The sequence below is a fragment of the Butyrivibrio sp. AC2005 genome, from assembly GCF_000424145.1.
Classification (GTDB): Bacteria; Bacillota; Clostridia; order Lachnospirales; family Lachnospiraceae; genus Butyrivibrio.
Genome location: NZ_AUJI01000022.1, coordinates 1 through 110269, shown reverse-complemented (window position 1 = coordinate 110269; position 110269 = coordinate 1). Strand labels below are relative to the sequence as shown.

The window sequence follows — 110269 nt, the reverse complement described above, 5'->3', positions numbered from 1 at the left end:
CGCTACAGTAAATAAACTTATCATGACCGAACTGCTGAAGGATTTTTGATTCTAAAGGCTTTAATGATTTTTGCTCATTCTGATTCCCACCAAAAATTGAAAATGCCAGAGGAATACCGTCTCCATCAATGAAAAGTCCCATCTGAACGATTGGGTTAGGCCGATGTTCCTTGCTTTTGCCATACTTTTTATTACCATCTTCTTGCTCAATTTCGAAATAGAAGTTAGAGCAGTCGTAGTAAAGTATTCGATCATTTCTTTTACCAAAATAGTTGCTGTTCTTAAAAACTTCAGACTGGATAAAATCCGATTCTTCTGCAAGTACTGATAATGCTCTGTAGATATCATGAAGTTCGTATGTAGGAGCTTCAAGGTATGACTGGGCAGCTTTATATGCAGAAAGTTTGCTACGTGGATCAAGGATGCGGTTATAAACCAGGTCAGAAAGAATGGCATTTAAATCGTATTCGTACTGATGACGTTGTTTGATTGTCTTACAGATCTTATCCAGCTGGAGCTTGTAGTAAACAGCCTGAGGAAACAGATAACCGCCTTCAAATAGTTTGCGCTGTGCATAGCCTAATTCTTTATCTGCGTGGAAAACAACCTGAACAGACTTTGTTTTGCGTGCCTGTTTGTACTTCTTGGTTTCGGCAGCAACTTCGCTGCGGCACCAGGCAATAACATCATCACGAGTTGGGCCATGATCCTTTATTAATTCTGAAAGTGTGCCAAGTTTACGGACAGTAGCAGTGGTGCTTTTTCCAGAATTATCAATAAAGGATTTGGAAATATAGAATGATTCTGAATTCTTGGACTTTGAGATTGTAAGTTTCATGAATAGTATCCCCCAGCCCTTATTATAACACATATCGCTATATATTACTATATATTAAGAATAAAAATTTGACAAAAAAATACAGACCAGATGTGGTCTGCAACTATTTTTGATATGATTTAGGTGTCAAACTCCCGCACAGGGGCCAAAAAATATACTAAGCTCACAAACAAAAACCGTTTTAGGAGGTAACAATGAAAAAAAGAGGTATAGCACTTTTACTTTCACTGATGATGACCGCTTCTACTGTAGCAGGCTGCGGATCATCTTCATCATCTGATAAGGCATCAGCTTCATCTTCAGAAGCCCCCGCAGTAGACGCTTCAGCAGAGCTCACACTTCCACTTACAGATGAAAAAGAAACAATCACCGTATGGATGGCCAACGATTCAACAGCAATGGCAAAAAATGGTGGTGACTACAACAACAATCCTTATTTTAAGGAACTGGAGGAGCGCACAAATGTCCATGTAGACTGGCAGGTACCTGCAGCTCAGACAGAATCCGAGCAGTTTAATCTCTTATTTACATCAGGAGAGCTTCCGGATGTAATGTACTATTATCCGGGTCAGAACATCTCATATAAGGATGGTCTTGATGCAGCAGTAGACGATGGATATTTCCTTGATCTGACAGATCTTTTACCTAAATATGCTCCTCACTATCTTGAGGCACTTAAGAAATCAAGCGAGAACGTACAGAAGGCAGCTGTTACAGACGAAGGAAGATATGTTCAGATCTACTCAATTCTTCAGACTTCACAGCCTTCCTTCTATGGATATGTAGTTCGTCAGGACTGGCTTGATGAGCTGGGACTCGATACACCTGAGACCTACGAAGACTGGGAAAACATGCTTACACAGTTTAAGGAGAAATACAATGCATCTGCTCCCCTTAGTCCTTTCCCGGCATGGCTTTGGAACCTGGGAATCGGTATGGGCGTTTACAGTCCTCTCGATTTCTATCAGGAGGATGGAAAGGTTAAGCAGGCAATCGTTGATGAGCCCGAGAAGGTTCGCGAATTCCTTGCTCTTATGAATAAGTGGTACACAGAAGGCCTTATCGATCCTGACTTTGCTTCAGAGACCAATCCCTGGGGTAACTCAGTACTTATGTCAAATGACAGCACAGGCGTAACCTGCACAATGTATACAATTCCTTCAGCATTGTTCCTCCCTTCAATGTCTGATGATAATGCTTCATTCTCAGCTCTTAAGTATCCTGTTCAGAATAAGGGTGATGAGCTGAAGTCAGGCTATGTAGTACCTGATACAAATGCTTCATGGGTTATCTCTGCTGATTGCAAGAATCCTGAGCTCGTTCTTAAGTGGATTGACTACATGTATACAGATGAGGGTGCACTTTTCGGTAACTATGGTAAAGAGGGTGAGACCTTCACAAAGGGTGATGACGGAAAGCCTGTATTTACAGATGTAATATCAAACAATTCAGATGGCCTTTCTTATGACGAGGCAATGCGCATTTACACATATGAGCCTTCATGGCCCGGTATTTACTATGACTGGGAAAGAGAGCTTCAGTTCGTATCTGAGGACGATTTCAAGATGTGTGATACATGGAATGATTTCGATCACGAGGCTACATACTATCCTGCTTATGCTACCATGAACCTTGAAGAGACAGCTGAGTATTCAGATATCTTCTCAGATCTTAGCACTTACATGGAAGAGAATCTTCTCTCCTTTGTAACCGGTTCAAAGAGCCTCAGCGAGTATGATGAGTTCGTTGATACAGTTAAGAGCATGAACATGGAGCGCGTAATTGAGCTCAAGCAGGCTGCTCTTGACAGATTTAATAAGTAACTTAAGTTTTTGGGATAAAAGAAAGAGGGAAACTTTATCGAAAAATAGATTAATATAATAGATTATATAGATAAAAAATGTGTGTACAAAAAAGCTGGCGGAAAAAATCCGTCAGCTTTTTTATATCCCCTCATCCGGCACTTCGTGCCACCTTCCCCCCAAGGGGAAGGCTTTATTATTTGCATTCCTTCCTCAGTTAATAAGGATTTATTTGATGTCTTATACGTTTATCTCTGCGGTGAGGCCAAGCTCTTCTTTGTTCGCTTCAAGAATCGGGTTAACAACTTCGCTTAAGAATCTCTCAACCTGATGAGCGCTGCAACCGGTGTATTTCTTAGGATCCATGCACTCCTTGATTTTTTCCTCAGTCATATGGAAGGCGGGATCCTTAACGATCATTTCAAGAAGGTCATTGTAAAGACCGTCCTTCTTTACATGGTCTCCTGCGATCATTGAGAGCTCTCTGATCTTCTCATGAAGCTCCTGTCTGTTTCCGCCAAGCTTAACAGCATCCATCATGATGTTCTCTGTAGCCATGAAAGGAAGCTCAGACATAAGTCTCTTCTCGATAACCTTGGGATATACAACAAGTCCGTCTGTGACATTCATGCAAAGATCAAGAATACCATCTATTGCAAGGAAGCCCTCGGGAATTGAAAGTCTCTTATTAGCAGAATCATCAAGGGTTCTCTCAAACCACTGTGAGATCTCTGTGATTGCAGGATTAAGTGTATCTACAATCACGTATCTTGAAAGTGAACAGATACGTTCACTTCTCATGGGGTTTCTCTTATATGCCATAGCGGAAGAACCGATCTGCTTAGCTTCATGGGGTTCCTCAACCTCTTTAAGATGCTGAAGAAGTCTGATGTCCTGAGCCATCTTGGTTGCTGAGGATGCAATACCTGCAAGGACATTAACAACCTTCATGTCAATCTTACGGCTGTAGGTCTGACCTGAAACTGCCATGCAGCCCTTAAAGCCCATCTTCTCAGCAAGCATGGGATCGAGCTTATCAACCTTTGTAAGGTCTCCGTCGAAAAGCTCAAGGAAGGAAGCCTGTGTTCCTGTTGTACCCTTTGAACCAAGAAGCTTCATGTTATCAAGAACATAGTCCAGATCCTCAAGGTCAATTGTGAAATCCTGAAGCCACAAGGATGCTCTCTTACCTACTGTAGTAGGCTGTGCAGGCTGAAAATGTGTAAAACCAAGTGTAGGAAGATCCTTGTACTCATCGGCAAACTTTGCAAGACAGCTGATAACATTAAGAAGCTTTCTGCGAACAAGCTTAAGAGCCTCTGTCATGATGATGATGTCTGTGTTATCGCCAACGTAGCAGCTTGTTGCTCCAAGGTGGATAATTCCTGCTGCCTTAGGACACTGCTGACCATATGCATAAACGTGGCTCATTACGTCATGACGAACTTCCTTCTCACGGGCAATCGCTACCTCGTAGTTGATGTCGTCCTGATGGGACTTAAGCTCATCAATCTGTTCCTGTGTAATGTTAAGACCGAGGTCTTTTTCTATTTCAGCAAGGGCAATCCAAAGCTTTCTCCAGGTTCTGAACTTCATGTCCTGTGAAAAAATGTACTGCATTTCCTTGCTTGCGTAACGCTCTGAAAGCGGGCTGCTGTAACGATCTGTACTCATATTAATCCTCCTTTATGCTTCGAACTCTCCTCTAATATCCTCTTCCGGGGGAGCGACGGGATAGTCTCCTGTGAAGCATCCTTTACATATATCAAGTTTATGTCCTACGATCTCCTCGAGGCGTTCCTCCCTGAGATAACCAAGGGAATCCGCTCCGATTATCTCGCAGATCTCATCAATACTTCTGTTATATGCGATGAGCTGCTCTCTTGCGGGAACATCCGTGCCGAAATAGCAGGGCCATAAAAACGGCGGTGAGCTCACTCTCATGTGAACCTCTGTTGCTCCGGCATCTCTTAGCATTCTTACAATTCTGTCGGAGGTTGTTCCGCGGACAATTGAATCATCTATCATGATAACACGTTTTCCCTTAACAGCGTTACCAAGAGCGTTAAGTTTTACCTGTACACTGCTCTCACGGCTCTTCTGTCCGGGCTTTATGAAGGTTCTTCCTATATACTGGTTTTTCACAAAAGCCTGTCCGTAAGGAATTCCTGATTCCATGGAATATCCAAGTGCTGCACAGTTTCCGGATTCGGGAACACCCACAACCACATCTGCCTCAACAGGTGAATCCATGGCAAGGAACCTTCCTGCCTTAATTCTGGATTCATATACGCTCACTCCGTCAAGAACGCTGTCAGGTCTTGCAAAGTAAATATACTCGAAAATGCAATGACCATGCTTTACACTGTTACACATCTGTCTGTTGGACTCTATGCCCTTTTCAGGAGATATGGTAACAATCTCTCCGGGCTCTACATCTCTGATATATTCGGCGTCTATGGTATCAAGGGCGCAGGTCTCAGATGCAAGGATGTAGCAGTTATCACGCTTTCCGATAACAAGCGGTCTGAATCCATTAGGATCCCTCGCACCGATAAGCTTTCTGGGAGACATGATAACAAGGGAATACGCTCCCTTTATCTTCTGCATGGCATTAGCCACCGCCAGTTCTACGTTTGGAGTATTAAGTCTCTCCCTTGCGATGTGGTACGCAATGACCTCGGAATCAATGGTCGTCTGGAAAATTGCACCAGTATATGCCAGCTCCTCCCGAAGCTCCGGTGCATTAACCAGGTTACCGTTGTGCGCCATCGCAAGAGTCCCCTTAACGTAATTAAGGACAAGGGGCTGAGCGTTTTCTCTGGTGCTGCTGCCGGCTGTGGAATATCTCACATGCCCTACACCTATATCACCATGCATCCCTGAAATGATGTCATGATTAAACGCTTCATTAACCAGTCCCATGTCCTTATGACTCGTTACTTTTCCTTTTGGACCCATTGTCTCGCTGACCGCTATACCGCAGCTCTCCTGCCCTCTGTGCTGAAGCGACAACAGTCCGTAATAAATTGAGGGTGCCACATCCGCGCCGTCAAAATCGTACATCCCGAAAACGCCGCACTCCTCGCCAATCTTGTCAGTTTCTTTGTAATAATAATTTGCCATATGTTTACCTATAATAAATAAACTCAAGTTTCTTATTAGACATCCCCTGCCCAACACCAAACATACTACAATATCTTATTCTCATTAGCAACAAAAAAATGGGAGCATTTTCATGCTCCCGGATATCTTTGTTCAAATCGATCAACCATATCAAGAATTTCCTGTCTGTATGCAGGATATTGCCTAACAAGTTCTTCTATCTCAGTCTTGGCATTACCGGCAACAACATCGCGCTTATAATCCATCTGCTTACGAAGAGCCTGACGCTGACCAACCAGCTCGTGGCGGATCTCAACCTCTTCGTTGTGGTTAATAAGAGCAATAGCCTGATGAACCCATATCTCAGGATCCTTGATGCGGTACTTTCTAAGAGTAAATACAAGTGCCCTCTGATTGGCATCAAGCTCCTGAGTTGCCGCAGCATATCTCTCACGCTCTTTTTTCTCCAATAAATACTTATTATAGAGACTTGTGAGCTCCCTGGAATTTGAAATGCCATATTTAAGGCATTCGTAGTCAATAAGATTCTTGTTATTCACATACCTTATCTTAACAGTATTCTGTAGCTGAATAAGTCTTGCCATACTGTTAAGTACAACCTTTTTCTCCCTTCGCTGCTCATGAATCTTCTGATTTATGAAAAAGAAGGATACGGCCGCTACTACAATAGCAACCATATAGCCATAGGTTACATTAAGCTTAAATGCAAGTGACAGAATCGCCAAGACAAGCGTTATAAAGCCAAGCGCCCCTGCAATTACCAGCATAAGCTTTTGCATGTTATCCAGAGAAATCTCGATTTCAGCCTTTCTGAATTCGTACGCTTTTCTCTCATCATCAAGTCTTCGAAGGTCATTCTTTACCTTTTTCTGGTGCTCCTCAGCATCCAGCAGTGCCTTAGCTCCCTTTTTTGCGTCATTATGCAGGCGTTCCATCTTTTCATATTCCTGGTCCGTCATCCTGCTCTTGCGCTTATTGAATCTCTTTTGCAGCTCTTCACTGTCTATGATGCGCTTTGCGCACTCGTTAACTTCTTCCCTGTTTTCAGGTGGAAGTGCATCAATTTCCTCCATATCACGAAGATGCGATGTCACAACACGGTATTCAAACTGCAGTGAATCCATGTCGCGGCTGGCCTCAGCCATCTGCTGAAGGCAGTTCTGCACATATTCGCGTCGCTGAGCAGGATCGTCTATATCGATATTCTTCCTGGAGTAGGCAATATCGTTCCAATTCTCAAGCTCATTTTGCTGATGGCGCTCTATACGATATGTATCTTTTTTCTTAAAAAAATCAAAGAACCCCATTACTCAACTAATCCCCGGTACTCTTCCTTCATATCCTCGGTAATTCTGTCTATCTCCTCGTAATACTCACTCATCTTGGCCCCTGAGCGGTACAATTCGAGACTTCGTATCTTGAAATTAGCACTGCTGGCATCATAGAGATCATTCGCTTCATCCATGCGCTGCTCCAGCTTAAGAGACAGATTGTGCGCCTCCTTGTGGTTACTCACAAAGGACACGTATTCCTTTTCATTCATGGTCATTCGCTTGGCAGCAAGAAATCCCAGATAGGACTCATCATCTCCGCCGTCCTCCCAGGCTTTATAGAAAAACTCAGCCGCTCTGTCATACATGAAAAGGTGTGCAAACATAACACCCTGGTTATGCTCAATTTTGGCGCGGACATTTTTATCAAGGTCCGATACCTGTTTAGTAAGATATCCCAGCTCAGCAAAGGCCTGCTTAAGATGCCCCTGCTTCATCAAAAAGTCTGCTCTCGCCATACGCTTGTCGAAAACGTCCATGCCGGCGTTGTTCTTAAGTATCTCCTCGGTATTATCCACCTCTTCCTTGGTAGAATATCCCACGTACTCAAGAAGAAGACCTGCAAAGGAGGCCGCCGAACAGTTATGAACCAGCATTTTCCTAAGTTCATCCGATAGCTTGGAAAGTCCAAGCTCATCGCCTATCCAGTCCACAAGCCCCATCTCGAAGGAATCCGAATCCATCAAAAATGCATTCTGAGTAATGCAGTAGCAAAGCTCCTCAATTGAATAGATTCGTCTTCCGATTTTTTCCATATAATATGGTTTTAATGCGTACCTTCCGGTACAAAGAATTAAATCGCTCATACCGGAATCACCTCATCCCAAAACATTCCCGAGTTTTCGAAAAGTTCGCCAAAGCCCATGTCCTCCACATGAATGTTGACTTTATCGGCAGCACTCATCACTACCTTCATGCGAAGTCTTGTGGTTCTCGGCGGACGTTCCGGAAGCCCTTCAAGATCAATTCTGTGTATATGTTTTTCCCCTTCCGTAAGAGGAGTTATCATTATATCTATGGCATTTTCATCATCCAAAATAACATCAAGTCCAGTGCTCAGATCATACCAGTTCTCACCTGCATCAAGAAGTGCATGGTACACCTGCTGCCCCTGCTTTTTCACCATCATTCCCACATTGGATTTGAGCTTTCCTCCGTCAAGAAGGACGTACTTCTCCATTCGTCCACTGGGACCAACCTTCTCTCTTGCAGCTATGCTGGCACCCTTGCTGAAAAGATTATTCCCCTGGAATACACGCCTTGTTCTGCACAAAAACTCCAGGGATTTCTGCATCCACTGCTCCCTGAAGCCTTCTCCAAGAAGGAAAACAGAGCTTACAATTCTGCCCTCCATTGTTTTTTCCGAAAACTCAAGGAATTTGTTATCGAGTCTGGCAACCTGCTCTGCACGGTCATTTGCATTATCCGAAAGCCTGCCCTCAGAAAGTGCCATTTCATCGTAGGAATATTTATCGATGGTTACAACTACAGGCTTTGTCCTGTGATTCAATTTCATGTCGTAAACCATCATCTCCCCGAAGCTGTAATCGCAGGCAATTACTGCATGTGATAACAGGTCATCCGGCTGATAAAGCATATAGTGATAGAGACTGTCCTCATAGCTCTGATAAAAGACATTCTTAACGGGAAGTGACAGGGCACCTGTTACTTCAGACAGCACCTCGATCATTCTGGTGTCCATATTTCTTGTAGTGAAAGCTATTGCATCAACCATATCCATGGACATTTCCATAGAAAGAAGTGATAGGGTTCTTTTAACGAAAAGTGTAAGAAGCGATACCGGATCGTAGCCTGTACCGTCTACGTTAACACGCTTTCCCATTCTGGCATTCTCTATGAGACAGTCTACACGTACTGCCTCGTCTGCCTCAATTTTGGCCAGGGCCTCCTTACCGTAGAACCACTGGTTTACTTCCTTCCTCTTGGCAAGGACTGTGGGAATATTGTAGGCCTCTGCACCTGCAAGGACAGAGAGAGTCTCGGGGAGGTCGGAATCGGAGGCAAGAAAACTGATCTGCGAGACTTCTTCTCCCAGATCGTAGCCAAGTACATATCTTCTTGCGGTTTTTGTTTCTTTGAATATTGACATGTTTCAGGTTCCCCTCATCCGCCCTTCGGGCAGCTGTCTTCGATTATAGATTTTGGAATGCTTTACTTTGCCCCTCATCCGGCGCTTCGCGCCACCTGTCTTCGCTCCGCTTCGGTCCGCGCAAAGCAATCGTCCCCCGGACGATTTACGCCCCCGGAGGGGGAAGGCATTAAAAATATTTATCCTCCCCTTGAAAATGTTCATCTTCAAAGGGGAAGGCTTTATTATTTTCATCCATCCATAGGGAAGGCTTTAAATTGTTCTAAATAATTTATTAGTTAAGAAGCGCTTCTTGTAATACTCCGACAGGAGTCTGTCGACGGTGTCGTAGTCCTGTAGTGTCTTACCGATCATAATATCATTTATGATGGAGTATCTTCCTGCGGCGGTCTCCTGAACTATATCGCTCTTGGAGATGGTACCGCTCTCGGTCAGCTTCTCGCCTCGACCGTTGTAATTCTCCTCGGTGATGTAGTATTGAATCTGCTCACCAAAGAAAATGATAAAGTCTGCATCATATATGCCAGGATACATCTCCTGCATAGGCTTGGTCTTATAATCCTCGGTATCATCCTCACTACTGATGTAGTGAACGATGCACTTGGTACCGGGTGTCGTGCGATACTCGACAATTGATTTGTCGCAGAACTGATGCATCTCTGCAAACTCGCTCTGATAATGCATAAAGAACGAGAAATAAATATCCTTATCAAGAAGCTCCATAAGGAACTCTTTTATTATTTCATTGTAAGGCTTTAGCTCATCGTGTCCTGTCTCGGTGAAGCTCTTAAGATAAGCCATCTTGCAAACAACAGGGAGCTCAGCACCTGACTTGGCAAGCTCACCGATACGCTGAAATACATATGTATCGGTCACCATATTATCAACAAAATAGTCGTGGGCACACTTGGCAAGGAAGGCCTTTTCAAGCTTGTCCCCACCACCGCTCTTTTCAACATAGCCTCTGAAAAGCGCGATCTTATCGCCTATATGCGCTCCAGTGTAGAGTATCTGCGTAAGCATTCTCTTCGAGAGTTCAAACACATCAACGCCCTGGTTGCTGGCTATTTTCCACAGATCCCTCATTTCCTTGATGGTGCCTGTGTAGCTGTCACAGAGGAAAGTAATAAGCTGCGAGTCATACTTCGAATTGGAAAAAGCGTGCCATGCTATCTTGGCATTTGCTTCAGTATTTTCAAAGGACTCATTGTCCATAAGTCTTCCGCACAGCCTCATTACAACTCTCGGATCAAGCTTATAGGTTCCGAATCTGCTCACAAGTTTATACGCCATGTTGTAGTTACCGGACATAACCATAAGCTCAAACATGGCTGTTCTGTCAGTTGTTCCAAGTCTCTCGGTATCAACCTCATCCAGATACTCCGAAAGCTGTCTCTCGAAGCTGTTATCATAGTAGAATCTTATAAGACTCTCTCTGATTCTATGTCTGCAAATGCTGCGAATCTGCGGATCACTTGCGAGAGCCCTGTATCTTCCCACATTTTCCATAGTAATGGTGTAAGAATTTTTCTCAATCTCACAAAGGAAAAGCTCTATACTCTCCTCGCCCTTCTTAATGTAAGGAACAGCATAGGATGCAAGCTGTCCGACAAGCATAAGCTTGGAATTAATATAAGGTATACCCTCTGCAAATCTGTTGTCATCAGCATCTGCAAGGAAAACTGAATAATCACTTCCATATAAAGGAACATAAGCAAGGCCGTTAGCCAGTGGATACTCAAGCTCCTTCTCAAGCTTATCGTATACGACGATAACCTTAGTCATGCGCTTATTGTCGGTCTTTATCTCATTACTGAAGAGAATACGCATTACTTTATCGCAGTTACCCGCATCAACCATCTGTCTGGTGAGAAGGTTTTTATACAAATATCCGAGATCCTTGTTTATACGGCCTCTGTCGAGCTGTTCCAGCAGGTACTTCTCAATCTGAAGTCTGTAGGAATCGTAAAGATCGGGATACTCATCCCTGTGCTCGTGGAGATACCTGTAAAGTATGGCATTTTTCTCATAGTCAAGATTACTCTGATATGAAAAGAACATCAGCACCATCTTAGAGATTTCACATGGAAGCATTCCATCCTCATCAAGATAGATGGATGCCATGTAATATTCATAAAGCCTCGTGATGTGAAGCTCTTCCTCAACTCCCAGAGCATACCAGTCAAAGGCCTCGGGATCAGTCCTGTTGCCCTTTATCAAAAGTGAGCAGACTGCCTCGAGAGATTCCCTGTCCTGTCTCTCCTCATAGCAGGCCATAAGGATCTTAAGAAGTCTCTCGTTATAGTTCCTCTCCCTGGCCCCAAGATAAATAACCTGATCCATGAGAAGAGGCTGGAGAATTCCCTTTTTCACACCATATTTAAGTGCCTGCAGCTCGAAATCTCCGGGCTTTGAAAGCATTGTAGGAGTTTCCGTCATGAGATTAAGAGCCTCAATATAAAGAATCGGACTTCTGCAGCCCTCGTTAAACTGCTGCTCCAGTAAAATCCATCTGCTGGTAGGGCTGGACGAATATTCTTCCGATATGTACAAAAGCAGCCATGCTATACGCCAGTCAGCTGAATTCCTCGAGAATATTCCCTCCATCATGCGTGATACTTCATTTGTCGAGTATTCATCACGCTCAACAAGGGTTGTCAGATAAAGATAATAGCAAAACAGCGTATCATTATCCGGATATTCATCCTCAAGTACAGTCTTCATCTGATCGAGGATCCACTTACCCTCGCTGACTCTCCCTGCAGTAATAAGATACTGGGATGTATAAAGTCTGAATGCCGGATCCTTGGCATCCGTGGCATTCATCTTATTTACAAGTCTTCCGGTCTCTGCAATCCAGTCCCTGGAGCCGATCTTCTTGGCTCTGAAATCCTCATAAAGCTTCACAAGCTCAACAGTGAGCTTCTTCTTCTCCATCTCGATGGTACTGAGGTGCTCTATTCCTAAGTTGACCCTTACGGTTATCGGAATTTTCACCTCTACATAAGGAGTGCGGAAAATAATAGCTCCAAAGTTATTACCATCATGCAACAGAGAAGCATCTATTCTGAATTTGAAAAAGCAATTGTTACCGATAAAGTCGTTGTCAGACAGCTCTGAAGAATCAGAGGACATAAAATTGCCGTCAAATTCCACTTCAAGCTTAGTATATCCCCAGCCATTACGGACAAGCATTATCGTATGCTCTGAATCAGCTGGCGGATTGTCCACCTCAATTACCGGTCTGTCCGGAATATATTCAATAGGCTGCTTCTTTTTAATGGAGATAAGGAACTCCTCCATATTGGCTTCTGAGCCGGGAACAGCACTAAGACCACGATAAAGGCTCTCAAACCCCGGCTCGTTTTCCTCAAAGACTTCTATAAACTCCTCTGAGTAAAAGATCTTTTTAGCCTCATCCCAGTCATTTTTAGCTACATTAACGAAGTGGAACATGTTGCGGATAGGTCCCATGCTTGACATAACATGGCTAATCTCTACGTTCACAACAAAAGGAAGCTGATATTCACCCTGATTGGAAATGACGTTAAACTCGCCCTTAATGGCATCTCCGGGGCTTAGCCCTGTACCATCAAAGCGATATCCAACCTCAAATTCGTATCCGGAAAAATCAGCTGTGAGAACCTCCATACGAAGCTCAGAGGTCGAAATAAGCCCCTGCACTGCTTTGTCCTTAGGTCCATAGATAATAAAGCTTCCCTCAGAAATCTCGCCCGGCTTGATATTCAGCTCCAGACGCGGAAGAGAAAAACTTAATGATCTTTCTGTATTCTCAAATTGTCCATTTAAAATTCGGTCAATAACACTATTCACTAAAAAGATTCCCCAAAGAAAACATATTCCAAAATATTATAACATAAAATGTTTTTTTGGGTCAGATTATCAATATAAACTATTGATATAATCTGTCAGCTTTTTTCTGTCATAGTAATTATCAGGATTTGAAATATAATAATCAGGCTCCGCGCCGCGGTCGATATCGTAGAAGCTTCCATTTTTCACAAAGGACAGCTGGTAAGGACTGGACATCTGGAAGATCTGTCCTGCTGCACTTGACATAGGAAGAACAGCGCAGGAACCACCACCGGAGGTCTGCCCCAGGAGCGTTACCATATGACTGCTCTTGAAGATGCATGGAACAAAGTTTCCGCATGAAAAGCTTAAAGGTGATTCTATGCAGTACAGGTTGTAATCTGACAAATAGTCCTTCTCGTTATACTTATGATCAAGATTGGCATCTACATAGAAAAAGTCTGTCGTAAGTGCTCCTGTCAAGGTATTCCTTATGGAGTATCTTCCAAGTCCCAGGAACATGCCTACTACAAAGCTTGCAGACTGTATGTTACCACCGACATTCATCGACAGGTCAAGCACCACATTCTTGACAGGACTGTTTTTTCGTGTAATCTGCGAAAAGCTATAAAGCATGATACCTATGGTATCATCAGAAGCTTCGGTGGGCTTTTTCCTATAGTAATCAAGCTCGGGCACAGCAGGTGTAAAACTATCAAAGGTGATATATGCTGTGTTGCCAATCTCCTCATAGAAAGGAACCCCTTTAGGATAGTACCGTTCCCTGACTACCCCGAATTTTTCCTCAATCATGTTGTAAATCAAGTCAGCACTGCCTTCAGCCTCATCAAATTCAACTTTTCCATTAGTATAAGTAGGTGCAAGAAAAACAGTATGCAAATCATCAATGTGAACGGTCAAAAGTTCGTTGAGGGAGTTATCAACATCATTAGGATCAGTACTCAGCATTCCCTCTTTAATACCTGTATTATCAAAAAGCGTGTCAAAATCCTTTATTCCGTGTATATCCTTTAACCCATAAAGATGATCCATTGCCAGGCAAAGTTCATTATAGGAAAAGGCAGCCATCTCCTCCGATAGCTCCTCATTGTAACCGGAATAATAAAGTTCACCCAGCCTGGTAATATTGTCGTCGTCATCTATAAAGCCCATGTAAGGCATGATAATCACGGACTCCTCATTATAGAGAATGTTCAGATACGTGGGTGATACAAGAAAATCCCCAACTGTAGCAAGAGGAAGAAAACATCCTTTATCAGTCCGGACTATATCAATATCATAGTCGGAAAGGTTAAGCGTAATCTCATCCCCATATCTCTCGTATGCATAATCCGAATGCATAAAAAGTTCTGTAGTGCCTTCATCATTTTCTTCAAATTCACCAAGCATATCAATCAGTCTTACTGAATTTGGCGGCATCATGAACGCATCATAATCAAGGAAGTTTATGGTATCCTTATCAGCATCAACTATCATAGAGTAATCTGTTTCCCTGGTAAGTGTCGCTTTGCTCCCTTCTTCTGAATACTCAAAATCATATTTATCCGGATAACCTAAATAATCCCCGATCTGCTTTAGAAGATATCCCGTATCCTTCACGGAAATATATGGTACAGAATTTGACTTGTCAAAAAAATACAGCTCAATATCCTCATTGCTTTCAGTATCAGCTATATAAAGAGGAAATTCCTTTTTCGTTCCTTCAGATTTTTGACTCCCCTTGATTCCTGCAGCAGCTGCAGTAGTTCCACTGTTTATAGTAAAAAGCCCTGCTGTCATGGATAATGTGCATACTGTTGCAATAATTCTCTTTGAAAAATTCTTCATCATATTTCCCTCATAAGAAATGAATTATTCTGCATTTTCATTATCCATTATCAATATTAAATAAGGCTAAAAGGTATATTAATTTATGATAAAAACAAAGACACCCATGAAATAAATCATGAGTGTCTCTGCTTTCTTATGGCAAGCGTCAGGTTAAATTACTTAACCTTCTTGATTTTCTTTACACTTGACCAGTCTGAGTAGTACTTAACACCGCCTTCTTCAACGTATGTTCTTACTCTTACATAATACTTCTTGCCAGCCTTAAGCTTCTTAACTTCAATAGAGCCAGCCTTTTTCTTATCAAACTTAACCTTCTTAGCTTTCTTGGAAGCTTTCTTAACATTCTTATCGAAGTCTTTGCTTGTTGATACCATTACTTCATAGCCATCAACATCCTTAACCTTCTTGAATGTAGCCTTGGCAGTCTTCTTTGCAGGAGATTCTACAGAGCGAAGCTTGGTCTTTTTGCCGTTCTGTCTGATTTCAGCTGTAAGTTCAAACTTAGCTGCTGCTGCCTCATCAGAATTTGTTACCAGGATAAACCATTCTTCATCCTTCTTAACATCAACTTCCTCATCCTTTTCAGCATCCTTAGCCAAATTATCAATAGGATAACGTTTTGTAGCTTCCTGAGCATCCTTCTTGAAAACTTCTACCCAAACTTTTTTGACTGTTTCTGTAGCCTTTACAGTAACATGGAACTTTCCATCGATACCTGATTTAATTTTGTATACAGCAGCATTCTTCATCTTAGGCTGCGTCTTCATAAGTTCTGCCAGTTGCTCTTCACTAGGTTTTTCAGCATTAGCATCCGGCTTCGGCTCAGGTTCAAGAGTTACTGTAACAGCCTTTCCATTCTCTAATTGAACTGCTTCAGCCTGCAATTTTGCAATTATATCCTTATTTAGACTCAACTCATCAGCATCCTTGGGTGGATCTATTGTTTCTGCATAGGCTGTGATCGCAGGTGCCATAGGAACTGCGAATGTTGATGCTGCTACAACACCTGCCATATAAATTGCCAGTCTTCTTGAAATCTTTTCGAATACTCTCATAAGAATTCCCTCCTTTTAAAGAAAAAAAGTGAAAAAAAACCGGGGAATTATTTCCCCGGTCACTTTTGAGTATAATCATGTGTTTTGCTGTAGTCAACAACATTGAAACAATTTATGATTTTATAAGTTTTGTTTTTGAATAATTTATAAACTCTAATCAATCTAGCCAAACATAATGCTGATTTTTTGGTAAAAATAGAGCATCACTTAATTTGAATTTGAACATGTTTTCAACTATACATAAGTCTTAATCATTCCTGTTTAATTCCTTCAGGCTCATAGAAATCTTTAATCAAAAGTGCCCGTATGCATTTGGGTATATCTTTACGCTCATCCCTAACTGATAAAGTATCATATACTGATTTACTTGCATCTTTTGAAAAAATAAAATCGATTATTTCCCCACCACCACTTTTGTTTACAGATGAATCTTCTACGCGCAATGTCATAGGAATAAACCTATTAGGCATTATATTTCCGTTATTATCAGTTTGCTGTACCAATCCCAAAGTGAACTCCAAATTAGTAACACTTAATTTATATGTTATAAAAAGGAGTGTGCGGTTAAACACACTCCTCAATTTTTTTGTTAAGAGTTTTCTGCTGGTTGTCAGCCTTGGCATCCAGTTAAGATGCCTTAAAGGTGCAGAAATAATTAAGTCCCCTGCCTGGACTACAACGTTTATCCCCATTGCTGGGCTCGATACCTGCAAATGGTATCTTATGAGATGGAAAGATTACCCTGCTCCATCCGCAGCACAACTTTTTACGATGCTCTTACATCGGAAACATCTCTGTTTCTACTCTCATTATATCGACAGGAATATAAAAATCAATGCACATTTTATACCAAAACAATCTATCCATTCTAACGTCTTGAACTAACCTATAATCATATTTTTATAACCTTAATGAATTATCATCCCTTTTTAAATTTAAAACTTCCTGTAGTAGCTCCTGCTCTCCTGAGCTTTTTCACAACCTTCCCGTAGGTCTTTTTATTTCTGCATATTATAGTAAATTTAGCGCCTTCCTTAATTCCCTTGAAACTTCCACGTCCTACGGACTTTAGGTTATTAGCTCTGATTGTGATTTTGCCGAGTCTCTTACAACCCTTAAACGCATTTGCACCAATCTTTGTAATATTTGAGCCTAACCTTACACTCTTAAGCTTTTTGCAATTCTTGTAAGCCCCCTTTGAAATCCTGGTTACCTTATAGGTCTTCCCGCCATAAGACACTTCGTTACCAATGCGTACATTCTTCACCTTTGCATTATTTGTACGGGTGGCTGTAGCTGATCCTTCTGCAGATACTGAATATGTAGCTTCGCCATTTTCAATTATTCCACCCGGAGGAAGTTCATCACTAGGCTGAGCTTGTGTCTCACTTACTGTAGGATTTTGTTGCTCAGCCTCTGTAGGATTCTGCTGCTCAGATGTTGTAGGATTCTGAGGTTCTACCACTGTGGAGGGCTGAGGTTCAACTGTTGTAGAATTCTCAGGCTCACCCATAGTAGGATTCAGTGGTTCTACAGGCGTGGGATTATGAGATTCCTCCGCTGTAGTATTCTGTGTCGTAGGCGTTTCAGGCCCAACAACTGGAGGATTCACCTGTTCACTCGGTGTAGAGTTCTGAGGTTCTACAACTGTAGTATTATCCTGCCCCTCTGTTGTTGGAGCACCCTGCTCACTTCCTGAAGGATTCTCCTGGCCATCTGCCGAGGAATTCTCAGGCTCTGCTGCCGGTTTCTCCTGCTCATCCTCTGCAGGATTTTCAGGCTCCTCTGCTGCCGGTTTCTCTTGTTCACCTTCCGCAGGTTTTTCAGGCTCCTCTACTGTAGGATCCTCAGGCTCAGGATTTTCATTTTGCTCATCCTCTGGCTTTTTCTCTTCTTCCCATATAGCGTAGAAGTCCATATTTTCATCAGCCTTCACCTGACTTATAGCTTCAGAATCATTCTGCTTTCTACTCCATCCACGGAAAATGTAACCATCCCTCTCAGGGATTTCCATATCATCCACATCGACAGTTTCATTTTTAATGGCGTTTCTCGTTTTAACCTCCGCGCCATCTTTGAACTTACCATCATTAGCATTATAGGTTAAAGTGTATTCAACCTTAACCCACTGACCATATAGATTTATTTCTTCCGTCGTATTGATTACTGCATCGGGATCAATTTTTACATCCGTATCATATCCGGTAAACCATCCGGTAAAATCACCCTGTTCATATTCAGGCTGCTTTATCTTCTTCATTACGTCGCCATAGGTCGAGCCGAAATCAGCATAAACAGTTTGAACCGGCACATTGCTTGAATCCGCATAGAAGTTCACACATACGCTAACCGGTTTCCAATTGGCATAAGCCTTGGACTCCTTAGTTATGATCGTGTCTTTGGTTATAGGTGTTCCGCCATCCTTTTCCGTAAACCAGCCCTCAAAAGTGTAGCCTTCCAGCCTTGCATTTGTGGGCATATCCTGTATCTTGCCTTCGTAGGTAAAGGCAGCGGGAGCAGCTTTCATGTTGAAGGTTGCTTCATCCTTTACTTTGTAAAAAGTAACTTTATAAACCTGTTTAATATTGCTATAAGAAAACTCTTCCCCATTTGCAATAGCAGGATTTAAATATCCATAATATCTCTGATCCCTGATGTGAGTTGTTGTCCTTCCGGAGGCATATCCCGGTATATCCGTAACATGCTTTGTAAAATTATCTGTCGTACGATTGAAATAATCATGTCCGATCATGTAGCCATAGATACGGCCATTGCGGGCACTATTATCATCCCAGGTAACATCAACTTCATAATAATCATTTCCAAGCTTTACGATATTCCAGGCATGACCGCCACCATTTCCAAGTCCCGCAACAATATGGCACTCTATTCCGGCCTTGTTTAACAGCATCTTCAAGGCCTTTGCATAGCCATCGCACACAGGCAAAAGCTCCACAAATGCACCGTAAGATGTGTGACATACGTGATTGGGATAACGATGATTCAGCGCGTCATAGTTATATTCCATCTTCTCCATGATGGCGTCATGAATTATGAGTTCCTTGTTAAATGCATCCCCGGTGAGATTCAGTTTATTAAAAAATGCATTGCATGCTGTCTGCGTTTTCGCTTCCATCTGTGCTATCTGTGCACCAGAATAGTCAGTCCCCTGACCTTTTATAAATATTGCAAAACAGGAATATCTTTTCTGGCCATCATTTTCTATAGTGACTAAAACGCAATCTATATCATAAACAATAAGTTCAAGTTCCTCCGGATGATCAAATTCCAGTGCAGTATACACCGAAGCCCAATCAATATTCATCGGTTCAGTAACTTCCTCAAAAACCGGAAATCCATAATCAGCCACGTATTCAGCTTTAGCCTCAGGTGCCGCGCCTTTGTTTTCCCTCATGAGCTGAAGGAAAGCGTTATAAAACATCTTATCGTTGTCATCAAGCTGATTATAATAGTAATCATCTTCGTTAATATTTGCGTTTTTAACTATTTTTTTAGATGTTTTTTCGACTAATCCGTAATACTCTTCCTCAGATATCTGCTCGATTTTCCCATTACCTTTGGGAATTCTGGGCTCAAACCTATCCCCTGTAGGACATGATATCTCCCCAGGCTCTTCTGCTTGAACACTCATTGAATCCGAAAACAGACTACCCACAGTAAGTAGCATAAAAAAAGCGCACATAAACCCCTTAAAGCTTATGTGCCCTTTTCCAGTCATTTTCCCCTCGTGCTTTTTCATTTTTTATCCCCTTCATGTTAATGTAAATTAAGTAATACACTAAAAACATAGCAGATGTAGTACACCAGGTTACCCGATAACTCATTTCAATCATTTCTACTGTTCTGTGCATGGGGAAAACAAACAAAATCCATATTACGCGAAGTACACAGATTCCGAACAGAGTTATCATCATCGGAATAAATGCATCTCCCATCCCCCGCAAAACTCCCGCAAATATTTCCACACAAACGTATGTTATATAGAAGGGAGCCAGGTAATATATCATCTGTACACCTATATCTATTACGTTTTTATCCACTACAAATATTCCGAGCAAAATATTCCCAAAGACGCAAAAGAATATGCTAAGCGGAATCGTAATAACTGTCGCTATCGCCAGAGCCTGTCTGGTGCTTTTTCTGACTCTGTCATATTTACCGGCTCCATAATTCTGTCCGGCAAAGGTAGTAGCCACTGTTCCCAGTGAGCCAATCGTCATCCAGAATAGTACATCCACCTTGCCGTATGCTGCCCATGCTGATGCAACATCCTTTCCAAGGCTGTTAATAGATACCTGTATAAGCGTATTTGAAAGTGTATAGGTGGTAGTCTGGAATCCCGCAGGTATACCTATCTTTATTATTTTGGAGAGCATAATAGCGTCAAATCTGATTTTCCTGATATCAAGTCTGTAGCTATCGTCGCTCCTTACAAGAATAAAGATAATAATAGCGGCACTAATAAGCTGGCACAGAATGGTTGCAACCGCAACTCCGGCTACTCCATAGACATCTCCCATTCTGCCAAGACCAAAACCAACTACGAATATAATATCTAAAAGTATATTAACTATGCAACTAATAATTAATACAATCAGCGGTCTTCTTGAATCACCTACAGCTCTCAGTATCCCTGCTCCCATGTTGTAAATAAGATTAGGTATCATTCCAAGAAAGAAAATCCTGAGATACATAGTGCCTGCTTCAGCCTGTTCAACCGGTGTTTTCATCACACTTATAAGCCATGGCGATATCAGTACTCCTATTGCAGTAATAACTGCGCCACCTGCTATGGAAAGCGCTATTGCGGTGTGTACAGCCTTATCAATCTCTTCCCTTTTGCCCGCACCATAGAACTGAGAAATGACAACAGTCGCTCCGGAAGACAGCCCCAGAAAAAAGCCCAGGAAAAGATTTACCACCATCGCTGCTGATCCGCCAACAGCTCCCAGTGCATCGCTTCCCACAGCTCTGCCCACGATTATGGCGTCTATTGTATTATAAAGTTGTTGAAAAAAAGCTCCCAGGAGAAGTGCAAAGAAAAATGTCAGCATGTTCTTCCATATGGAGCCGGATGTTATACTTTTGTTTCTCATCAGTGTTAATGCTATATTAACTCCCCATTTTTATTAAATCTACTTCGTTACCATCAGTTGCCTGTGGAAGCGCGAAGTCTATTATAATACATTCTGCTCAAACGTATAGAAGTATTTTCAGGATATATTTTCTCTGCCCGCTTGAAATATTCATATGAAATATCCATTTTCCCCAGCGCAGCATATAGCTTACTGAGTTTCTGACATGGTATAAACTCATGATACGGCTCAAAATGCACTCTCATATCCTTATAGTCCACCGGTGTATCAAGAGCTTCTAAAAGATACTTTTCTGCCTTGTCATATTCTTCACGGGCAAGATAAAGACCACCAAGTTCACACAGGAGCATTTCGCCTGCGATGCCCTTTTCTTCCAATAGAACAAGCTTATCTATCAGCTCATCGTTTCTCTTTAGCTGTTTCATGCTCCAGATATAGGAAAAAAGTGAATTATATATATCAGACTCAGGAAATGGCTCCTCTTCAGCCAGTTCATAAAAAGCTGCGACCGATGCTTCAAAATTACCTTTTGAACTATATTCACCACATAAAAAAGAAAGGTCTCTGGTGGGGGCTTCCGTTCCTTCAGCAAGACATAGCTTATGAATACGCATATTTCTATCGGGATCATTTACCCTGACCTTACAGTGACGGAGCATAATATCCTGTGCAAAATACTTTTTTGCTCCTTTGGGATATTCTATCCATTCATGGAGTCGTCCGTGCCATGTGGGGTTAAAGCTTCTTTTTGCCCATCTGTCACGAAAAACAAACGAGTTATTAAAAATATTATTTTGGTCCGGAGAACTTCCATACAGCAAAAATACAACATCTGTTTCAGGAGAAATAGATGTTTTCAGAGAATTTAATCTTACTGCATCCTCCGGACAAACCACATCATCAGCATCAATCCACATGACATAGTCCATGGTGGCATGTGAATAAGAGGCATTTCTTGCAGCGGAAAAATCATCTATCCACGGAAAATCATAGACCTTGTCAGTATATCGAAGCGCTATCTCGCGAGTATCGTCAACCGACCCTGTATCTACAATAATAATCTCATCTGCAAAGACTCTGACTCCATCAAGGCATCTGGCGAGAACCAGTGATTCATCCCTGACAATCATACATACACTCAGTGTAACGCCCTTGTCCATACCTGTTCCTCCAAAACTCTCCTCTATTCTTCCTTAAGCTTTTTTTCAAGAATTAATCGATTGGTTCTGGCAGCCAGGTTAGCCGGATTAATCTCCAAAACCTTATCATTATAATCTATGGCTTCTTGTATTCTGCCAAGTCCAATATAAGCCTTAACAAGCTGCTGATATATCCACAGTTTTTGATCCGGGGTATTATCCTCTGATTCAAGAGCCATCTCAAGCCAAAGAAGAGCATTTTCAAAATACTCATTAATAATCAGTATTCTGGCAATCCAGACGCAATAGCTGGCATTATGCTCCTTTGCTGCCTTAGCCATTAAATAATACTCTTTTGCCTCTTCATGATGTTCTGCCAGAGTCATATCCAGATAGCATTGAATGCAAAGCCAGAAATCCTCCTTTAGCTCGTCCCTTGGAATCTTGCGGATAATATTGCAGTTCCTGTCCTTTGGCGGCTTAACCAGTTTCCTGTGAAGAAACTTTATCTCAGTCGTCATTTCAGGTTCCAAGACAAAGGCGCGTTCGTGAATTGCTCCACCCCAATAGGGACCGTCGTGCCTTGCTACCATTCTATGGCGATAGGATAAACCGCCACCCTCCGGAGCATCATAGGCCATGATAATGGTCTTTGGTCTCTCATCAACCGGCATCTGTGAAAGGTCTTTTTTCAATTGCAGGAATTTCTCTTTTTCCTCACTGGGAAGAATGTCATCTGCATCCACATACATGATGTAGTCACATTTGGCATAGGAAAAAGAAATGTTCCTGGCTTTGCCAAAATCATCTTCCCAGGGGATAGCGTACACCTCATCAGTAAAGCTCCTGGCAATGTTTATGGTATCATCCGTTGAACCTGTATCTGCTATAACCAGCTGATCATAGGTTCCCTGCAATGACTCAAGGCAGCGCCTAAGAACCGCCTCTTCATTTTTTACAATCATGCATACACTTACAGAAACTGAATCTGAGCTCTCAGGCATGATGTCCTCCATAGCTTATTTCAAATTCAACATATTAATAACGCACTGTTTTAACAGGATCCTGCCCTGCAGCATGGGAAGATCCACCACCTCCCGTTACAGCCATCAGGTCCTCATCGTCAAGTGGAAATCCCTTAAACTCAGAGATTACCTCTTCTATTTCCTCCTGAACACATCCCATGGCATTAAGGGTCTTTTCAAGATTCTCCTTTGATGCAAGCGCCTCAATATCACCTTTATCAATTAACTCCTTCAACATTTCCTGTGCTTTTCCCATAATTGGAATCTCCTTTCTACAACAACTCACTCCAATGAAAATTCTGTAAAAAAACATAAATATCATTATTCAGGAAGCGTAAATAAAGTAGTCTTCCCTTCTTCAACCTTAACGCGCCTGTAATATAAAGTTCCTGAAGTATCCTCTGTCTGATCCAGCAAAACTATAACGTAATCACCTGCAGGAAGATCCATGTCATAATCTGTATCATCATCTTCCACAATCCAATACAGTGCATATTCCGGCTGGTTATCCTGATAGTACATACAAGCCCAGGAAAGTCCCTGATATTGCTTATTATTATCAGGCACCTCGTACCTAAGCGTACCGTAATCATCATCGCCGTTTTTATATTCCGGACTCCAGTCAGCTATTTCCCAGTTTTTCCCATTATGGTAATACCACGAATCGCCATCCTCTTCCTGCGATACAGGAATTCCCAGAGTTCTTGCAAGCTCCATGAGCATAAAAGTTTTATATTTTTCCGGACAGTAGCCCATTTTTATTGATGCTAAAAGATTTGGATTCTTCCCTTTTATCTCACGTATGCAATCATCGCTTAAATTACTGTCAAACCATTTCTTTAGTTTATCGGGGTCTGCTCTAAAATCACTTATCTGCTCTTCAGTAAACAGCTCCTGCACCTCAAGTCTTTGAGGAACAAAATAACCCCATTCAAGTACAGGACACAGAATTCCTTTTACAAAATCCTCATCTGATAAGTCTCCCCGTACCTTTTCTGCACCCTGTAATATATCCTCCAACGTTTCTGCACTAACTTCACCGCAGTACCTGCCCGTAACATTTTTAACAAGCTCTACGCGCATAGGATCATCATCCTTTTCAAGGAAGGTCATGATCTCGTCAAAATTTTTTCCTGCCCACTTTAAGTTATCTTCACAGTCCGGATACTTGGAAGCTCGCTTTTCATCAAAGTCTTTTTCATGATTTTCTGCTCTTAAGTCATCAGCAGATTTTTCTCCAAAAAGAGCATTTTTTTCTTCATCGGTAGCACTCTGCCATCTCTTTGTCTTGGCATCATTATATTTAACACTGCAGCTTATCCATTCATCATATTTAGGTTCTTCTGCAAAAGAAATGGTTCCTTCAGTCTGATCCTGGTCAATCCATATGGCGCGGAAATCATCATCCTGATAGCAAACCGCCGACACACTGCCCTTTCCCAGGGTAAGCTTTGCTTTTCCTTCAGCATCCGTTACCACTGTAAGCTCCGTGGACTCGTATACACCATTTTGAACCAATATTATATCAACCCTTGCACCTTCCAAAGGTTTCCCCTTTTTATCAAGGACTGTAAGCGTAACCTCTTTCGTCTTAGCAAAATCCTCTATATCATTTACTATCGTATAGCCGTAGTCGGAATAAACCATTCCTCCATCGACACCAATATCACTCTGCGCATAAGAAGCTGTAGTAAGAATGCTCCCCAGTCTGTCTACAAACCATCCGCAGTCCATCGCCGGCTCAGGTTCACAGCCGCCCATGTAATGCCACTCTCCATCAATAAGAACCTGCGGAAATGCGTGCCCGTCGGGTACTCCTGTCCAGGACACATTGCAAACTCTTGATGGTATTCCCACACTCCGAAGTGCACTGACAACAAACATAGCTTCTTCGCCGCATCTGCCCTTGCCACTGTTATACATTCCAAGTGGTGAGAATTCATTCTGGTCGGTATCCGAATAGGTAGCCTGCTCTCCACACCAGAAGTTAACCAAAAGAGCTGCCTCGGTCAGGCTTTTATCCTTCACAATGTCAACTATCTGATCATAGAAGAAATCCCTGTAATCAACTATGGGTTCTATACTAATCTTGTAACCAGCCACATAACACAAAAACGTATCTTCGGGCAGATTTTTTGCCCAATCAAATGTTTTTCTCACCTTAACTGCATGAGTCGCATATTTATGAAGAAGTGCAAAATCAATACTGCACAGATCAGTCATGGATGTGGTAATAAAATAGTACTGCATGATCTTCTTTTCTTCGTCGGTACACTTCTCATACTCCTTTTCCCATTCATCTGCGCGATACCCCAGGTCAGGCAAAAGAGTTTCATATTGCGTAGTTAATTTTACTTCCCAGTCACTCTCGCTTTGCTCAACTGGCTTAGCAAATCCCGTTATTGTAGAAAAGGCTAAAACAATCGATACAAGAATACATACTACATTTTTCTTTATTCTCATAAGCACTACCTCATACCGAACAAAAAACAATTGTATACGCTTAATTAATTCTAACATAGCGATTATTAAGGCTTTCCGAATAAATTATTATATTTTGATAAACAAAAAACGGAGCCACCTATACGTTTCTTATAGGTGACTCCATTACTTTATTTATGAAATTTTATATAGTTTAATTATTTAACCTTTGAGATCTTCTTTGACTTTGACCAGTCTGAGTAGTACTTAACGCCGTTTTCCTTAACGTATGTTCTAACCTGAACATAATACTTCTTGCCGCTCTTGAGGCCGCTCTTCTCGATTGTGCCCTTCTTATCCTTGAAAGTAATCTTCTTAGCCTTTACGCTCTTTGTCTTTACGTTCTTGTCGAAGTCTTTGCTTGTTGAAAATCTTACTTCGTATCCGTCAACATCCTTAGCCTTCTTAATTGTAACCTTTGCTGTCTTCTTAGCAGGTGACTCAGCATTGCGGATCTTTATTGTCTTGTCTGTCAGAATTGCAGCCTTGATCTGGAACTTAACTGCCTCTTCGCTATTTCTGAAGACGTTGATCTTATAATCTCCACCCTTTTTTACGTTCAGTTCCTTTTCGTAGATCTTATCCTTTGCATAATCCTTTAATTCTTCACTTGAAAGAAAACTTGTTTCACCGGCTTTATAAATGTCAACAAAAGCACTTTTAATTGTATCTGTAGCTTTAATATTTACTCTTAATTTTCCATCGATATCTGAGTGAATTATATAAGTCTGTCTCTTGGTGTCGCCGGAAATTGTAACCTCAGAAGTATAATCGGCATCATTTTCCAGCTTAATGGGAGTACCCTCATCAATTTTCTGAATTATCTCTGCGTCAGCAGGTTTAACCCCTCCCTCAGCATAAGCTGTAATTGCAGGTGCCATTGCGAATGATGAGCAGGCCATAACACCTGCTAATGTAATTGATAAACGTCTTGAAAGTCTCTCTAAAATCCTCATAGAATAACCCTCCTTGGTATGGTTAAAACTTTTTTTGGTAATCGCCGTGATTACCTGTGCTAATTTCGAGTTTAATCATATTTGTATATTGTGTCAACATTCTGTGACTATTTTATGATTTTATAAGAATTACTATTTAATTATTTTATTTTTATAGCAAAAAATTGGAGCCACCTATACGATTCCTATAGGTGACTCCAATCCTTTATTTATGGCATAAATCTGTTTATGTTTGATTATTTTTACTCATCCTTAATTCCGTTTGCTTCTTTGTACTCAGCAAGAACAGTCTGATAATAGCCATCATCGGTAACAGCCTTAGAAACATCATCAGATCTACCAATACTGATAAGCCATGCATATACATTTTGAACTTCTGCACGGCCCTCACGCCTTGCTGCATTTATTCCTGTAACCCAGTCGGATCTTGCCATCTTCTCTTCCAATAGCATAGCCTGCACCTCCTTATCCTTTGAAAATGCATCTACTTCTTTACGAATATCATCAAACATCACATTGCCCTGTGTTTTTTCTAACACTTTGTCATTATTAATATCAGCAATCATCGCAAGCAGCTTTAATAATTCAATATCTTCATCTTTATTGTAGCTATCAGTTAAAAAGAGTTCAAGTGCCTTATCAAGCTGCACAAAAGCCATTTGCTTAAGTGCAGGAAACTCCATGCCAGAATCCGCCACAATCCTTTTCACTCTATGTATATACCGATCTGACTTAAATTCCTTAAACACTTTTGGACTCTTGACCATCAATACTATAACAATAACCCCATTAACATTTTCATAGTCTACTTCTTTTTTCCTCTGCCCTTCTTCTATCGAATATTGAATCATCAACATATTCGATGCATATATATCTACTCGGTTAAAAATATAATCCTGCGCAACAGCTTGAAATTCCAGATCAAATCTTCTTCCATCTCTCAGCCATGCAGGAATATCTGTAATAATAGCCTTAGAGAACTTGCTAATCACCATTCCTTCATTGGATGCTGATTTTTCAACATTTTCATATGGACCTTTCATTATCCTTTGTAAAAGAAAATCCAACCTCTCCGGATGAATATCAGGAGAAAATGCCCTTTTAGCTATAGCATCATCGTACAAATCTGCCAAAATTGACCCATCAAAAATCTTTAGCAGTTTTTCTTTTGTCTCCGGATCCAAATTGCTTATTTGTATTTTTTGTACTAATTCTTCTTTACTCAGGATACTCACCATATTCATCCCCACCTTACTGTTTTTTTGAAGCTAAAGAACAGTTTTTTCTTTAATTCCATACTTTTATTATATTTTTTTGATGTACCATAAAAATACCTTCACAAAAATTGGAGCCACCTATACGATTCCTATAGGTGACTCCAATCCTTTATTTATGGCATTTTATCAGGTTTAATTATTTAACCTTTGAGATCTTCTTTGACTTTGACCAGTCTGAGTAGTACTTAACGCCGTTTTCCTTAACGTATGTTCTAACCTGAACATAGTACTTCTTGCCGCTCTTGAGGCCGCTCTTCTCGATTGTGCCCTTCTTATCCTTGAAAGTAATCTTCTTAGCCTTTACGCTCTTTGTCTTTACGTTCTTGTCGAAGTCTTTGCTTGTTGAGAATCTTACTTCGTATCCGTCAACATCCTTAGCCTTCTTAATTGTAACCTTTGCTGTCTTCTTAGCAGGTGACTCAGCATTGCGGATCTTGCTGTCCTTATCTGTGATAATGTCAGCCTTAACCTGAAGTACAGCATCCTTTTCAGGCTTAATAGCTATATAATATGTGCCTGTTTTAATATCCTTACTGTTCTCATAAGTCTTGCCTGCTGCAATGTCCTTATTCTCATCTATGAAAAGGTCTGTTGCTTCATTCTCTTTCCAAACCCTAACGGTAACCTTGCTGGCATCCTTAGATTTTACAAAAACTCTGAACTTTCCATCAATATCTGACTTAATCTTGTATGCCTTACCATCGGTTGCGGTAATAGTTGTCTCTGATGTGTAATCAGCATCATTCTGAAGCACTGTAGCACCATTCTGGATGTCTGCCTGAGTAGGTGTTCCTTCTGCTGCAAAAGCTGTAATTGCAGGTGCCATTGCGAATGATGAGCAAGCCATAACACCTGCTAATGTTATTGATAAACGTCTTGAAATCTTTTCTAAAATCCTCATAAAATAACCCTCCTTTGACAAGGTCTAAAAACTTTTTGGTGGTCGTGTTGATCACCTGTGATGCTTTGACTATACTCATATTTTTATCCCTCGTCAACAATTTTACACCATTTTATGATTTTATAATAATTTGGATTGCCGCTATCAAAATTCTATTCTCTTCATAAATACTGGGCTTACATTCTGTCAAACATACCATTTTTCAAGGGCTCCATTTTATATTTTGTTAATACTTTATTCCTGTCTCAGGGCATCAATCGGGGCAATTATAAAACAGACCGAAACCTGCACTGATTTCGGTCTGTTTTACACTTATTTTATTATTACTGATCTATTTATAGTTGACCACTAATTATTTAGCAAGAAGCATCATGATGTCATTGCTTCTCTGGATGAACTTAGTCATAGCGTCTGCATCAAGAGGTGCGTTCTGGATACGGGCAAGGTCATAGAGCTGCTCACAGATGGTGTCTACATTGTCACCTTCCTTGTTGTCCATGACGTACTTAACAAGAGGATGATTAGCATTGAGGATGAGTGTCTGTCCACCCATTCCAAGGTCGCCCATCATCATTCCGTTAGCAGCATACATCTTCATCATATCCTGCATACGGCGTGTCTCCTCAGATACTGTGAGCATTGAAGAAATCTTCTTATCCTTGAGCTTCTCAATCTTGACTACAAGCTGCTCGTTCTTAAGAGCCTTCTTCATCTTCTCACCGATGTTCTTCTCAATCTCCTCGAATTCCTTCTCAGCCTTCTTGGAAGTCTTGCTCTTGAAGGTATCTGTAAGATCAGCATCGATTCTCTGGAATCTGATGTCCTGATTTTTAGACTCCAACTGCTGGATGAAAGGAACATCTATGTTGTGATTTAAGATGAATGCGTCCATCTTCTGAGCCTTGAACATATTGATGTACTGGCTCTGCTGCTGCTCGTCTGTTACATAATAGATGGTGCGGGGCTCTTTTTCCTCGTCCTTCTTATCAGCATCAGCCTTATCATCGCCGCTTACTGTGTTGCCATTCTCATCGACAACTTCAGCCTCTACTGTATTTCCGTTCTCATCCTTAGCTTCTTCAGCTGCTGCAGCTTCCTCTGCCTCCTTATTAATCTGGAGTGCTTCGGGGAGTGTTAAGTATTTTCCATCAAGATTCTTAAAGAGGATGTAGTCATTCATCTTCTCGCAGAACTTGTCGTCCTTTAAGCAGCCATACTTGATGAAGGGAGAAATGTCTTCCCAGTATTTGTCATAGTTTTCCTTATCAGTCTTACAAAGTCCTGCAAGCTTCTCAGCAACCTTCTTGGAAATGTAGTCTGAAATCTTCTTTACAAAGCCATCGTTCTGAAGTGCGCTTCTTGATACGTTAAGAGGAAGATCAGGACAATCGATCACACCCTTAAGAAGCATTAAGTATTCAGGAATTACTTCCTTGATGTTGTCTGCAATAAAGACCTGGTTGTTGTAAAGCTTGATAACACCCTCAGCCGATTCGAACTCCATGTTGATCTTAGGGAAGTAAAGGATTCCCTTTAAGTTGAAAGGATAGTCCATGTTGAGGTGTATCCAGAACAGAGGCTCCTTGTAATCACGGAAAACCTTTCTGTAGAATTCCTTGTATTCATCATCTGTGCAGTCCTTGGGAGTCTTGCCCCAGAGAGGATGAGTATCATTAAGAAGCTGAGGTCTTCTCTTAATCTTGAGCTTCTTCTCCTCTTCCTTCTTCTCTTCTTCGCCTTCCTTTTCAGAATCGTTCTTTGCTTCTTCCTTCTTCTCAGGCTCGATTACTTCGATGACAATGTCATCATCGCGCTTCTCGGATTCCTTGATGGTCTCTGTGCCTTCCTCATTTTCTCTCTGAAGGTAGATCTCATAAGGCATGAATGAGCAGTACTTCTCAATAACTTCGCGTGCCTTGTATTCGTTGCAGAACTCAAGGCAATCATCTGAAAGGTGGATTGTAATTGTTGTTCCTACCTCTGTCTTCTCTCCATCCTTCATCTCGAAATCAGAGCCGCCATCACAGGTCCAGTGAACGGATGCAGCGTCTGATTTATAGGACAGTGTATCGATTTCCACATAGTCAGCAACCATGAAGGTTGAATAGAAACCAAGTCCGAAATGTCCGATAATCTGGTCAGCATTTGCCTTATCCTTATACTTATTCAGGAAATCAGTTGCACCTGAGAAAGCTACCTGGTTGATATACTCCTCAACCTCCTCAGCTGTCATACCGATACCATTATCAATAATCTTAATAGTCTTGTCCTTATCATTAAGAACAACATCAACACGAGGCTTAAAGCCATCAGGAAGTGTATACTCACCCATCATGTCCATCTTCTTGATTTTTGTGATGGCATCACAGGCATTAGAAATTACTTCACGATAGAATATGTCGTGGTCAGAATACAGCCACTTCTTGATTATAGGGAACATATTCTCGCTATTAATTGAAAGATTACCTTTTTTCTCCATTGTATTGCCTCCATATAATAAATGCAGGGGTGTTCTACTAAATATAGAATACCCACAAATATGAGTTTAAAACCGTAGGCGGCAAAAGTCAATAAAAAATTAGCACTCATTTATAACGAGTGCTAATAATTGTATTTTCTCCTCATCTCTCAATAACCAAATCAGCAAGTCCTGCCTTGTGAAGAGAAACCACTCCGGCTAAAAGGCATATCTGTGCCAAAATATTTATGCCTTGTGCAGTCCAGTTTACGGTTGCCAAAGTAAAATCCTTTGAGGAAAAATACCCCATAATTAGAGAAAAAATAAAGCTTAAGGTAAAAATGGTGATCGCAAATTTCTTTTTAAGCTTTACAGCCAAAATAAAAAGTGAAACAAAAAGCATAGTAAGTCCAAGGCATATCGCAGTTATGAATAAAAAAGTACCTGCAAATACAGGTGGCGCTGCTGAATATAATGTATTCCCCTGCCTGAAAAAAATCATTGCAATACAAGCAAGCCCTGCCATAAGGAATCCAATTGCCTGTAAGGGAAAAAACATCTGACTAAGAGCCTGAAAATCGCAAATTCCAGCGCCATATAAAACCTTGTAAACAGCTTTACAGCCCCCGGCAAAAATAATATCCAGAGTTCCCATTGCAAATAATGCGAAGGCCCCCTTGCTCATCTTGTTATATAAATCGCGCTGCAAAATTATGGATGCAACAGCAAATAAGATTACCGGAATAAAATCCACCAGTCCCATTAATAATGATATATCCTTCATTATTTCCGTTTTTCCTTTTTCATCTTATACATCTGCTCATCAGCAAGTCCGATAACAGTATCAAGATTCATATTTGCATCAAAAACGGTGGAAGCCGTTCCCATGCTGGCTGCGACTGTGTATCCAAGCTTTCTGGTAGCTTCTTCCATCCTGGCTGTCATTGTTTTCTTAAGTAAATCCCAGTCACATTCTCCAAGAATAAGAGCCAGCATCTCATCTCCGCCTATTCTTACGCAGAGAGCATCAGGTGGGCATGAATCCTTAAGAATCTTTGCAACAGTAGCTATAGCCTCATCCCCGGAAAGATGACCAAAGCTGTCATTTATTTGTTTAAGACCATTTAAATCAAGCATTACAAGCGTGGCTTTTTTCCCGTGATTAGTGCTGTCAGCATGTAGCTCCTCAAATTTTTCAAGAAAAGCCAGTCTGTTGTAAAGTCCTGTCAGACCATCATGCTGATAGGTTCTCTGAAGCTTATCACGAAGATATTTCTGATACTTATTAATTACGTAGCCACCAAGCGCCATTCCAAGGTAATATGTAAGGCTCGTGGTCTTAGTATAATCTATAGTCTCTGCCCTGGGGTATGAGTAGCATATAAATCCCGGGGCCTTGCCCATATACTCAAGGCAATTGAAAATAAGCGGATATCCATTATCCAGAACATCCATCAAATGTGGAATTATCTCATCAGGGTTGTAGGGCTTAACCTCATCATCTTTGGAATACCAGTCATAAATGACTACCTTCTCACCCTTTTCAACATTCTCAAAAAGGAAGTTGTTCTCAAGATCAAAGCAGGATTTTTCAGCAACAATACACATATGTGAGGTGAGATGATTTCTTATATATTTAATGCTCTCATCAGAGGACTTGCCGCTCATGATTTTGGCAGTAACCCCTTGCATAACGTGAACATCATCCTGGTGATGATAAAACCTGTCATTTATTCCGCTGACCGTAAGAAGCGGATCTGCATCACTATGCGGACAGCCACATGAATCGTTTTCAATAAACCTGGGCTGTATCCACTTTATAATGTTCCTCTCTCCTTTGAAAAGAGAAAGCACCACATCAGTTATGGTTACTGCCAGTTCTATGCTGTCACACTTTGACGTTGTTATTCCCGGCTTAGACCAGAACGCCTCCTCGACACCATCAAAGCCGGAAACTATAACTTCATCCGGAACCCTTATGCCCTTTGTCTGAAGAACATCACAGACATTTATCGCCATTATGTCATTAGCACAGATAATTGCATCAGGTAAAATAGGTCTTTGAAGCAGTTCAAGAGTTGCCTTCCTTGAAGGCTCAGCCCAGAAATCACCATAGCTTATCATGCTGTCATCAAAGGTAAATCCATTTTCAGTTATTACTTTTTTAAATACTTCTATTCTTTCGTTAGAAAAAGGACTCTTCCTTTTTCCTGCCATAAAATGCGGTCTTTTAACCTTGTGATACTCAATTATGTGACGTACTACAGCCTCAAAACCTTTGGCGTAGTCAAACTTAACTATTGATGTGTTCTCATATTCGCCGTCTATAATGACTGCAGGAACATCATGTTCATTCGCCCTGTCAAGAATATGCTGAACCACTTCGCGGCTCTTTATCTTCTCGTCCATAATTACAACTGCATCAGTCTTGTCAAAAGGAACGAGATCAAAAACTGCTGTCTCATCAGATTCATCTCCGTTGTTCCCGATTTCTGAATTAAGGGTGTAGATAAAAAGGTAACAGTCATCAGCCTGCAAAAGTCTGTTCAGCTCTGTAATGAAGCTAAAAACCTGCGAATCGTATATTCTGTAGGTGCATAAAGCAACCAGTTTTTTGCCATTAATCATAGTCTACTCCAAAGCTACAGTCAGAATTTGTAGTGTTTCTTCACTTTGCATTTCTTACAGGAGGTATTCTTATGATCATAAAAAGTACCTGTAACAGTTGTCTTTTTCAAAACAACCTTTTTACCTGAATAGTTACCCATATCGCCTTTTATCTTGCAGTTTGTTATCTTTACGTTTTTGGCGACAACCTTATTGTTGGTCTGGTAATAAGGATTAAGGATATTCAGAGCAAAATACTTTCCGTTTTTCTGATGTTTTTTCTTCGCATTAATAGTTGAGTTTTTGATTACAATAGATGAGCATACTGCTTTGCCCGGAACCTTTCCCTCGTCGGTATTGGGTTCAATCTGTATACCACTGCAGGGGGATGCACCGCTTGCATTACTGATATTGCAATTGTCGATTGTCACATGATCAGCATCAACAATTGCAATATTGTTTCTTCTGTTGTTTTTTATTGTGCAGTGGGTGATTTTGACATCACTGCTTCCCGGATATGAACCATCATCAGCAGCTGAGCCAAGATATATTCCATCGCCCCAGTTATCCTGAATTGTCATATTCGTAATCTCAACATGGCTGCAGTCTGTTACCCCAATACCATGTCCGTCAGCATCGTCTGATCCCTTATGACCGGATCTGTCACCAATGATCTTACCACCTGAAATCTTGAAATTATCACCCTTTACATGAATAGCGCAGAACTCGCCAAAGGATGTCGGAAGGACATTTAAAACTGTCGATTCCTGAAGTCTGAAGGTAATATTAGGTTTATCTACATAAACGCCAATACCTGTACCGCTGAAATTAAGTATATCTATATCGTACTGTCCGGGGCCAAATTCAATTATTCCGCCACCGTTTTGGGCTGCTGCTTCCACAGCGTCCTTTATTGCCTGTCTGTCACCGATGCCATCACCGGCTTTTGCACCATAGTCTTCAGGTCTGTACACATTCTCAGCCTGAACCTTGATAGCAGTCGGTGTAACAAAAGAAATGGCAGGTACTGCTATTGTAGCTGCCATTAATAATGTAAGTGCTTTATTACCAATCCTCATAAGAGCCCCCTCTTTTCCCTCATTATTCTGTTGAGAAGTGATTTCTGTAAATATCGAAAAAGTTTGTGTCTGATATTTCCACGTTTTCTGAAATATGGATTTTCTTGTAAAGCTCCTCATTCAGGACTTTGGATAACTTGGCAGCAAACTCATCATACTGCTCTCCGAAAACCTCTCGCTTTTTTTCTTCGACGATTCTTATCTTATTAGCTTCAGTCTCTTCGCGATTAAAAGTACTGATACATTTAAGTATAACATATGTATCGTTTGATTCAATAACTGAGCTGATTTCGCCGTTATCAAGATTGAACGCCGCAGTCTCTATCTCAGGTGCGACATCACCCTTACCGACAGAAACAGTGCTCTCCTCAGCTTCATTATATTGTTCCATCAGAACACTGAAGTCCGTGCCTTCGTTAAGCTGATGCAAAATCTGTTGTGCATTGTTTTTTACAGACTGTCTCGCTTCTCCTTCGAGTGCAACCTTTTGTCCCTTGGAATCCAGTTCCCATGCGTTTAGAACAATCTGCTCGACAGTTATAGTGCGTGCTTCATCATCACTTATTTCGGGATTTATATCTCTGATTATGTAGTCGTAGAGCTTTGCAGCAGTTGCATACTCCTGGTACATCTCCTGCAGTGTCTCCTCTGTTATTCCACACATCGCCTTTTTATCATCATCCGTAAGTGATGAAAAGTATTCGGATGCCGCAGAGTTAGCACTGGATATTTCCGCTTCACTGAGCTCTATACCGGAATCCACAGCAAGCAGATTCATTGCCTTTACCTGTGCTAATGTTGAAAGGCATTTATCCTTGACGTAGCTTTCCATGCTATTATCACCGATATTCACGTTCCAGATTCCATCACCAAAGCCTGCTTCATAGGAGTTCTGCGTATTAACAAGATACACCATGAATTCAGATTTTGAGCAGGATCTGTCCTCAATCCTGAATAGCTCATTTTCAGTAAAACCGGTTATAAGTACAATCTTGGTATGTTCAAGACTGGCACAGCCTGTAAGGGAAAATGCCATTCCGGTAGCAAGCATAAGCGCGGCCAGAGACCGCGCTATTTTTATTCTTTTTTCAGTTAAAAAAGTTGTCAGCATACTAAAACAATAACCTCATGTATATCCCCTCATCCGTCAGCTCTGCTGACACCTTTCCCCCCAAGGGGAAGGCATATTAATGGAATCAGAATCTAAATCAGATAGAAGCAAGGATACTGCGCGCAACCTTAAGTCCGTTGGCGCTGGCCTGCTGAAGGCCTCTTGTGATTCCGGCTCCATCTCCGATCGCACGAAGATGATTAACGCTGGTCTCAAAGTCCTTATTAACAATTACCTTATTAGAATAGAACTTAACCTCAACGCCGTAAAGAAGAGTCTCGTCAGAGGCAATTCCGGGCGTAACCTTATCAAGTGCCTGGATCATCTCATCAAGATCCACCATGATTCTGTGAGGGAATACAAGTGAAAGATCTCCGGGAACCGCATCCTTAAGTGTAGGAATCAGGTTGTTTCTGGCAAGTCTCTCATCTGTAGTTCTGCGGCCTCTTCTGAAGTCACCATAGGTCTGTACTAAAATTTTACCATCACAGAGCATGTTTGCAAGCTCCGCAATTTTCCTACCATATTCAATAGGAGTCTTGAAGGGCTTAGTAAAGTTTTTGGATACAAGAAGTGCAAAGTTGGTGTTGTCTGTCTTGAAATCCTGACTCTTGTATGCATGTCCGTTGACAACGGCAAGTCCGCCCTCATAGTACTCAGTAGCCACCTCACCTGAAGGGTTTGTACAGAAGGTACGCACCTTATCATCAAAGGTAGGAGTATGGAAAATAAGCTTGGCCTCATACAGGTTCTCATTAAGGAACTGCATGATTTCATCTCTGACCTCAACTCGCACACCCACATCAACTGTGCCGGGCTTGGTCTCGATTCCGATCTTGTCGCACTGTGAATGGAACCAGTCTGCGCCCTCACGTCCTACAGCTGATACTATTTCCTTTGCTGTGATAATGCTGCCGTCCTGAGTTTTTACACCCTTGCAGACACCATCTTCAACAATGATTTCTTCAACCATTGTATTGAACATAAGCTCTACACCCTTTTCCTCAAGGTGCTCCTGGAGCTTTTTATAAATCTTGTAGCCTTCCTCTGTTCCAAGGTGCCTGATGGGACACTCCACAAGCTTGAGGTTGGCATTTATAGCCTTCCTTCTGATCTCGCGGATCTCCTCAGCCTTATCGACACCATATACACTGGTGTCAGCACCGAATTTCAGATATATGTCATCAGATTCCCTGATAAGAGCTGTTGCTTCATCGTATCCCAGGATATCAGGAAGTGTTCCACCTACATCAGGTGACAGCGAAAGCTTTCCATCAGAAAAAGCGCCTGCGCCGGCAAAGCCTGTTGTGATTGAACAAGGCTTACAGCCCATGCATCTTCCTGTCTTTCTCTTGGGGCACTGTCTCTTCTCAATAGATCTGCCCTTTTCTATAATCATTACTTTAAGGTCAGGTCTCTTCTCTGCAAGTTCATAAGCACAGAAAATACCACCCGGGCCCGCACCGATTATTAAAACGTCTACTTCTTTGTTTTTTGCCATATTAAACCTCATTATATATTTTCCTCTTTTGCCGGCTTTCACCGGCGCCTTCTATACTGTTTCTTCTATAATAAATAAAAGGGCTTAAGGGTTAAAAATGACTGCCACAATAATAATTGCAGCAGCCATTAATTCGTTTGATCATCCAGTTTGTAATAAGCTATTACTTCTTAGTAGCCTTCTTAGCCGGAGCCTTCTTGGCTGCAGTCTTCTTAGCTGCAGGCTTTTTAGCTGCTGTAGCCTTCTTGGCAGGAGCTTTCTTATCAGTAGCTTCTTCAGCAGGAGCCTCTTTTGTCTCAGCCTTAATGCTTACGCTCTTTAAGAGCTCAGCCTTTCTAAGGTCACCCTCTGCGTTGATTTTTCCTGAAAGATTAGCGTTTACAAAATCATCTCTGCCTTCAAGAATATCCATAAGATCAGCTGCTGATGTATAAACAAGAATGTCACGGTCGAAATACTCGTAAGGCTCTACATTTAATTTTCCATCTGCAATCTCAACATAGAAAGCGCCTTCGCCCTCGCCGGTTATATTAAACTGGTAAGCTGCATGCTCCTTAACATTGCTAACATCAGCATCCTTAAGTGCTTCTTTTACCTTTGCTACTACTTCTTCGTAAGTCATTTTTTCCTCCACTTCATAAAAAATTTAATCCCAAAAAACATGTACATTATACCACAAAATCCCCTGCATGAAATACCTCATTTGGATTTTTTGGCATGTTTATCGCAAAAAACAGCCTTTGTTTATCTGCTATTGCTTCGATACTGAACGGGTGTCATACCATATTTCTTTTTAAAGAGTCTGTTGAAATGCTCAACATTCTGATATCCCGCAGCTTCAGCCACTCTCTCAACCTTCATGTTGCCGTTTTTAAGAAGAATGCTTGCTTTTTTAAGTCGGATTTTCTTTACATTTTCCCCAAAGGTCATTCCGGATTTTTCCTTTATATATTTGGAAAGATACGGCTTAGAGAGATAGAATTCCTTGGAAAGATCATCCAGTGTTACAGACAGATAGTTTTCCTGAATGTAATTTAATATTGCGCTGATTCTCTCATCCTTTGCGTCAGTACTTGCCTTGACATCATCAAGCTGATTTACAGCAATTGTAAGTGCGTTGATGGAAGACTTGATGATATCTTCATCAATTCCTACACCCCAGAATTTCTTACCGCCACAGGTAATTCCCACATAGGTAACGGCTTTTGATGAAGAACCACGGCTAAGTGCATGCTCTTCGTAAACCGAAAGCTCATAGCTTATGTTGAAGTATTGCTTGAAAGCGTTACTTACAGCATCCAGGCGTCCGTTTCCGTTAGCCTCTACAATATGTTCTTTTCCTGCATGAGTGATCGTAACCTCTGCGAGGATTCCGTTAACCTGCTTGAAGTGACAATCCACAACTCTGAATACAGAATCATTGTGAACGTACTTATCCTCAAATATCTGATAAATTCTTCCGGGTGCAAGCTCAGCATGCTCTCTGTCGGATACATCCTTCATTGTATAGCTGATGTCTGTCTGCATTTCTCTCGGAACCATCATTCCATAGTTAGTCTTCAGGATGTAGCTTACGCCGCCCTTTCCGGACTGGGAATTGATTCTGATAACGTCTCCGTCGTATTCTCTTCCAAGATCCTTGGGGTCGATCGGCAGATACGGAACTGACCATATTCCTTTATCTTTTCCTGCATCACGCCAGGAGAAGCCTTTGCTGATGGCATCCTGATGTGATCCTGAAAATGCTGTAAATACAAGCTGTCCGGCATACGGCTGACGCTCGAAAATACGCATTCTTGTAAGACGCTCATAAGTCTCACCGATCTCATTTATATTTGCGAAATCAAGCTTCGGATCCACACCATGTGAGTACATGTTAAGTGCAAGTGTCACGATGTCTACATTTCCTGTTCTCTCACCGTTTCCGAACAGTGTTCCTTCTATTCTGTCTGCACCTGCAAGGCATCCAAGCTCGGCATCACTGATTCCTGAACCTCTGTCATTGTGCGGATGAAGTGAAAGTGTAACGGCGTCACGGTATTTAAGATTCTTGTGAATATATTCAACCTGTGTTGCAAACACATGAGGCATAGCTATCTCTACTGTAGTAGGAATGTTGATTATTGCTTTGTTTTCCTTAGTAGGCTTCCACACATCAAGTACTGCATTGCAGACTTCTACTGCATAATCAACCTCTGTTCCGGGGAAACTCTCTGGAGAATACTCAAATGAGAAGTTGCCGTTAGTCTCTTTTGCAAGCTTATCAAGGAGCTTCGCACCATCGATAGCTATCTGTTTAACATCCTCTTTATTCTTTTTAAATACCTGCTCACGCTGTGCAACAGATGTGGAATTATAAAGATGAATTATTGCTTTAGGTGCTCCCTTTACAGCCTCAAAGGTCCTCTTTATGATGTGCTCTCTGGCCTGTGTCAGAACCTGTACTGTCACATCATCAGGGATCATGTTTCTCTCAATAAGTGTTCTTGCAAACTCAAACTCTGTCTCAGAAGCAGCCGGGAATCCGATCTCAATTTCCTTAAAGCCCAGCTTAACAAGCATTGTGAAAAACTCGAGTTTTTCATCAAGGCTCATGGGCTCAATAAGTGCCTGATTTCCATCTCGAAGATCAACACTACACCATATCGGTGGTTTATCAAGATAATCTTTTTTCACCCATTCATAGGTTGCCTTTGGTGGCATGAAATACTGTCTCTGATACTTCTCGTAGTTCTTCATAATGCTCCTCCTGATATTGTTCATTATTTTCTGTCGATTGGCTATTTTCAGTCGATTCATTACAATTACAATGCTTATCTGCAGTAGAATTAATGATATTCTCTATTGTTATCGACACAAAAATAAAATTCATCAACGATTATTGATGATTTTTATTTTAACACTTGTATTTTATTTTTATAGTGACGAATTTAATCAGTTTTCTTGATATTTATTAATATAGATATGAGATGAACCTAACCTTGTGCTTACTTTCTTATAATTGTATCCATAATCTTTCTCTTGTTTTTAATTGCGAAACAAAATCGCACTTAGGAAATGTTTTAATAATGCTCCTCCTTTTCCTGTAAAACCGTATCAAACAAATAAAGTATAGTTTTGTAAAAAAACGAACCACCTTTCTGATAATCTAATATTTCTAACACGGAATATCGACATTAAATTTTATAAAAATCTAATAATTCCATCATTAAGGATATGCTAAAATTATATGCGGAAGGCAATTACATGAAATAATTGCACAAAATGTATCTATGACAGTGTTACATTCTATGGGAAGGAGATGGACATAATGGCAGAAAACAAATGGAGATGTCGGGCTGAAGATTTAAAAGGGACTCAGACTGAGAAGAATCTGCAGGAGGCATTTGCAGGTGAATCCGAGGCAAGGAACAAGTATACTTTCTTCGCATCAAAGGCAAAAAAGGATGGCTATGTTCAAATTTCAAATATCTTCGCCGAGACTGCTGCGAACGAAAAAGAACATGCTGAAATCTGGTACAAGATTTTGAAGGGTATTGGCAGCACAATTGAAAATTTGAAAGATGCGGCAGAGGGTGAAGCCTATGAGTGGAAAGAAATGTATCCCTCTTTTGCAAAAACTGCCCGTGAAGAAGGCTTTGATGAGATTGCTGAACTATTCGAAAGCGTTGCTGCTATTGAAAAGGAGCACGAGGAACGGTATCGGAAGCTTCTTAAAAATATTGAAGATAAGCTTGTGTTCTCAAGAGATGGCGATTGCATCTGGCAGTGCAGTAATTGCGGACATATCGTAATCGGGCCTGATGCACCAGAGGTTTGTCCTGTATGTAACCATCCACAGGCATATTTCCAGTTGAAGCCTGAGAATTACTAATTTATTTCAAATGAAGCCTGAAGATTTTTAGTTTTATTTTCTATCAGAAAGCTTAAAATTATTTACTTATTTCCAACTGAAACCAAGAATACCAATCATATATCAAGGAGGTTTTTTATGAATATTTTCAAGTGTGAAAAATGCGGCAGTATGGTAATCAAGATCAATGACGCAGCCTGCACTCCTGTATGCTGTGGTGATCCCATGACATCTCTTGCTCCCGGAACTTCCGATGGTGCTCATGAAAAGCATGTTCCCGTTGTAGAAGTGGATGGAAACAAGGTTACCGTAAAGGTTGGCGAAGTAGAACATCCCATGATGGACAATCACTACATTCAGTACATCTGGCTTGTAACAGATAAAGGCTTTATGCAGAAGAACCTCTCTCCTTCCGATAAACCGGTAGCTGAATTTGTTCTTGCAGATGGCGAGAAGGCTATCGCTGCCTATGAATTCTGCAATCTTCACGGACTTTGGAAGGCAGATATTTAAGATTATCTTTTAAGCCAGGATATTTAAAATTGTCTTTGTATAAAAACATCTTGAGCATGAAAATAGATTTATACAAATCCTGTTTTTTATCGAGAGAAAACAAGATTTCATGCCTTGACTTATGGCTATAGTCCAACATAAAAGGATGGCGTCTTCCAACCGAAAGATGCCATCCTTCTTTATAATCCAATATCTACTATAATAACAAAAGCTGTAAACATACTATCTTATTCATAATTAGCCACATCTCTTGTTTATGAATATCTGTTTTATATCATCATTCCCCATAAACCTCATTGATCAGTTTATATGCCCTATACTCTGAAAAATTGAATTTCCTTAAAGTATTAAGATTCAGTTTATATTTTTCCGTCCTGGATTCAGCAAGATTCTCACCATACAATTTCAAGAGTTCCTTGTTACCTGCCATTGCAGGGACAGCATCCATGGATATATCCATTGTCAAATAACTCTGCATTGATTGAGAAGAATACCTGTCGACGCGGCCATCCATGGTAGTATCTCCAAGATACTGAAGATCATACTTTGCAATATGATAGTCAGGGTTTGCAAAAACAAATGCAATGTACATTACCGTAACGGTGATCATGCAAAGGTTAAATACCGGAAACGTTTCATCTATAAGACTGGCAAGCAGATATGCAAGCCACAGTGAAATTACTACCAAAAACCAAAGCACAAACACTCTCAGGAATGTCAGACGATATGCTCCAATGTACATTATCATCCTAAATGCGCTGGAAGCTATCATTATATATGTGCACATTCCGACTACCATCAGTAATGCTTTAAGTACAAGGCTTCTCTTGAAAAGTCTCTGGCACAATGTCACCAAAGCAAGATTCATCAGACTGACTGCGAGCAGCTGATAGAAGCCTTCATGCGCATACTCGGCATAGGTATAGTTATCGGGCAGAGTCATCTTCCCCATGAAAAGACCAAATATCTGTATTACGCTAAAGAAAAGATAAACCACACATAAGAGGCTAGTGAAAGTAATTCCGACTATCGGATTGAAGCCTGAGCGCTTTGTCACATCCACCTCTATTCCCTTTTTATTCAGTCCCTTTATAACTGTGTAAAAAAGCCATATTGACCACAATATCATCCATGTAATTGCGATAAGATCCCAGATATAATCAAACTCAAAAATAAATTCGAAGGTACTTGTAATGGTGTTGGAAAAAACTGCGTCAGCGGATGCAAGCAATGCTACCACCACAAATAGCATCGGTAGTCCTATGCCAAGACCCGCTATAACTGCCATGATGTTAGCCTTTTTCTCTCCATTCATTTTGCTGCCGCGACTTTTAACCCAGGCTGCCATATCCTCCATAGGATCACCGAAATGACTAAAAGGTTTCAACGCAGTAAGCGCTATTCCGAATATCCATCCGATTATATCCCATTCTCTCGTATCAACATACATGTGTACAAGGAAGCTGAATACAAGAAGAGTAATTGCAAATTCATCTATCCAAATCAAATCAAAATTAGCAGTGGTACACTTTGAAATCGAAAGAAGCATTAACGAAATAATGTAAAAAATATTAAGCCCTGCTTTTCCATTTCTGTCCTTTAAAATGGACAGTCCGTCACGTTTTCTTGCCCATGCAATAAGGATCAATGTTCCCAGCATATAAAAAGGATATGTTATCCCGGAGTTGTTATCATAGAGGCAGAAAGTATGCCACACTGCATAAATAATTGCTATAAGACCATATTTTCTGAAGGCTTCGACATCCGCTGTCTTAGCTTTATTTACTTTTGCTGTATTTGGCGCTGCATAGTATGCACCGAAAGCATTATCTGTTCCATAATACTGTCTCGCATTAGCTGTTCCCGGTTCAAATGCAAGATTTGAGTTATTGTATTGCTCCTGAGATGAATTATTAGTATAGTTTGTTCCCAAATTTTGATTTTCCATGCTTTTCCTCCATAATTTGTCTCTATATTTTTTACTCTTTCACTTATGTAAACGTATATTTACAACTGCCTAAGACCAGTCTGCTGCCAATAGGGTTACCCAATCACGATTATCGTTATTGGTCGGCATCAGACTCTTCATCCGGTGCATATTCAAGAATATCTCCCGGCTGGCAGTCCAGCGCTTTGCATATAGCTTCAAGCGTTTGAAAACGTACTGCCTTTGCTTTGTTATTTTTCAATATGGATAAATTGGCGAGTGTGATGTCGACCTTCCCCGCAAGCTCAGTCAGACCTATCTTCCGCTTTGCCATCATTACATCCAGATTCACAATGATTGCCATCTTTTCCTCCACTTACCATTTAGATCGTGAGATCATTTTCTTCCTTATATCTGACTGCTCTGTCAAACACCCTGGCCAAGACCTTACTCAATACTCCGGCAAAAAGGAATACTCCGGAAGTGACTACTGCAGCGGGTGTAAAATATACGAAGCATCTCAGTATCTTGATAAGTGCGATGGCAAATGCATAGTTTCCCATTCGGTAAAGGCTTGTGACATTTTCCTGTATAAAACAGTTATCTTCAATAACCGTCTTCATCATCTTCCGAAGCTCGTACAAAATCAGAAGTGCAAAAGCCCCGGCCATCATTATTGATACAACCGCAAAAACAAAATGATCCTTAATTGCGGCATACTCGGTTGTATCACCAAGTGTCATCATAGTCATATCGACTGCCTTCCTAAGTCCTATAGGCACTGACAATTCGATCAGAAGTCCTATGCCTAAACTGATGTCGAGAAATCTTTTAAACCAGATATTCAGCCTATTGTCCATTTTCTGCTGTTTTCTCCTTATGCTTTTTATGTAATTTTTTTGTAATGTCAGCTTTTGTAATGTCATTTTTTTGCTAATCCCGTTATATCATGCTTACTTTTGTGCGTCAATAATTTTTTATTGTTATTCGATAATTATTTTCCGCAAATCAAAAACAGATGCAAAAAGCTGGTATACTGGTTCAAAAATCAAGGACTTTTTTATGACAGATTTTAAGGTCTGATGGAATCGAAACAGACAGGAATATACCTATGTTGACAGCTATGGACCTCAAGATGACAGCCATAGACTTTATGTAGACAGTTATATACTTTAAGTAGACAGTATGTACTTTTGACAGATATTTCATGCAAAAAGCAGCCCGAGAATATAATCCTCGGACTGCCCGTAAAAAGAAGAGAAAGAATGAGTAAAAAGCTAATTACTGTATAACATCAAATTTGATGAATTAGCCCTTGTCAAGAAAATCATACATCTCTACAACATCTTCATCGGTCTCAGGAATAACAAGTTCTTTTCCATCATCAACCTTGTAATATGTTGCATTTCCATCAGCATCGTAGTTTACATAAACCTCTTTATCGATTTCAAGATGACCGTCTTCCATGCCATAAGCTCTCACATAATGATTGCCTGAGCAATAGAGCTTCTCATCATAAATCGTGAGCGGATAGGATGTACCACCTGAGCAAACATATCCAAGATACTCAATCTGGTCTCCATTGTATCTGTAAACATCAGCCTCAATGCTGACAAACTCGCCATTTCCATCGTAATCATAAGCGTAATCCGTAACCATAAGTACATCCGTACCATCGATAGTCACATTTGTATAGCCCTGATCCTTCTGAAGTTTGTTAACAATATCTGTAAATGTAGCGCAGTCTGAAATATCCATGGGAGTATGCTCAGGTTCAACCACTTCATCTGCTACTGAACTCTCAGCTGCCTCAGCTGTTGTTGCTGTAGTCTCATCCTCAATGGTTTCTACTGCTTCTGCAACCTCTTCGGTAGCATCATCAGTTGCATCTGAAGCTTCTTCAATTACCTCTGCAGCAACTGCATCAGCCTTATCCACAGTCTTACTTCCGCAACCTGCCAGAATCATCATAGTACCAATAAGTAAAACAAGTGCATTCTTTTTCATAAATTTTCCCCTTTCAAAAACTTGATAGTTTCTTTGTACATTGTCAGTATAAATAGCATCGTCCAACAAATGTCCAACATGAGAAAATTTATTTTTCAAACGCAGCTATTCTCTGATCCAGCTGTTCGTAAAAATCTGAACCTGTATCATATGGGGTAATATAGAACAGCTGCAGAATTTTCATATTAACTGCCTTAAGGTCCTGCTCAGGCATTTGCGGTGCTCTGTCAGAAATAGCTTTTATAAAAAAATGCCATCTGTCTATATAGGACTCATATCTTCCAAGCTCAGGCGTATCAATCCACTTTTTTATCTTATACTTGGTCTGGCGTTCCTTATGACATTCATGCACCTGCAAAAAATATTTATGCGTAGCATCATCAAATATTCTGCCCAGAGGAAATAGTCTGCAGATTCCGGGCCTGAATCGGTGAATGCTGCAGCGCCCTTTTTCATCAAGAAAAGAACAGGTCTCACGTTCATTTTTGCCATCAATAAACCTGGAATCACCTGTGTTCATCTTAAGGCAGGGGAGGATGATACCATCAGCAACCCTGAGTTCCAGATTTGATGCAAGAAGCTCTTCAAAGCTTTTTCCCAGGCCCTTCTCAAGTCTGTAAACATCATACGGATCCAGGGTTATACTATCTCCCATTCCGCAGCAACAGGCATGGCAACCGCTGCAGTCATCCACTCCAAGTTTTGCCATGTCGTTTAGATCATATAATTTTCCGTCTGAAATCTCTTTTAAATCTATATCTCGAATCATAAAAATTCCTTATTCATGCATAATAACAGGTAGTGTCGGACCCTGAGAAATAACTGTAAGCGCCCGGGATTTTTCCACTTCCGTAAAAACAGTGTTTTCATCCTTGGGATTAATTCTGAACACGGGAGTTCCGTCACCTGCAAGGAAAGCTTTCACATATTCCTGTATGCTGTTTATCTTATACGGGAAGCTCATGCCGCCCATGGAAAGCATAGGAAATGAATGAATATCCGATCCTGCCGACATAAGAAAATTATGCTCTTTTGCAAACTGATATCCCAAAGCATTCTGGTAGTCCGGATTTCCCGAATTATAAACTTCAGCCCCGTCGCATACAGCGGGCATCAGATGAATCGCTGATAAATAGCCGCGTTCACGGTACGGATGTGCCTGAATCATAATTCCGCCTGCAGCATGTACCATGTCATAGATTTCCCTGCGGGACTTCTCTTCTATATCCTCATTTGCAAGGAGCCACTCCTTGTCCACTCCATATAGCAGATACTCATCTCCCTGGAAGTTATACTCTATTCCAAACATTACATTGAAATCGAGACCTTCTGCTTTCTTAAATGCATGCTCATAACCGCTGCAATATATATCCACTCTTTCTTTCCATGGTAGGTTCTTTGGAACGCAGCTATTACCTGTGAAAAAATGATCCGTAACTATAATTCCGCTATAGCCAAGTCCCATCATGTATTCTACATAATCTTCTCCCGGCGTCGGCGAACAGGCACTCGCTTCGGTGGTATGTAAATGTGTTTCATATAAAAAACCCATTGGTATATTTCTCCTCCAGATGTATACTGGCTTATTATTTTTCATATACTATTGTTTCTCATCAGAAAAACATGAATCTTATACGTTATTATCTGAATGGTCTATAAAACTCATCCTCTTGGAAAGTCATCATGAATAAGCCCACGATCCATATAGTCATCATCGTAATCTGTGCTATCCATATTTTCACTTAACTCATCGATGTATGCAGGATCTGTAATAATGCTTCTGAAAAGTCCATGACATCCATCTGAACAATCACGCCAGGTATCATCAAAATTCCCGGTATACCAGGGGTCCGCAACATCTCCTGTCCTGTCTGCAAACTCCAGCATTTTATAGACTTTACCATCCGGATCATTTCCAAACAGACGCTTTAGGTCACGAATGTTTGCACTATCCATTCCGATAATATAATCAAATTTATTATAATCAGTTCTGGAAGTAAGTCTTGCTCGTTTTTCAGAAACACCCAGCTCGTTTTCAGGAGTTCCTATTCCATGCTCGCGGAGCTTTGCCTTCGCAGGGGGATACACCGGGCTCCCCTGCCCATTCCAAATCTCATCAGTATGCGTAGCTGATGACTCTATATGGAATTTATCTGACATGTGCTGTTTACGCACAATATCTTTCATTATAAATTCTGCCATTGTGGAACGGCATATGTTGCCATGGCAGACGAATAATATTCTGATCATATTTATATACCTTTCAAAACCTTGCTATTACTGGCTTTATGAATTTAATGTTTGTATGCCATATGGCATTTTACCACTTTTTCATGGTAAAATGCCACTTCTGATACTTATTCATAATTCTTAACAAGCGTCCTTATTCTCCCAATACTACGCATATCCAATATCATATTTCTTTCATAATTTAAAGGGTCCTGTTTCCAGAACCCTTTAAACTACACAGCTATATTTATTCTGCTCATATTTAACGTCTCCGCAGCGGAGAAGCCAGGAGCTGCACCCGGCATAACTTTTCTTGTTCATATATTCGAATATTCTGAATTATTCCGTTTTCAATAGTTGCTTATCATATTCTTCAATCTGCTTAATCAGTTCCTCAGGCACATCCTTATCCTGATTTATTAAAATCATAGCCTTTATCCTATAGGGATTCTCCGTTTCCCCCTCTCCATCATACCCTGTTATAATGGTATGCTTTTCACCAATCTTTTCCAACCGCTCAAACTTAACTTTTCTTTTATTTATTTCCTCAGGAGTCAGCTTTTTTTCCGAACCTGGTGCTATAAAAGGTTGAGGCTTTGATACGTTATTACTTGTCTTTTTCATATCTTTTTCCTACCTTTCTTATATGACATATTATACTTCTCGACATTCTTCAGCATATACTTTACTGCCTCAGTAGCATTATATTTATACCCCTGCTTTTCAAATAGTTCTGCAAGACGCCCATACTCTTCCAGTACTGCACTTGGATCAAATTCCACATTTTTCATTAGCACATACACTGAGCCATCATTTCCAACTACAGTCATTATGTATAACGAATCATTGTTACAAAATGTCCTTAAATCCCTTGCTGAAAAAGTTCCTGTACTTGGGTGATTATGCAGTAAAATTAGCGAGTTCTTAGCGCTTGTGTCAAGCACTTCCTTAGCCTTTGGATTATTCTTTATATCTACGATTCTGTCCTTCTTCCCTTTAATAATCCAACTGTCCCATGTATGTGTATCCAACAGTATGACTGCTTCCATGCTGTTACTATTATATTTCTCACATAGTTCTTTAGCCACCCTCAGTACTTCCCTATGCATCTCCTGGATAAACATATTCTGTTCATTTGTAAAACCAAATATATGTGTTCTTGGTACTTTGTCGATAGCAACATCCGTTATTGCTATTGGCCTGTTCCTTTTCTTCTGTGCAACTATGCTTGCCTGCATTTATTTCTATATCCTTATCTCTGTTTCTATTATACCATATCCCAAAATCATACTCTCTGCTTCTTTTAGATGGCACAAAAATAGCAAAGCCATATTGACTAAAATAGGATTTATGTTACCTTATTCTGAATGTTGAGCTTCTAAAATTTCAGAAAGATTTTGCAAAACAAACTCTTGACCTGCCTTATCATATTCAATTCTGTAATATGCTGTTCCGCTCATACTTGTTTGCAAAGAATGTGTTATCCCAACAGCCTGCCCCTTTTCTGTAGTCAATGTTACCTTTTTACCAAGCTGATTATCCTCTTTTTCTATCAGATAGCCATTCTTCTTGAGCCAGTCCGTTATCACTTTATATGAGAGCTTCTTATATTATGCCGCTGAAACGTAGTCAAATCGTAGTCAGTTTTGGGGATTCAGACTACTGGGGATTTTGGGGAATAAAAACACCTCGGCAGATGCCGAGGTTGATTCAATTGGCCTTGTGTATTTCAAATTAAAGAAAGAGCCGTACCAATACCGCCAATGGTCTTTCACCCCTTCGCAACGTATTTACACGCACATTGGACAAGCTCTTTCTAAAACTAAACGTAACAAATTACATAACAAGCGTCAACGTATAAAGTGTCATCATATAATGCTTCTAAACTACTCGAGCAATTTATCTATAATCTCACTTTCCCCAAAAGCTTTACACCAACACTTTTGCATCCTAAGACTTACTGATGGACACTGACTGTTTTATAATGTCGCATGTTCAGCATGGAATAGTTCACCGTTTTTATCCTCCATAGCTTCTTGCTCTAATTTCTTAAGCTTTTCCTGAAGTCCACCTCCTGCAACCATATCCAGTTCGTCATCACCTAAGAGCATTCCGGTCTTTTTGATATCGTTCTTAGCTTCCTCATAAGACCGTGCATTTTCCACTTGTTTCTTAAGGTCTCCTGTGTGCTTCATACTCATACCTCCGCAACCTTCCTATTTATGGTCTCCAATGAAGCTGTTATCATTATCGAAATCACAAGTCCCTGAACCTGAATCACCGTAATAAAACCCACCGCCCGACACTTGCTCCAGCTCGTCATCTGTAAGAAGTATCCCTGCTTTCTCAATAAGGCTCTTCTTTGCGTCTTTTGTTTCAGCCTTCTCAACCTGTTTCTTAAGATTGCCTATAAGCTTCATAACTGCACCTCCATAAAATCAATTCCCTATTGGTTTATTCATATTCTTTACTCATATATTATTAATCGAAAAATATCCATATGCTCCTGACGTAAATCATCCTTTTTAGTTCAATTAAATAAAATTATAAGCTCAAAGAAAATTAAATACTCTTAACAAATAATAAAACATAAATAAAAAAACACCTCAGCCGAAGCCGAGGTAAAACACATTCATTTATGAAATTTTAAACTCCCTGATGCTTGGAGCCTCTTCTTTACTCTCCCCACCATCAAGTTCTTTCCTTGTTTCCTCAAGTCTCAAAAGCTCATCAGCTGCATCCTCTAATCCCAAATGAGTGTACGTATTAAGTGTTACGCTTATGTCTCTATGTCCCATCAGGTATTGAAGCGTTTTAGGATTCATTCCTGCTTTGGCCATATTGCTGCAATATGTATGCCTGCATACATGAGGCGTGATATTTGGAAGCTGGATCCTATAAATATTATTGTATCTTTTCACCATATGATTGAAGCGGTGCTCCCAGTGCAGGGCCACAAGTGGCATTCCATTTTCATCCAGGAACAGGAATCCGGTATAGCCGTCAACCATCTTTTCAATAGTGTAATCTTCTCTTTCTTCCAGTATCCGCCTAAAACACTCAGCCACATCATCTGTAATAGGAAGCTTCCTTGTTCCGGCATTTGTCTTTGTGCTTGCAATTACATACTCCATTTCCGAGGTTCGCTGAAGCTGATGATCTATATTTATCACCTTGTTTTCCAAATCAACATCTTTTACTGTAAGACCACAAAACTCAGAAATTCTTATGCCTGTATGAAAAAGAATATAAACCGCGTCGTAATACTTATAATAAACATTATCGTCATGTATGAACTTAAGGAATTTCTTCATCTGATCTTTTGTGATTGCTTCTCTTGTCACTGAGTCATTAACCACAACTCCAGAAAGCTCAAATCCAAATGGATTCTTCTGCAGACAATCATCATCAACCGCCATCTGGAATGCTGGCCTAAGCACTCCTCTTATTGTCTTTACCGAGCTATATCCCCTGCCATCTTCTTTCTGTAATTTTATTAAAAACAACTTTGCATCAGAAGTTTTTACCTGAGATATCTTTTTTCCTCCAAAGGGTTCTTTAGCAAGTATATTCTTTGCAAAGTTATAATTATTTCGTGTATTATGCTTAACCCCAGTTTTAGTAGCCAAGTATCTTTCCACGAGTTCCAGAACTGTCATGTTCTTTCCCGTAGAGTCTATCTGTGAATCAAGATCATAACCGATAAGCTTTTCCTTTTCTCTCAAGGAAAGGTCCGGCTTTTTACCTTTTAGCTGTGGATCCGTAGGCTCAAGCCTCCAGCTATAAACGAAATGTGGCTTACCACCAATATGGTATTTGAACTGATATTTTCCATTTGCTCTTATTGACTCTCCGCACCTTAAAACTCTATGCTTACTATCTCTTCTTTGACTACCTTTTGCCATATGCCCTCCTCCGCAGTTCTGGATGATTTTCTAAGTATTTTTCAAATTCTGCTCGTATTATGAGGTTTCTGCCGTCATAGTACTTAACTGTAAAGTCTGTATGCTCATCCATCAGCTTCCACATTTTTCTTCTGCTAAGTACATAAAATGTAATTGCTTCCTCCGGTGTAATAATACGTTTATCCCCTGGTGATGGTTTTCTCATGCTGCTTTCCTCCTTTTGTCTATATATCACTCTAAGCGCCGTGCTTATCAACTACTATCGGCAGACAAAAGGGATTAAATACAAGAAGTTTCATCAATGTACTTCTCGAACTTTCTTCTGTGCACCATGGTCCTATCCCCGTTATGAAGTCCCAGGTCAGGGTTCTCATTTACAAGGAATCTTATTCGCTTCTCACCAATACCAAAGTAGGCTGCCGCCTCTTTTACTGTAAGCAAATACTTTTCGCTTAGCGAAACCACCATAGTCTTTTTATTTTCTATCATAATGAACCTCCCTAAATAATCTCGTTAACAAAGCTTCTATATTCCTTAATTACAGAACTACTCGAAATGAACGAGAAAAAATAATATTTTCTAATAGTTATGTAATTGAGGAATATAGATTTTCCGGTTTTAAGAAACAAATATTTAAAATTTCGTACCTCTCTACTAGTTAGGTATCCGAGTGATGTGATTTTCCGGTTTTTTGGAAAAAATCTTCTAAATTACTAAGGGGATTTTGAAGACAGAATTCCGGGATTTATAGCATAAAAAAACCTACGCATTTCCACGTAGGTTTTAATCATTTGAGTGAAGCCTCTTTTATGTTATTTATTAACTTATATCTTGACAGAAGAAAGGGAACTGATAAGCTTGATAAGGGGCTGTATAAAAAGTGAGGAGAGTAGATGAAACGGGAAGAGAAGAGTTCTGTTATCAATATATTGTTAGCAGCAATTATTGGGGTAATTCTTGACGTTATATATGTAACGCTTATAGATTTTCTTAACATAGAATCATTTCTTGGCTTTATCATTTATTGCATCATTTTTCTTATAGGTTTCCTAGCGCTTATATTTTTTGATTTGCAAAAAAATAAAGGTTTCTTAGGGATAATATCTGTAATTATCGGGTTTATTACAGCCCAGATAACTCATTTCACGATTTTCAATCATTATCATCTTTTTTATCATATTATTTTTAGAAAGTTTTATCCTATGTCAGATGACATGGGTTACATCTTTTTCATGATATATCTGGAGATTGTATATCTGATTTTGGCAGTTATTCTTTTGGTATTTGGAATAAGAAAAATAATCAAAAGAAATTGCAATAAATAATTTTAATGTAAGTTGGGTGGAGGATTTATGCAACTAAAAAACGAAAAACAAAATAAGAAAATCACTATACTTTATTTGGTGATAACGATAGCCTTAACTTGGCTGTTTCAGTTTATGCCAATTATGATGGGGCTTGATATAGAAAATACGTCAATTTCTTCATTTGATTTTGCATCGTTGTTCTTTGGAATCGGTGGTGTAATGCCGACGCTTATCGGAGTTATATTTGTCCTTATCTTTTATACAAAGGATAGTATTAAAGACTTCATGAAAAGATGCTTTATACCAAATAAGGAATGTATTACAGCTATATTATTAGCTTTGGGCCTGGTTTGCTTTGAAAGCTTTGTGACACAAATGATAGCAAAAAGCCTTGGCGGCGCTGACCTTGGATTTGAAGGATTGAAATTGATTGCATCCAATCCATTGTATTTTTTCTATTTTCTTTTCTGGGGCATTATTTCAGGTCCTTTTTCTGAGGAATTTGGTTGGAGAGGCTTCTTAACAGACCGTTTATTTAATAAGGAAAAGCTTCTTAAGATGTCACTTTTCATAGGATTTATCTGGGGTGTATGGCACCTGCCATTGTATTTTTATCCGGCACAGATACAGCATCAAAGATTTGTGATGAATCCAATCCTGAGCTTATCATTCATTGTTTGCTGCATGTGTTCAGCGCTTGCTTATACAGCAATCTATGTGATAGCAAAAAGAAAAGTATTTGCGATTTTCTTTTTACATATGTTTAAGAACATTATATTAACCGGTGCAATGATTTATCCGTTTAGTGATACCTATGCAATGGTTGTAGATTTTGTTGAAATAGTAATCGATATATTATTCTTTGTAATTATCACCAGAACACAGTTCTTTAAAAAGAGATTGGACGAAATAGCCTAATTTCAGGACTTTGGGACTGTCCGAAAAAATGATGTGAATTGCAGAAAACCTTTTCATTAATGCAACGTTTTTTATCTCCACAAAAATCCCGCTTTTTTCTGTATTTCATTATATGTACTCGTCCCTACGCTCCTTAATCCCTGTATCCCTTCAAGTCCAATCTCCCTTAATTCATTCAGAGTAGTTATATTATTCCGCAAAAGTGTACGATAGGCATGATTTGAAAGATTAAGATCCTCCAGAGTCTTAATCTCGCACTTATCCTTCCGCGGCTTGTAGATCATATCAGAATACTGCTTTGTACCAAGCACTTTCAAAATCTTAGAATACGCCCACGAACAGCACTTGCAGATATTCCATAATAGCCAGAAAGAGCTTCAAAGGTCTTCTCCTCCTCATAGCGAAGCCTAATAAGCTCTATCTCGTCATTGGAAAGACCATTAACAACATTCAAAAGATTAGTCCTAACATCTGAAGTAGCAGATACCGGAAGATTATCTGCTCCCCAAGTCTTACATATATCGCGTAAAAGATTCAGTGGATATCTAAATTTTCTTATTTTCTGTATTTTGCCATATAACTATTTTATCATTGGCAAGGCAGGTGGTATCTAAACTTTCAATAAAAAAGACGGTACTACTTAGTCCAAACGCTAAATAGTACCATCCCCTTTTGTTTTAGGAATTGTAATATACAGCTTTTCCATTCATTGAATCATTATAATTACTAAATTGAACATTCTGCCATTGTTCATATGTTCCACGATAATAGATAGTAGTAAGATTTGGACATTCATACAAGGCAAAAGAATCAACAAATGAAACAGCTGGAATTCTTACGCTTAAGAGATTTGAACATCCCCAAAAGATTCCCTCAGGTAATGTTGAAAAATCCGCTTCAATATTTGCATATGTAATATTTTTACAATCCTGAAATACTTCATCTCCCATATATGTAACAGATGCAGGAATTGTAACATTTGTCAAACCGTAACAATCCCAAAATGCCCTACTATCAATTGTTGTTAACGAATTTGGCAATGTAATACTTGATAGCTCTTTACAATCACAGAATGCCAATTTTCCAATCCTCGAAACTGTACCTGGAAGATCCACTGTTTTAAGCGCTGTACAGAAATAAAATGAATAATCACCAATAGAGGTAATTCCGTTATTTACAACTATTCTTGTAATCTGGTGTTTATAGTCATACCACGGCTGATTCTCACCGCTATAATTTGTCATAAGCCCGCTTCCACTTAATTCCAGTGTAAGATCATCCTCATAGCCGCTTAAAGAATATGTTACATTAGCCCCTGCCATACCACTTTGGTATACATAGCCCTTCACATTAACGTAGCAAAAATCAGAAACATAAGCTCCATTTTTCTTATTATATGCCCATATAGAGGTCCTTCCACTGCTAACACCTATAACAACACCATCGTTAGTAACCGTAGCTATTGAAGGATCACTTGACTCCCATTCTATTGTCTTATCAAAAGTATTATCAGGTAAAATAACCGCCGTAAGCCTATATGTCTGACCCTGATTCAGATTTATTTCTTCATCAGACAACTGAATAGAACTTGCACTGATTGGTCTTTCTACTTTCAAATTGATAATACAACTTTTTTTCTTATCTTTTGTGGTAACTGTAATTTTAACTTTTCCACCATTCTTTGCTGTAATCACACCCTTTTTACTAACTTTCGCGTAGTACGTATTATCAGATTTATATGTTAATTTATTTGACTTAAGTTTCTTTTTTCCATCTTTAACAACTAGTTGAACCTTCTGTCCCTCATAGATAGTTATTGTTTTCTTTTTTGCTTTTGGTGCAACCTTTATAGTCACTTCATTTGATGAAGCAGCATGAGCACTATCTCCAACAAATATCAAGCCAGCAAATATAATCAGTAATGAAAACATTATTCCTACGACTACTTTTCTTATTTTATTCATTCATAACCTCCTTGATATAAATGGAGTTCAAATATATAGGTAAAAATTATGAACTCACACTTGCATATCAAATCGACATTATATTATTTGGATATATTTTTTTCAATTGTTAAATATACATAAAAAAGATGGTACCACTTAAGCTGAGTGGTTCCATCCATTCGCATTACTATTTCATCACAGCTAAGCTTTTTCTCAACACATTTTTTATAAAAGAATTCTGAATGATGATCAAGAAGTTTGCCAGCCTCATCAATCATATTAAGACCTGTTAAATGCTGATAGTTTCTTGCGAGAAAAACAACTTCTATGTGCTTAATCATATTTGTATCTTTGTCTATATAGATAATGATAAACTGCTTATCCTCAAGAGATGATTTATAACTTTACGCGCAATTTATAGCAATTCTTCTAGCTTCATCTATGGTATATCCGCTCATATAAGCTCCTAAAAAATCTTTACATTTTAAAAGAGAGTGGTCACACCATTGTGTGACTCGCTCTCTTTAATGGCTAATTTTAGTGTTGTCTGCCAACTGCTATAAAGCAAAGTACAGGTTTTAGTGTTGCCTGCCAACTATCGATTGCATCATCAATCGACAAGTGTTTCAGATTATAGTGTTAGCCTCACTTAAGAAAGCACGCTTTCTTAAATAAAATATACCTTTTATAAACAATAAAATCAATGCGTAATATATCCAACAATAATTGAATTTTTAGTTACGTTTTATACAACAGTCGGGAGTTCACCATCAAAAGTTGTAAACGAGGTGTAAATCAGATATCCATCTACCCGGAAATGGCTTATTTATGCCACTTTTTAGAAGCGGGTACATATATTGCCGTGGCAGACGAATAGTATTCTTATCATTTTTTTGCTCCTTTTTGGTCCTGGGGGACGGGGTTAGTGGCCCATTTTATCAAAATAAAGCACACCGTTACGGTCTGCTTTAACGCGGCATATATCACGGTGACAGAACTATCATATCACAGTTTGTGTAATAAAAAGGAATGTCTGGGAAAATCATGGACATGAAAAGTAGTCAAAAAGTAGTAATGCGGGATTTTGATTCCGAGATATTCGGAGAAATGAAAAAGAGACCGTGATGGTCTCTTTTCTGGCTTTGCAGTTTGACTTCATTTGATGTTTTCTTCATTTGAAGTCAAAATGATAAGTGCTTACGATTGACTCAATTTCCAATCTCTACATTTGAAGTCATGATGATAAGTGTTTGCAATTGATTCATTATTCAATTATGCATTATGCGGTCATGTCTAATCATATTGTCAGATGACTCAAAAACTTCATAACTTCATTTGCGGTCAATAATTTCCAACCATATGATTGATTCATTTTTCAATCATTGCGATTTGCGGTCATAAAAGATTTCCAAATTCGTTGACTTAAATACTTCAAATAATGATATGAGTCATTCCTATACAATTTATTACCCATATTCTAAACATTTGACCTTCTGCCAGTTCTATCAAATCTTTCAAATCTGTATAACAATGTTTTTTCTGCTTATTATCCGGCATCTACTTTAGGGTATCAGTAATAGTATATACGCTGTCTTTTCTATCCAATATTCCCTCTGCTACCATATCCCTTCTAATGGTACAGAAGTCATCATGGAAATCAGCGATGATCAGGTTCACTTCTTTCTCAGAATATTTTTTGCCTTTCTTAAATGCTTTTCCGATTTCTTCCAGAACAATCTTTTCCTTCTTGCGCTGACTGGGGATAGATTTTAGCTTGCCGTATTCAAAGAAAGCATCGATTACCTTTTTGCGATATGCATCGTCGCGCTCTTTTTGCAGTTCACTCTCAGATGTCTTTTCACTTAAGATATCAATAATATTAACCTCAAAAAGATCCTTATTGATGGAGTACATAGTATAGTACTGATCTTTGTAAGACTTAACAGCCCCGGCATCTTCGAGTTTTTTCAGGTGAAAAGAAACTGTGGCAGAGGTCAGCTCCAGTCGCTCTGCAAGGCGCTCAACGTACATATCTTCTACCATAAGTGACTTTAGTATGGACAGTCTTGACTTATCTGCAAGGCATTAAAAAATGCAATTGCTTCCTTTTATTTGTATTAAAAGAAGGCCAATCCTAAATCAATTTGGATTAGCCTTCCTATATACTGCGTTTTATCAATAATATTAGGTTTTCTTTATTAAGAGGTTTTCAAGAATAGCTATCGCCAAAGCCTCTTTTCACCCGACATTATTATATGCAAACTTTTTCAAACCAGTCCGGAACTTTATGAGATTTCCTTACAAGCACACCATCTTTATAAATCGCAAATCTCCTAAACCCTTCAGTGTTATCATAAAGAGTAGTTTTTCCCGCTCCGTTGACGCCAGCAACAATAGTGTACTTTTTCATTTCAGTTTGTATTCCTCTCTAGTACCTCTTGCTGCTTTTTTTGAAGAAGATAGTCTCCTATCATCTCATAGAAATCCTTCTCATCTTCTGTCTCGCTCTCTAGCACAAGCTGTAATGTATCTTGAGCATTAAGCTTTATTATTTCCTTGTAAATTTCTCCATATTTCTTAACATCACACATAGCATTTACCTCGCATTTGCTATATTTTACCATAAATATTATTCATAATGTTGGAAACAATTTTTAATCAACCCAAGAGTAGTTTTTTGGTAGTCTCCTATGCACAAAAGCACGTTAATTCTGCGCCATCCCTAAACAATCCAGCTTATCCTTTATCAACTTTACCCTTGCCGTGGCAGACGAATAATATCTTTATCATCTTAGTAAAAAACCTCTATTCTCACGTATTTACTGGCTTTAAGCCTATTTTTGTCCAACGTATTTTTCTCATTTTCGTGGCAATCCTTGGCAATATTTGGCAAAGTTTGACCGGCAAAAGGTGCAAGTGAAGGTGCAATATAGATGGTCTTGCACAGACATAACTATTCTGTTGCAAAAAATGCAACAGTTCAAATCGAACCAACTCTCCCTCTTTAAAATCTTATTTATATGTCTAGAGATTGTAGATTTATCTCTCTGAAACAATTCTGCCATTTGATCAATAGTAAGCCATACTGTTTCATTTTGAAGACTTACATTAAGTTTCGTTAAGCCATCATCTGTTTGGTAGATGATAACTTCTCCATATTCATTCATTATACCAACACCTCCAATTAGCATGCTTTGATTTGAGAAAAAACGCCCTTGTTATCAAAACAAACTCATCTGTCCGTTCATGATCTTATAGTAACCATAGGTTGGATTGGACATGATTCCGGAAAATTCAATTATGTTTTTTCCTGCATCCTTAAGGATTTTTATCATTTCATCATAGACGCCGTTTTTCTTAATTGATCCTCCGCCATAAGCAAGGAGCACATTTTCACCGACCTTTGAAAGCTCTGCTGGCATGTTTTTTTGCTGCAGCGCCCTCTCCAAAATATACATTTACAGGATAGCTGTAATTAAATGGATTCATCATATTCCTCCTCTTTCTTAGTGCAGGTTGAGTACAAACTTTACAAAACCGGGATCATCATGATTTACAATTTCGCTGTATCCAAGGTCCTTTGACGCAATCTTTTCCATTTCTTCATCTGTAAGATCAAAATCCCATATATCAATGTTCTGTTCCATACGCTCTACATGCGTGGACTTTGGAATAATAGATACACCTCTCTGAGCATTCCACTTAAGGACTACCTGTGCAGCACTCTTTCCGTACTTATTTCCAATTGCTGTAAGGTCAGGGTCTGTGAATATACCGTGTTTTCCCTCCGCAAGAGGTCCCCATGCCTGAGGCACTACTCCATAGGCTTTCATGTTCTCAAGGGCGCCCTCCTGTGCAAAGAAAGGATGGAGCTCCACCTGATTGACTGCAGGGATTACTTCCACGGTTTCACAGAAGTTAGCCAGAATGGCAGGGTAGAAATTGGCAACACCGATAGCCTTTGTAAGACCTTCCTTATATGCTCTTGTGATTCCTCTATATGCTGCAAAGTAATCTCCCATAGGCTGGTGAAGAAGAATAAGGTCTGCATAATCCATATCAAGCTTTTTAAGGGAAGTCTTTACTGCTTCATATGCAGTCTCTTCAGTCTTCATATCGCTGACCCATACTTTGGTTGTGATAAAAAGTTGATCTCTTGTCACAAGGCCATCTTCAATAGCTTTTTTAACTCCTCGTCCGACAGCCTCTTCGTTCATATATGATGCTGCTGTATCAAGAAGTCTGTAGCCTGTCTTTATGGCATCGTAAACTACTCTCTTACATTCTGCTGCATCTGGAATCTGAAAAACTCCAAAGCCTTCAAGTGGCATTCTTGCTCCTGTATTAAGTGTTACGTATTCCATTTTGTATACCTCCTGTTAATATAAAAACCTATGAGTCAAATATTTTTTGTTTCTACAACCTCATCTTATCAGCAGCTTTTTTATATGTACAATGCCAATTGCGTATTGTGCTATACTTAAAACGTATAGTAATGTTATTCCAAGGAGTTTTCATATGATAGATATATATTTACTTGAACAATTAGATGCTTTCGCTAGATACGGTACTTTGTCAAAGGCTTCTGAAGAACTCCATCTGACTCAGCCATCACTGACAAGATCCATGCAGAAATTAGAAGAGCTTCTCGGAGTTCCAATATTTGAGCGCACCAAAAACAAGTTATCATTAAACGAGAATGGATTGCTGGCTGCAGATTACGCGAGACGCATACTAAATGAAGAACAGCACATGATAGATCACCTTCGTGCCCTTGAGAGGAGTAAGAAAACTATCGCAGTCGGTTCTGTTGGTCCGGGACCTCTTATGGAGTTTATCCCTTCTCTTTCAGCACTGTTTCCTGACATGTCAATAATCTCAGAAAACAAGTCAGAAGATGAACTGATATCCGGTCTAAGGAACAACCAATATCAATTCATTATCCTTTCCCGTCCATTAGAGGATGATGAATTCATTTGTGAAAAATATGATTCTGAACAGCTTTACGTTTCACTGCCAAAGAGCCATCGGTTTGCAAAAAAGAAAAAGCTTTCTTTCCGTGAACTAAACGGCGAAAGCTTTTTAATGCTGTCTGAAGTTGGAATATGGGATAAGCTTGTACGAGAAGAAATGCCTGATTCTAAGTTCATTATACAAAACGACTATGACGCTCTTGGACAACTTATAGAATCCTCAATTCTGCCTAATTTTGCCACCGATATAACAATTCGCGCTTATGAAAGCATGAATCTTCCTGGCAGATCCATTCCAGACAGAGTGCTCATTCCGATTACGGATGACAGTGCCACTGTTACTTTTTATTTGATCTCAGATAAGAAAATAGCTTTAAAATACAAAGTTAGAAAATAGCTCTGCAAATTGTACCAGCTTATTACAAGTTGGTATCAAATGAAAATGGCACCATCGTTTACATTTTTTAGCCATATCGGAGCCGGATTTAATTGTTACTGTAAATGGTGCAAACGAGGTGCAAATCAGATGATAAAGAGTTTAAGAAATGCTTTAAATATGGGGTTTTAGCGCTCAAGTCGGTACTTTGCCGTGGCAGACGAATAGTATTCTTATCATCCCTGTATTCTCCTAACTTTTAGCTCAACCATGCGGTTTAGAGCACATTGGTATTATATAGCCATTTGGCATATCTTGGCAAAAATCGGCAAATTTTTGCCTGCAAAAGTTGTAAAAAAGTTGTAAATTTATTGCTCCGTACAACTCAGTATTTATCAGGCATTTGCACAGATTATTCCCATCTCTTCTTTGGCATCTTCTATAGAAAAATGTGTATAAGTATTAAGTGTTACACCTATGTCTGAATGTCCCATAATAGTAACACTATTATTAACAACAACGCTGGCAAGCTGGAAATCAAAAGGATTCTTTCTGATCAGATCATCAACAAATGCCATCTGAAATGCCGGTCTGAGCACACCTCTCACAGAATGAATTGTACTATATCCCCGTCCCTTCTTCTGGAGATCAATGTCCAGGTTCAGAAGCCTGGATTTCGGTCCGGTCACAAAGATGTAGGCTGCAGGCTACTGACCGAGTAGTAACGTCTATTTCCGCAGCGTCCTGTAGGTCTCACTGTAGAGCTTTTTTCTTCCGCTGGTGAGCAGATATTCTATCTCACTGCAGACTTTTTTATCAGCAAACAGACCGGCGGCAAAGGGGGGCGTACCTGCTCCCTGCGCCGTCTGTCAGTTCTTTTATGACTTCGGTGAAGGTCTTTTCCGTATTGTAGCTTCTTCCCACAGAATCCGTCGCCGCATCAAGTGAATCCGCAATGGAAACTATGTCTATCACGGTCTTCTTCAGTGATTACCAGACGACAATTCTGTCTTCCGGCGCAAGATACATTCCGTCTCCTTCCTTAACATCATAGGGCTCATAGAATTCGTCAAACTGCTGGACGACCGTGTTGACTCTGAGATAGGCAAGCGGATGCGGGTCATCCTTCAGGATCATCATATCCCGCTTATAGCCGATTCACTGTTTTCTTACTTCAGCTATACCGCTTCAAGCTTATATATTTATATAATGAAAAACCAGGTTCTCGCAAACCGAGGACCTGGTCTAACATAACTAAATTGACTACGTTCTAAGTATAAGCAATAATTATCCGACACGCCTTTTAACTGATTATGCATATTTCGCTTCACACTCAATCGGCAATTTGGAATTCGATTAACTGTCACTGTACACTTCTTTACTTAACCGTTACTGTACATTTCTTTGCAAGACCGTTCCTTGAATATACATATACTTCGCAGGTTCCTGCGGCTACACCTGTGACATTGCCGTTTTTATCTACGGTTGCCACATTTTTATTTGTGGATCTGTAACGGAACTTAGCTGCATGTCCATCAGACAGTTCTTTCTTTTTACCTTCCTCCATCTTCACAGAAGCTTTTATCTTTGCAGTTTTGCCTATGCTTAGTGTCAATGTCTTTGTGGAAAGTTTTAAAGTCTTAGCATTTTTGTATTTCTTATTATTCTTTCCGGCAAAGTGGGCAGATACCGTGTTTCCTATCTTCTTCCCGGATGCGTCGTAGGCTGTTACATAGATCTTGAGATTCTTGGAGAAGTCTATCTTCTTTCCATTAATCTTCTTGAATGTAGCAGAAGTTGATTTTGTAGTCTTTACAGGCTTACTTGCAAATTCCTTGCCACAGTATGCAGCATATACTGCGTATTTTGAAGCATCTTCTCCCTTATCCCATGATACCTTTATCTTGCCGTTTTTCTGAGAAATCTTTAAACCTGAGTAGAAGCCTGTACTTGCATCTATCTTAACCTTGTTCTTTTCGTCATCGTTCATGACATTTGTCGCCAGGTCTTCATCAAGCCCCTCAACCTCAGCTTTTGGAGTATTATCCTTTTGGTCTACCTCAGGTTCAATAGAACTATTGTCTTCAATGGTAACTGTTACACATTCAGGTTCAGTATCAGTATGATTGTCATCACCTACAACTTTGTACCAGACATAATAGGTTCCGGCGTCGGTGGATGTAGGGATGGATGTGGTATAAGGCTGTGTGGCTTTGGTCGCTGTACCGAGGGCGTACTGCATTGTGCCATTTTCCGCCTCACCTGCGTTTACAAGCCCCTGAGCCTGTCCGGTGTAGGTCAGAGACTTGGCTGTCGGAGCCTTTGTAACAGTGGCCGCTGTCTTCTCCACTGCGTCCGGAACCGTGATGGTCGCATCCGAAGTCGGCGTACCCGAAACCGTTACAACCGTACTACTCGTTCTTGTGGCAGTAATACCATTGTCAGTAATATCAGTAAACTCCGCAAAGTAATATCCGGTGTTCGCCGTATAGGTCACTGTGGTCATAGCGCCTGTCAGCCTGGTCTGGCTCGTTGCCCCGCCGCTTGTTGTTGCATACGCACCGCCGGAAAGAATCACACTATATCCCTCCGGCTTCAGCGAAAATTCTTTTGATTCAGATGAGAAGCTGACAGATGCCAGATTGAGCTTTAAAGCGGGGCGGACCCCAAACTCTCCGTAGACACCGTCACCATAACCGAAGACACGCCCGTCCCCGCCGTACACAAACGCCGCTCGATCATCAAAGTTGCCGGACGAGCGGAGCCACCATACTGTGCTGAACTTTCGGACATTCTCAGGCACATTTCCCGCCTCATCTGTGCTCAGCAAATACAACTTTGCATCAACTTCGGTATCACTGTCCGATCCCTTCACCTTAACAGTGTTAATCGCGCTTGCAACCTCGACAAAAGCGTCGTCGCTGGCTGTTGTCATATCGTCCAGGTAAGTTTTTATCGTTGAAGTACTGTATTTATTGCTGGAACCATGGAACTTGGATGTACCTAAGCTCTCTGCTGCCAGCAGCGTTACCGTACCTGCATTCACCGCTGTAGAATTGTCTGCGATGATATACCATGGCTTCTCGTTGAACTTCACCTGCAACGCCGTCAGATCATCGCCGCTTTTAACTTTGTTAGTAGTTGTTGTTACATCATAGTCGGCATAAGCTTTCTGATAATCCGCATACGCCGTCAAACTCATCCCCGGCATCAAGCACAGTATCAACGCCATACTGAGCAAAGCGCCTAACCACTGTTTCATTTTCTGTTTCATCTGTCATTACCTCCCTATATTCATCTTCTTCTAATTGGCTGCCGGAGGAATAGGGGACATTACCCACTCCCAACGCTTTGAAAGCTTTCGCGTCCAAAGTCTCCGACAGCATGTGTTTTTCCCGCGGAGGCTTCCGTAGAAAAGAAAACGTTTTCCTTTGCCTGATACCCATGATAATACACAAATAGATTTATTTTGTCAATGCGCTATCAAAATATGATTCAATAACAATTAATTTCTTTATAGAAAAAGTGCCTCCCCTTAGCTTCGTATCCGGAATTCCAGACTATAGCTAAAGGGAGGCCCTCGCAATTATTTAGTTTTCAATTACACTAATTGGTTAGTTGCCATTACAAACTTATCCTAAATCAGACATATCAGTTGACCGTCACTGCAACCTTCTTAGCAAAGCCGTTCTTTGCATATACATATACTGTGCAGGTTCCGATTCCAACTGCTGTGACATTGCCCTTGCTGTCTACTTTCGCTACATTTTGATTGTTTGATCTGTAACGGAGTTTTGCTACATGGTCATCAGGAAGAGCCTTCTTTTTGCCATTCTCCATCTTAACTGATGCCTTGATCTTAGTACTCTGTCCCTTGTCAAGAGTTATGGTCTTTGCACCAAGCTTTATGTCCTTAGGGTTCTTGTACTTTTCATGGTCTTTTCCTGCAAAGTGGGCATGTACGCTGTTACCTACTACATATCTCCTGTGTGCATAATAAACAAATCCTCCTGACGTAAATCATCCTTTTTAGTTCTATTATATAAAATTATAAACTCAAAGAAAATTAAATACTCTTACTCTCCATGAAAGCTTAGTCGTTGGCACAGCCAAGTTTATCGTTTTCTGCTCTACCTCCTCCTGCATAAGAAACACCCCCTTTTTGCAACAAAAAAGCAGCAGATCTTTTACAATCTACTGCTCTCAATAGTTATTATTTTGTTCACTCACTGACTACTTTTTAATATGTTTTAAGACATTCTGAATATTTAAAAGGATGTAGCCAATCTGACTACATCCTCCATAAACCTAAATTATCAAAGGTTATCCATTATTTAGCCTTCAGTTTGTAGTGGAATTCAGTATTACGGCCGCAGCATTCCCAAAACTTAATATAGTAAGTGCCTTTTTTCACTTTAATTGTTGTGGATTTTTTACCGTCTCTTACAGACCAGTTGCTGAGAAGCTTTTTGCCCTTGCTATTGTATACATATATACGAACATCGGAACTATTATCGCCCAGAGCATAAGCTGTGATTTTCAGCTTTTTCTTCTTGCCGGTTATTACAACCTTACGGCAATTCTCTTCTGACTTACGGTTATTTTCTGCGGAATTGTAGGTGCACCCCACTAAGTATTCCGTATTTTCCTTATTGAATGCAAGGCCTTTCTTATTTGTAAATATCTTGTTGGGAGTGAAGGTTACGCTGTACTTTATAGTAATATCGCGTTGATATGTATCCCAAAACTTCAGGTAATGTGTACCAGCTGCAACATTGGCTGATATAGTGAATCTGCCCTTGTCTGTTGATCTGTTCTCAAACACTGATCCGCCATAACTATCATAGAGATAAAGTCTAACATCTGCATTTGTATTACCGGTGATTGTAATACGTCCGGCAGATTCAGTATTAATGATTCTGCAGTTTTCTGCCTCCTGTGAATTGTTGTACGCAGACTTATAATTCCAGGTACCCCCGTTGCTATTTTCCGTGTACTCTGTACCGAACGATATTGTAGGGCTTGCTGCCTTAACATCAATCGGCTGTGCGAGTGTGATACTCATTATCCCCGCAAGTAATAAACTAGTGACTTTTTTCATACATTTCATTATATATTCCCTCCTTAAATGTAATACTGCAAAATTTTATCAGAAAATATCGATAAAATCAAATCGTTTTCCTGTCTGGGTCAAAGTACTATTTCATATATTTTAAATGCGATAAAACTACGAGCTGATGATCTATATTTATCACCATGTTTTGCCTGATTGCAACTGCCTAAAATAGTTTATACTGCATAAAGTTTCCATTATGAACAAATCCATATGCAGTGTAGAGCTTCACACCCATATCAGATGCTGTAATCTGAACTGTTCCGCAGCCATACTCCTTTGCTTCTCTGATCACTCTGTCCAACAACTCTTTTGCAATACCCTGACGTCTGTATGAAGGATCCGTGAACATACTTGATAGAAGTCCCATCTTTCCTGACGGGCACCCAAAATACGGTGGTTTCTCTACAAAAGACATTCCACTGGTTCCAATGATTTTCTCTCCATCAATTGCAAGCCATGACACAAAGGTTCCGTCAGAAATGTGCCTATTATAGTAATTCTTTAGCGCAGGCGTTAGGTCAATATCCTCCTTAGCACCTTCCTCTCTAAGCTGATTAATCCTCATCTGTATGAAAGTGTCCAAGTCATCTTTATTAAGTCTTCTATATGTAATGCTCATATTTCCCTCCTTTTCCACGAAATGCTTTTCAAAGTCCGATTGATACCCAGAATTCTGTCCTTCGGTGTCTATTTTTTCCAGCGTATCGTCAAGAATAGCTTTTCGAAGATTTGTGAGCCACTCTGAAAAAGCAACAGTATCAAATGCATATGTCTTATTAAGCTCATACTCATTTTCTGACCAGGTATCTATAGGCGATTCATTGTGCTGAATCAGGGCTTCAAGCTTATCCAAAGCCTTGTATAGCTTTGCTTCTTTTGTCTCCTGGGCATCCATTTCTTTATACAGAGCTGCCATATCATCCGATAATTCCCTGGGAAGAGTCTTAACCCACTGGTTCAAAAGGGAATCTTCAACTTCCCTATCCGAATCTGTTTTTATAAATGTTGGAATATCACCTGTAAAGCACTCGCCAAGGTCATGAATAAGACACATATCAACAACTTTATCAATATCCAGATCTTTAAATTCGTGTCTTAGCAAAAATGCCATAAGTGAAATACGCCAGCTATGTTCTGCAACACTCTCTGTACGTCCATTAGTTGTAGTACAATGGCGAGGCGTATCCTTCAACCTCTCAGCAACATGTAGAATTTCCAAATACTCCCTTGCATTCATACCGTTTCTCCCTCTACTTCCCTACCATTTTCACAAACTTCTTATCATTCATTTGTTCATTGGTCATATACTCGCCGTCACAAAAGAAAGCAATTGATTATAAATCCTGTCAGCAGTTTCATCTAAAAACCAAAGAATCATTTCTGACGTAAAATATTTGTGTCCTGAAACATCAATCGTTTCCGAAAGGTTATACTGCGTATTCACAAGATGCTTCTTCATTGCAATCTGATTTTTGGCAGTGACATAATCTTCAAAATCCATCTCCTCAGCTTCCTCAAGAAGTCCGAAAAGTTCTTCCTTTTTTGAACTGTACTGGTACAGCCATTTGTCAATTCGGCGTGACTCAGGATAATATTCCTCCTTAAATCCGTCATAGGTCATAGGCGGAATCATTTTCTTTTGAAGTGCGCGCCAAATCAGAAGATCATTCCAATAGTCCGTAAGGCAATGAACACAGATTCCTATCAAAAAGGCTCTTCTCTTTTTTTCTTTTTCATTAACCACATACTTATTCCAAAAGCTTTTGATATTTGATATCCACTGATCATAATCCTGCGTATCACCCCAGGGTCCGCAGTTTTCGAAAATATGCGAATGAATTTTTTTATCCAGATAGTCTTCCTCGAAATGTACCGAATCCGGAGCTATAGAACCCAATATAAATTCCGCTTTGTATTCATCTATTCCTATTCGCTCCGCAAGCTTATAGGCAACCTCCATATGTGCCATCTGTCCAGCCATGTTGTCTGATCCTCCTAATCCGGTATTTATCATTTGCAATCGATATTTAACTAATTTATTTTACATAAATTCATTTAAAATAGCAAAAGACAGTTGTCGGCATTTCCGAACAACTGTCTCCTTATACACTTCTTATTCCTATAAGCTTTTGCCACTACATCTGTACATATACCTCATATCCGGTTTCATCAAGTTTTTTACTCATTACCACCGGCGAATTATGTTCAAGGATTTTTAAATTCAGTTCATCTATGTATGCATCACTTAGCGGATCCTCTGTCATATCAGGAAAGGCTACAAACAAAGAATGATTTCTTCCTGTTTCACTGCAGACAACTCTCACATCCGCTGATTTCGGTGCTTTGTCAGCCGAATCAAATACGGGATGAAGTAATTCGTCACAGACAACCTCTATGAGCTTATCGTGTTTACTATCATACTCAAAACGAGATATGAACTTTCTCATGTCAGTGGCAAGCGCATATATATCAAGCGAATCAGCTTCTATATGCTTTTCAAACATCCTCGCATGATACAGGAATTTTTTTGTCAAGGATTTTTGAGGATTATCAAAAAAATCTTTTGGGGATCCCTCTTCATATATCCCCTTTTCAGCAAGAAAAACTACCTTTGAAGCAGTATTCCTGGCAAAGCTCATGTCATGTGTAACGATTACACTGGTCTGTCCTTCATTACACAAATCGCTTATAACTGCCTTTACCTCATCAACCATGGTGGGATCAAGGGCGCTGGTAGGCTCATCGAAAAGAATTACATCAGGATGCATTGCAAGAGCCCTGGCTATGGCAATCCGCTGTTTCTGTCCACCTGAAAGCCTGTTTGGCATATCATTCTCACGCCCTCCCATTCCAACCCTGTTAAGAAGTTCCTGGGCTTCCTTTATTGCTTCGTCCTGTGGTTTTTTCAGAACCTTCATAGGTGCAAGAATAATATTTTCAATTATATTAAGATGTGAAAACAGATTAAAGCTCTGAAAAACCATCGCCATAGAACGGCGTATTTGATCTATATCCGCGTCAGGATTTAATATATTCTCACCGTTTATCAATATCTCGCCTGAAACAGGTGTAATAAGCTTATTTATGCACCGCAGAAGTGTGCTTTTTCCACAACCGGATCCGCCAATCAGAAATACTGTCTCGCCTTTTGCCACATTCAGATTAATGTTCTCAAGAATGGGGCCGTTTCCATAATCCATTGTCATATTTCTAATGCTGATAAGATCCATAAGCTTATACTCCTATATGCTTCTCTATACGCATCAGGTTGAAAAGTTTCTTGAAAGCAATTCCAATAACAAAATAAATAACGGAAATTGCAAGAAGAGCAAGCAACGAATCCATAGTCCTCGCACCTACTATACTTGAAGCTCTTGTGAGATCTACCAGTGCTACATATCCAACAACTGCGGTTTCCTGCATATTAAGAATGAACTGGTTTTTATACAGCTCAAGTCCTGTTGATATTACATGCGGCATTGTTATGTAAATAAATGTCTGCCTGGATGTCATACCAAGAGTTCTTGCAGCCTCAATTTCTCCGGGATCCACCGCATCAAGCGCAGTATTAATAATCTCACAGATATAAGATCCGGTCTTCATGGTTAGTGCCAAAATTACGATTATCGCAAGAGGTGCACTTATAGATCCGAATATTACGTAAACAAAGACTAGAAGCAGAACCATTGTGGGTATATTGATCAGCAGTGCTATCATGACATCTGCAATTTTTATCAGGATTTTGTTGTTTGAACGCTTCATAGCGCACAGTAATATTCCAAACAGGGTTCCACAAATAAAGCTTGCTATAGACAACAGAAGGGTAGTATAAAAGCCTCTCAAAAAAATGAGATACCGTTTTTCATAGACAAATGTGAAATAAAAAAGTTTTTGAAAATAATTCATAGGCTCTGTCTCCGGACAAATTATTCATATTCATCGTAGAATTCATCACTGGCAGATATGCCCTCATCAGTTTTCACCATGAAATAATTGGTTAAATGATTTATTGGAATTGAATGCACTATATCAAAGTTGTTAAAGTCATCTTCATACAGTTCATTAATATATCCGATAGCAACATCATATCTGCCTTTACTAAGTCCCATCATAGAATCACTGGACACAGTACCTGTTATTTCAATTTTGTAATTCCTGTCATTGGCCCAGGTTATCAGTGGTTCATAGTCAAATCCTGCCCATTCATTGCTTACCGGGTCAAGATATGTAGATGGGAAGCCTGCTTCGTTACAGGCAAGCCTTAGCGTCATTCCGGTGCCGGTTGGTTTTATTTTCCTTTCTTCAAAATCTATTCCGTCATATTCAGCAATTCTTCTCTGAAGATCTGCATATTCTTCCGTCTTTATATATTCGCTTAAAAATTGGTCATAATCATCACACAGATCCTTATACTTAGGATTAAAAGCTGCTACATATCCAAAGCTTCCATACCCGGGCTGAACGATTTCTATCCCCTGTATCATGAAAATAACACTCTTGGCAGTTATCTCATCCAGCGCCATTGCATCTATTCTGTCATGTTGAAGCGCCATGACCATATCAGGCATGGCATCATACCTCTGAAGTTCAATGTCCTTTCGTGGAGTCAGGGCATAATCCGAATCCCAGGCCAGAACTACACCCACCGTCTTTCCTGAGAATCGGTCGATTTTCTCTACTGCTTCCTTGTCCTGATCCAGGCCACAGCTACACAAAGAAGCCAGCATCAGAAATACCCCTGATACGCTTATGCATTTTTTAAGAACATCCTGTTTTACCAAATATTATTCTCCCCAATGCACTCCAAGCATTGTAATATCGTCAAACTGCGGTGCCTCAGCCACAAAGGCATCAATATCAGCCCTGACATTTTTCAGGTATACTGAAGGATCCTTAGTTTTATCTCTATTTAGTGCATTAAGAAGTCGCTCTTCACCAAACAGCTCATTCTGAGCATTAGTTGCTTCCGTAACACCATCAGTGTAAACAAAGAGACAATCTCCCTCATGAATCTCGAATTCATGCTCCTTGAACATCATACCTTCCATAGTTGCAACTGCCGGTGAATGCTTGTAAACAACAAGCTCCCAATCTCCATCCCCATGTCTAATAGCGGGATGTTCATGACCGGCATTAGCTGCTATACCCTTTCCGGTTGATATCTCAATTGAAGCAAACCATACTGTAACAAACAGTTCGGCTTCATTGCCCTCACAAAGCTGATCATTTGCAAAGGAAAGAACCTCAGCCGGTGATCCGCCCATCTGTGCCCTGTTCTTAATAAGTGTCTTGGCAATAACCATGAAAAGTGCAGCAGGAACACCTTTTCCTGATACATCTGCTATTACAAGTCCCACATGATCATCATCTATAAGGAAGAAATCGTAGAAGTCTCCACCCACTTCCTTGGCAGGTGACATGGTTGCATACAGATCAAATTCATTCCTGTCAGGGAATGCCGGGAATATTCTTGGAAGCATATCAGCCTGAATCTGAGTTGCAACATTAAGCTCAGCCCCGATTCTTTCCTTCTCCTTAGTAATATCCCTAAGGTTTACCATATAGTTTTTAACACCTTCCGCAAGATTTTCAACACCATCGGAAAGCATCAGTATTTCATCACGTCCCTGTTTCTTGGGCTTTTTGTAAATAAGCTCTTCCGGTTTTACCTTATCCTTCATGAGCTTTACAAAATTGGAAGTACTGTGAGCCAGTGAATTAAGAGGTGAAGTTATAAAGTTATCAATCTGCATGATAAACAAAATGATACTAAGTATGGTAACTACAAGAGCTGACAGTATTACAGTCCTAAGATAATTACCGAGCTCAGTATCAATCTGGCTGACATCGATATCTGCAGCAAGTATTCCTACCGGCTCGCCCTTGGAATTTCTCACCACTGTAGAGCAGGTTATAAGTCTTCCATACTGCGTAGTATTATCTTCCTGAACATGTATACTTTTGTCATTATGTCTAATTGCGTCCACAAAGGAGTCCAGCATATAATCCTGAAATGCATCCTCTTCACAGGGCTCATCCATATAACTGTAGATTTCCTCCAAAGGCTCGCCGGTATTGCGTTCCTCTGAAGACTTTGCATTTATGGAATAGCGGACACTGTGAATATCATTGAGATCATCAAAGAAAACAGAATACAGATACTTAATATCAGCATTGTCCTTCAGCTGATTAAGCTCGTCTCTGCATACCTCATAATTCTCATTCATCTCGCGGCGTTCAATCATATCTCCCATATTATATTCTTCAAATATGGTTTCACTACAATTCACCACCATTTCTGCATATTTCGCATACTTTGCAAGAACATAGGAATTGAACATAACATATCCTATCCCGGCAACGACTGCAGTCAGCAGTACCATTGAGATAGCTGTCATGATCATAACTTTTTTCTTAATTCCACTTTTATTCATTTTCCACCTCATATCTGCCATAAATCTCTGTGGCTGAAATCAATGTATCCAGCGGTAACTTAACACCGGTCCTTCTCATGGTATCAATATTTATTACCAAAAACGGTGCCGTAGCATACTGCTGTGAAAGGCTACTCAGATTCTCTCCGTTCCTGTATTTTGAAAGAGTATCAGCTGCAAATCTTCCAAGGTTCTGGTAGTCTATCATCTCAACCGCTGCCAAAGCCCCGCACCTGACATCCTCTGTACTGTTAATTGAAAAAACAGGAATTCCTTTTTCTATAAAGGGTTCAAGTACTTCTCCAAAATCCGAAAGCTCCAGATATGAAGTAGTAAGAATAAAAACATCTATTCCAGAATCTGCAAGCTTCTTGTGTGCCTCCAGCATTTCACTTTTATACTTTTGATATGCCTCATCGGTATCCTCGAATTCATCCACTACAAATTCTCGCAGTACTTCTCTTTCATTTGCATCTGCAAATGCATCAAGGCTTGCTGCCCCGCTGTATATATATGCTTCAGGATCCGCATCGCTGTATACAATTCCGATTTTCTCAGGTGCAAAGATGTCATCCATTACAAGAAGTGCTCTTTCCTCAAGCCCCGAGTCAACATGAGCCCAGGATCTTGAGTCACCGGAAAAATCAGGACCATCCGTTATTTCACTGCTTACAGGATCGCTTGCTATAAAGTTCATGTACGGCACATCACTGTTATTCTTGATTCCAAGTCCGGCTGAAGTTCCCATGGTTATCATGAGGTCAATATTCTGTTCCTCAATTATTTTTCCTGCTTCAGCTTCCGGCACTGAATTAAGGTCTATGAAACCTCCTTCTACGAACTCGTATTTATCGCTTGTTCCGGAGCATAAAGCTTCCCATACATCCTGTGCTGAATCACCCTGCTTTAATTTTAGAAGCTCCGGTGATGTCAGCTCACCATTTTCTATAAGCGCCATTCCGATCTGATATATTTCATAATCAAATTCGTAGTAATTTCCGTCCTGACTGTAACCTATCCGAAGCTTTCCTCTGTCGCCCGAATCAGCCGCATAAGATTTATTTCCCAAAAGCGAAACCATCAGAATAACGAGTATCATTGCTCCGGTAATTTTCTTCTTACCCTTCCCGCCTTTAAAATCACCGTTTATAAACATGAACAGAATTGCGCAAACGCCTACTAAAATTGCAACAACCGCAAGGCCTCCATTTCCATACATCATAACTACTCCAAATATGATCGGCGCCACAGCTCCTATCATATTGCTAAAAAAACCCTCTATTCCCAAAGCCTTGGAAAATCCGATTTTCCTTGCAAGCGGAAGGTCATAAACATACTTAAACTGTATACTTGGCATAATTCCATCAACAAGGCCGATCAAAGCTACAATCACGGCTGCCACAATGACATAATTCTTGATGGAAAACAGGAACAATGCCGCTGCCAGTATAAGCAGTATTGTAGGCATCAGAATCTTAGGATTAAACTTTTTGGACAAAACCGGACAAAGCGGTGTTCCCACATATGCTGTGACTATTCCGTAAATCAGCATTACATAACCAATAGTATCAGTAGATATTCCTTCACTATTCGCATAAACGGGGAAATAATAGTCAACAAACATCATTATGAAGAAGTATGGAATTATTACAAAAAACAGATATGCAGGAAATCTTATGTCATACTTACTTTGCTGTTCTTCTATCTCCTCTAATTCTTCATCTTCCTCATCTTCTCTGGACTTCACATTCATTCCAAAGAACAGAATAAGCAAAAATACGCAGCCTCCAAGAATAGTCATTACTATATAAGCGCCCTGGTAACCGAAAATACTCGCAACAAGCGCACCCAGAGCTGCTGAGCATGAATATCCGACAATAATTCCGGCATTTGATCCGGCAGTATACTTGGACATATCTTCTTCAGAAGACACGGCTACAGCAAAAATATCTATTCCCATCTTGGCAAAGCCAAGGCCTGTTCCCATTATCATCTGTGCAAGAATAAACGGCACAGGCTTATCAGCCCATGATGATGCAAGGGCTCCAACCATCATAATCGCAACACCCATAAGTGCCGTTTTTTTCCACCCAACCTTATGAATTACAATTCCGGACATGTATGAAGTGATCATGGCAACAAATACCATACCTGCCATTGGAAGGCTTAGCAGTATCTCATAAGGGACTACTTTTCCCCATACATACACCGGTGTATAAATCTGTACCAATACTATGGACATGAAGGCCACAGACATAAATCTGAAAGATGCAAAGAAGAAGGACAACCCTCTGACAATGCCAAACTCCTCTATAGTAAGTGCCTCCTTATTATCTACCAGCTTTCTTCTGTTCTTAAATTTTCCAACGAATAATCCCATGAGGAACATCAATATTTCAAGTGAAATCATCACCGCCGTAATAGTAGTAACTATCGTGTTTATTACAGCTGTCCTCAGCTTACCGGAGATATATGAAGTTGATAATTCAGCTTCTAAGTGCATAGATTTACCGGTGCTGTCTGCAGAGAGTGACTTAGACACTCCTGCGGCTGAATCGGAATCTGTAAGTATTATCGAATCCACCTGTTCTACGGCATCTGCTATCCCGGAATAATAGGAATTTGCATCTTTAATATCATCGTAGCAAACGCCTGCTGCGAGGAGTCTCTCCATGTCTTCAGCACTCTGCGCAAGTATACTGTTAGCAGCATCCTCTGATAGCGCGTTATAGCTTATTTTCAGAATTCTGTATGACATAAAAATCGAAGCGATGCTTACCAGAATAATTGTGAGCATGATAAGAACCTTCAAATTTTTTTCATGATATTCGTGTTTTATTACATGGAAAAGAATCAGGAACAAGACTATTCCTGCAAGTGCTTCAAGCGACGCATAATAGTAAATACGATTGACATAGGGCTGTGAAAAGATCTTCATACTGTCGGTTTTACAACCGATTCCGATGTATCCAACCATACCTGATGCACCTTCTATAGACATCAGAATATGCACCATCCCATTATTATTCCAGGCTATACTATCAGCTACGATCCCATTATCTTCTTCACTGTCATCGTTTTCCCCGGAAGCGCTATCACGATTATAAAAGGCTTCATCCGGATCTTCTCCATAAAGCATAGAGCCCTTTTCATTTCTTATATAAATGTATTCTGACTCCAGGCTACTCTTGGCCTTTTCAAGAATTTCCTCCATACCGTAATAGTTATTAAGAGTCTTTCCGTATTTAAGACCATACTCTATGTTGCCCTTAATTTGAGACAGCATAACGCTTTTGTTTTCAGCAATGGAATCAATGCTGCTGTTTATAAATGAATAGGCATTCAAAATAGCAGACAGAAACACCATGGATGCTATGAATATGCAAATAATGAGTTGAAAAACTATGCTTTTTCTTTTGCTCATATTAAGCCATACCTCTTCGCTGCACTGTCAATAATTTCTTTAAGTATCATGTCATAGCTTTTTCCTGCTGCTTTTGCACAGCTCTCAAAGGGACCTTCTTCCGTAAGACCGGGTCTTGGAGTAATCTCTATCATCACAGGAGTTCCATCCTTCATAAGTCTGTAATCACTACGTCCAAAATCCCTGCAGTTCATATGTCTGTAAAGCTTTAGCGACTCCTCCTGCATCTGTTTCGTTATATCGTCAGGAAGTGAATATGCTTCATAATGTGACCAGTCAAGGCACTTATCCTCAACGCTATATAGCTCAACGTCACCGCCATCATCAGCAGCAACTCTTCCTATTGGCAGAGCATATGTCTCATCTCCCGTTCCAATCATAGGAACAAAAAGTTCCTTACCATCTATGAATTCCTGAATTAAAACTGCTTCCTTGTAATTTTGGAAATCGAATAAGATGGCTTTCATGAGATCTTCCTTATTCCTGCAAAGAAAAACTCCCATGCTGTAGCCCTCTTCGTTGGGCTTAACTATAAGCGGAAAATCCAGATTTTGTCCGGCGAGCTGTTCCATGATATCAGCTTCATCCGGTTCCGCATTCTCCGAATATTCAAGGTAAATTCCTTTGGGAAACCTTATCCCTAATGACCTGGCAATAAGTTCTGTGTGATACTTATTTTGTGAAAGTCCCATAGCATAAGCATCACTTCCAATGTAAGGAATCTTATTAAGCTCCAAAAGGGCAGGCACAATAATTTCTCTGTTTCTTGACGCAATTCCCTCGTCGCAAACAAGCACAATATCAAAGTCAACATTGCCGGACTTTATTTTTTCGTTTAATTTATACATATTCCCAATCATGACTGCCTCATAACCTATGCGGTTAATGGCTCTTTCCATGTAGGGAATTTCCTCGGGAGAACAGAAATCAGCATATATCATGCTGTTTTCTTCTATTCCGTAATCTTCGCGTAAATCGTAAGTAACTCCAACTCTCAAGGTAGTTTCTCCTTTTTATCCCCTCATCCGTCAGCTTCGCTGACACCTTCTCCGCTCCGCTTCGGTCCGCGCAAAGCCATCGTCCCCCGGACGATGTGCGCCCCCAAAGGGGAAGGCTTTATTTGTCTTATAATTTTTTCGCATGTCATATGTCATAGCGTGTGGTGGTGCCTTCCTTGTTACCGGAAAGCTCTATAAAATCCCTGTTCTCACAAATAATATGATTAATTGAGATTGGAACCTTTCCGCCGTTTTCACCATCGGCATCTATGATCAGCTTTGGTACACCGTAACCGGGAAGTCTGTAGCGAAGCTTTTCAACTATCTCCATTCCCTTTTTATAATCTGCATAAAAATGTGCCGTTCCATCAACTCTGTCACAGATATAGAGGTAATAAGGTATTATGCTGGCTCCGATAAGCTTCGTATACAGTTCAACAAGAATATCCGCATCATCGTTTATTCCACGCATGAAAACGCTCTGGTCGCCAACCGGAATCCCACGCATCTGAATTCTGTTTGCAGCTTCAATAGCTTCCTTTGTAACTTCTTTCGGATGATTGAACTGCGTAAAAATCCAAAGCGGGCGATATTTTGCAAGCATATCGCAGAGTTCATCAGTAATAATGTCAGGCTCAGTAACAATAGCTCTGGTTCCTATACGAATCGTATTTACAGTAGGAACAGATCTGAACCCCTGAATAAAGTATTCAAGAAGATCTCTGGATATCGCAAGGGGATCTCCGCCAGTTATCAATATATCATTTACTTCGGGATGTTTTTTCAGATAATCAAGTGCAGCCGGAAGAACGTCCTTACTTGCGGGTTTACCACTCATTACGGTGTTCTTTCTGGTACAATGCCTGCATAGCATATAACAGGAATTAGAGCACATAAATGCCGCCCTTGAGTAATACTTATGAATCAGAAATGGTGTTTTCTCGAATTTACCTTCATTTAAGGGATCTTCTTTATATCCCTTTACTTTTTCAAGTTCCTTAATGTTCGGAATACACTGCTGCCTGATGGGGCAATTATCATCATTCCAGTCGATAAGATTAAAATAGTGATCAGATATCCTTACAGGATATTTTTTAGAAACTTCTTCTATTTCTTTTTTTTCGGCATCGCTGATACTTATGCCTTTTTCGCCCAGCGCTTTAAATAATTGTTCGGTATTGTTTATCATATGTAAAATAACCCCTCATACGTCCACTTTGCTAACAGCTTCACGACGTGGAAACGCTATAAATATATATACATATACACACTAATTGTAGCATGCAAATAATAAACTAATTCCGAAATAACAATTAAATAAATATATACAAACGTATTATATTGTACTCATATATTAAGCGCGGCAATCAGATTTTTGTAATCCATGTATTTTTTAATAAAGCTCTCATGGTTTTCTCTGATATAGTCATAATCCCCGGTCTTTCCGGCAACTTCAAGCCTGTATGCCTTTTCTCCAAGCTTGTTTGCTCCTATTATTCTGGCAGAGGTTTTCATCGCATCTGCCTTTATTGAATAATTCTCATAGTCTTCGTCGGAATAAAGCCGGTCCAGTTCCTCGATATTTTCATCAGTCAGATTATAAAAAGCCTTAAGTAAGTCCAGATATACATCGGCTCGTCCGGTGTAATCCAATCCGGTATCTATGTTTATAAGCTTCTGATCAAGTAACAGTGTCAGCTTTTTATATACATACTGTGCCCTATGGGTCAGTATATTATCATCATCTGAGTCCTCACAGTTTATCTCGATAAGCTCATTCGGAAGGTACTTCATGAGCAGCAGGTCAAGGCTGTCAGTATCTATAGGCTTAGTAAGATAATCAGAGAAGCCTTCCGCAATATACTCCTCTCTGGCACCGGTAATAGCATTGGCTGTAAGACAAATTGTAGGCGTATTCAGATTCGGATTATCCTCTTCCTCTTTCATCTCATGCAGGATCATGATTCCATCCTTTTCAGGCATCATGTGATCAAGGAAAATAATGTCATATTTTTTCTCCCTCATCATTTCCAGAGCCTCATCTCCGCTATCTGCGGTATCTGTCATAATAAGAGTCTGCTTGATCAGATTTTTAAATACCATCAGATTCATTTCATTGTCGTCAACTACAAGTATTATTGCTCCGGGTGCGGTAAATTGCCCTCTGTATTCCTCTGCCTTATTGAGAGTTTCCGCATATGAGGCCGCGTAGTCGCCCAGCACCTCACTACCGACAATCTTCTGTTTTAATTTAAAGTGGAAGTCAGAGCCCTCTCCATAAACACTTTCCACCTCAAGAGTAGTCCCCATCATTTCAAGAAGGTTCTTGGTAATATTCATACCAAGACCTGTTCCTTCTATATTGCGATTCCTCTTTTCCTCTATTCTCTCAAATTCAGAGAACAGTTTTTTCACATCAGCCTCTTTGATACCGATACCCGTATCCTTAACAGATACCTCCAGAAATATATTTTCCGGATCATTATCTGTTTTTGAAAATCCCACGTGGAAAACGATACTGCCCTCTTCAGTATATTTTGCAGCATTGGTAAGTATATTTGTGATGATCTGTTTGATACGTCCGGAATCACCATATAACAGCTTCGGTGTATCGGGATCAAAATCCAGAATAAGCTCAAGTCCCTTGGAATCCACTCTGGGACTCACCATGTTCACCAAATCATTCAGAACGGATGAGAGGTCATATTTTTCAAGGATAAGCTCAAGCTTACCCGCTTCAATTTTGGAAAAATCAAGAATATCATTGATGATGCCAAGCAGTGTTGACCCGGCAGTTTTTACATTTTCAGAATATAATCTTATCTCAGGGTCTGTAGACTCCCTGAGTATCATCTCATTCATACCAAGAACGGCATTAATCGGTGTACGAATTTCGTGAGACATATTGGCAAGGAAATTACTCTTTGCACGGTTAGCGGCATCCGCCTCTATTATCTGCTCCGTAAGAGAAGTGGCCATTGACTGCAATGCTCTGGATAAAACTCCCAGCTCATCCTCTCTGTCAATCTCAAGTTTCTTACTGAAATCTCCTTTTTGATAAAGCTGTGCAGTATCCGTAATATGCTTCATCGGCACAGTGATAGCCCTTATCTGTATATAACAGAGACTCCCTATCATCAGGAGTACGATTCCCAGTACCATAAGGAACAGCAAAAGTGTCTGACGCACCTGCTCTCTTAGCTGTCCTTCGTACCATTCTATACTGAAATCCACTGCCACAATACCAACTATCTCACCAGCTGAATTGTGCACGGGACTATAGGCACTGTAAAAAGTCCCCCACCGATCTGTATAAGGCACTAAATCAACGGCACTGGTTCCCTTACTTGCTTTTACCAGCGCCTCTGTCTTTGTAACCTCCTCCCCAAATTCTCCGGGTTCCTCCAGCGAAGGATCGATGGTAAAGGTAAAACGTCCATCCTCTTCCTCCTTAACTCCATACACAGAATCAGCTTCTATGTTGTCGCGGAAAATTGCAAGAGCATTATAAATCCTTCGGTAGCCCGGATTGTTCACGCTGTCTTTTGTAAGTCTCTCCAGCGTATCACCGTCTATCGAACCGGCAGCACAATTTACAATATCCAGCATTCTTTGTCTTGTGGATCTGATTATGGCTGTATTGGCCTGATAAAGAGCGACAACGCAAAAAGAGCCGGTGGAAAGAATTACCGCCAACAAAACAACAAACCATATTCTTGTTGCCAGACTTTTTTTGTGGTTCATTTAGTCCTCATTATCAGTATTTACACTATCAAATGTTTCAATGGTAAACTTCCCATCAGAAGCTGACAGCGAAAGCTTTCCGCCATCTTTTAGCTTTCCGAACAATATCTCATCAACAAAAAGAGGCTTAATGTCATTTCTTATTACGCGATCAACCTCCCTGGCACCGAATTCCTGACTTATACCACGCTTTTTAAGAAGCTCTTTTGCACTTTCATCGGCTGAAAACTCTATCTTCTTAGCAGTCAGCTGATCCTTCAACTCTTCAAGCTTTTTATTTACAACAAGAGTTGCCATTTCAGAGTCCATACTGTTAAAGACAACAACCTTACTCAGTCTGTTCCTGAACTCAGGCTGGAAAACTCTTTTTACTTCCTCCATAAGAACGCTGTTATCGTGTCCTTCGCTGACAAAACCGATGCCACTCTTTCCAAGCTTATTAGCCCCGGCATTGGAGGTCATGATCACAACAACATTTCTGAAATCTGCCTTGCGTCCCTGATTGTCTGTAAGGGTTGCATAGTCCATAACCTGAAGAAGCACATTGAATATATCAGGATGTGCCTTTTCGATCTCATCAAGAAGAAGTACTGAGGATGGATTTTTTCTGATCTCCTCGGTCAGTATTCCACCTTCCTCATAGCCAACGTATCCGGCAGGTGAACCTATGAGCTTGGCGACAGCATGCTTTTCCCCGTACTCACTCATATCAAAACGAATCAGTTTAACGCCCAGCTCTGTGGCAAGTCTCTTTGCTATCTCAGTTTTTCCTACGCCGGTAGGTCCGACAAACAATAGACTCGCCAGAGGTTTGTTCTCTTCCGTAAGGCCTGCCTTGGAAAACTTAACCGCATTAACGACCTGCATGATTGCATCATCCTGCCCAAAGATTTTATGCTTCAGCCTGTCCTCGAGTGTAGCAAGTCCCTCCATATCATCGGTTTCCACAGTTTCGATCGGTACACGGCAGATCTTGGTCAGAATCTCGTTTATCACATCCTTACCAACCTTCTGCTTCTTTTTATCAACGGGATGAAGCTTTCTGTACGAACCCGCCTCATCAATGATGTCAATCGCCTTATCAGGAAGATACCGCTCATTGATGTACTTTGCGCTCATTTTGACAGCATACTCAAGAACTCCCTTGGCATATTTAACGCCATGGAATTCCTCGTATTTTTCCTTTAGTCCTTCAAGTATCTGTATGCTTTCAGCTTCAGTCGGTTCCTTCACTTCAACATTCTGAAAACGTCTGACCAGACTCTTATTTTTCTCAAAATACTTTTTGTATTCCTCAAAGGTTGTAGCTCCTATGAACCTGATATGTCCATCCGTCAGGTATGGCTTAAGCATGTTGGATGCATCAAAAGAGCCCTCCCCTACAGCTCCTGCTCCCGAGAGGTTATGAATCTCATCTATATAAATTATGGGTTTTTCTTCTTTTCCTATTTCCGACAGAACTCTCTTGAAGCGTTTTTCAAAGTCGCCACGATACTGGGTTCCCGCGAGCATTCCGCCAAGGTCAAGCGCATATATTTTGGCTCCCTTTATCGCATCGGGAACCTCTCCCTTCCTGAGCCTTTCCACAAGTCCGTAGGTTATTGCGGTTTTTCCAACACCCGGTTCGCCTATATGAAGGGGATTATTTTTATCCTTCCTGCACAGAATCTGAATCGTACGCTCAAGCTCGTTCTTTCTTCCAATAAGAGGATTCACATCCTCCAGCGTATCATTTAAGCATGGTGCAAAAATCTTGAGATTACCTGCATCTTCCTTTTCAAAGCTGCCTGTTGTGGCACTTCCCCCATGAACGGTAGCCTCATCTTCTATATAAGACATCTCTTCAAGAAGCTCAGCCTCGGAAATGCCATCCTGCTCCATGTAATAAACAGCATAGCTGTTGTCCAGATTCCAGATAGCATGTATGAAATGCCTGATATATATCTGGTCACATCCACTTCCAAAAGCACTCTGACCGGCAAAGTTTATCATGTGCTGGGTTCCGGTTGAAAGGGTGGGTTCCTGGCCGTTTGACTTCTCTACATATTTCTCAATATATTTTTTCAGGTGCTTTTTCAGCGCCTTTTTATCACCGCCGCAATTTTCATAAGCGGCTACAAACTCCGGTATCTCCAATATCATAAGAAGAATCATCTCCGGGGTTACATATTCATATCCATTTTCACTTGCAAGCTCGATTGCCTTTTGAAGAACGAGCATTGCTTCTCCGGACAGGTTCATATTATGCCTCCTCTACGCTCATTCTAAAGGGAAATCCCTCACTCTTTGCCCTGGACAGGGCTGAATCGACCTTGGTTCTTGCTATGTCATATGGATATTTCCCAACAACTGCCTGGCCGTTTTTGTGTACATTCATCATAATGGATTGTGCAGTCACTTCATCCTTATGAAAAATATCCACAAGTATTTCTACGACAAATTCCATGGTGGTGAAGTCATCATTGTACATGATCACATTGAATTGACGCGGTTCCTTTATAAGGTCCTTTGTTTTTTCTTTTGTTGCACCCTGAGTTGCCATGTTTCGTCTCCCAATAGTGTGATGTTTATGTCTGTTATTCCATGATAGACCTATGGATGTTGTGTAGTCAATCTGATGGTTCTTTCATCCATTTGCTTCGCTGGCACTGTCTACGCTCCGCTTCGGTCCGCGCAAAGCCATCGTCCCCCGGACGATGTGCGCCCCCCAAGGGGAAGGCTTATTATTCTTTAATAAAAATTTTAGAAATTATACATCATACCCTACGAAAATTTACGAAAAAAAATTTACTGACTTTGACGCTTCTATGTATTAAAATATTAAAGTTGCGCTTACAAACGAATCTATTTTATAAAGAAAATTTAATTTATTTAGGAGGTATTTAAAAATGGATTCAAAAAAGATGAAGTGGAGTACACTTGCGTTCATCGCTTTCTCCACTGTTTGGGGGTTCGGAAACGTTCTTAACGGTTTCGTATACTTTAACGGTATTCAGGTTATTTTCAGCTGGATACTCATGTTTGCACTTTATTTTATTCCCTACGCACTTATGGTAGGTGAGCTTGGTTCCGCATTCAAGAATTCAGGTGGCGGTGTCAGCTCATGGATTCTCAGTACTACAGGTCCCAAGGTTGCTTATTACGCAGGCTGGACATACTGGGCATGCCACATCACTTATATCGCTTCAAAATCATCAGGCGGTCTTAAGGCACTTAGCTGGGCAGTTTTCAGAAATGGTGAGACATATGATACCTTCCCTACTCTTGCAGTACAGCTTGTAACTTTCGCAATTCTTCTTATTTTCTGCTGGGTTGCATCAAGAGGTCTTAATCCTCTTAAGAAGCTTGCTACAATCGCAGGAACAAGTATGTTCGTTATGTCTATCCTTTACATCCTTATGATGTTTGCTGCTCCCGCAATCAATCCGGGCGCCGGCTTCGTATCAATGAATTTCACAGCGAAGAGTCTTATTCCTAACTTTGATGTTAAGTACTTTACATCACTTTCAATCCTCGTATTCGCAGTTGGCGGATGTGAGAAGATTTCACCTTATGTTAATAAGGTAGAGAATCCCAGCAAGGGATTTCCCAAGTCCATGATCACACTTGCTATCATGGTTGTTGTATGCGCAATTCTCGGAACAATTTCAATGGGCATGATGTTCGATCCTGCTGAGATCAATGCCAGCACAGAGAGCTTCAATGCTTATAACTCAAACGGAAGTTACTGGGCATTCCAGAAGCTTGGCAATTACTATCACGTAGGTGACAGTCTTCTTATCATCTATGCTGTATGTAACATGATTGGTCAGCTTTCAACTCTTGTACTTAGTATTGATGCTCCTCTTCGTATGCTTCTTGATAACGAGGATGCAAGAGAGTTCATTCCTTCAGGTCTTCTTAAGAAGAATGATGCCGGCGCTTATGTAAACGGAATTAAGATGGTTGCTGTTCTTTCAGGTTCAATCATCCTCATCCAGTCATTCGTACCCGGCGCTGCAGCAGTACTTAAGCAGCTCACAAAGCTCAACTCAGTTTGTATGCCTCTTCGTTACCTCTGGGTATTCTTCGCTTACATGGCACTTCGTAAGGCCGGCGACAAATTCCCTGCAGAGTATCGTTTCGTAAAGAATCAGGGTGTAGCACTTTTCTTCGGTGGATGGTGCTTCCTTGTAACAGCAGGCAGCTGCATACTTGGTATGTATGATACAGATCCTTTTACCTTTGCGCTTAACGTAATTACTCCTCTTGTTCTTACAGCACTTGGTGTAATTCTTCCTATCATTGCAAAGAACGAAAAATCCAAGAAATCATCCGGCCAAAAGGCTGCGTAAATAGGACGCCCCGGTAACATGTGAAGGATTTCAATCTCGTTGCTTACGCATAATCGATTGAAATCCTTCACATGTTACCGGGGCTGTTTTTTCAATGCACTACTTATTATGATATTACCCGATAATTTATAGATTTATAATTTTCCTTATTCTATCCACAAGAAGTATATTAATTTTTTAACGCAATGGAATACATGTCCATGGCGTTTCTTCTATCGGTTCAAGGAGCCATCAAAGACTGCGGAGTCGATGACTCTTCTTGTGTCGTTACAATATACAACTATGTTTATTCCGTTGCCCTGCTTTGCATATTCGATATCATCTATCTTGATTGAGCAATCATCTCCGGCGTAATACCCCTTTGAAGTAATTGAATAATCAACCAGTTTATTTCTGGCGCTGCCGACAAAATGAAGTGTATCTCTGTCGGAATCCTGACTCACATTCTCATCAGACTTAACACCGTAATAACCATCATACTCTTTCGCTGCAAGATCAAAGCCTGCCTTTTTAAAGGCCCTTTTAACTGCATCCGTTACGCAGAAGGTCATATCCGATTTCGCAGCCAAAAGAACTGTATATCGAGGCTGATCTATTTCTTCCAGATATTCATCTATATCCTTGATGTTACTGATTTTGCAGTCCGCAAGGATATTCTGATAATATTCCTCCGTATCTGCCCACTGAGCATCATAGTGAGCACCAGCAACTGCGTAATCCTCCTGCAGAAGCTCTGCAATATATTTCGAAACTCTCTTGGCTCCCCAGATATTGGTGTGCCAGTTATCATTCATATCCTTGGTCCACTTAAATCCAGAACCTTCATAAGCAATATACTCATTAAAGTCACAGAACTCGATATTATTTTCATTAGCATACTGCTGAACCGCATTATGCCTGTACTCATCCCAGCTCTCTGAAGGAGTTTTGGTGAGAATAAAGTCGATATCATTATCGTTGCAAAGTGTAACTATCTTATCCAGATACTGCATCATCAGCGGTTCTGTTTCAGCATACGCTTCAAGATTAGTTACAAGTATAGGTTCAAAATCCGGGTCGGACGTGCCTCTCTGACTCAAGGCTGAAAATCCCTTCAGCTCATAATGCCTCTCAAGACTTACAAATTCAAAGTCATTTTCATTAAGCTCCATCCAGCGGTTGTGGAATCTGACATTTTGGAAGATGTAGCTGTTTACAGTCTGTTTTTCATCCAGTCTGCATATATCATGAATAGCTTCCCATTTTACATCAGACCATCTCATGGCATCCAGAGCCATTCTTGTAAAAGATTCCGAGGTGTTCAATGGTTCGGAAGGATCAAAGGTATAAAGCATATATGTATCCAGAACAACCGCGCTGGGTTTCTGATATCGCAGTGCCTCCTTGAGCCAATAGTATGAAACCACGAGATTCTGCTGCTCACAGGCAAGGTTATAGCTTGTAATTCCGTACTTATCATATACTACCTGCGGATTAAAAGCTGCTGCCGCATGAGAACTTCCCAGAAACAGAACATCTATTGTATCCCTGTCTATCTTGTAAAAGCCTTTATAGGTAGAGGTCGTCGGCCACAGATCCTCAAAATATTTTTTCGGGGTTATAACATAATTAACGAGAGAAATAACAATACAGGCTATAAATGAAAATATTATGACCCTGACAGCAAATATACAGTGCTTTTTCATCAGAACCCTCCATAAATAAAATCCTGCGCATCAAAGCCAAAGCCGTATGTGCCAAACAGAATTATCCCAACAATTGCAGCCAGATAAACTCCCCATCTGAAAAGCAGGGGCTGCTTAAAAACACGGTCTCCGGCAGAATTACCTTCCTCCTGGTACTTGCCAACCTTGTGAAGGAAGTAAATCGCAGCTCCAAGGACCACCATTTCCTTCCACTCAAGTCCAAGCGTAAAAAGCCTGTTGTTCATGAGCACCCAGGGATTAAACTCGGTCACCATGTCAGTAATAAGCATGAATCCTTTTCGCAGAGTTTCTGCCCTGAAAATAATCCATGCGAAATTAACAAGTAAAAATGTTCCTGCCTGCTTGATCCATCTCTTCTTTCTGGAGTCAGGTTCTATTCCGCAGATATCGTATATTTTTTCTCTAAGATTAAAAGTGAGTTCTCCGATTATCTGGTAAACTGCGTGAATCAATCCCCAAACAAGGAACTTAAAACCTGCGCCATGCCACAATCCGCTTATAAAAAAGGTGATAAGCAGATTGATATATTTTCTAAGCTTTCCCTTTCTGTTTCCGCCAAGCGGAATATAGATGTAATCCCTAAGCCAGGTGCTGAGAGATATATGCCATCTTCTCCAGAAATCCTTGATGGAAAGCGCATAATACGGACGCTCAAAGTTCGACGCAAGCTCAATGCCAAAGAGTCCGCTGACACCTCTCGCAAGGGTTGTGCATGCCAGGAAATCAGCGTACAGCTGAATACTATATAAAAATGAAGCAAGCCAGATGTACGCACCGGAATATGCCGGATAGTTATCAAATACAGTATTTACAATTATCGCAGCCTTATCCGCAATAACCAGCTTAAGGAAAAAGCCCCAGATAATAAGCTGAAAACCCTTTACTATTTTTTCCTCATCAAATCTGTTTCCGTCAGTGAGCTGATGCTGAAGCTGACCATATCTCGGAATAGGTCCCTGAATAAGCTGCGGAAAATAGCCGGCGAAAAGAGCAAACTTTGCTATGTTTTTTTCCGGCATAATTCTCTCCATAAAAACATCAGCCATATAGCCAATCAGCTGTAATGTGTAAAAGGATATTCCAAGAGGCACAAGCCAGTCGACAGGCTTGCCTCCAAGTATCTCTTCTATAACAAAATTGGAATTCTTAATCAAAAGCCAGGGAACAGTAACTCCAAGGATTCCTGCAATAAACGCAGCCTTCCTCGCTCCTCCCCTCAATTTATCCATTATGAGTGTAATACTGTAGCTAAAGATAATCGTGCCAAGGAAAATCCACCAGCCCGTCTTATAGAATGCGGCATAAAAGGCAACATTGCCTGCCAAAAGAACTATCCATCTGAACTTAACAGGAAAGATGTAATAGAGCAAAAGTGCAATGAGCACCAATTGATAATATTTCAGAGAGATGTAAATCATCGAAGTCCCCTCACTACCCCAAAAATAAAACTATTCATAGCCCCTCATGATGATTATTATTAATGGATTTTTTCCAAAAGCAAAAACCATCCTCATGAGTATATCACAAAGATGGTTTTCATATTGTCTGACTTTTGCCGGATTATTATGAGATTTTCTCGCGGATTTCCTTCTCGTGAAGATCCTGAATGTCATCTATAGCTGAGAGCATCGGTTTAATATCCTTGCCACGGATTTTTCTATCCACATAGTTCTTAGTGATCTTCATAACCGTTCCGCTAAGGGTGATAACACCAATCAGGTTGGGAATAGCCATCATACCGTTGAAGGTATCTGAGAGATCCCACGCAAGTGTGAGATCCATTGTTGCGCCTACAACTACGAACAGTACAAAAATTACCTGATAGAACTTCATGTTTTTTCTGCCAAAAAGATATTCAAAGCCCTTGCTTCCATACTGGCTCCAGCCAAGTACTGTTGAAAAAGCAAAGAATAAAATTGCTACTGCGATAAAAGCTGCTCCGAATTTGCCGAATACTGTTGAAAAAGCCTCTGCAACAAGTGCAGTGGAAACCTGCTCTGAAAGTACCTTACCGGTATTAAGATCTACAAGTCCGCTTGATAAAATCGAGAAAGCTGTAATTGTGCAGACGATCATGGTATCAGCAAATACCTCGAAGATTCCCCACATTCCCTGGATTACAGGCTCTCTTACATTAGAGCTTGAGTGAACCATAACTGAAGAACCAAGACCTGCTTCGTTGGAGAATACTCCTCTTTTCATACCCCACTGAACTGCCATTGCGATTCCGCTTCCTACGATTCCGCCGCCAACAGCTCTGAATCCGAAAGCACCTTTAATGATGGATGTAAATACTGCACCAAACTGCCCAATATTTACAAGACAGACAATCAGAGCTCCAACCACATAGATAACTGCCATGAATGGAACCAGTCTCTCTGTTACGGCTGCGATTCTCTTAAGGCCGCCGACGATTACGAGACCTGCAAGAACCATAAGCACAAGACCTGTGATAAGATGCGGAACTCCGAAAGCTGAATTCATGTTAACCGCTATGGAATTAATCTGTCCCATGTTACCGATACCAAAAGAAGCAAGTACACAGAAAACGCTAAAGAGTACAGCCAGAACACTGCCAATCTGCTTGCAGCCCTTCTTTTCACCAAGTCCGTCGCTCAGGTAGTACATCGCACCACCGCACCACTCATTCCGCTCATTTCGTCTTCTATAATAAATACCAAGGACATTTTCAGAGAAGTTGGTCATCATTCCAAAGAATGCAACCACCCACATCCAGAAGATTGCTCCGGGACCGCCTGCCGCAATGGCAGCTGCCACACCTGCGATATTACCTGTTCCAATTGTTGCAGCGAGCGCTGTACAAAGGCTCTGAAACTGGGAAATCTGTGTATCTTCCTTGTCAGTGTGAGCTGTTACGTGATCATCCTTAAAAATACCCCCAACAGTATTTCTAATCCAATGCTTAAAATGGGATACCTGGAAAAATTTGGTGAGGAAGGTCATGAGAATTCCGCAGCCTACAAGCAGAATTAACATTGGGAGGCCCCACACAAAGCCATTAACAGCATTATTTACGGTTTCAACAGTTGTTAAAAAGTTTGCCATATCTCCTCCTAAGTCGTGAATAGTTAAATCTCTATTTCACATAAAAAGATTAAAAAATAAAGATGCTCCACTTTTTATGGAACATCTTTGTTCTTTGATTATATTATCAAATTTTACACTTTAACGCAATACATTTATAAAGCAAAAAAGCAAAGGTCAAATTCTAAGTATATTATTCAGGCTACTAGGAATTTGTACTTCTTAACACTGTAGAGAGGCACAAAGGGAATAATGATAGGCACAGTGCGAATATACTTTTGATATTCAGGATCATCACCATAGTTTTTATCCTGTCTTATCTCAAGTCTTCTGGCACCACTGAACATAACCCAGACTATCAGTAAATATCCGGCAGCAGCAAGCACCCACTGCAAAATTCCACTAAGGGCAGTTGTGCCTGTAAGAAGCATACCTGTCCATATCAGAAGCTCCCCAAGATAATTTGGGCAACGCACAATTTTATACAAACCGGTATCTACAAAACGGTTTGTGTTCTTCTTTTTTGCAGAAGTCTTCTGTATATCAGCAACTGTTTCCATAATGACACCGCATACCATAACCGCAAAGCCTATCCAAAGCATCGTGTCAGCTGCAGCTCCATTATTAAGTCGATAGTAGATAGGGCATGTCATCAGGAAATAGAGAAGTCCGCATACTATCCAGAGTGTAATCTTTGCGATGAGAGGCATCCTCTTGCTCCGCTCGATTTCCGGACTGAGGATTTTTTTATAGGCAATGCTCTTAATCTCACGGATAAGAAGATATCCGCTAAGACGAAGGCCATATATAATAAGTAACAGGCATACCAGCAGTTCCGGCAAGGTTAAGGTTCCCCGAAAGCCTATAACAAGCGCTGTGCCAATAGCTGAAATGGCAAGTCCGTATCCCACAGAGAAAAACCATATATAATTGCGAAATCCCACGCATGCAGCTATCAGGCTAACGGCTATTACAATCCAGAGATTCATTTCTCTTCCTCCCAAGTATCAGTAATTTCCTTTATTTTACTATCTTTAACAATTTCATACAATAAAACAGGCGCCTCTTTCGAGACGCCCGTTCATGAGTTTCTATTCAATTCTTATTATTTTCTCTTAATCAGGCTGCTGCATATAACTGCGCATTTTCACAGATTGTTCTGCTGTAATTGGTTCCATCTACTCTGTTTGCAGCTGCTGCACTGCCTTCTCCCTGATGCCAGCAATCAAGTGCAATATACTGATTTCCATATTTTGCCATCCATCCAGAAAGCATATATGCACAGATTCTAACATTCTGATATGCATCATTAGGGTCTGCACCAAGGGTAGCTATTGCAGCACTAAAATTACTCGGGTTAAGCTGTGTAAGTCCGATGTAACATCCGTTCCTTGCACCAACATTTCCTTTACTCTCTGTATACACCAGCGCCTTAAGAATATTGCTGTCTATTCCAAACTCTGCAGCGGCCTGCTCACAATATGCATTTACTTCCGGAGAAAGAGCAATGGGACAAGCCTGTGCTGCTTCCGGAGCCTCCTGAGCTTCCGTGGCTTCTGCAGGTTCCGTGGCCTCCGGAACTTCCGTAACTTCTGAAGATTCTGTTACTTCTGAAGATTCTGCTACTTCTGATGCTTCCGTTACTTCCTCAGCCTGTACTGTTACAACATTAGTAAACATAAGTCCAAATACAACAGTTGCCATAAATACAAATTTCTTTAACAAAATACATACTCCTTAACACAGTAACAATCAGTTATATTCTGATTGTAGCTATAATGTTTTCCGCATCTGAGTATGTATTTTATTATATAGCGTAACCGTTTGTCAACCTTTTGTAACATTTATGTAACATTTTAAATATTTATTTTAATTATTTCTTCTCCACACACGGTTATTTCCAGAAAAATGAATAAAGATATTTCTTCCTGAAGCCAAGCCTCTCATAGAATTCCATATCGGAAATCACGTAAGCCCTGGTTCAATCCCCATAACCCGTATGGATTACGCTTTAACTCATTTTCATACAGCGATAACACTGACCATATATCAAAAAACATCACCTTGCAGTCTCCGATAGCCGTTTCTCTAATGAGTCCTTTTTCATAAGCCATCTCCTGGATTTTATACCAAGCCTTTACAGGCGGATGCCCTGCTTCCATAAACCACTTATCCGGAGGATACTTTCGGTTAATCTCGTCCGTCGGTTCAAATATCTTGTTTATATCATCCGGAGTTATCCCTTCCACATAATGCATTGCTGTAAGCTTATAAATATCAACGCCGAGCATAAGTGCCTTGCCGCCATTCCTGATCGGATAATCAAGGCCGCCTGTCAAGACCTCTTTCCCGTGCCTGCCCCAGCCCGAGGTGCTTATCACATCCTGTCCGGTATAAGTATCCGGGAGTTTGCGGAATGTATCTGCAACAAGTCCCATTGCTGTTCTATCTGAGTCAGGCGGTAATACTTTTATCTTTACTGTGATCCCAAGCTTTTTATCTTCTTCGGTAAGCGGCAGTTCTCGGCTTAGCCTAAGCGCCGGCATGAAAATACTTCCTTCCTCCGTGACAATCTCTTTTAGCGTATTTATCACTGTTTCAGCTCCGCCTTCAAGTTCTCCAAAACTGCTAAGTGATGAGTGAACCTCTAATACCATGCCCTTCTCAACCCCAAGGTCAATCAGCGCATTTTTTAGCATTTCCTTTGTGACCATAATCAGCAAAGCTCCTTTCCGGTTTTCTCTCCTCCAGTTTTAGTAAAATCAGTTTTATAACACATATTCCATCTGTACATCAAATGGCTCTTCATCTGCAATCCAGGGTATTATCTCCTCGGCATGCACGCATCCCAATGCCTTATATGCAGCCTGAGATTCTTTTGATGAATGAGCGGAAATGTAAAGCTTTTTTGCATCATATTCCCTTGCAACCCCGGCTGCTTTCTCAAAAAGCTTTCTGCCAACTCCCATACCCCTGAATGGTTCTGATACCTGAAATGTAACAAGCTGGACATACTGTCCTTTTGTTCCTAACCTTTTTGTACCAACCGTGATATATCCTATCAAATCCGTCTCTTCAAATGCCCCATAATCTATCATGTCCCCATATAGGTGATTTGCTATTGCCGACGCTTCTTCTCTGCACTTATCAAGACTCCATTCTTCCACAAATGAAATAGGCAGAAGAAGCCAATCTCCATCCACATTTCTTAGGCACTCCGTGACAACCTGATGCCTGATAAAGTTATCCAGTGAATGGGAATTAAAGTTATCTTCAGTTAGTCTCTCAACTCTTATTTCCATACCTCAATGTCCTTTATGTTTTTCTCTTTATTTCCGGTGTAATATCAACTCCATTAAGCTGTGACCATTCCTTGGCCACCTTTATGCGCAGTTCATTATCGTTATTGATTGTTGCCAGACGAGCTTCGCAAGCCTCGCAGTCTAGTCCGCAATATGCAATGAAATCATTCATAATCAAGTCCTCCCACGTCGCCTACCCTTATAGTGTTTATAAAGGGACGGAGCCTTAATACCGACAACAGTTGCAATCTGCTCCACACTTGTTCCATCGTATCCATTTATCCAGTGAGCTTCTTATTTTACTTTTCTCATTTTATAGGCATACCAATATTTAACAGTTTTTACTCCGCTTTTCTTGATCATTTTAGCAAGTGCTTTGTGTTCTTTATCACTTCCTTCATGATTTCGCATAGCGGAATAAAGAACGCCGTAGCAAACATTAATTTTTTTTATCCCTGAAAAGGCTCCTTTTTTAATTTTTATGGTATCTTTGACACTTTTAAGATATGGAGGGTTTATTTCATTATTACTGCTACAGCCAATATATTTGAGGTTTTTGCATCCTTTAAATGCATTTTTTTCAATAGTAAGATTTACAGCTTGCGCTCCATGTATCTCAATTTCTTCAAGATCACTGCAGTTTTTAAAACTTCCGCTCATGATATTAAGGGAAGGAAAATAATAGTCTTTCACTCCTGTATTAGGATCGAAACTATACTCAATGCAAAGTCGAGATAATGCGTTATTTTTGAAAGCATTTTTTGCTACCGATACAATAAAAAATTCTTCTCCGGTTTCAGCACATCTTACATATGATTTAATGGATACCTGAAATGGCTGAGAACGATCGGGATTTAGGCCGACAACTTGAGCTTTACCGTATTTGAACTCTTTTCCTGATGAAACAAATAATGTGGAAGATTCTTCCACAACTTTATACTTCAAATCGTCGTAGTAAAAGATATCGCCCTTTGATAGATGATCCTTGGCATAAACCATGCTTTTTGAAAAACATAATAGCATTGCAAAGGCTAGAAGCGAGAATACTACGCTTGCTAAATGATTTTGTAACTTTTTTTCCATACCGTGTTTTCCTCCTAGAAAATAGTTTGTTATTTGTCCCCTCAAATAATTATCACATACTATAAGTTACTAGATATCTGTAAGAACAACAATGCAATTATTGCCTTTTTTTCGTTTGTGTCTTTATATTATACTGATTATAAAGAAATTTTCAGAAGGAAGTAAACACGCTTATAAAGTATTGTTTAGTGAGACAAAGATAGTATTCTGTAGATTCAATACCCTTATGACTTTACCAATTCTCTCATCCCTCTAGCAGAATAAAACAAGCTCCATCCGGCAATCTTTTATGCCAGGTGGAGCTTTTCTTAATCAGGAAATAATCTATTTGCGCTTTGAACCCGAATCCTTCATTTTATCGGGACCGACATTATATTTTGTGAATACTTTGCTGTAAAATCCGCTAAATTCCTTTAAATGAGCATTATTAGCGTAATTTTTAGCTTCCATATCCTTCATGATCATGTTCATCCCATACTGAAGGCTATACATTGTAGAAGCCATATTTTGTAATATTTTGAATACATCCACATGATTATTGACGATAAATTCATCGACATCTGCACTTGTAATTCTCATAAGCAGCAAATCCGAGTAAGCAACAACAGTATAGACCGCAGGTTTTCCCCCTGTAAAAAGACCCATTTCTCCAAAATAATCATCTTTTGACTTTATACCCAGAAGTGATTCATCCTTCGTCCCATATTTTGAATACAGTTCGACATGACCGGATACTATTTTATACATATCCATATTGTTTTCACCTTCTCTGATAATTATCGTGCCTTCCGAGACTTTTATAAGCATAGAAACCTCCTCTGCTAAAGTCATAGATTCCTGTTTTTCCTCAGAAAAACGGGAATCGTATTGGACCAGGTCCTCGCGAAGCGAGGGGCGTGTCCTGCCGAAGGCAGGATTTTTGCGGGCGATTTCCGCTTTTGCCCACAAAAAGTCATATTATTTTGTAATTCTTCTAACTGAGTCGCGTTTGATAATTGCAGCTTCATATTCAATATGCTGCCCTTGTTCACCATTGATCATACTATGTAAAAGCGAAATGGTTGTCTCTGCCATTTCTTTTACCGGCTGATATATCGTATCAATTGCCGGAGAATAATATTCCGTAGCTTCTATCCCATCAAAACCTATTATGGATATATTATCAGGTATTTTCTTTCCAAGCATTTCAACTGCTTTGGCTGCTCCTACTGCATAAATATCAGAAAATGCAAATAGTGCAGTCATGTCAGGATTTGCCTGCATAAGCTGTTTCATTGCAAGAAATGCACCTCGGTATCCTACACCCGAATTAACGCTTATCCTTCCGACAAGATTCTCATCATAAGGAATCCCACTTTCTTCCAATGCCTTCCTATAGCCTTTAAATCTAAAATAATCCGGAGTGTCTTTAACTGGATTATAGAAAACACCAATCCTTGTATGTCCCATTTCGATAAGGTATTTCGTCCCTTTATAGGCTTCCTTCTCATCATTTATTTTCACGCTGGAATAAATTGTATCGTTTACTTCCGGCAAATCCGCTGTCAATACAACACAAGGCGCACCTAATTGAGCAAACTTATTGTCTTTATATCTGGTCTTCTCCTCTACCCCGAAAAGTATAGCACCGCAAAGGTTGTTTCTTACGGACTCGCTTATCATTACCTCAAGTTCATTTTCACCAACCGGAACATAACGGACAAAAAGCTTATATCCTCTAGATTCCATTGCACTATACAGTTCATCGATCATTTTTGAAAAAAAGGGATTGGCAATACTTTTTACAAATACCCCAATGTTATCAGATTTAGTAAGTTTAAGATTTCTTGCACTTTCGTTTGGAACATAGCCATATTCCTCAATTACATCAAGGACCTTCTTCCGAGTCTTATCACTTACGTACCCCGTGTTATTAATAACACGGGATACTGTACCTATACCCACACCTGATAACTTTGCTATTTCTTTAATGCCAACAGTCACAATAATTATTTCCTTTGTTTTCTTTCTATTTACCAGCTGTTTAAAGCTAAGTTACATAGGATTCATTTCTTATTTTGAAGCAATATATGTTGAAAGTTGTGTCTTTACATCTTCAATTATATCATCTATTCCTGCAGATTTAAGCTGACTTCTATATTGTTCAAGTGCAGAATCAACATCATCAGTCTTTCCAAGCATCAGCTGATTCCCTAATTCAGCATTGACATTCGCAACTGCAGATAGCTCAGCACTTACATTCCCTGAATCATACCCAAAACCATCATAAGGATTTTTAATATGATTCTGCATCCATTTTCCTTTGAGTTCATACCTTGCCGGATGCTCTGAATGCTGCTTAAGAGTGAAATCGGAATTACCAAAAGCCCATGCTGCCAGGCCAAATCCATCTGTTTCATCGTTATAAGCTTCAGGTCTCTCCAGGTAACCCTCTTTGTTTTCAAACTGCACACCCTCTATACCATACTGGAAAAGATCATAATAAGACTCATCTGTCATTAGCTTTTCAATGAGCATCATGCATCTCTCCGGATACTTAGAGTTCGCATTGATTACGGTAAGATCCTGTGACGGATTGGTTACCATTACCTTATTATTATCTTCTGCCGGATGCCAGGCGTCAATATCCTGGTTCTCAAGGTCACCGTGCACACTGCCATAGCTGCCGGTCCAGTCAGGCATGTGAGCTATGTACGCCGTTGTCTGTCCATTCTTATACTGATCTTTTCCGCCTGTGGTGGATGAAAGAATATCTGAAGGCCAGTATCCTCTCTTTTCCCATTCATCCATCAGCTTCACATATTTTTCGAATTCTTCTGTAAATGCAGGATGAATAATATTCTCGTAATCATCATAATCAGCTACAAGATACATCTGATTGATCGGTATTCCGGGAGCATCAACCCATTTTCCTGTCTCAGCAACAAGCATACGATAAAGTAAAACGCTAAGTTCTGCATTTGAATTAAGCGGATACATGCCATGAGCAACTGAAGCATCACAATATGCTTCCATGCTTGCAAGATCTGTAACGTAATCTATTCCCCATTCATCACAATAAGCTTTATTGTAAACAAAACCATAAGTATTGAACCCTTGAGAAAGGCTTGAAATGCCATATACGGAACCATTTATTGTGATTCCATCCATATTTCCTGCGCTTTCCTCTTTTTCCTTTAATACAGGTGCATATTTGTCCAATAAATCTGTCAAATCATATAGTGAACCTTGCGTAGCCAGAGTATTAAAAGTAACCGGTGCCTCCTGTGACGCATATGCCATATCAAAATATTCGCCTGATGCCCATAGCAAGGGATATTTTGTGGCTATATCTCCCCAGTCAATATACTTGATCTCCAGAGAAGTATTCATATCCTCAGTCAGTTTCTCATTTAGTTTTTCCATGACCTGCGGACCTGCCACAGACTCAGACCCGTACAGATACATTGTAAGTGTTACATGCTCAGAAAGATCCACATCACCATGATCTTCATCTGAATTGTCCTTAGTAACTGCTGCAGACGCTTTTGCAGCCTGATCCAACGCATCAGAATTCTGCCCACACCCTGATAAAAAGGTGGTTGCCATTACTGACCCTGCCAATAAACTGCTAATAAATCTTCTCCCTTTCATAAATAACCTCCTTAAAATACATGTTATATTTTTATATTCCAAAACCCTTATCCCTTTACTGAGCCTATTGTGATTCCACTTACAAAGTATCTCTGTAAAAAGGGATATAGAAGGATTATTGGTCCTGTAGTAAGTACGGCAGCTGCCATTTTTACCGATTGTGTCGGTGCAACAACGTCAATTGCATGTCCTGAATTTGAAAGTTTATCTACTGAAGCTGCCTGATTCAGCATTCTCTGAAGAAAATACTGCAGAGGATATTTAGAAGAGGTCTCGATATAAAGACTTGCATTATACCATTCATTCCAATATCCAAGAGCCAGAAACAGGCCTATAGTTGCCAGACTTGGGCCCGCCAGTGGCATAAATATTTTCCTGTATATAGTGAAATTACCCGCACCATCTATCATTGCTGATTCATACAGTTCATCTGGTATGGATTTCATGAAATTTCTCATTAGGAAAATTGACCATGCACTTACCATACATGGAAGAATTATTGCGAGCAGATTATCTTTAAGTCCAAGATATCGTACATATAAAATATATGTCGGTATCAGTCCTCCGCTAAACAACGTGGTAAAATATATAAAAAATGAAAGCTTCTCCCTTATTGCAAAATCTTTTCTATTGAGTACATATCCTGCCATTGACATAATCAAAAGCCCTGAAAGTGTACCTACAAGCGTAATAAAAATGGTCGTACCATATGCGTTTATAAGATCAGAGGATTTGGTAAGTAGATACTCATAGGCTGCAAAAGTCCATCTGTCAGGAACCAGTTTGTACCCTTCAGAAAGTATCTCTTTCTCAGTCATAAGTGACGAAGTAACAACTAAAATAAAAGGAAATATACACATCACCGTAAACATACCTGTAATCACATAGCACACAACCGATAGAGCGGTATTACTCCTGCCCATCTTTATTGAAGAATTTCTTTTTCCGTTCATACTAAAACCTTCCCATGAATTAATTGCCAATTATTTTCTCAAAACAAAGCGCTCTCAGGCTGGACCTTTTTTACAATCGCATTAACTATAAGTACCAGCACAAGTCCAAATACTGACTGATAAAGCCCGACGGCAGCACTTGAAGAGAAATTAAACGATCCCAAAAGTCCTCTGTACACATAAGTATCAATAATATCTGTCTGCGGAAATAAAAGAGAATTATTCCCGATAAGGTTGTAAAACAGATCAAATGAACCTCTTAAAAGTCCTCCAAGTCCAAATAAAACAAGCAGTATAAATGTCTGTTTCAGCAGAGGCAGTGTGATATGTATTATCCTCTGTATCTTATTGGCTCCATCTACATAAGCAGCCTCATATATCTCTGTACTTATCCCGGTTATTGTCGCAAGATATACGATCATTCCATATCCGGTTGTTTTCCATATATAGAAAAAAGTAATGATATATTTCCAAATCCATGGCGTTGAATAGAACGCTATTTCTTCCATTCCGGCTTTAGAAAGCATATTGTTTATGAATCCGTAATCAGTATTAAAAAAGCTGTAAGCAAAAACACCGACTATGATGTATGAAATGAAATTAGGAAGAAGTATTACCGATTGAGAGAATTTTTTATAAAGCTTATTCCCAATCTCTGAGATCATAATTGCCAAAACTACCTGTATTGCATGCCCCAAAACTAAAAAGACCAAATTATACAGAAGCGTATTTTTTGTAAGCCTGAACAAATCTCCATTTCTCACAAGAAATGAAAAATTCTTCAATCCAACAAAAGGACTCCCGAATATTCCTTTATTTGGATTGTAGTTTACAAAAGCTACATAGGCCCCCGGCATCGTCAGATAACAGAAGATGAAAAAATACAGAAGTGCTGGTGCGATCATCAAAAAAAGAACCCAGTTTTTCCTGATCTCCTTTGCAGCTTTTTTGAATTTACTATTCATTGATTATCCTCCTTTAATAAATGGAAACGTTTCCCTTTATTGTCATAAAAAATTCCGCTAACTCCTCCGGTTTGCTCCGAATGAATTATTGGATGTGTCAAATTATAACACCGCATCTGGCTTTGTCAACATCAGATATATTGCTAATTTTTCATTATGATTTCTGTTGATTTTTCACAAACCAAACCTAATTGACAACAATCTTATACTGCATTATCATTGTTCAAAAAGAGGAAACGTTTCCTCTTTTACTTGTATTGAGTCTATACTCTTACTCAAATAATCAGTACATTCAGGAAAGGAATACTTTATGAATACCAAGAAAGAAAATTCAACTTCATTATCTCCAAAATACTATTGCAATCCCATTAACGTGGATTACCGCTATCAGTTCAATAAGACTTCTGATGGTTTGGGAGTTACCTTAAACAGAGAAGCCGCTGATCCTTCACTTATTATGTTTAATGGCAGATATTATCTGTTTGCATCCATGCAATTATGTGTATGGTCTTCAGATGACCTTGTTACCTGGGAAAGTCATCGTCTTCCCGACAATCTTCCCCTTTATGACTATGCCCCGGATGTGCGCGTTATTGGCGAATACGTTTATTATTGTGCATCACGTTTTGGCGATAACTGTGATTATTACCGCACAAAGAATATAGAAGAAGGCCCCTATGAGAAAATAGATGGAACTTTTGCTTTCTGGGATCCAAACCTTTTCGTCGATGATGACGGGCGAATTTATTTTTACTGGGGATGCACCAATACAGATCCCATATGGGGTGCAGAGCTTGATCCGGATACTCTTCTACCTCTTCATGAAAGAAAGGCTTTGATATTTGGAGATGCCTTAGTTAAAGGATATGAACGCATCGGTGATGATCACAGTATTATGCCAAGAACTGATGAAGAAATCGAAAAGCTATACCTTAAATACATTAAAGAAAATGATATACCTGACACTGACGAAACCAGAAAAAGGCTTCTCTCTGTCACAAATATGTTTAGTAATCGTCCATATATAGAGGGTGCCTGGATGACAAAGCATAATGGAAAATACTATCTACAGTATGCATGTCCCGGCGCTGAATTCAATGTTTATGCAGACGGAGTTTATGTGTCAGACAGTCCCCTTGGTCCATTTGAGCCTGCAGACAATAATCCTTTTTCCTATAATCCGGGTGGATTTATGACAGGAGCAGGCCACGGTTCTACTCTGGAAGATTCGTATGGTAATTTCTGGCATACATCCACCATGAGAATAAGCATAACCCACACATTTGAACGAAGGGTTGGACTATGGCCTGCCGGATTTGATAAGGACGGAGAATTATTCTGTAATCAAAGGTATGCAGACTGGCCAAGAGAGGTATCTTCAGAAAATCCTGATCCCTGGGCTCCCCCATGCTGGTATCTGCTAAGCTATAACAAAAATGTAACTGCATCTTCCACTAAAGGAAATAATCCCCCTTCAAATGCAGTTGATGAAAACTCTCGCACATGGTGGCAGGCATCATCCTCTAAACAGGGCGAATGGATCTGTATAGACCTTCAGGGTTCCCATACTGTACATGCGGTTCAGATTAATTTCGCAGATGACAAACTATCAGCCCCTGTTCCGGGAGATTTTGATAAAAGTGGAAGATATATAGAAGAACGCAGCTTGAGAACCAGATGGATTCTGGAAGGATCAACTGACGGTACTTCATGGGTAATTTTGAAAGACAAGTCAGACGCAGAAACTGATCTCCCCCATGATTTTATAGTTTTTAATGAAGGGCTGAATATCAGATTTATAAAGCTCACCATAGTTGAAGTTCCCTACGACCAGAATCCATGTATTTCAGGCTTAAGAGTCTTTGGAATAGGTAATGGACAAGCTCCTGCAGCCTCATCCTTTAACGTAAAGAGAATAAGTGACCTTGACATGATTGTTACAATTAATGAAGATGATGCAACAGGGCATACAATACTCTGGGGAACATCACCGGATAAGCTGTATCATAGCTGTATCACCTATGGCAATGAACAGAAAATAGGTGCGCTTATTAAGAATAAATCTTATTATGTAAGAGTCGATTCTTTTAATGAAAATGGTATTACAGAAGGTTCTGCCATTAAGCTTATCTGAATAATGACAATAATACTTTAATTTGATGGAGAGACAATATGAAAACTACTTACATTCTGGCAATTGGCAACAGTTTTTCCCGTGATGCAACAGCGTATCTTTATGATGTTTGCAAGAGCATGGACATCCCTGTTCATGTAGTAAATCTGTATATAGGAGGATGCCCCCTTGAGCGTCATTGGGAGAATATAGAGAAAAATGAACATGCATATCAGTATCAGGAAAACGGCGTAGTTACAGACAGATATGTAAGCATACAGGATATTCTTCATAGTAAACCATGGGATTATATTGTAACTCAGCAATCAAGCCACGACAGTGGCTGGCTCGATACATATGAGCCTTTCGCAGGACTTATGTTTGACTATATAAAGAAAGAGGTCCCTGGCGCTCAGATATGTATGCAGCAGACCTGGGCTTATGAAATTGATAGCGATCACGGTTGTTTTATCCGTTACAATCGCGATCAGCTTGAGATGTACAGACGTTCCAGAGCAAATTATCATACGATAGCAGATAAATATAATATTCCGCTTATCCCCTGCGGAGATGTCATTCAGAATATCAGAAAGCATCCTGAATTCGATGTAGCCAGGGGTGGAAAATCCATATGCCGCGACGGATTCCATATGCATTACCTGTATGGACGCTATGCCCTTGCATGCACCTGGGCGAAAACATTATTGAATGCCCCTATTGAGAACTGTACTTATCTTCCAAATTGCTGTGACACCGATGAAGAACTGGATGAAGCTCTTCTTTCCATAGTTAAGCAGGAAGTAGTATCGATTTAAAAAAATGCTCCTTAACCCGTTTGGATTAGGGAGCATTTTCACTATACTTTTACAGAATATCAGAAGCTCTCCGCCAAAGTGAATCGGTAATTCATCTCTTCTGTGTCATGATCATAATCCACAAACTGCATAATGAATGGCCAGCCAAGATCAAGATATCTGCTGCCAATACCTGCATCATCAAGGTCTATGAACACAACCTGTCCCGCCTCTCTGAGCATGGTATTATGCGGACCGATATCTGTGTGAACAAAGCACTGGTCCAACTTTTCAAAGTCAGGAATTTCATCAAGGATAGTATCAAACTCTTTTACAAAATCGCACTCCCTGAACCAGTGATAAAAACGCTCTTTCGCCTGATTCAAGGGGGATTTTGAGCTATAGCCATTCAGATTATGCAGTATTCGCGTTGCCTGCCCTATTTTGTACTCGTCCTCGGCTGTCTCCTCCATCTGCCTTCCCTGAATATATTCCATCAGATAGAACCAATGCTCCTGATCAAAGCTATAATAATCACCGGACTTCATTGAAAATATCTTCGGGGCCAGCCCTTTTCCATTTCCTAGAAAAAGATGCGCTGTTACATTACTCTTTATTGTTGCTTCAGGTACTTCATTGGAAACACCTTTAATATATAGCTTATCACTGGTTGAATTGCAGTCCTTAGGTATGATGACTTTGTAACCTCTCTCCATAGAATCCGGCATAAGGGAACTTATATAGCTTGATCGGATTGCCAAAAAGTTCCATATCTTCGCCGTTAGCAGTTCCATCAATTATCGACTGTGCTCCATTAATAAGCTGTTCAATAAGGTCTGGGCTTGCAGGGAAGCTTCCGTGAGATGGATACACTATGTCGAAGCGGTCTTTAAATTCCAAAATATGTTTAAGACTCTTAACATAATCATTTATATTTCTCTGATTGCCAAACATGTAAATATTTCCATCCTGAATTGCATCTCCGCCTATCAGGACTCTGTCATTTACATCCAGTATTGCTATGCTGCCTGGAGTATGTCCTGGATTATCAATTATTTCAAGCAGACGATTTCCAAGATCAATGGTGTCCCCTTCTTTTACCGGCACTATTCGGTCCACAAGCTCTGCGCCTTTCATGCTCAGATTTTCTCGTTCATCAAGATTCATGTAAAATTTGTCAAAAGAGCTGTTTCCTGATATATGATCTCTATCAGCGTGAGTATTTAAAAGCTCCAAAGGAAGTTCTGTAAGGGATTTAGCTATTTCTTTTGCATCCGGAGTATTCATGCCCGAGTCTATAAGAAGCGCTTTTTTCTCCCCAATCAAAATGAAAAATCTGACCATCCCGTCTTCTATTCTGTATGTCTTTTCATCGATTTTAATTATGTCTGCCATAGGAAACTCCTTTCTTTTGAACATGTATTAAACATATTTCAAAATATCATTAAGCGCATATGCATGATTGAATTCATCAAGTTTATAGCAAGGAATATGTGGTTCAAAGGCAAGATCAGCAAAATACTGTGCCTGCAATGCTTTCATGCCAAGATCTCTTGCTGCAAATAGCTCTTTCGAACCACCATCACCGACATACAGACATTCACCTGCTGTAACTCCAAGTTCATCCATAGCTCTTTTATAAATCTCAGGATCCGGTTTGGTGATTCTCTGCTCATAGGAGAGCATTGCCACATCCAAATATGGGAAAATAGCACTTTCTCTGATAGCCTTTGCTTCATCAGAATAACAGTTGCTAATAAGTCCTATTTTTAGCCCCTTGTCTTTAAGCGTCTGTAAAAGAGCTATTGTTTCCTTGGGAGTTCGCTCAAAAATCCCCTCGAGGGTCTTTCTGCGCTTACCTGCTATCAACGTAACCGCATCTTCACTGTAACAGTCAAGCATCTCAAGAGTTCTTTTTATGCCTTCCTCGATTGTACAATTACCACAACTCCTGTCATGCTCTGTGATGTGCCACGCCTTTTTATACTCATCGATTTGAAGATTCATATCGTGAGCCATGTCCTCACTAAAATATGTATCACCGGAAAACATAGAAACAAGAGTCTCAAACATGTCGAATATCACTGCTTTAGTCATAATTTTCCTCATTTTGTAAGCTTCTCTTTTATCTTTTCCTGTTCATCACTGCCAATGCCTATTGCAGAAAAATAGCCCTCTATAGTCCCGTGGCTCTCTTCTATCATTTCCATAAAAGAAATCATATTATTTTCATTAGAAATTACGATATTCATATCAAGATCAGGGAAGTTTTTATGTATCAGTTCAAAGCGCTCTTTATTGTTTTCCTTGGTTCTCATATAGTTATATATAATATCACTCTTTCTGACACCGCAAAGCCACAAAATAAGTGCACTATTGACGCCAGTTCTGTCTTTTTTCTGCTGAGCAATTGAACATAACTCCACCCTCGGCATTTGCGATAGTTTCAAATACTTTACTTATGTTTTCAGAATGTGCGATTTTGTAATAACTCTCCGGAACCGCTTCTACGCTCCCTGGGATACCACTGCCTTCAGGAATAGGAATATCGTAATACTCAAAGCCTTCTACCCCTGCAAGGCCATGGGGCTTTTTCTCTTTTTCATCCAAAGATCTGGTATCGATTATGGTTGTAATGCCATTGTTTTTCAAAAACTCTATATCTTTTTCAGAAGGATAATTAGCGACATCACTTCTTATAAATCTTCCATACCTGGTATAGTTTTCTGTTCCATCTATTCTGTATCCGCCAAGATCTCTGGTGTTTAGCGTTGTCTCTAACAGAGAATAGGTTCTATTATCCCAGGCATTGTCGTAGCTCTCTATCATCTTCCCACCGTTCATAAATGCATCCAATTCTCTTATGCAGAGCTCAACTGCCTCGGAAATGTATTCATCAGCCATTTCTTTCGTAAAAAAGAAAATCTCTCCATCCACTTCTTTGAAATAGCCATACATAGAATCCATAAGCCATTTCACATCGAATGAGCAAAGATCATTTATGGGCTCACTATCAAAATTTACCGGAACGGTAATGTCGTTCTTCAAATTATACTTTTCAACAACATAGAAATTTATAATGGAATAATCTTTGTGGAGTTTCTCGACATTACCTGGAATCATTGGATTCCAATGATACTTATCATAAACAAAATGCCTGTAACAGATATCCTGAACTAGATGAAGGTAATACCCAAGATATAAGTCATCCTGCCTCATCAGCTCTCCGAACTTATTTCTAAAGAATTCAAAATCATAAGACTTTTTATTGCGTCCCCAAATAAACTTGTTTACATGACCTGCTTTGCCTTTGCCCGCATCAGGAAGAATTGCCCCAAACTTAAGTCTATTCTCATCCTTGAAGGCATGGTGCTTAATAAGCTCGTTAGTAACAGCCAGATGTATAATGCTTGATGCCATTGTTTCCCCTTTATTCCCAATTATTCAAAACTTTTTTCTTCTGAAATATACAAATAATCATAACACGGAAGGCGCCCAAAACCTACATAATAGTCACATTTAAGCCTATTATTACAATGAAAAAAGAGGCACCTCAAAAATCTTGAAATGCCTCCTTTTTCCCACATTATAAATTTTGTCGTTATTACTACTTCACTTCTCCGGAGATACTTCAATCTCTACATGTTGCTTAGCATCCTTGAGTTTGGACAACAAACATACCGTCTCGATTTGTGCCTGTTCCCATACTTCTTCTGATACTAAAGCCTCATGAAGCCCATCTACAAGCAGATAATCATCCTTATAAACCTGACGATAATCATTTCTTGTTCCATGAACCTTTTCTGTTCTTCTCCTGCCATAGGCAATTTTGCCGCAATATACAGGATTCTGAATAATACGTCGGATAAGTGAAGCATCAAAAAGTGGATTCTTTCCATTTTGTCTAGCTATTTTGTGTATTCCATGATTTTCCAAATATTTTGCGATTCCGTTTAATCCCATATCTGTATTAACGTACTGATCAAAGATTGTTCTGATAGCTACAGCTTCCTCTTCATTTATTTCAAGCTTTCCATCAACCAAGGCATATCCATAAGGAGCAAAGCCACCATTCCACTTACCTTCTCTAGCCTTTTGCATACGACCTTCCATAGTCTGTACACGTATGTTTTCACGCTCAATCTCAGCAACTGCTGACAGTACAGAAATCATAAGCCTTCCTGCTTCTTTTGATGAATCAATTCCATCCTCTACACAGATCAAATTCACGCCAAAGTCCTGCATAATCTGAAGTGAATTTAGAACATCAGCCGCATTTCTGCCAAATCTGGAAAGCTTAAATACAAGAACAAAAGAGACATCATCTTTTCCAGATTTGATATCTTCCATCATGTTGTTGAAGGCGACACGCCCTTCAATGGACTTACCGGACTTGCCTGCATCTTCATATTCTCCGGCGATTTCATAATCATTAAATTCGCAGAAAGCTTTCATTCTGGATTTCTGTGCATCCAAAGAATAGCCATCTATCTGCATAGATGTAGAAACACGGGTATATAAATATACTTTTGTTTTATCCTTACCCAATTTAATCAATCCCTTCTATGTTACGTACCTGTCTGTTGTGCTTTCTTCATAATATCCTTAACAACATCCGTACCCTCTATCTTATTCACCCCAAAACACTTCTTTCCTGCATCCTTCAAAGAAGCTCCGATATGATAGCCTTCCACGCCATCTATAATCAAAAACCGATCATGAAAAGCTATAGTCTTCTTAATTGTTAATGTAGGATACTGTGCATTGAAATTATTAATATCCTGCGAAGATATTCTTGCACTGGGTAACGTATATGCAAATACATCAACGCCCGCATTTTTCTTAGCAAGGATATTTAATGTAATTACATCAATGTACCCATCAATCAAAACAATTTCTCTTTTAGCTTGCCCTACAATATCTGTGAGTAGACTGAAGGCATCATATATTTGACCATCAAAGAAAATCTTTTGATTGTCTTCTTTATGATCTGCTATGTAATCGAATATTTTATTAAACTTTTCTTCTGACTCTTTTTGATATTCCAACTGTTTTAATTCAATGCTATTTATCCTTTCGAACATTCTCTCATTATTCATAATAAAATGTCGCATTTCCCGAAATGCCCGCATGATAAATATGCTTTGTTTCTCTGCTATTTCACCATTTAATACAGTCGCCAACATATATATTCCTTGCTCTGTAAAAACATGTGGAAGCGATCTGCTTTTTGGATTTATATTTGCGGTCGAAAATTTCGACCGCAAATCTTTCACTTCTTCTTTAGTCATTTGGAACATAAAATCTTCAGGAAATCGATTTATATTATTTTTTACCTGTTCGTTAAGTCTCTTTACCTCGTAGCCATATAATATTGCCAAATCACTATCAAGCATTACCTGCTTTCCTCGAATAGTGTTATATTATCTTCGAAAGATCAATCATCTGATTCGGCAAACCGACCGTATCTGTAATAGTAACTATTTCATCCATAAAAACCTCTCGTATTCTTCCTATTGTAGTTCATATCTATAGTCACAATTTATGACTTTAAACCTTTACAGTTCTTCCAAACTCTCTATCTTTTTCAAAGCCTCCATATATGCCATAAGCCTCTTTTGCTGTTCTTCCTTAAGATTATGATAATCTTCAATCATCTGAACATCGCCTGGAGTGAATTTACTTTCTGGACTTGCTGCAGCAATTTCTTCTTCATCCTCAATTCCTTTACCGGTAAGAAGTTGCTCCGGGGTAATTTGTAAAACATTACAGATGTCCATTATCTTTTCTACAGTAGGATTGGTCTTTCTCTTTTTCCATTCACTTATGGTACTGGTCGAAATACCTACCTGCTTTGCAAACTCCGCCTGAGTCATATTGCGTTCTTTCAAAACCTTTATAATTCTTTCGCTGATAATCATGAGTGATACCTCGCTTGCCATTCACTTATATAACATTCATATTAATGAATTTGTTTTACCACACCTCATGATATCCTTCAATGTTCTACTTCGTTTTCTTATTACGGAACTTCATATACGCCTTATAAGATTCATATATATATCTTTTTTGAAGATAGACATCAGGATCCGGTAATGAATCAAAATCAATTTCATCAGCGTATTTTGCTATTATATTTCCGATAAAGTTTGCAAGAGAACTCCATTCATCTTTGTCTTTTACTATCACTTTATTCTTCACAGCTATCCCCTTCCTTAAATGAGATTTTTGGCCTTTCACAAATTGGCAAGCAGTGCATCGGTGTACACCTGATGCGATTTTGCTTGTTGGGGAACATGCCCCAATCCCCCTGATTGCCGAGTTTCATTGGCAATCTACGCCTGCAGGCAGGCTCGAAAACCATTTCTCCGTAGTCACATGATTTCAAGCAATTTATCAAAATACTCTTTTACCGTCTCCAGAACTTTCTCATCGAGAAGATCACTGTCTTCGCCAACCACTTCACCGTGCAATTCAAGTCCGGGATCACAATCGAAATCAAAGCATAAAAAGGCTCCTTGCCACTGAACCTAATCAGTAGCGAGGAGCCTTGGTCTGCTTACTTCCTTTGTCTTGTTAACACTATCCCAACAATAGTTCCGATTAAAGCAACAGGTGCTAATCTGAAAAAGAACCACTCAAACGCATGAAAGAATGTTCCTACTACTGCAGTTTCCGGATCATTGAAATCCCAGCTCAAATAGGGACTGTTTTGTGAAATCAGAACTGCGGCGATTATCACAATTAGTGCACACAATGTTATAAACAACCAGTGCAAAACTTTTCGTTTAGCCGCTTTGCTTCGTGCCAGCTGCAGATTGATGACCTCTAGCGTAAGTTTACAAGTTATAAAAGGCTAATGCCTCGAAACGCAGTAATCATCTGCGTTTCAGGCAAGTCAAGCCGTATACCTAACTATAGTATTTTTGCTGAAGTCCGTAGACCTCTTCGATCCGTGATGCCAGTTCATCACCTTCGATGAACGCCTCTATCTTCTTGGGCTTTGCTATATCACCATAGAAGGTGGTGACCCTGTTGATCGCATTCATAGACTCAAGGCACTGATCTATGCTGCAGTCAATGCCTTTTTGAT

The 110269-nt window shown here is 40.0% G+C and carries 99 protein-coding genes and 5 pseudogenes; 9 read left to right on the top strand and 95 right to left on the bottom strand.

What is annotated here, in order from left to right:
- Positions 1 to 838: IS1634 family transposase (locus tag G602_RS0107500; protein ID WP_026658443.1), on the bottom strand; the 838-nt coding region annotated here is incomplete at its 3' end.
- Between the two features lie 194 nt (positions 839 to 1032).
- Here G602_RS0107500 and G602_RS0107495 point away from each other — a divergent pair.
- Positions 1033 to 2661 carry an extracellular solute-binding protein gene (locus G602_RS0107495; RefSeq protein WP_026658442.1) on the top strand — a complete coding sequence of 543 codons (1629 nt, stop codon included), beginning with the start codon at positions 1033 to 1035 and terminating at the stop codon, positions 2659 to 2661.
- 219 nt (positions 2662 to 2880) lie between these two features.
- Here G602_RS0107495 and purB read toward each other — a convergent pair whose 3' ends face one another.
- The 26 genes from purB to G602_RS0107365 all read right to left on the bottom strand — a co-directional run bounded on the left by purB (position 2881) and on the right by G602_RS0107365 (position 40317).
- A complete protein-coding gene (purB, locus tag G602_RS0107490; RefSeq protein WP_026658441.1) occupies positions 2881 to 4314 on the bottom strand; it encodes an adenylosuccinate lyase in 1434 nt (477 codons plus the stop codon).
- Positions 4315 to 4326: 12 nt separating this feature from the next.
- On the bottom strand, positions 4327 to 5766 hold the full coding sequence (gene purF / locus G602_RS0107485) for an amidophosphoribosyltransferase (RefSeq protein WP_026658440.1): 1440 nt from the start codon (positions 5764 to 5766) through the stop codon (positions 4327 to 4329).
- A gap of 110 nt (positions 5767 to 5876) precedes the next feature.
- Positions 5877 to 7073, bottom strand: a complete 1197-nt coding sequence (locus G602_RS0107480; protein ID WP_026658438.1) for a hypothetical protein — start codon at positions 7071 to 7073, stop codon at positions 5877 to 5879.
- Entirely contained in the window at positions 7073 to 7903 is an 831-nt protein-coding gene (locus G602_RS0107475; protein WP_026658437.1) for a hypothetical protein, read from the bottom strand. Before G602_RS0107475 ends, G602_RS0107480 begins: the two co-directional genes overlap by 1 nt.
- On the bottom strand, positions 7900 to 9207 hold the full coding sequence (locus G602_RS0107470; protein WP_026658436.1) for a DUF5716 family protein: 1308 nt from the start codon (positions 9205 to 9207) through the stop codon (positions 7900 to 7902). Before G602_RS0107470 ends, G602_RS0107475 begins: the two co-directional genes overlap by 4 nt.
- Before the next feature lie 252 nt (positions 9208 to 9459).
- Positions 9460 to 13041, bottom strand: coding sequence for a DUF5717 family protein (locus tag G602_RS31390; protein WP_026658435.1), 3582 nt, complete (start codon positions 13039 to 13041; stop codon positions 9460 to 9462).
- A 69-nt stretch (positions 13042 to 13110) separates the two neighbouring features.
- Positions 13111 to 14871 (bottom strand): S41 family peptidase, encoded by a 1761-nt coding sequence (locus G602_RS0107460; protein WP_044931417.1) that lies wholly within the window; start codon positions 14869 to 14871, stop codon positions 13111 to 13113.
- A 155-nt stretch (positions 14872 to 15026) separates the two neighbouring features.
- Positions 15027 to 15926, bottom strand: a complete 900-nt coding sequence (locus G602_RS0107455) for a hypothetical protein (RefSeq protein ID WP_026658433.1) — start codon at positions 15924 to 15926, stop codon at positions 15027 to 15029.
- A 251-nt stretch (positions 15927 to 16177) separates the two neighbouring features.
- Positions 16178 to 16618, bottom strand: a complete 441-nt coding sequence (locus tag G602_RS0107450) for a hypothetical protein (RefSeq protein ID WP_026658432.1) — start codon at positions 16616 to 16618, stop codon at positions 16178 to 16180.
- A 227-nt stretch (positions 16619 to 16845) separates the two neighbouring features.
- Positions 16846 to 19686: an InlB B-repeat-containing protein gene (locus tag G602_RS28740; protein WP_026658430.1), complete on the bottom strand. Its 2841-nt coding sequence runs from the start codon at positions 19684 to 19686 to the stop codon at positions 16846 to 16848.
- Entirely contained in the window at positions 19637 to 21043 is a 1407-nt protein-coding gene (locus tag G602_RS0107440) for an MATE family efflux transporter (protein WP_044931414.1), read from the bottom strand. Before G602_RS0107440 ends, G602_RS28740 begins: the two co-directional genes overlap by 50 nt.
- A 53-nt stretch (positions 21044 to 21096) precedes the next feature.
- The gene (locus G602_RS30900; RefSeq protein ID WP_049945113.1) at positions 21097 to 22203 is read right to left on the bottom strand and encodes a tetratricopeptide repeat-containing glycosyltransferase family 2 protein; all 1107 of its coding nucleotides are present in this window, start codon (positions 22201 to 22203) and stop codon (positions 21097 to 21099) included.
- Between the two features lie 23 nt (positions 22204 to 22226).
- Positions 22227 to 23186 carry a glycosyltransferase family 2 protein gene (locus G602_RS28730; RefSeq protein ID WP_049945112.1) on the bottom strand — a complete coding sequence of 320 codons (960 nt, stop codon included), beginning with the start codon at positions 23184 to 23186 and terminating at the stop codon, positions 22227 to 22229.
- Positions 23187 to 23220: 34 nt separating this feature from the next.
- Positions 23221 to 23463, bottom strand: coding sequence for a hypothetical protein (locus G602_RS0107425; RefSeq protein ID WP_026658428.1), 243 nt, complete (start codon positions 23461 to 23463; stop codon positions 23221 to 23223).
- Positions 23464 to 23528: 65 nt separating this feature from the next.
- A complete protein-coding gene (locus G602_RS0107420) occupies positions 23529 to 25670 on the bottom strand; it encodes a transglutaminase domain-containing protein (protein WP_026658427.1) in 2142 nt (713 codons plus the stop codon).
- A 176-nt stretch (positions 25671 to 25846) separates the two neighbouring features.
- Complete coding sequence (locus G602_RS0107415) at positions 25847 to 26644, bottom strand: hypothetical protein (protein WP_026658422.1); 798 nt, start codon at positions 26642 to 26644, stop codon at positions 25847 to 25849.
- A 242-nt stretch (positions 26645 to 26886) separates the two neighbouring features.
- Positions 26887 to 27882, bottom strand: coding sequence for a PD-(D/E)XK nuclease family transposase (locus tag G602_RS0107410; protein WP_026658421.1), 996 nt, complete (start codon positions 27880 to 27882; stop codon positions 26887 to 26889).
- A 175-nt stretch (positions 27883 to 28057) separates the two neighbouring features.
- Positions 28058 to 28822, bottom strand: a complete 765-nt coding sequence (locus tag G602_RS0107405) for a hypothetical protein (RefSeq protein WP_026658420.1) — start codon at positions 28820 to 28822, stop codon at positions 28058 to 28060.
- Between the two features lie 352 nt (positions 28823 to 29174).
- Positions 29175 to 31301: a molecular chaperone HtpG gene (gene htpG / locus G602_RS0107400; RefSeq protein ID WP_026658419.1), complete on the bottom strand. Its 2127-nt coding sequence runs from the start codon at positions 31299 to 31301 to the stop codon at positions 29175 to 29177.
- Between the two features lie 142 nt (positions 31302 to 31443).
- Positions 31444 to 32064, bottom strand: coding sequence for a hypothetical protein (locus G602_RS0107395; RefSeq protein WP_026658417.1), 621 nt, complete (start codon positions 32062 to 32064; stop codon positions 31444 to 31446).
- Positions 32064 to 33908, bottom strand: a complete 1845-nt coding sequence (locus G602_RS0107390) for a diguanylate cyclase (RefSeq protein WP_026658416.1) — start codon at positions 33906 to 33908, stop codon at positions 32064 to 32066. The genes G602_RS0107395 and G602_RS0107390 overlap by 1 nt, the downstream gene beginning before the upstream one ends.
- A gap of 20 nt (positions 33909 to 33928) precedes the next feature.
- Entirely contained in the window at positions 33929 to 34966 is a 1038-nt protein-coding gene (locus G602_RS0107385; protein WP_026658415.1) for a right-handed parallel beta-helix repeat-containing protein, read from the bottom strand.
- A gap of 22 nt (positions 34967 to 34988) precedes the next feature.
- A complete protein-coding gene (locus G602_RS0107380) occupies positions 34989 to 36077 on the bottom strand; it encodes a peptidylprolyl isomerase (RefSeq protein WP_155829722.1) in 1089 nt (362 codons plus the stop codon).
- Between the two features lie 97 nt (positions 36078 to 36174).
- Positions 36175 to 37578: an NAD(P)/FAD-dependent oxidoreductase gene (locus G602_RS0107375; protein WP_026658413.1), complete on the bottom strand. Its 1404-nt coding sequence runs from the start codon at positions 37576 to 37578 to the stop codon at positions 36175 to 36177.
- A gap of 163 nt (positions 37579 to 37741) precedes the next feature.
- Positions 37742 to 38200, bottom strand: coding sequence for an SCP2 sterol-binding domain-containing protein (locus G602_RS0107370; RefSeq protein ID WP_026658412.1), 459 nt, complete (start codon positions 38198 to 38200; stop codon positions 37742 to 37744).
- Between the two features lie 122 nt (positions 38201 to 38322).
- Complete coding sequence (locus tag G602_RS0107365) at positions 38323 to 40317, bottom strand: 2-isopropylmalate synthase (protein WP_026658410.1); 1995 nt, start codon at positions 40315 to 40317, stop codon at positions 38323 to 38325.
- A 571-nt stretch (positions 40318 to 40888) separates the two neighbouring features.
- On the opposite strand from G602_RS0107365, the gene rbr reads away from it, so the two are divergent.
- Together rbr and G602_RS0107355 are read left to right on the top strand one after the other, a co-directional pair.
- A complete protein-coding gene (gene rbr / locus G602_RS0107360) occupies positions 40889 to 41452 on the top strand; it encodes a rubrerythrin (protein ID WP_026658409.1) in 564 nt (187 codons plus the stop codon).
- A 117-nt stretch (positions 41453 to 41569) separates the two neighbouring features.
- Positions 41570 to 41944, top strand: coding sequence for a desulfoferrodoxin family protein (locus tag G602_RS0107355; RefSeq protein WP_026658408.1), 375 nt, complete (start codon positions 41570 to 41572; stop codon positions 41942 to 41944).
- A 277-nt stretch (positions 41945 to 42221) separates the two neighbouring features.
- Here G602_RS0107355 and G602_RS0107350 read toward each other — a convergent pair whose 3' ends face one another.
- From G602_RS0107350 to G602_RS0107280, 15 genes are all read right to left on the bottom strand, one after another.
- On the bottom strand, positions 42222 to 43892 hold the full coding sequence (locus tag G602_RS0107350; protein WP_026658407.1) for a DUF4153 domain-containing protein: 1671 nt from the start codon (positions 43890 to 43892) through the stop codon (positions 42222 to 42224).
- 115 nt (positions 43893 to 44007) lie between these two features.
- Positions 44008 to 44235 (bottom strand): helix-turn-helix domain-containing protein, encoded by a 228-nt coding sequence (locus G602_RS0107345; RefSeq protein WP_026658406.1) that lies wholly within the window; start codon positions 44233 to 44235, stop codon positions 44008 to 44010.
- 19 nt (positions 44236 to 44254) lie between these two features.
- Positions 44255 to 44731 carry a DUF2975 domain-containing protein gene (locus G602_RS0107340; RefSeq protein ID WP_026658404.1) on the bottom strand — a complete coding sequence of 159 codons (477 nt, stop codon included), beginning with the start codon at positions 44729 to 44731 and terminating at the stop codon, positions 44255 to 44257.
- 448 nt (positions 44732 to 45179) lie between these two features.
- Entirely contained in the window at positions 45180 to 45878 is a 699-nt protein-coding gene (locus G602_RS0107335; RefSeq protein WP_155829721.1) for a hypothetical protein, read from the bottom strand.
- Between the two features lie 88 nt (positions 45879 to 45966).
- Positions 45967 to 46647, bottom strand: a complete 681-nt coding sequence (locus G602_RS0107330; protein WP_026658402.1) for a YkgJ family cysteine cluster protein — start codon at positions 46645 to 46647, stop codon at positions 45967 to 45969.
- Positions 46648 to 46656: 9 nt separating this feature from the next.
- Positions 46657 to 47430, bottom strand: a complete 774-nt coding sequence (locus tag G602_RS25695; RefSeq protein ID WP_049945111.1) for a PHP domain-containing protein — start codon at positions 47428 to 47430, stop codon at positions 46657 to 46659.
- A gap of 110 nt (positions 47431 to 47540) precedes the next feature.
- Complete coding sequence (locus G602_RS0107320; RefSeq protein WP_026658401.1) at positions 47541 to 48128, bottom strand: low molecular weight protein-tyrosine-phosphatase; 588 nt, start codon at positions 48126 to 48128, stop codon at positions 47541 to 47543.
- A 318-nt stretch (positions 48129 to 48446) separates the two neighbouring features.
- Complete coding sequence (locus G602_RS0107315) at positions 48447 to 48731, bottom strand: hypothetical protein (protein ID WP_026658400.1); 285 nt, start codon at positions 48729 to 48731, stop codon at positions 48447 to 48449.
- Positions 48728 to 49345, bottom strand: coding sequence for a hypothetical protein (locus tag G602_RS28725; RefSeq protein ID WP_049945110.1), 618 nt, complete (start codon positions 49343 to 49345; stop codon positions 48728 to 48730). Before G602_RS28725 ends, G602_RS0107315 begins: the two co-directional genes overlap by 4 nt.
- A gap of 120 nt (positions 49346 to 49465) precedes the next feature.
- Positions 49466 to 49696, bottom strand: a complete 231-nt coding sequence (locus G602_RS0107305; protein WP_026658399.1) for a hypothetical protein — start codon at positions 49694 to 49696, stop codon at positions 49466 to 49468.
- Between the two features lie 390 nt (positions 49697 to 50086).
- Positions 50087 to 50302 carry a hypothetical protein gene (locus G602_RS0107300; protein WP_026658397.1) on the bottom strand — a complete coding sequence of 72 codons (216 nt, stop codon included), beginning with the start codon at positions 50300 to 50302 and terminating at the stop codon, positions 50087 to 50089.
- Between the two features lie 21 nt (positions 50303 to 50323).
- The gene (locus G602_RS0107295) at positions 50324 to 50527 is read right to left on the bottom strand and encodes a hypothetical protein (RefSeq protein ID WP_026658396.1); all 204 of its coding nucleotides are present in this window, start codon (positions 50525 to 50527) and stop codon (positions 50324 to 50326) included.
- 216 nt (positions 50528 to 50743) lie between these two features.
- A complete protein-coding gene (locus G602_RS0107290) occupies positions 50744 to 52012 on the bottom strand; it encodes a site-specific integrase (RefSeq protein WP_026658395.1) in 1269 nt (422 codons plus the stop codon).
- Positions 51999 to 52217: a hypothetical protein gene (locus tag G602_RS0107285; RefSeq protein ID WP_026658394.1), complete on the bottom strand. Its 219-nt coding sequence runs from the start codon at positions 52215 to 52217 to the stop codon at positions 51999 to 52001. Before G602_RS0107285 ends, G602_RS0107290 begins: the two co-directional genes overlap by 14 nt.
- Before the next feature lie 74 nt (positions 52218 to 52291).
- The gene (locus G602_RS0107280; protein ID WP_026658393.1) at positions 52292 to 52501 is read right to left on the bottom strand and encodes an excisionase; all 210 of its coding nucleotides are present in this window, start codon (positions 52499 to 52501) and stop codon (positions 52292 to 52294) included.
- A 404-nt stretch (positions 52502 to 52905) separates the two neighbouring features.
- Here G602_RS0107280 and G602_RS0107275 point away from each other — a divergent pair, with 404 nt between their 5' ends.
- Complete coding sequence (locus G602_RS0107275) at positions 52906 to 53337, top strand: hypothetical protein (RefSeq protein ID WP_026658392.1); 432 nt, start codon at positions 52906 to 52908, stop codon at positions 53335 to 53337.
- Positions 53338 to 53364: 27 nt separating this feature from the next.
- A complete protein-coding gene (locus G602_RS0107270) occupies positions 53365 to 54237 on the top strand; it encodes a CPBP family intramembrane glutamic endopeptidase (protein ID WP_026658390.1) in 873 nt (290 codons plus the stop codon).
- Positions 54238 to 54308: 71 nt separating this feature from the next.
- Here the strand turns inward: G602_RS0107270 and G602_RS0107265 are convergent, their stop codons facing one another.
- The 10 genes and pseudogenes from G602_RS0107265 to G602_RS0107215 all read right to left on the bottom strand — a co-directional run bounded on the left by G602_RS0107265 (position 54309) and on the right by G602_RS0107215 (position 60547).
- Complete coding sequence (locus G602_RS0107265; RefSeq protein WP_155829720.1) at positions 54309 to 54521, bottom strand: DNA-directed RNA polymerase subunit alpha C-terminal domain-containing protein; 213 nt, start codon at positions 54519 to 54521, stop codon at positions 54309 to 54311.
- Positions 54522 to 54550: 29 nt separating this feature from the next.
- Positions 54551 to 54691, bottom strand: coding sequence for a sigma factor-like helix-turn-helix DNA-binding protein (locus G602_RS30215; protein ID WP_155829719.1), 141 nt, complete (start codon positions 54689 to 54691; stop codon positions 54551 to 54553).
- A 223-nt stretch (positions 54692 to 54914) separates the two neighbouring features.
- Positions 54915 to 56201 (bottom strand): leucine-rich repeat protein, encoded by a 1287-nt coding sequence (locus G602_RS28720; protein ID WP_049945109.1) that lies wholly within the window; start codon positions 56199 to 56201, stop codon positions 54915 to 54917.
- A gap of 83 nt (positions 56202 to 56284) precedes the next feature.
- A pseudogene (locus tag G602_RS0107245) lies at positions 56285 to 56572 on the bottom strand (PBECR4 domain-containing protein); the annotation flags it as partial.
- Positions 56573 to 57740: 1168 nt separating this feature from the next.
- Positions 57741 to 58097 carry a DUF2087 domain-containing protein gene (locus G602_RS25680; RefSeq protein WP_256374970.1) on the bottom strand — a complete coding sequence of 119 codons (357 nt, stop codon included), beginning with the start codon at positions 58095 to 58097 and terminating at the stop codon, positions 57741 to 57743.
- A gap of 24 nt (positions 58098 to 58121) precedes the next feature.
- Positions 58122 to 58253: pseudogene (locus G602_RS31715) on the bottom strand (ArsR family transcriptional regulator); the annotation flags it as partial.
- A gap of 181 nt (positions 58254 to 58434) precedes the next feature.
- Complete coding sequence (locus G602_RS30210; protein WP_196808611.1) at positions 58435 to 58593, bottom strand: hypothetical protein; 159 nt, start codon at positions 58591 to 58593, stop codon at positions 58435 to 58437.
- A 1-nt stretch (position 58594) separates the two neighbouring features.
- Positions 58595 to 58774, bottom strand: a complete 180-nt coding sequence (locus G602_RS0107230) for a hypothetical protein (protein WP_026487987.1) — start codon at positions 58772 to 58774, stop codon at positions 58595 to 58597.
- Positions 58775 to 59404: 630 nt separating this feature from the next.
- Entirely contained in the window at positions 59405 to 59605 is a 201-nt protein-coding gene (locus tag G602_RS0107220) for an iron-containing alcohol dehydrogenase (RefSeq protein ID WP_026658387.1), read from the bottom strand.
- A gap of 84 nt (positions 59606 to 59689) precedes the next feature.
- The gene (locus tag G602_RS0107215; protein WP_026658386.1) at positions 59690 to 60547 is read right to left on the bottom strand and encodes an aldo/keto reductase; all 858 of its coding nucleotides are present in this window, start codon (positions 60545 to 60547) and stop codon (positions 59690 to 59692) included.
- A 154-nt stretch (positions 60548 to 60701) separates the two neighbouring features.
- On the opposite strand from G602_RS0107215, the gene G602_RS0107210 reads away from it, so the two are divergent.
- Entirely contained in the window at positions 60702 to 61553 is an 852-nt protein-coding gene (locus G602_RS0107210; RefSeq protein ID WP_026658385.1) for a LysR family transcriptional regulator, read from the top strand.
- Between the two features lie 476 nt (positions 61554 to 62029).
- On the opposite strand, the pseudogene G602_RS32020 reads toward G602_RS0107210, so the two are convergent.
- The 18 genes and pseudogenes from G602_RS32020 to G602_RS0107110 all read right to left on the bottom strand — a co-directional run.
- A pseudogene (locus G602_RS32020) lies at positions 62030 to 62176 on the bottom strand (integrase DNA-binding domain-containing protein); the annotation flags it as partial.
- Between the two features lie 346 nt (positions 62177 to 62522).
- Entirely contained in the window at positions 62523 to 62672 is a 150-nt protein-coding gene (locus G602_RS29735; RefSeq protein WP_081675883.1) for a M13-type metalloendopeptidase, read from the bottom strand.
- 238 nt (positions 62673 to 62910) lie between these two features.
- The gene (locus tag G602_RS28715; protein ID WP_026658382.1) at positions 62911 to 64806 is read right to left on the bottom strand and encodes an Ig-like domain-containing protein; all 1896 of its coding nucleotides are present in this window, start codon (positions 64804 to 64806) and stop codon (positions 62911 to 62913) included.
- Positions 64807 to 65183: 377 nt separating this feature from the next.
- Positions 65184 to 65441, bottom strand: a complete 258-nt coding sequence (locus G602_RS0107190) for an Ig-like domain-containing protein (protein ID WP_081675882.1) — start codon at positions 65439 to 65441, stop codon at positions 65184 to 65186.
- A gap of 421 nt (positions 65442 to 65862) precedes the next feature.
- Positions 65863 to 66642: a hypothetical protein gene (locus tag G602_RS0107180; RefSeq protein WP_026658380.1), complete on the bottom strand. Its 780-nt coding sequence runs from the start codon at positions 66640 to 66642 to the stop codon at positions 65863 to 65865.
- 169 nt (positions 66643 to 66811) lie between these two features.
- Positions 66812 to 67885, bottom strand: coding sequence for a GNAT family N-acetyltransferase (locus tag G602_RS32195; RefSeq protein WP_330369064.1), 1074 nt, complete (start codon positions 67883 to 67885; stop codon positions 66812 to 66814).
- A gap of 13 nt (positions 67886 to 67898) precedes the next feature.
- Complete coding sequence (locus G602_RS32005; protein WP_242835516.1) at positions 67899 to 67952, bottom strand: hypothetical protein; 54 nt, start codon at positions 67950 to 67952, stop codon at positions 67899 to 67901.
- Entirely contained in the window at positions 67949 to 68629 is a 681-nt protein-coding gene (locus G602_RS0107165) for a zinc dependent phospholipase C family protein (protein WP_026658379.1), read from the bottom strand. Before G602_RS0107165 ends, G602_RS32005 begins: the two co-directional genes overlap by 4 nt.
- Positions 68630 to 69164: 535 nt before the next feature.
- A pseudogene (locus G602_RS32000) lies at positions 69165 to 69878 on the bottom strand (amino acid ABC transporter ATP-binding protein); the annotation flags it as partial.
- Positions 69879 to 69882: 4 nt separating this feature from the next.
- On the bottom strand, positions 69883 to 70554 hold the full coding sequence (locus tag G602_RS0107155; RefSeq protein WP_026658377.1) for an ABC transporter permease subunit: 672 nt from the start codon (positions 70552 to 70554) through the stop codon (positions 69883 to 69885).
- A gap of 20 nt (positions 70555 to 70574) precedes the next feature.
- Positions 70575 to 71429: a transporter substrate-binding domain-containing protein gene (locus G602_RS0107150; protein ID WP_026658375.1), complete on the bottom strand. Its 855-nt coding sequence runs from the start codon at positions 71427 to 71429 to the stop codon at positions 70575 to 70577.
- Positions 71430 to 71432: 3 nt separating this feature from the next.
- Positions 71433 to 73082: a PP2C family protein-serine/threonine phosphatase gene (locus tag G602_RS25660; RefSeq protein ID WP_049945107.1), complete on the bottom strand. Its 1650-nt coding sequence runs from the start codon at positions 73080 to 73082 to the stop codon at positions 71433 to 71435.
- Positions 73075 to 76506, bottom strand: a complete 3432-nt coding sequence (locus G602_RS0107140; RefSeq protein WP_026658374.1) for an MFS transporter — start codon at positions 76504 to 76506, stop codon at positions 73075 to 73077. The genes G602_RS25660 and G602_RS0107140 overlap by 8 nt, the downstream gene beginning before the upstream one ends.
- Positions 76503 to 77504, bottom strand: a complete 1002-nt coding sequence (locus G602_RS0107135) for a D-alanine--D-alanine ligase family protein (protein ID WP_026658373.1) — start codon at positions 77502 to 77504, stop codon at positions 76503 to 76505. Before G602_RS0107135 ends, G602_RS0107140 begins: the two co-directional genes overlap by 4 nt.
- Positions 77505 to 77649: 145 nt before the next feature.
- The gene (locus G602_RS25655) at positions 77650 to 78693 is read right to left on the bottom strand and encodes a KamA family radical SAM protein (RefSeq protein WP_049945106.1); all 1044 of its coding nucleotides are present in this window, start codon (positions 78691 to 78693) and stop codon (positions 77650 to 77652) included.
- Between the two features lie 158 nt (positions 78694 to 78851).
- Positions 78852 to 81248, bottom strand: coding sequence for a response regulator (locus G602_RS25650; RefSeq protein WP_049945105.1), 2397 nt, complete (start codon positions 81246 to 81248; stop codon positions 78852 to 78854).
- Positions 81249 to 83489 (bottom strand): AAA family ATPase, encoded by a 2241-nt coding sequence (locus G602_RS0107115; RefSeq protein ID WP_026658372.1) that lies wholly within the window; start codon positions 83487 to 83489, stop codon positions 81249 to 81251.
- A 1-nt stretch (position 83490) separates the two neighbouring features.
- Complete coding sequence (locus tag G602_RS0107110; RefSeq protein WP_026658371.1) at positions 83491 to 83790, bottom strand: ATP-dependent Clp protease adaptor ClpS; 300 nt, start codon at positions 83788 to 83790, stop codon at positions 83491 to 83493.
- A gap of 346 nt (positions 83791 to 84136) precedes the next feature.
- On the opposite strand from G602_RS0107110, the gene G602_RS0107105 reads away from it, so the two are divergent.
- A complete protein-coding gene (locus G602_RS0107105) occupies positions 84137 to 85582 on the top strand; it encodes an APC family permease (protein ID WP_026658370.1) in 1446 nt (481 codons plus the stop codon).
- Positions 85583 to 85794: 212 nt separating this feature from the next.
- Here G602_RS0107105 and G602_RS0107100 read toward each other — a convergent pair whose 3' ends face one another.
- The 15 genes from G602_RS0107100 to G602_RS0107035 all read right to left on the bottom strand — a co-directional run bounded on the left by G602_RS0107100 (position 85795) and on the right by G602_RS0107035 (position 100269).
- Positions 85795 to 87267, bottom strand: a complete 1473-nt coding sequence (locus tag G602_RS0107100) for a hypothetical protein (RefSeq protein WP_026658369.1) — start codon at positions 87265 to 87267, stop codon at positions 85795 to 85797.
- Positions 87267 to 88706, bottom strand: a complete 1440-nt coding sequence (locus G602_RS0107095) for an MBOAT family O-acyltransferase (RefSeq protein WP_026658367.1) — start codon at positions 88704 to 88706, stop codon at positions 87267 to 87269. The genes G602_RS0107100 and G602_RS0107095 overlap by 1 nt, the downstream gene beginning before the upstream one ends.
- A 145-nt stretch (positions 88707 to 88851) precedes the next feature.
- The gene (locus G602_RS0107090) at positions 88852 to 90354 is read right to left on the bottom strand and encodes an alanine/glycine:cation symporter family protein (RefSeq protein ID WP_026658366.1); all 1503 of its coding nucleotides are present in this window, start codon (positions 90352 to 90354) and stop codon (positions 88852 to 88854) included.
- A gap of 176 nt (positions 90355 to 90530) precedes the next feature.
- Entirely contained in the window at positions 90531 to 91322 is a 792-nt protein-coding gene (locus tag G602_RS0107085) for a DUF1295 domain-containing protein (protein WP_026658365.1), read from the bottom strand.
- 130 nt (positions 91323 to 91452) lie between these two features.
- Complete coding sequence (locus G602_RS28710; protein ID WP_049945104.1) at positions 91453 to 92058, bottom strand: transglycosylase SLT domain-containing protein; 606 nt, start codon at positions 92056 to 92058, stop codon at positions 91453 to 91455.
- A 218-nt stretch (positions 92059 to 92276) separates the two neighbouring features.
- Positions 92277 to 93047 carry an AAC(3) family N-acetyltransferase gene (locus G602_RS0107075; RefSeq protein ID WP_026658364.1) on the bottom strand — a complete coding sequence of 257 codons (771 nt, stop codon included), beginning with the start codon at positions 93045 to 93047 and terminating at the stop codon, positions 92277 to 92279.
- Between the two features lie 54 nt (positions 93048 to 93101).
- Positions 93102 to 93635: a GNAT family N-acetyltransferase gene (locus tag G602_RS0107070; RefSeq protein ID WP_026658363.1), complete on the bottom strand. Its 534-nt coding sequence runs from the start codon at positions 93633 to 93635 to the stop codon at positions 93102 to 93104.
- 13 nt (positions 93636 to 93648) lie between these two features.
- Positions 93649 to 93807 (bottom strand): DUF3795 domain-containing protein, encoded by a 159-nt coding sequence (locus G602_RS30205; RefSeq protein WP_155829718.1) that lies wholly within the window; start codon positions 93805 to 93807, stop codon positions 93649 to 93651.
- A 2-nt stretch (positions 93808 to 93809) separates the two neighbouring features.
- The gene (locus G602_RS32190) at positions 93810 to 93917 is read right to left on the bottom strand and encodes a TetR/AcrR family transcriptional regulator (protein WP_196808613.1); all 108 of its coding nucleotides are present in this window, start codon (positions 93915 to 93917) and stop codon (positions 93810 to 93812) included.
- 12 nt (positions 93918 to 93929) lie between these two features.
- On the bottom strand, positions 93930 to 94718 hold the full coding sequence (locus G602_RS0107060) for a hypothetical protein (RefSeq protein WP_026658362.1): 789 nt from the start codon (positions 94716 to 94718) through the stop codon (positions 93930 to 93932).
- 324 nt (positions 94719 to 95042) lie between these two features.
- Entirely contained in the window at positions 95043 to 95525 is a 483-nt protein-coding gene (locus G602_RS0107055; RefSeq protein ID WP_026658361.1) for a cyclic nucleotide-binding domain-containing protein, read from the bottom strand.
- A gap of 150 nt (positions 95526 to 95675) precedes the next feature.
- A complete protein-coding gene (locus G602_RS0107050) occupies positions 95676 to 96701 on the bottom strand; it encodes a LacI family DNA-binding transcriptional regulator (protein ID WP_044931405.1) in 1026 nt (341 codons plus the stop codon).
- A 69-nt stretch (positions 96702 to 96770) separates the two neighbouring features.
- The gene (locus G602_RS0107045) at positions 96771 to 98351 is read right to left on the bottom strand and encodes an ABC transporter substrate-binding protein (protein ID WP_026658358.1); all 1581 of its coding nucleotides are present in this window, start codon (positions 98349 to 98351) and stop codon (positions 96771 to 96773) included.
- A 47-nt stretch (positions 98352 to 98398) separates the two neighbouring features.
- Entirely contained in the window at positions 98399 to 99304 is a 906-nt protein-coding gene (locus tag G602_RS0107040; RefSeq protein WP_044931403.1) for a carbohydrate ABC transporter permease, read from the bottom strand.
- A gap of 38 nt (positions 99305 to 99342) precedes the next feature.
- A complete protein-coding gene (locus G602_RS0107035) occupies positions 99343 to 100269 on the bottom strand; it encodes an ABC transporter permease (RefSeq protein WP_026511619.1) in 927 nt (308 codons plus the stop codon).
- A gap of 310 nt (positions 100270 to 100579) precedes the next feature.
- Between G602_RS0107035 and G602_RS0107030 the strand changes: the two genes are divergently transcribed.
- The gene (locus G602_RS0107030) at positions 100580 to 102403 is read left to right on the top strand and encodes a family 43 glycosylhydrolase (protein ID WP_044931400.1); all 1824 of its coding nucleotides are present in this window, start codon (positions 100580 to 100582) and stop codon (positions 102401 to 102403) included.
- Between the two features lie 38 nt (positions 102404 to 102441).
- A complete protein-coding gene (locus G602_RS0107025; RefSeq protein WP_026658355.1) occupies positions 102442 to 103197 on the top strand; it encodes a DUF4886 domain-containing protein in 756 nt (251 codons plus the stop codon).
- A 59-nt stretch (positions 103198 to 103256) separates the two neighbouring features.
- Here the strand turns inward: G602_RS0107025 and G602_RS0107020 are convergent, their stop codons facing one another.
- The 10 genes and pseudogenes from G602_RS0107020 to G602_RS30885 form a co-directional block, all read right to left on the bottom strand.
- Positions 103257 to 103904 carry an aminoglycoside phosphotransferase family protein gene (locus G602_RS0107020; RefSeq protein WP_026658354.1) on the bottom strand — a complete coding sequence of 216 codons (648 nt, stop codon included), beginning with the start codon at positions 103902 to 103904 and terminating at the stop codon, positions 103257 to 103259.
- Positions 103861 to 104571: an MBL fold metallo-hydrolase gene (locus G602_RS0107015; protein WP_026658353.1), complete on the bottom strand. Its 711-nt coding sequence runs from the start codon at positions 104569 to 104571 to the stop codon at positions 103861 to 103863. Before G602_RS0107015 ends, G602_RS0107020 begins: the two co-directional genes overlap by 44 nt.
- 27 nt (positions 104572 to 104598) lie before the next feature.
- Complete coding sequence (locus tag G602_RS25640) at positions 104599 to 105273, bottom strand: HAD family hydrolase (RefSeq protein ID WP_044931397.1); 675 nt, start codon at positions 105271 to 105273, stop codon at positions 104599 to 104601.
- Between the two features lie 8 nt (positions 105274 to 105281).
- Positions 105282 to 105611, bottom strand: coding sequence for a tyrosine-protein phosphatase (locus G602_RS31710; protein ID WP_081675877.1), 330 nt, complete (start codon positions 105609 to 105611; stop codon positions 105282 to 105284).
- A complete protein-coding gene (locus G602_RS31705; protein WP_049945101.1) occupies positions 105550 to 106596 on the bottom strand; it encodes a tyrosine-protein phosphatase in 1047 nt (348 codons plus the stop codon). The genes G602_RS31710 and G602_RS31705 overlap by 62 nt, the downstream gene beginning before the upstream one ends.
- Positions 106597 to 106866: 270 nt before the next feature.
- Positions 106867 to 107724: pseudogene (locus G602_RS25630) on the bottom strand (recombinase family protein); the annotation flags it as partial.
- 20 nt (positions 107725 to 107744) lie between these two features.
- A complete protein-coding gene (locus G602_RS25625) occupies positions 107745 to 108590 on the bottom strand; it encodes an ORF6N domain-containing protein (RefSeq protein ID WP_330369069.1) in 846 nt (281 codons plus the stop codon).
- 144 nt (positions 108591 to 108734) lie between these two features.
- Positions 108735 to 109097, bottom strand: coding sequence for a helix-turn-helix domain-containing protein (locus G602_RS0106990; RefSeq protein ID WP_026658351.1), 363 nt, complete (start codon positions 109095 to 109097; stop codon positions 108735 to 108737).
- Positions 109098 to 109182: 85 nt separating this feature from the next.
- The gene (locus G602_RS25620) at positions 109183 to 109377 is read right to left on the bottom strand and encodes a hypothetical protein (protein WP_044931394.1); all 195 of its coding nucleotides are present in this window, start codon (positions 109375 to 109377) and stop codon (positions 109183 to 109185) included.
- Positions 109378 to 110087: 710 nt separating this feature from the next.
- Positions 110088 to 110269, bottom strand: a 182-nt coding sequence (locus G602_RS30885) for a hypothetical protein (RefSeq protein WP_044931391.1), incomplete at its 5' end; no start/stop codon positions are given.

Excerpts from the sequence above, each read along its gene's own strand:
- G602_RS0107385 (WP_026658415.1), bottom strand. The coding sequence starts at position 34,966 with ATGAGGATTGGTAATAAAGCACTTACATTATTAATGGCAGCTACAATA.
- G602_RS0107455 (WP_026658433.1), bottom strand. The coding sequence starts at position 15,926 with ATGAGAGTATTCGAAAAGATTTCAAGAAGACTGGCAATTTATATGGCA.
- G602_RS32195 (WP_330369064.1), bottom strand. The coding sequence starts at position 67,885 with ATGAATGCAAGGGAGTATTTGGAAATTCTACATGTTGCTGAGAGGTTG.
- G602_RS0107365 (WP_026658410.1), bottom strand. The coding sequence starts at position 40,317 with ATGAAGAACTACGAGAAGTATCAGAGACAGTATTTCATGCCACCAAAG.
- G602_RS0107265 (WP_155829720.1), bottom strand. The coding sequence starts at position 54,521 with ATGATCTACAAGCCGCGGAAGGATAAGTGCGAGATTAAGACTCTGGAG.
- G602_RS0107475 (WP_026658437.1), bottom strand. The coding sequence starts at position 7,903 with ATGAGCGATTTAATTCTTTGTACCGGAAGGTACGCATTAAAACCATAT.
- G602_RS0107495 (WP_026658442.1), top strand. The coding sequence starts at position 1,033 with ATGAAAAAAAGAGGTATAGCACTTTTACTTTCACTGATGATGACCGCT.
- G602_RS0107110 (WP_026658371.1), bottom strand. The coding sequence starts at position 83,790 with ATGGCAACTCAGGGTGCAACAAAAGAAAAAACAAAGGACCTTATAAAG.
- G602_RS0107460 (WP_044931417.1), bottom strand. The coding sequence starts at position 14,871 with ATGATGAAGAATTTTTCAAAGAGAATTATTGCAACAGTATGCACATTA.
- G602_RS28730 (WP_049945112.1), bottom strand. The coding sequence starts at position 23,186 with ATGCCTGAGAGCTCAGATTCAGTTTCTGTAAGTGTATGCATGATTGTA.
- G602_RS0107270 (WP_026658390.1), top strand. The coding sequence starts at position 53,365 with ATGCAACTAAAAAACGAAAAACAAAATAAGAAAATCACTATACTTTAT.
- G602_RS0107340 (WP_026658404.1), bottom strand. The coding sequence starts at position 44,731 with ATGGACAATAGGCTGAATATCTGGTTTAAAAGATTTCTCGACATCAGT.
- G602_RS0107370 (WP_026658412.1), bottom strand. The coding sequence starts at position 38,200 with ATGACTTACGAAGAAGTAGTAGCAAAGGTAAAAGAAGCACTTAAGGAT.
- G602_RS0107165 (WP_026658379.1), bottom strand. The coding sequence starts at position 68,629 with ATGGCTGGACAGATGGCACATATGGAGGTTGCCTATAAGCTTGCGGAG.
- G602_RS0107280 (WP_026658393.1), bottom strand. The coding sequence starts at position 52,501 with ATGATAGAAAATAAAAAGACTATGGTGGTTTCGCTAAGCGAAAAGTAT.
- G602_RS0107230 (WP_026487987.1), bottom strand. The coding sequence starts at position 58,774 with ATGTGTGATGTTAAGAAATATGGAGAAATTTACAAGGAAATAATAAAG.
- G602_RS0107345 (WP_026658406.1), bottom strand. The coding sequence starts at position 44,235 with ATGGCAATCATTGTGAATCTGGATGTAATGATGGCAAAGCGGAAGATA.
- G602_RS0107320 (WP_026658401.1), bottom strand. The coding sequence starts at position 48,128 with ATGATCAGAATATTATTCGTCTGCCATGGCAACATATGCCGTTCCACA.
- G602_RS0107085 (WP_026658365.1), bottom strand. The coding sequence starts at position 91,322 with ATGAATCTCTGGATTGTAATAGCCGTTAGCCTGATAGCTGCATGCGTG.
- G602_RS0107300 (WP_026658397.1), bottom strand. The coding sequence starts at position 50,302 with ATGAAGCACACAGGAGACCTTAAGAAACAAGTGGAAAATGCACGGTCT.
- G602_RS25660 (WP_049945107.1), bottom strand. The coding sequence starts at position 73,082 with ATGAATAAAAGTGGAATTAAGAAAAAAGTTATGATCATGACAGCTATC.
- G602_RS0107140 (WP_026658374.1), bottom strand. The coding sequence starts at position 76,506 with ATGAGCAAAAGAAAAAGCATAGTTTTTCAACTCATTATTTGCATATTC.
- G602_RS0107045 (WP_026658358.1), bottom strand. The coding sequence starts at position 98,351 with ATGAAAGGGAGAAGATTTATTAGCAGTTTATTGGCAGGGTCAGTAATG.
- G602_RS0107415 (WP_026658422.1), bottom strand. The coding sequence starts at position 26,644 with ATGAGGATTTTAGAGAGACTTTCAAGACGTTTATCAATTACATTAGCA.
- G602_RS28725 (WP_049945110.1), bottom strand. The coding sequence starts at position 49,345 with ATGCAGGCAAGCATAGTTGCACAGAAGAAAAGGAACAGGCCAATAGCA.
- G602_RS0107330 (WP_026658402.1), bottom strand. The coding sequence starts at position 46,647 with ATGATTCGAGATATAGATTTAAAAGAGATTTCAGACGGAAAATTATAT.
- G602_RS0107375 (WP_026658413.1), bottom strand. The coding sequence starts at position 37,578 with ATGGCAAAAAACAAAGAAGTAGACGTTTTAATAATCGGTGCGGGCCCG.
- G602_RS28740 (WP_026658430.1), bottom strand. The coding sequence starts at position 19,686 with ATGAAAAAGCACGAGGGGAAAATGACTGGAAAAGGGCACATAAGCTTT.
- G602_RS0107115 (WP_026658372.1), bottom strand. The coding sequence starts at position 83,489 with ATGAACCTGTCCGGAGAAGCAATGCTCGTTCTTCAAAAGGCAATCGAG.
- G602_RS31705 (WP_049945101.1), bottom strand. The coding sequence starts at position 106,596 with ATGGCATCAAGCATTATACATCTGGCTGTTACTAACGAGCTTATTAAG.
- G602_RS30900 (WP_049945113.1), bottom strand. The coding sequence starts at position 22,203 with ATGGACAAGGGCGTTACACTGAGTGTATGTATGATTGTCAGGGATGAA.
- G602_RS0107440 (WP_044931414.1), bottom strand. The coding sequence starts at position 21,043 with ATGAGAAACAAAAGTATAACATCCGGCTCCATATGGAAGAACATGCTG.
- G602_RS0107030 (WP_044931400.1), top strand. The coding sequence starts at position 100,580 with ATGAATACCAAGAAAGAAAATTCAACTTCATTATCTCCAAAATACTAT.
- G602_RS28715 (WP_026658382.1), bottom strand. The coding sequence starts at position 64,806 with ATGAAACAGAAAATGAAACAGTGGTTAGGCGCTTTGCTCAGTATGGCG.
- G602_RS0107055 (WP_026658361.1), bottom strand. The coding sequence starts at position 95,525 with ATGCTTATAAAAGTCTCGGAAGGCACGATAATTATCAGAGAAGGTGAA.
- G602_RS0107390 (WP_026658416.1), bottom strand. The coding sequence starts at position 33,908 with ATGATTAATGGCAAAAAACTGGTTGCTTTATGCACCTACAGAATATAC.
- G602_RS0107420 (WP_026658427.1), bottom strand. The coding sequence starts at position 25,670 with ATGAGAATAAAGAAAAATGTAGTATGTATTCTTGTATCGATTGTTTTA.
- G602_RS0107315 (WP_026658400.1), bottom strand. The coding sequence starts at position 48,731 with ATGAAAAAGACAAGTAATAACGTATCAAAGCCTCAACCTTTTATAGCA.
- G602_RS0107480 (WP_026658438.1), bottom strand. The coding sequence starts at position 7,073 with ATGGGGTTCTTTGATTTTTTTAAGAAAAAAGATACATATCGTATAGAG.
- G602_RS0107100 (WP_026658369.1), bottom strand. The coding sequence starts at position 87,267 with ATGAAAAAGCACTGTATATTTGCTGTCAGGGTCATAATATTTTCATTT.
- G602_RS0107070 (WP_026658363.1), bottom strand. The coding sequence starts at position 93,635 with ATGGAAATAAGAGTTGAGAGACTAACTGAAGATAACTTTAATTCCCAT.
- G602_RS25655 (WP_049945106.1), bottom strand. The coding sequence starts at position 78,693 with ATGATAAACAATACCGAACAATTATTTAAAGCGCTGGGCGAAAAAGGC.
- G602_RS0107380 (WP_155829722.1), bottom strand. The coding sequence starts at position 36,077 with ATGCTGACAACTTTTTTAACTGAAAAAAGAATAAAAATAGCGCGGTCT.
- G602_RS0107220 (WP_026658387.1), bottom strand. The coding sequence starts at position 59,605 with ATGCCAGCAGAGCTTTCAAAGGTCGGTGAAAATGTGCTCCTTGCTTAT.
- G602_RS0107025 (WP_026658355.1), top strand. The coding sequence starts at position 102,442 with ATGAAAACTACTTACATTCTGGCAATTGGCAACAGTTTTTCCCGTGAT.
- G602_RS30210 (WP_196808611.1), bottom strand. The coding sequence starts at position 58,593 with ATGAAAAAGTACACTATTGTTGCTGGCGTCAACGGAGCGGGAAAAACT.
- G602_RS0107410 (WP_026658421.1), bottom strand. The coding sequence starts at position 27,882 with ATGGTGAGTATCCTGAGTAAAGAAGAATTAGTACAAAAAATACAAATA.
- G602_RS0107395 (WP_026658417.1), bottom strand. The coding sequence starts at position 32,064 with ATGAAGGATATATCATTATTAATGGGACTGGTGGATTTTATTCCGGTA.
- G602_RS0107215 (WP_026658386.1), bottom strand. The coding sequence starts at position 60,547 with ATGGAATACGTAACACTTAATACAGGAGCAAGAATGCCACTTGAAGGC.
- G602_RS0107425 (WP_026658428.1), bottom strand. The coding sequence starts at position 23,463 with ATGGGAAAAGCACAGGAAATGTTGAAGGAGTTAATTGATAAAGGTGAT.
- purF (WP_026658440.1), bottom strand. The coding sequence starts at position 5,766 with ATGGCAAATTATTATTACAAAGAAACTGACAAGATTGGCGAGGAGTGC.
- G602_RS0107355 (WP_026658408.1), top strand. The coding sequence starts at position 41,570 with ATGAATATTTTCAAGTGTGAAAAATGCGGCAGTATGGTAATCAAGATC.
- G602_RS0107405 (WP_026658420.1), bottom strand. The coding sequence starts at position 28,822 with ATGAGGATTTTAGAAAAGATTTCAAGACGTTTATCAATAACATTAGCA.
- G602_RS0107450 (WP_026658432.1), bottom strand. The coding sequence starts at position 16,618 with ATGGGGATAAACGTTGTAGTCCAGGCAGGGGACTTAATTATTTCTGCA.
- G602_RS0107335 (WP_155829721.1), bottom strand. The coding sequence starts at position 45,878 with ATGAAAAAGAATGCACTTGTTTTACTTATTGGTACTATGATGATTCTG.
- G602_RS25640 (WP_044931397.1), bottom strand. The coding sequence starts at position 105,273 with ATGACTAAAGCAGTGATATTCGACATGTTTGAGACTCTTGTTTCTATG.
- G602_RS25650 (WP_049945105.1), bottom strand. The coding sequence starts at position 81,248 with ATGAACCACAAAAAAAGTCTGGCAACAAGAATATGGTTTGTTGTTTTG.
- rbr (WP_026658409.1), top strand. The coding sequence starts at position 40,889 with ATGGCAGAAAACAAATGGAGATGTCGGGCTGAAGATTTAAAAGGGACT.
- G602_RS0107275 (WP_026658392.1), top strand. The coding sequence starts at position 52,906 with ATGAAACGGGAAGAGAAGAGTTCTGTTATCAATATATTGTTAGCAGCA.
- G602_RS0107015 (WP_026658353.1), bottom strand. The coding sequence starts at position 104,571 with ATGGCAGACATAATTAAAATCGATGAAAAGACATACAGAATAGAAGAC.
- G602_RS25695 (WP_049945111.1), bottom strand. The coding sequence starts at position 47,430 with ATGGGTTTTTTATATGAAACACATTTACATACCACCGAAGCGAGTGCC.
- G602_RS0107075 (WP_026658364.1), bottom strand. The coding sequence starts at position 93,047 with ATGGTCACAAAGGAAATGCTAAAAAATGCGCTGATTGACCTTGGGGTT.
- G602_RS0107035 (WP_026511619.1), bottom strand. The coding sequence starts at position 100,269 with ATGAATAGTAAATTCAAAAAAGCTGCAAAGGAGATCAGGAAAAACTGG.
- G602_RS0107295 (WP_026658396.1), bottom strand. The coding sequence starts at position 50,527 with ATGAAGCTTATAGGCAATCTTAAGAAACAGGTTGAGAAGGCTGAAACA.
- G602_RS0107350 (WP_026658407.1), bottom strand. The coding sequence starts at position 43,892 with ATGGAAAATCAAAATTTGGGAACAAACTATACTAATAATTCATCTCAG.
- G602_RS0106990 (WP_026658351.1), bottom strand. The coding sequence starts at position 109,097 with ATGATTATCAGCGAAAGAATTATAAAGGTTTTGAAAGAACGCAATATG.
- G602_RS0107105 (WP_026658370.1), top strand. The coding sequence starts at position 84,137 with ATGGATTCAAAAAAGATGAAGTGGAGTACACTTGCGTTCATCGCTTTC.
- htpG (WP_026658419.1), bottom strand. The coding sequence starts at position 31,301 with ATGGAGAAAAAAGGTAATCTTTCAATTAATAGCGAGAATATGTTCCCT.
- G602_RS30205 (WP_155829718.1), bottom strand. The coding sequence starts at position 93,807 with ATGAATGATTTCATTGCATATTGCGGACTAGACTGCGAGGCTTGCGAA.
- G602_RS0107470 (WP_026658436.1), bottom strand. The coding sequence starts at position 9,207 with ATGTCAATATTCAAAGAAACAAAAACCGCAAGAAGATATGTACTTGGC.
- G602_RS0107040 (WP_044931403.1), bottom strand. The coding sequence starts at position 99,304 with ATGAACGGAAAAAGAAATTCTTCAATAAAGATGGGCAGGAGTAATACC.
- G602_RS0107155 (WP_026658377.1), bottom strand. The coding sequence starts at position 70,554 with ATGAATTATTTTCAAAAACTTTTTTATTTCACATTTGTCTATGAAAAA.
- G602_RS0107290 (WP_026658395.1), bottom strand. The coding sequence starts at position 52,012 with ATGGCAAAAGGTAGTCAAAGAAGAGATAGTAAGCATAGAGTTTTAAGG.
- G602_RS31710 (WP_081675877.1), bottom strand. The coding sequence starts at position 105,611 with ATGCCGAGGGTGGAGTTATGTTCAATTGCTCAGCAGAAAAAAGACAGA.
- G602_RS0107180 (WP_026658380.1), bottom strand. The coding sequence starts at position 66,642 with ATGAAATGTATGAAAAAAGTCACTAGTTTATTACTTGCGGGGATAATG.
- G602_RS0107060 (WP_026658362.1), bottom strand. The coding sequence starts at position 94,718 with ATGGAAAAAAAGTTACAAAATCATTTAGCAAGCGTAGTATTCTCGCTT.
- G602_RS29735 (WP_081675883.1), bottom strand. The coding sequence starts at position 62,672 with ATGATGATCCTGAAGGATGACCCGCATCCGCTTGCCTATCTCAGAGTC.
- G602_RS0107020 (WP_026658354.1), bottom strand. The coding sequence starts at position 103,904 with ATGCCGGATTCTATGGAGAGAGGTTACAAAGTCATCATACCTAAGGAC.
- G602_RS0107285 (WP_026658394.1), bottom strand. The coding sequence starts at position 52,217 with ATGAGAAAACCATCACCAGGGGATAAACGTATTATTACACCGGAGGAA.
- G602_RS28720 (WP_049945109.1), bottom strand. The coding sequence starts at position 56,201 with ATGAATAAAATAAGAAAAGTAGTCGTAGGAATAATGTTTTCATTACTG.
- G602_RS25680 (WP_256374970.1), bottom strand. The coding sequence starts at position 58,097 with ATGTACTCCATCAATAAGGATCTTTTTGAGGTTAATATTATTGATATC.
- G602_RS0107090 (WP_026658366.1), bottom strand. The coding sequence starts at position 90,354 with ATGGCAAACTTTTTAACAACTGTTGAAACCGTAAATAATGCTGTTAAT.
- G602_RS0107210 (WP_026658385.1), top strand. The coding sequence starts at position 60,702 with ATGATAGATATATATTTACTTGAACAATTAGATGCTTTCGCTAGATAC.
- purB (WP_026658441.1), bottom strand. The coding sequence starts at position 4,314 with ATGAGTACAGATCGTTACAGCAGCCCGCTTTCAGAGCGTTACGCAAGC.
- G602_RS0107095 (WP_026658367.1), bottom strand. The coding sequence starts at position 88,706 with ATGATTTACATCTCTCTGAAATATTATCAATTGGTGCTCATTGCACTT.